Here is a 115,343-nt window from a genome sequence, read left to right on the forward strand (position 1 = left end):
CACAACACTTAAGAATTCCGTGATCTTTTCTGCTTCCTTCATGTACGTAATGTACCCTTTTTTGCGCTCAAGTGTTTTACTATTAAGATGAAATTGATTCATCAGTTCACAAAGGGCATCATTATGTTCTTTATATAGTGAAAAAATTTCAAGGTGATAGGAGGACGTTTCTGGGTTATTCACAGAACCGCCTGCTAAAAAAGCACCTCTCATATAGGAGCGCTTGCAGCATCTTTTCTTCACAAGCTCTTCTGAAATATTGCGCTCAAATACAAATTGCTCACCTAATATTTTCAAATCCTCTAAAATGGTTCTCGCTCGTTCTACCAGTCTGACAATATACACGTTATTCTTTTTCAATCTCATTTTTTTACGGACGAGCAGTTCGACTGTCACATCGTATTTCTTCTTGAGCAGCGTATAAATCCGTCTTGCAATGGCTGCGTTCTCTGTCTGTATATCTAAAATCAATTTTCGATTAGAGAAAGATAATGAACCGTTCATACGGATGAGGGCAGAAAGCTCTGCTTTTGTGCAGCAGTCCTTCACGTCCAGATTAGTCAGCTCTTTTTTTGTTTCGGATGCAAATGACATCCTTGCCACCCCCATTCCTATTTTTTCTGATGCAGCAGGTCGACAAGCAGCGAGGCTACTTTCAGCGTGTCATGACGAATGACATGCTGGTCATATGTAATGATTTCTCCAGGAATCACTTCTAGTCCCATTGCTTTCAGTGCATCTGTGTCGAATTGGACAGGCTGTGCCTGTTCTTCTGCATATTTTGCTTTGATTTCTTCTGGAATTTCTTTATTGTTCACAAAAATCGTATCGATAAATGGACGATCCATATGATCATTTAATGCCTGAACATGATCAGCTGCACTGTAGGAAAGCGTTTCCCCCGGCTGCGTCATGACATTGCAAATATATACTTTTTTCGCCTTAGAGCGAATCACTTCTTCTCCAATATGCGGGACAAGCAAGTTAGGCAAAATACTCGTATACAGGCTGCCGGGCCCAATGACGATCAAATCCGCCTCACGAATGACTTGGATGGATTCTGGCAGCGGTTCAATCGTATCGGGAGTGAGGAACACGCGTTTGATTCGCTCACCATAGGTGGGAATTTTCGATTCTCCTGTCACCATTTGCCCATTTTCTAATTCAGCATGAAGAACAACACTTGAATTTGCTGCTGGCAATACTTTTCCTCTCACATTTAAAACCTTACTCATTTCAGTGACGGCATGAAAAAAATCACCGGTTATATTTGTCATGGCCGCAAGAATGAGGTTGCCGAGTGAGTGGCCTGTTAAGTCATTCCCTTTGTTAAAACGGTGCTGAAATAGATCTTCTACTAGCGGTTCCACATCAGAGAGAGCCGCAAGGACGTTTCGAATATCTCCTGGAGGGGGAATATTCAAATCATGCCGCAGTCTGCCTGAGCTGCCTCCGTCGTCAGCAACCGTTACAATAGCGGTAATGTCCACTGGCTTCGTTTTAAGCCCTCTGAGCAAAACAGATAAGCCAGTGCCGCCGCCAAGAATGACCACCTTTGGTAGTGTCGTCATCTATTTTCTGCTTCTCTTTTCAATGTCCCGGTGAGTGACATGTGTATAGTAGTCGTTTTTAAAATACTCCGATAAATAGTTGGCCAGCGTCACAGATCGATGCTGTCCGCCTGTACAGCCGATGGCGATCACAAGCTGGCTTTTTCCTTCCCGTTTATAGGACGGAAGCATAAAGCTGAGGAGATCGATTAATTTCTCTGTGAATTTTTGCGTTTCACTCCATTTCATCACATAGGAGCGCACTTCTTCATCGTTTCCAGTCTGTGGACGCATGCTCTCAATATAGTAAGGATTCGGCAGGAATCTCACGTCAAAGACAAGATCAGCATCTATCGGCAGGCCGTATTTAAAACCAAAGGACATCACATTTACTGTAAACACCTGTCCTTGATTGGTGGCAAAATGCGTGACAATTTTTTCTCGCAGCTGTTTCGGTTTTAAATCCGATGTATCAAAAATCATTTGAGACCGGCCTTTTAACTCCTCTAACAGCTCGCGCTCCATTTCAATTCCTTCGAGCGGCAAACCTGTTGTCGCAAGGGGATGCGAACGTCTCGTTTCTTTGTATCTTGAGACAAGCACCTTATCATTTGCATCTAAAAATAGAATTCTTGGCGTAATCCAGTCAAGATCACTCATTTCATCTAAGGCGGCAATTAAGCTGTCAAAAAATTCGCGTCCGCGCAAATCCATCACAAGAGCGACCTTGCTCATCTTGGAATTCGATTCCTTCATGAGCTCTAAGAACTTCGGTAAAAGTGATGGCGGCAGGTTATCAACACAAAAGTAGCCTAAATCTTCAAAGCTTTGAATGGCGACGGTTTTCCCCGCACCTGACATTCCTGTAATAATCACAAGCTGAATATCTTCTTGTTTGTGTGTATTCATGCCTGCTTCCTCTCCTTCTTTATGAAAACGGTTCATGTATTATTCTCCCTGAGGATCTAACCGATAAGCAATCAGCTCAAAGTCGGGTGTATACGTAAAAGTGCCGTGCAGTAGTCCTTTTCCTTTAAGCATGAAATCAAGAATATGGGAATCTCCTGGGGCCATCGGCAAATCAGGCACATCCTTTACGTCATGCCATTTTAAAACGCCTTCCTCTGACTCTGTTACGTTTTTTCCGGTAAATGAATCTGCCATGAAGGTGAACATCATCCACTCTTGAACGATTTGATCGCCTTCTTTTATGATAAAGGTAAAAACACCTTTCAGCTGCGGATTTAAAATATAAATACCTGTTTCTTCTCTATATTCTCGAACGACTGAATCCTTGACCGATTCTCCGCTTTCCATTTTGCCGCCCGGTGCTACCCACCAGCCCCGTCTTGGCTTTTGCAGCAAGAGAACTTGATCTTCGTGATGCAGCACACAATTGGTTACTCGTTGCATCAGCTGTCACCTACTCTTTTATGTCTTTAACTTATTATACAGGTTCAACCTGACTCCCACAATGAACATGCCCGTTCTTCCCCGAAAACAGACCGGTTTTCGTTTGAATCGTGTAACGGACAATTTCTCTACTCTTTATTTTACAGCATCTAATGGTTCTCCATGCGTCATTTGTGAACATCTCGTGAATTTCTGATTTCAGGCAAAAAAAAGGACACGGATTCACATCCGTGCCAAACATGTATTCCTTATAAAAGGGGGTCAATTACTAGTTTCATCATAACGGAAAATTATTTCACCCGTGTTACATTCCAGTTAAAAGCCCATGACGCTATATTAAGGATTTACGACAGCCTTTTATTTCGTTGCTTTGAGTTTTTCAGCAAGCTCTTCTACATAATGCTGTGCGCTTTGTGCTGCAATACTTCCGTCACCTGTTGCTGTCACAATTTGACGAAGTGTTTTTTCACGAATGTCACCAGCTGCGAAAATACCTTCCACTCTTGTTTCCATTCTTTCGTTTGTCTCGATGTAGCCTTCTTTATTTGTAATACCGAGATTTTCAAATGGTTTAGACAGCGGCAGCATTCCGATATAGATGAAGGCACCGTCTGTTTTAAACTCTTCTTCTTCACCAGTCACCGTATCAACCAATGTCACACTGCCGACTTTCCCGTTTTCTTCATTGATCTGTTTGACGGTTTTGTTCCACTTGAAATCAATTTTTTCATTATCAAAGGCACGCGCTTGTAAAATGCTTTGTGCACGAAGTTTATCGCGTCTATGGATAATCGTTACTTTAGAAGCGAAGCGTGTGAGATACACACCCTCTTCTACCGCAGAATCACCGCCGCCAATGACGACAAGCTCTTTGTTTTTAAAGAAAGCCCCGTCACATACTGCACAATATGATACGCCGCGGCCGCCAAGTTCTTTTTCACCTGGTGCCCCGATTTTTTTGTATTCAGCCCCTGCCGCTATAATGACAGAGCGTCCTTTGTATTCTTTTGAGCCGGCTTTGACGATTTTGTATTCTTCACCGTTCACGATTTCTTTAATATCGCCATATGCATACTCTGCACCGAATTTCTTCGCATGCTCAAACATTTTATTTGAAAGTTCCGGCCCTAAAATACTTTCAAAGCCAGGATAGTTCTCGACATCTTCCGTATTCGCCATTTGTCCGCCTGGAATTCCTCTTTCAATCATTAATGTTGAAAGATTTCCCCGTGATGTATAAACAGCGGCTGTCATTCCGGCAGGACCCGCTCCAATGATGATCGTATCGTAGATTTTTTCTTCTGACACAACTGTCACTCCCTCTTCAATTGCTGCTCGCATTTCTTATTAGAATGCCCTTGGGTGATGCTTCCATTCATGACAGAGAGCATCATTTCCACTCTTAGCTTTTATTCCTTACCCATATCCTATTAAATCTGCGGGGAATAAGCGAATCATTTGCTCATATCTTCAAAAAAAGAAAAAGCTTCCTTAAACTGCTGTTTAAGGAAGCCTGTTTACGGTTATATAAAAAGTAATGATTTATTCAACGACTCTTCTTACAACGCCATTGAAATATCTCTTCCAATAAGGATTACTCATTGAATCAACTGAAACGCCATGGGAACTGTTATCATTCAAGAATGTACCGTTTCCTAAGTAAATACCAACGTGTCCATTTACTTTATACGTATCAAAGAACACAAGGTCTCCGCGTTTCATGTCAGATGCACTTACAGCTCTTCCTTTACCTACAAGCGTATCTGTTGTTGTACCGCCAACTGGTCCAAGGTTGATGCCTGCTGATGCAAATGCCCAGCGAACGAATGAAGAACAGTCAAAACGACGTGCGTCAATATCGGCTTGTGATCTGCCGCCGCCCCATTTATACGGAGATTGTCCAACAATGCTAGAACCTGTGCTGATCGCACCTTCAATTCCGCCTACGTTACTGCTGACAGGTGATCCACCGCCAGAAGATGGCTTCTTGCTTGGTGAACTGCTGTTGCTGTTATTGTTGTCATTAGATGATCCACTGTTACTTGAAGACGGGCTGCTATCGTTATTTGAGCTGTTGTCTTCCGCTTGAACACTAGCTTGACGCTGCTGCTGTTGTCTTTGCGCTTTTTCTTCTTTTGCTTTTTGAGCTGCTTCTCTTGCTTCTTTTTCAGCTTGTTTTTGTGCAGCGATTGTTGCGTCTTTTTCAGAAGCAATGCTGTTAGCCTCACTGTTTAACTCGCTGATTTCAGAAAAAGCACTTCCTTTTTGCTTTTTCACTTGCTTGAATAGCTTGTCTTTTTCATCAAGCTGTTTATTCAAGTCTGATTGAAGCGTTTCAAGCTTTGCAAGTGTGTTTTGCACATTTTCAAGCTTTGTGTTTAATTCGTTTTCAGACTTTTGAAGTTCTGCTTTGTCTTTTTCCTGCTCTTTAATGATTTCACTGTCTGCGTTGATCAGTGTAGATACTGCACCTGCACGGCTGATGAAATCGCTAAAACTTTTTGCTCCTAGTAATACATCTATGTATTTCGTAGAACCTCCGCTCTCTTGAAGGGCACGTACACGCTTTTTCAAGAACTCGTTTCTTTCTTCAATACGTTTTTCTGTATCAGCAATTTCTTTTTTCAATGCTTTGATTTCTTTTTTTGTTTTTTCATTTTCTTTTTGTTTTTCTTCGATTTGATCACTTGTTTTTAAAGCTTTCTCATCAATATCTTTAAGCTTTTGTGCAAGTGCCTCTTGTTTTGCTTCAAGCTTTGAAAGCTCTTCTTTTTTCTTTTGAAGATTCTTGTTTACCTCAGATTGCTTGCTGTCTAGTTCTTGTTTCTTTTGTTCAAAGTTCTGTGCGTTTGCTTCATGCGTAAATGGAATAAATAAACCGCTTGCTCCGATCACCGAAGCTAAACCGAAAGTAATAAACTTTTTCACGAATAGTTCCTCCTTTGACAATTTCCCAAGCGACATTAGAAAGCAGCAAATTCTCTGCGACCAATCTGTGCTCTCTATGTCTTTCTTCCTGATTGTTCAGTCAGATGTTGACCAGATTGTTTCTATCACTAGGTGTTTCATTATGTATAGTAAAATATTTAAATATCTATCTTTGTTTTAATCCACGATTTTCATTATACATGAGACATCGACAAAATGAGCTAATATTTTTATTACATTTATGTTTCAAAAACATGTCGTGATTGTCATACTTCGCCAATTCCTTGCAAATCACACCTTTTTATCCAAGAAAAAAGCATGACCTTTTCGGCCATGCTGGGATGTTCTGAATCTATTTACCTATTTAATCGATTAACGTACAGATCTCTCGTTCGTATTTAGACAGTGTTTGAACACTGATCTGAAAAGCGGACGCAACGTCTTTTTTGCTGACAGCTGCTTCTTCTTGTTCATTCATCCATAGATAATAAGATGCTGCTGCCCAGGCAGGCGCATTTTTCTTATCAATACCAGAAGCACGTGCCTGCTGAATAATATGGAATAACCAAAAATAAGGCATATGGCTGTCAGGCTGAACCGCTTCCTCCAGACTGGATGCCGCCTGTTTTGCAAAAACAGCATCTTCTGAAAAAGACTTTTCTTTCATTTCATCTTCATACAAAAGCAGTTCTATAAATTGCTGTTCAAAGGCCGTTTTCGCTGCGCGTGCATCAAGGACAGACTGCAGAACGTCACGTTCCCCTTTTTGTTTACTGACATAGTACGCAGTCAGCCGTTCCTCAATCGAGACCATTGGCTCAGTCTCCTCAGGTTTATCCTGCCACGGCTTGATTTCATCTGCGTCGATATCTTCTTCAACCATCTTATCCCAAACCGTTTGGGCGAGCGTTTTATGGCCTGTATGATAGGCTGCGCTTGCAAGCCAGTATAAAAATGTACTATCTCCCTGAAAACCTGTTTTGTACAAAGAATAAAGCCATTTAAAGGCCCATTCAAATTCTCCCACAAGGGCAAATGTTGCGCCAAGCTTATAACGCTGTTCACTTAGTATTGGATACACGTGCGTTAATTGCTTCGCTAACATGTTGACCTTCTTTTCTTCTTTCTCATAATGGTAGAAGACAAGCTGATTGCAAAGGGCATGCAGATTACCGGGATTTTCAAGAAGGACCCGGTTCAACATTTCTTTCGCCTGATGGATTCGGCCAGAATAAAAATAGGCCAAAGCAAGATTATTATACGCTGACCAAAATTCTGGATACTCAACAATCATCTGTTCCAGCATCTCAATAGCTTCATCGAGTCTGCCGCTTTCTAGCAAATGGTTTGCTTGATCCTGCTTCACAATCAGGTCATCCTGATCATAAGGAAAATCTTCGTCCTCTTCGTCGCTCATATCGAGCAGGTCAAGAAGGTCTTCATTTTCATCCGCAAATTCCCCGTTCTCTTCCAGCGCGGCATAAGCAGTAGCTGATTTATATGCCTCTTGAAACAGTCCGAGATTCGCATAATTATTGGCTTTAAAATAGTGGCACTCAGACATGTTTTCATCGATGTGTTCAAGGATAAAATCAAGCAGTTCGTTTGATTGCTGGTAATGACCCATTTCAGTATAAATAATGGCAAGCTGTGACAGCATTTCTACATTTTCAGGCTCAAGTACGATGGCCCGCTGTATCAGCTTACTTGCTCTGGACAGATTTCTTTCTCTATATGCTTTAAGACCTTTATGAAAAAAGTAATGCCCATCTTGAAATAGCTGGACGACTTGTGTGTGATTATTTTGAGAAGTGTATTTACTCACCGATACCCTCCATTTCGAACAGTGTACCGTGTGTAGTATAACATACTTCACCAGTCGTCACATAGAACAAAAGGAAAGGAAGGATTTGTTTTTCATTTAAAATGAAAAAGCCAGGGATATCCCCCAGCTTTTCATTCACCTTGATGACGTTTTTTTAATACCTTTAATACATCATCAAGCGGCAATTGCTGTTCGCGTAATAATACAAGAAGATGATAGAGGAGGTCAGCAGTTTCCCATTTCAATTCTTCTTGATCCCGGTTTTTCGCTGCAATGATCACCTCGGATGCTTCTTCCCCTACCTTTTTCAGGATTTTATCAACCCCTTTTTCAAATAGATAGGTTGTATAAGCCCCTTCTGGCATTTCCGCCTGACGCTTTGCAATGACCTGTTCAAGTTCATTTAATATCGCAAAACGATCCTGCTCTTCGCTTTGGCGCTTCACGCCTTCTTCCGAAAAACAGCTATAGCTGCCAGTATGGCAGGCTGGGCCGCTTGGCGCGACAAGGACAAGCAGAGCGTCCTTGTCACAGTCATATCGAATAGAAATCACTTGCTGGGTATGTCCCGAGGTGGCGCCTTTGTGCCAAAGCTCGTTTCTCGACCGGCTATAAAACCATGTTTCACCTGTCTCCAGCGTTTTTTCATAGGATTCTTGATTCATATACGCAAGCGTCAATACTTCCTTACTTTGAGCATCCTGTACAATCGCAGGAATCAGGCCTGCCTCATTAAAGGTTAATTCATTTGCCTGTTTCATCTGACCTTCACCCCGTGTTCTCTCAAATATGTCTTCACCTCATGAATGGAGGTTTCTTTATAATGGAAAATAGATGCTGCTAATGCTGCATCAGCTTCTCCTTTTGTAAAGGCCTCGAGCATATGCTGGGCATTGCCAGCGCCGCCAGAAGCAATAACTGGCACATTGACTGCATCTGATACAAGCTTTGTCAATCGATGATCAAAGCCTGTCTTTTCACCATCGGCATCCATACTTGTCAGCAAAATCTCTCCTGCACCTCTCTGCACAGCTTCCTTCGCCCAGTCGCTGACCTCTAAATCTGTTTGACGGCGTCCTCCGTGTGTATAGACCATGTATGCTTTTTTCTCTTCATCGTATTTTGCATCAATTGCAACAACGATACACTGGGAGCCAAAAAAGTCAGCACCTTCTGAAATCAGTTCCGGCCTTAACACAGCTGCTGTGTTGACAGATACTTTGTCTGCACCCGCTCTTAATATACGCTTCATGTCATCAAGGTGGTTAATCCCGCCTCCCACCGTAAATGGTATCGCAAGAGTGGACGCGACTTGTTTGACCACATCCACCATCGTTTTCCGGCCTTCATGAGAAGCGGAAATATCAAGGAAGACAAGTTCATCCGCCCCTTCCTCATCATAGATCTGCGCTAATTCGACCGGATCACCAGCATCCTTTAAGCCTAGGAATTGCACCCCTTTGACAACACGCCCTTCCTTCACATCAAGACATGGGATGATTCGTTTTGTCATCATATGCGGTCAAGCCCTTCAAATGCTTCTGCTAAAGTAAACTGCTTTGTGTAAAGTGCTTTTCCAACGATCGCACCAGACACACCAGACTGTTTTTGCGCTGACAGCTTTTGAAGATCAGCTACTGCGCTGACACCACCTGAAGCAATCACTTGTTTGCCGGTTGCTTCTGCTAAGCGAACCGTGCTTTCTACATTGGGACCAGACAGCATGCCATCCATTTGAATATCGGTGAAAATAAAGACCTCTGCGCCTTCCTTTGCCAATTCCCTGCCGAGTTCCTCTGCCTTCACTTTAGACGTTTCAAGCCATCCTTCAGTCGATACAAAGCCATTTCGCGCATCAATCCCAATTGCGATTTTCTCTCCATATTGCGCCAGCATTTTTTTCACAAAGACTGGGTTCGAAACAGCTGAGCTGCCGAGAATCACTCTATCTACGCCGCTCTTTAAATAAAAGGCAACGTCTTCTTCCGACCGAATACCGCCGCCGATTTGTACCTTCACATCTAAGGAGGAAGCAATCGCCAGCACATGCTCATGATTGACACGTTTCCCTGCTTTTGCACCATCTAGATCGACAAGATGAATCCATTTTGCTCCTTCTTTTACAAATTGCGCGGCCATGTCGAGCGGTGAATCTCCATAAATGGTTTCTTGATCATAATCTCCTTGCACAAGACGTACACATTTGCCATTTCTCATATCAATCGCTGGATATAATGTAAACTCACTCATTTGTTCACCCTCTGTTCGTTTGCTAATTGAATAAATTGTTTGAGCAGCGCCATTCCCGTTGTACTGCTTTTTTCAGGGTGAAACTGTGCTCCAAGCACATTTCCCTTGCCAACAACAGCTGGTACTTGAACACCATAGTCCGCGCTTGCTAATTGCTCATCTGGATTCATATCACTCACATAATAAGAGTGAACAAAGTACGCAAATCCTTCTGGCACACCGTCAAACAATGGGGCGGGCTGATGAAACGTGAGCTCATTCCACCCCATATGAGGTACCTTTAGCCTTTGCCCGTCCTGATCACGATCCTTTAAAAGAACGACACGCCCTTTTAACAGACCCAATCCTTTTGTGTGTCCTGCCTCTTCGCTTTCTTCAAATAACAGCTGCATGCCAAGGCAAATGCCGAATAACAGCTTTCCTTCCTCTACGACTTGATGGATAAACGCCTCAAGTCCAGTCTCTTTTAACAGCTGCATTGCATCATGAAACGAACCGACCCCAGGCAAAATATAAGCATCTGCTTTTTTCAGCTCCTCTACATCAGAGGAGACGATATAGCGGGCACCTGCTCGTTCCAGTGCTTTTGATACGCTGAACAAATTTCCCATTCCGTAATCAATGACTCCGATCATTAGAGCATCCCCTTTGTTGAAGGAATTCCTTTCACACGTGGATCAATGGTTGTTGCTTCATCTAAGGCACGTGCCATCGCTTTAAAAATGGCTTCAATTATATGATGTGTATTGGTTCCGTAGTGAACAATGACATGAAGGTTGATCCGGGCTTCAAGCGCAAATTTCCACAGAAACTCATGCACTAGCTCTGTATCAAAGGTACCAACCTTTTGACTCGGAAAGGCCGCTCTCATTTCCAAATGAGGACGATTGCTTAAGTCGACCACGACCTGGGCAAGTGTTTCATCCATCGGAACAAAGCTTGATCCATACCGCTTAATTCCCTTTTTATCGCCTAACGCTTCCTTAAACATTTGCCCAAGTACAATGCCGATATCTTCTGTTGTGTGGTGATCATCAACATCCGTATCTCCTTTCGCATCGACGGTCAAATTAAAGTGTCCATGCTTCGTAAATAAATCGAGCATGTGCGTCATAAAAGGGACATCTGTTTGAATATCCGCTTTTCCTTCTCCATCAATTTCTAGCGCTAATGAAATGTTCGTTTCATTAGTTTTTCTCGATGTTTTCGCCTGTCTCATTACGATTCCTCCCGCTTTCTCGCTTCAATCGACCTTGCATGTGCTTCAAGCCCTTCTAATCTGGCAAAAGCCGCAATGCTTTCCCGGTGTGTTTCAAAGGCTTCTTGACTATATGAAATAATGCTCGTTTTCTTTTGAAAATCAGTCACACCAAGCGGACTGGAGAATCGAGCTGTTCCGTTTGTTGGCAGCACATGATTCGGTCCTGCAAAATAATCGCCCACCGGCTCTGGACTATATCGTCCCAAGAAAATTGCGCCAGCATGCTTGATTTGACCAAGAAGTGCTTCTGGGTATGCTGTCAGCACCTCTAAGTGCTCTGGTGCTAATTGATTGATGACGTCTACTGCACGATCGATTGATTCTGTCACGTAAATACGGCCATGATCTTGTATAGATTTTGCTGCGATTGATTTTCTCGGTAAACTATCAAGCTGCTTTCTTACTTCAGCCTGCACGCTTTCAGCAAGTGTCTTAGACGGTGTCACCAAAATACTAGATGCCAGCGCATCATGCTCTGCCTGCGAAAGTAAATCCGCCGCTACCTCATGCGCGACTGCTGTTTCGTCTGCTAGGACTGCAATTTCACTTGGGCCTGCAATCATATCAATGTCTACCTGACCAAATACTTCCCGCTTTGCCAGCGCGACATAAATGTTGCCTGGACCTGTGATTTTATCAACAGGTTTGATGCTTTCCGTTCCATAGGCAAGTGCCGCAACCGCCTGGGCCCCGCCCATTTTATACATCTCAGAAATACCAAGCTCCTTCGCCGCAGCCAAGACAGCGTCAGAGAGACAGCCATCTTTCCCAGGGGGTGTCACAAGAACGATTCGTTCAACGCCTGCGACTAGCGCAGGGATCACATTCATTAATACTGATGATGGATAGGCAGCTGTTCCACCGGGGACATACACACCTACCGCATCAAGCGGTGTTACTTTTTGACCAAGCATTGAACCATCCTTTTGGTGATAAAACCAAGAAGAGGTCAGCTGGCGCTCGTGGTATGTGCGAATATGCTTGATAGCCGTTTGGATAATCTGAACCATCTCTTTATCCAAGCGGTCACAGACTTTTGCCATTTCATCCTCCGTGACAAGTGGATCTTCAATCAACACTCCGTCAAATTGCTTTGTAAAAGACCGTACAGCTTCATCACCATTTGTTCTCACTTCTTGTATAATGCGCTGAACAGCCTGACGCTGCTCTTCTGTTCCTGTATCTAAGGACCGTTTGAGTGAGAGAGTATCTGTCTCACCTTCTTGTATGCAGGTGATGTTCATGATGTTTCCTCCCCTTCTCCAATGATTCTTGCAAGACGCTGCGCCATTTCATCGATCACGTTATCCTTCATCCTATAGCTCACAGGATTGACAATAAAACGTGACGTGATATCACAAATATGCTCCGTTTCCACAAGGCCATTTTCCTTTAGTGTTTGACCTGTGGAGACAATGTCCACAATGCGATCGGCAAGCCCAATGAGCGGTGCTAATTCAATGGAACCATTCAGCTTAATGATCTCCACCTGCTCCCCTTGCTCTCTAAAATAGGACGATGCAACATTTGGGTACTTTGTCGCCACACGCGGTGCGACACCCCCCCAGCTCGCCCCTGGCAAGCCAGCAACAGCTAAATGACATTTACTGATGTTTAAATCGAGCACTTCGTACACATCACGAGCTTCTTCAAGCATGACATCCTTCCCTGCAATGCCAACATCCGCCACGCCGTGCTCTACGTAGGTGGTCACATCCATTGGCTTGGCTAAAATAAAGCGTAGGTTTTCTTCTGGTACATCAATGATTAATTTTCTTGAATCCTCGAATTCCTCTGGCAGCTGGTACCCCGCCTGTCTTAACAGCCCTGCTGCTTCTTCAAATATCCGGCCCTTTGGCATCGCCATCGTCAACACTTTACCCATTTTGCTCTTCCTTTCTAGCGCCGATAAAATAAGTCACCTGCTCAAATGCCTTGGTCATCGCGTCAATATTTTCAATCCCCGCTAAGTCTTGCAGGACGATCTTTTTCCCTTTTGACCGCTCCTTTTCTGCAAAAGCAAAAGCTTCCAGTCTTTGTTCTTTGCTAAAAATCACAGCCTCCTGCGGCTCAACAATTTCTTTTGCATCGAGCGCTTCAAGAAGACGGTCTAGTCGAAGTCCGAACCCTGTAGCTGGCGCGGGTGCATCAAAATGAGCAAGCAATTGATCATATCTCCCGCCGCTTCCGATGACCGACCCAACATGATCTGCAAATACTTCAAACAAAATACCCGTATAATAGCTCATATGACTCACCATGCTTAAATCTAAACGGATATATTCTGTACAGCCGTAATCTTCAAGTGTCTCCCAAAGCGACTTTAACTGTGCGAGCACTTCTTTTCCTTCTTGTGAAACGACGATTTCCTCTGCCCGCCCTATAACCTCTTGGCCGCCTCTTAACTCTAAAAGCTGTAACAGCCTCGTTTTATCGATGGAGGAGAGCGGTAATTGTTTCACATGCTGACGGTATCCCACATAATTCTTTTCATATAAGAAGCGGCGAAGGACATTTGCACGCTCTGTATTTCCGAGTACATCGACAAATAACGTCTCTGCTAAAGCGACATGCCCGATCGCGATTTTGAAGGACCTTAGCCCGGCATTTTTTAAGGCAAATACGGCAAGTGCGATGACTTCAGCATCTGCACTAATCGAACCATCACCAATCAATTCAATTCCGACCTGCTCAAATTCTGACGGCCTTCCGCCTTCTCTTTCCTGCGCTCGGAACACGTTGGCTGCATACCCAACACGAAGCGGATACGCCTGCTGGTGAAGCTTGGAAGCCGCCACTCTTGCAATCGGCCCCGTCATATCAGGTCTCAGTACAAGGGTTTGCCCGTTTTGATCAAGCAGCTTAAAGAGCTGTGTATCTGTAATCGCCGATTGAACACCGACTGTATCGTAAAATTCAAGCGTTGGTGTCTCCATCAAACGGAAACCCCAACCAGTCATGACCTCTGTTAAAGAATGTCTCACTTTTTTCTTCGTCTCATACAATCCAGGTAATGAATCCCGCATACCATATGGTTTCTCAAACATAAACATGTTCTTCCGCACCTCCAACACATTAAAACAAAAAATTCCGAATCCTTTAGTTCGCTAATATGATAATATGCTAACAAAATAAAGCGATTAAATCAATCATTTTTATTTCCCCCTATTTTCATCAACATATTCTGGAATTATTACATTCAAGTGACACCTGTGTCTTTTCTGTATGTTCGAAGAAAGAACGTGCTATAATACTTAAAAATATTGAATAACACAGGAGATTAACAGTGAAGTTCATCCAGACATTCATCTTAACTTTGTTGTGCGCATGTCTTGTTTATTTCGGCTTTATATACGTTTCGCAAATCGATCAAGTCAAGAAAACAGCTTCGCCGCAAAAAGCAGCAAAAGAAAACGATACGGCACTTGCAGCTGAAGAAACTCGTTCAACGAAAAAAGCAGAAACCACACATCATTCATTAAAAGGAAGCAAAAAAGCCATGGACGTCACCCTCTACAATCAAATGGATGTGCCAAGGCTTTATAACGGATGCGAAGTCACGAGCTTAGCGATGCTGCTTCATTACAGCGGCTATGAGCATGTAACGAAAAACAAGTTGGCAAATGAAGTAAAACGTGTTCCGCTCAATTATGAAAATGGCTTAAAAGGAGACCCTCATGACGGGTTTGTAGGCGATATGGAGAATGGGCCGGGTCTTGGTGTTTACCACGAACCGATTTATCAGCTTGCGAAAAAATACGCGGGCGATCAAGTTGTCGACTTAACCGGAAAGCCTGTTAAAAAGGCCATCTATCAATCACTTGAAAAGGGCTATCCTGTCTGGGTGATTACGACATCCACCTTTGACAAAACAGATAACATCGAAACTTGGAATACACCGAATGGCAAAATAAATGTAAGCTTTAATATGCATAGCGTGGTCATCACAGGCTATGACAAGGAGCATGTCTACTTGAATAACCCCTATGGAGAAAAGAATCAAAAAGTCGACCGTGATCAGTTTGAAGATTCTTGGGAACAGATGGGCAGTCAGGCGATTATCATTATATAATTAAACAGAAAAAGACAGTGAATACTCATCGTGGAGCTTTCACTGTCTTTTATTTATAATGTATTTTTAAATGACTTTCTAGGCATAATCTCAAGTAAATTAATAAAATCATTAGGACTTGTTACAAAAAAAGTATAAAGTTGTCTTTTTTGCCCACCCATTGAAGCTAGATAAATCTCATGATTAGGTGCTTTATCATGACTACCACTTATCACCAAAGTTGAATTTGTCATCGTAAGTTTCCAATTTGAATCAATAGAAGGATAAGATACACCAGGAACGTTTGTATTAAATGGGATTTTCGCAGAATGATAAAACTTAAACCCTAATTTTTTACTACTTGTGTCAGTTACATCTATAAAGATTGCCTTATTAGACGCAACTGCACTTTCTATAACTTTTTTACATGCAGCATCTGAGCATCTATAGGATCTACCAATTTTTTTTGTTGGCATCCATATAGAAAGGGGATTCTGAAATTGCAAGTTTACTACTGAATGTGTACGACTACTTGTAGCATTTATATTAAATCCCCGATTATCACCCTTTAAATAGCCTCCTTTTATGAAGTTTGGATCTTTAACAGATTTATATGGGATGAATGTGTTATAAATAATACTATATGCATCATTTTTTGGAAAAGCTGCTTTTGTTGATAAAGCTTTAGACTTTCCTTGTTCTCCTTTACTTGTTAATAACCCAAGTGGAGATTTTAATGAGTCCTCTGTCAACTTTGGGATTTCAACAATGCTTGAAAACTCTGCACTAATATTATAGAGTTTTGATTTTTCACTTTTAGATAACTTAGATTTATTAATTTTCCTTTTAGCTAACAACTCGTTTACTTTATTTCGAGACTTCTTACTTAGTGGAACATTCGTCTCGACTTTATATGTATACCTTTTTCCAGGCTTCACATTAGAATCAAAATAGGTTTTTGACTTTGTCTTTTTCAAAAGTTTGTTATCTCTGTATATAGAGTAAACTCCATTATCTCCTTGTATTTTCCCCCACTTCAGGCGAACACCATCTGAGCTAGAATGAGTATCTAACCCATTTTGATTAATTGAGTTATCTACTATTTCTTGTTCAGGATATAACTCATTTTCATTGTTAGACGAAAAAGCTTTGCTTTTCATATAACTTTTTGACTGTTTTGGTTCCAAATAAGAACTATTGTCGATTTTGATAGCTATTACTTTTTTTAATTTGTTACTTTTATAGATACCCAAATTATATTTTTGTATTTCATCTTTAATCTTCACTTTTATTTCATCTTTTTTACCTTCATAAACTAATTTATCATTATCATAGAGCTTATAATAATCTCCCTTTTCTTTAGCAACAATAGTTGCATAAGTACTATTCTTGCGAATAGATATACCTTGTTCACTAGACGCATAAGCATGTTGGGAAACTAAACAAACAGCAATCAAAACACTAAAGTAAAATATTATTTTTTTCAACATTAGAACACCTCAATTAAGCTTAATATGTTACAATCATTACGTTACCATAATTTAATTTATATTACAATAATTCCTAAGGAGAATAGCGTATGAATAATGACAAGTTTTTCAAAATATTATCTATAACTTTTAAATTTATTTCATGTATGATAATTAGCTCTATTACATTAAGCTTATTTATAACTATCTATCAATATTTATTTCATGGATTGAGCATTTCTTATTTTATAATTTATTTACCATTTATATCTCTATTTTATTTAATCTTTTGTGTTCCTCTACAATTAATACTTTATAATAAAGTAACAAAATTCAATTTGAAGTACCTTCTAATTTATATAATAATATCAGCTATCGTAAATGTATTAATTATTGATGCAACATTTAGAAACAAATTTGAGGTGATATTAACCATAATAGTTAGTTCACTTATTTATTGGTTTTTTGATTCATTATTACTTAGAAATAAAAAATAAAAAAGTACCTATAGAAATAGAAGATTCTTGGGAACAGATGGGCAGTCAGGCGATTATCATTAAAGCGTAAAAAAACAACCTCTATCCGCATAGAGGTTGTTTTTGAATGATTTATTTTTCTAGTAATTCCTTCAGGCGGTCTTCAAGCTTTTCAGCTGTCATCGCACCTCCGCCCAGGCTGAAGTATTCTTCCCCTCTTTTTAATAAAAGTGTAGGATAGCCGTTCACATGAAGTTGATGAACCTTCGCAAAGTCGGCATACGCATCATTCATCGCTTCTTTTGTTTTCATGCGTTCAATGACTGCGTCAGGATCAAGATGATGCGCCAAAGCGATCTCCCGATACGTTTCTTCATCACTCAGGCTTTTTCCGTCTTGATAAAAAGCCTTTTGCATCGATGAAGCCAAGTGCAATGCGCGCTCAGGTGCGATGGATCTTAATGCAGAAAAACCAATGGCCGCAGCCTCAGAGTCTAAAAGAAACGTTCCGTTTGCTAGCAGCTCCTGATAACGTTCACCAAACTCGACACCAGTCAGCTGACTAATACGCTGATTTGCTTCTGAAATGTGTGGATAATCCTTTATTGGAAGACTTCTTTCCCCTACAAATAAACCACCCGACACAAGTGTTAATGATATCTCCGAATGATTTTCATGCAAAGTGCGGATACTGTTTGAAAATCCATAACACCAGCCACAATACGCATCCCATACATAGATGAAGGACAATTCTTGCTCATTCATACGTTAGACTCCCCATTTATCATTTTTAGGCGGTCATGAAACTGCTTATTCAGCTTCAGATACAACGGTAAAACGTTCTCCAACATGGGCTGCCTGCTCCACCTCATCAACCAGCGCAATGGCGTAGTCAGCATAGCTCACATAGCTGTCACCTTTAGAATTGACAATCAGATGGTCTTTCCCTTTCACGTAAGAACCTGTACGTTTGCCAACTGGATTAAAGAATGCAGCTGGACTGAGGAAGGTCCATTTTAATCCCTCTGTCTGTTGAAGATCTTTTAGGTTTTCTCCTTGCTGTGAAGCCGTAGCAGCATATTCTTTAGGAAACTCTGGTGTGTCCACTAGTCTTGTTGTTTTCGCCTCATCTACAAATAGACTTCCTGCTCCGCCCACAACGATCAAACGAGTCTCAGGTGCCTCTTTTAAAATATCGATCAGCTTTTTCCCAGCTTCTACGTGCAGGTGCTCTTTTCCAGCAGGTGCGCCAAATGCATTTACAATCACATCAAAGCCTTTGATGTCTTCTGCTTGCAAGTGAAACACATCCTTCTCAAGAACAGCTAGTGATGAATCTGTCACCTTTTGTGCATCTCGGACGATCGCCGTTACTTCATGTCCTTTTGATTGAGCCTCTTTCACAATTTCTTGTCCTGCTTTACCTGTTGCGCCAATAATTCCAATTTTCATGTTAACTCCTCCTGCAATATGGTTTTATGTTGATAAAGAAAGGTGTAACTAATACGGTTACAACAGAGGTAAAAAAAATTGAATAGATCATCCAATTTTTTTGATTAGCACATGCGTTAGTTCACTTAATTTGATCTCAGCAAGTACTTGCTCCATCGCACTTTGAGCGCGGCATAAAATTAATTCAAGCACCGCTTGAATATTTGCACCGATCGGACAGTCAGGATTTGGGCTTTCATGAATTTGAAACAATTCTCCCTCATCCACGACTTCAACCGCTTTATACACATCGAGCAGTGTGATGTCGTCTTCACTGCGGTTCAGCTGAGAACCACCTTTGCCAAGACTCGTTGAGATTAGGCCTGCTTTTTTTAATTTACTCATAATGCGGCGGATGACCACTGGGTTTGTATTCACACTTCCTGCGATATCCTCCGATGTCTGTAATGATCCTTTTTCAAGTGATAGCAAGGCCAGAATATGGACAGCGACAGTAAATCTGCTGCTGATTTTCATGTTTTCTCACCTCTGTTGTAATCATTATAGTTACACCATGTCACATTGTCAACAAAAAAGTCTGCCGAGCTACTCAGCAGACGTAGATTGACGTGCTTCCATTTCTTCTTTCGTATAAATCATGCGCATTGGATTTCCTCCAACAAATGAGCCTGCTGGCACATCCTTATGAACAAGTGTACCAGCCGATACGATCGCACCATCCCCAATGGTCACACCAGGTAAAATAGTTGAATTAGCTCCAATTAAAACTTCATCACCAATATAGACTTCCCCAAGTCTGTACTCTTTAATCAAATACTCATGGGACAAGATGGTCGTATTATAGCCGATCACACTATTTCGACCGACAGTGATTTTCTCAGGAAACATCAGATCAACCATCACCATTAAGGCGAACGCCGTATCCTCGCCGACCTTCATACGAAGAAAGGTTCGGTATATCCAATTTTTCATTCCCATAAAAGGCGTGTACCTTGCCATTTGAATAAAAATGAAGTTTTTCACCACTTTGAAAAAGGGAACTGTCCGATAGACTTGCCGCAGTGAATTGACCCCTTTTACAGGATAACGATCTGTTTTTCTCAACTTAATCAGCTCCAACAATCGCCAGGAGATCACTCATTTTCTTCAGCATGAAATCAGGGCGATGCTTTAAAAGCGCCTCTTCTCCCTTAATAGACCAAGCAACACCTGCCGTTTTTGTCCCGGCCGCTTGACCAGACAAAATATCGTGATAATTATCACCGACCATCACCGCTTCATGCGGATCACTGCCAAGCTTTGATAATGCCAGCTGAACAGGCTCCGGATGCGGCTTCTCATTTTGCACATCATCGAGCGTCACAATGACCTCAAAGAACGGCTCTAAACCGGTCAGCTTCAATCCCATTAAAACCGTATCCCGTATCTTCGTTGTGACAATACCGAGCTTAAATCCTCGATCCTGCAGGACTTTCAATGTGTCGATAACTGTCTCATATTCAGTCACAAGCAGATCATGCTGCTTATGATTAAACGTGCGGTACATCTGAATCATATCATCCGTCAAATCAGGGTCCATCGCAGAGAATGTATCAAACAAGGACGGACCAATGAAATGAAGAATATCCTCACGGCTGTAATGACCAGGGTAATAATGATCCAGCGTATGCTGAAATGAAGCAATAATTAATTCATTTGTATTGATTAATGTGCCATCTAAATCAAATAGCACTGTGTTGATCGTCGATTCGTTCATATGGCTTCCTTTCTAACAGCTGCAAGTTCCCGCTTCCGCCAAATATAGCTAATAGCAGCTGTCAATAAAATTGCAGAAATCAGGCGGATGACAAGAAGCGGCCATACTGGAATACCAAGTGGTATAAAAATCAGCGTATCTTCGACCACCGCATGGCAGGCAACGAGGAAAATAAAGGCAAGAGTTAAGTCCTTTTTACTCACACCGTCCTCTTCCACTGCCTTCATCATCACGCCGGCTCCGTACGCCAGACCAATCGTTAATCCAGCCACCATCGTCATAGATGTATTTTCTTTCATTCCAAGCATTCTAGTAAAAGGTGACAGCCACTTAGACAGTGTATGAAGCCACCCTAAATCTCTCATGAATTGAATGATGACCATGAGAGGGATGACGATACAGGCGAGCTGGAGCACACCGAGTACAGCTTTTTGTAAAGCAAGCAGGACGATCATGTACCAGCTGGAAGGCACATCAGCCGCCTGAGCTGCCGTCAGTAGTCCATATTGCGCCGGCTCCTCGCCTCCCTGCCAAACGAGATGAATGACAATAGCCGAAATAACAGCAAGACTGATTCTGACCAACAAAATCACAGACACTCTCAGTCCAACCTTTGCTGCCACTGTCGATTCGATGATCAGGTTATGGCAAAAGGACAGCATCACTGCCAAAATAAACACTTCCTTCACAGGAAGCTCTAATGTCAAAATGGCTGCAATCCCCGCATACAAGTTCAGCATATTTCCTAATACAAGCGGAATAGCCGCTTCTCCCGAAAGACCAAACACCCCCATAAATGGCCGAATGAATTGTATGATCCAACCCATTACAGGCGTATGCTGCAAGATACTGACGAGAATGGTAACTGGAAAGATGACTTTGCCAAGTGTCCAAGTTGTCGATAGCCCTGCCTTCAAGCCGTTTTTCCATGTCTCTCCCATCTCTTATGATCCCCCCTGCTTAATTCGATGAGTTGTTCTCTTTATACGGAATCGATGCGTATCCTTTCATTCTTCTAAAGAAAATCAGTAGAACAGCCACTACGAATATCGCAATCGAAATCATCTGTGCGATTCGAAGATGCTCTGTCAGCATTAAGCTGTCTGTTCTCATCCCTTCTATGAAGAAACGGCCGATTGAATACCAAATTAAATAAGACAAGAAGATTTCGCCTCTTCTCAGCGATGTTCTGCGTAGTAAAATCAATATGACAACACCGGCAAGATTCCATAATGATTCGTATAAGAACGTCGGGTGATAATAGGTCCCATCAATATACATTTGATTAATGATAAACTCAGGCAGATGCAAATTTTCTAAAAAGGCTCTTGAAACCGCCTCACCATGCGCTTCTTGGTTAATAAAGTTCCCCCAGCGCCCAATTGCCTGCGCTAGTAAAATACTAGGTGCTGCGACGTCAGCTATTTTCCAAAAGGATACCTTTCTCACTTTTGTAAAAACGATGGCTGTCAGCACGGCACCGATCAGCCCGCCGTGAATCGCAATTCCACCATTCCAAATTTTAATGATTTCGTTTGGGTGCTGCTGATAGTAATCCCATTCGAAAGATACATAATAAATTCGTGCACAAATAATTGCTATTGGAATGGCAAATAAGATTAAGTCAATAAACATATCTTTATTGATTCCTCTTTTTTCACATTCTCTCAGTGCGAGCCAGAGTCCAAGCAAGGCCCCGATCCCAATAATCACACCATACCAATGAACCGAAATAGGTCCAAGCTGAAAAGCGATCGGATCAATTGGCTGAATTGCTTCGTTCATATAGTCAACTCCTATTCATCCTGGCCATTGTCTTCAATGACATCGGCAAGTTTACTTGTAAATTGTTCTGCTGCATTATGTCCCATACGTTTCAGCCTGAAGTTCATCGCAGCCACCTCAATGATGACAGCTAAGTTTCGACCTGGCCGTACAGGGATCGTCAGCTTCGGCACATCTGTATCGATGATGCGCATTTTCTCTTCTTCAAGTCCTAAACGATCATACTGTTTGCCTTGTTCCCAAAGCTCAAGGTTCATTACAATCGTAATTCTCTTATAGCTTCTAACAGCGCCTGCTCCAAATAAGGTCATCACATTAATAATACCTAACCCGCGGATTTCCAAAAGATGTTCAATCAGCTCTGGTGCGCTCCCGACTAATGTATCCTGATCCTCTTGACGGATTTCCACGCAATCGTCTGCGACCAGCCGATGTCCCCTCTTCACTAATTCTAAGGCTGTTTCACTTTTTCCTACTCCGCTTTTCCCAATTAATAATACACCTACACCATATACATCTACGAGCACACCATGAATAGCAGTCGTTGGTGCAAGCTTACTTTCTAAAAAGTTGGTCAATCGACTCGAAAGTCTTGTCGTTTTTAGGCTAGATCGTAAAACGGGCACGCCATTTTCATTTGATGCTTCGATTAATTCCTTCGGGACATCACGATCTCGTGACAAAATAATCGCAGGGGTAATATCTGTACAAAGAGACATCATTCTCTGCTTTCGTTCGCGTTCTGGGAGCTGTTCAAAAAAAGAAAGCTCTGTTTTCCCTAAAAGTTGAACTCTTTCTTTTGGGTAATATGTAAAATAACCAGCCATTTCAATACCTGGTCTGGAAAGATCACTGATTGTAATGGGACGATTAATCCCTTCTTCCCCACTTACCAGTTCAAGATGAAATTGTTCCATTATGTCCTTCGTACGAACTTTCGGCACGCTTCTTCCTCCTTTTATCACAGGCGATTCAGAAATACAGCTCTATTTTATCACTTTCAATGATGAACCCAAAATAGTATTTTATCCTGTTCCTGTTTCACCGCCCCAACTGGTATAGACAACTATACTTAAAAAGAGTAAACTTAAAGTAAAGATTACGAATAAGGGGGCTCAAACATGAGCGGTTCTTTATTGCTCTCCAATATTCATATTGTGACAAAGACAAAGATCATTGAAAACGGTTTTGTCGGTTTACGCGATGGCAAGATTGACTATATTTCAACATCTCCACCGACAGGAAATTATGAAAAAGTATATATTTCCCGGGAAAACTTTTATTTACTCCCTGGAATGATTGATATTCACATCCATGGCGGATATGGTGCAGACATGATGGATGCGACAGCAGAAGCAATGAATACACTCGCTGACAACCTTCCGTCCGAAGGAACGACAAGTTTTTTAGCGACAACCATCACACAAAACCATCATGAGATTGAGCAGGCACTTAAAAATGTCGCTCAGTGGAAACAAAGTAATGAAGAACAAGCAGGAAGTCAGGCACAATGTATAGGAATCCACCTAGAAGGTCCATTTATTTCTAAACATAAGGCAGGGGCACAGCCTGTTCAATGGATTAAACAGCCCGATATTCCGCTTTTTAAAAAATGGCTGGATGCTTCTGAACAGCTCATTCGAATTGTCACATTTGCGCCTGAGGAAGACACAGATTTTGCTTTCCTTTCCATGTTACAGGAAATGAACATGATCCCTTCTATTGGACATACGAATGCCCATCATGACATGATGAATTTAGCAGCTAAGCATGGTGCACGCCATGTAACACACCTTTATAATGCACTGAGTTCGTTTCAGCATCGTGAACCGAATGCTGTAGGTGCTGCTCTTACGAATGAGAACCTTTATACCGAGCTGATCACAGATGGGATTCACTCCCACCCTCTTTCCATCAAGCTTGCGTATTTGGCAAAAGGAAGTGATCGTTTGATCATGATCACAGACTCAATGCGTGCAAAAGGTCTTGGGGATGGAACATACGAATTTGGCGGTCAGACGGTCACAGTCAGCGGCGAAAAAGCATTGCTGGACGATGGTACACTTGCAGGATCAATTTTGCGAATGAAAGATGGCGTCAAACGGATGAAACAGCTCACAAATTGTGAATGGACAGAGATTGCGAAGATGACTTCAACCAATGCAGCCGCTCAACTGGGTCTTGACCAACAGCTCGGTTCCATCGAAATTGGAAAAATAGCAGATTTGGTGATTTGGGATGAATCTGGTGAACTGATGATGACGATCTGCCGTGGACAAATCGTCTTTGAAAAAAAGGAGGCCAACCACTCATGAACATCATCGAATTTGAAAGCAAAGATCAATTAGGAAAAGAAGCAGCTGCCATTATTGCAAGAACAATAGCTGCTAAACCCGATGCCGTACTCGGCCTAGCAACGGGCGGTACACCTATTGAAACTTACAAAGAGTTAATTCAACTTCATCAAGCGAATCAACTGTCTTTCAAGCAAACAAAAACAATCAATTTAGATGAATATGCAGGACTCAATCCAGAACACGAAAATAGTTATATGACCTACATGAAACGTCATTTATTTGACCATATTGATCTCCCTCAGGATCAGTATTTTCTTCCAAATGGCAAAGCAGCTCATTTAGAAAAGGAATGCTTAAGATATGACCAGCTCATTGAGGATGTAGGCGGCATCGATCTTCAGCTCCTTGGAATCGGTCAAAATGGGCATATCGGTTTTAACGAACCAGGTACCCCTTTCAACTCAAAGACTCATGTCGTGCAGTTAGATGAAAACACGAGACAGGCTAACGCAAGATACTTTTCTTCTATTGATGAGGTACCTACACATGCCATCACAATGGGAATCGCGAGCATTCTTTCAAGTAAAAAGATTCTCCTTCTTGCTTCGGGAAAATCAAAAGCGAAAGTGATACAATATTTAGAACGGGCAGAGATTCATCCGGACTTCCCAGCGTCTGCACTGAAACTTCATGAAGATGTAACGGTTATGATTGATCGAGAAGCTGGATCACTACGCTAAAAACGAGAGGATTTTCACATGTTTATTGATAAGCAGTCACCTATTCCGATGTACCATCAGATTATGGAGAACTTGAAAAAGCAGATTGAGGATGGAACATTAGCACCTGATACACTCATTCCTTCTGAAAGAGAATATGCCGAACGCTTTGGTATTAGTCGAATGACTGTCAGACAAGCCTTATCGAATCTTGTGAACGAAGGATATTTGTATCGTCAAAAAGGAAAAGGCACCTTTGTTAGCCGGAAAAAATTTGAACAGCCGCTTCAAGGCTTAACAAGCTTTTCAGAGGATATGCGCCAGCGTGGGCTCAAAGCATCAAGCCAGCTGATTGACTTTAAAAAAACCGCATGTCCAGAGCACTTGCTGCCCGTCTTACAGCTGACTAATAGTGATGCTGTATTTGAACTAAAACGGATACGCCTTGCAAATGATGAACCGATGGCGATTGAAACGAGCTATATACCTGAAAGATTTGCAGGAGATTTAACAAAGAAACATTTAACTGGCTCTTTATATGAATATATTGAAACTAACACTGGCCATGTCATTGCTCATGCCAAACAGGAGCTTGAAGCCAATGTTGCCTCAAAGGAAGAAGCACACTTGCTGTCTATTCTAGCAGGAGACCCTGTGCTGTCCATAACAAGAACGACTTTTTTTCAAAAAGACATTCCATTTGAGTATGTTGTTTCCGTTTATAGAGGGGATCGTTACAAGCTCATTCATACAATGGAAAGATAAACAGTGCCCCTGACACGGAGCACTGTTTTTTTATTTCCTAAGAAATTTTATTTCGTCATCATCTTTTGTATGAATTTTCCATATTGGAGAAATGGCTTTTCCTTGAAAACGATCTTTTGCTACAGTGTACCAATAATAATCTTCATTTGGCTTTAAGCCCTTCCACTCAAAGCTCGCTTTTTTGCCGCTTTTTATGCCTCGAGCCTCTCCTAGAAGAACATTCGTATACACATTGAGTTCAAAATAATTGGTTTTGACAGATTTCATTTTCGGTGTCAAATCCACATCGATTGAAAATTCATCTTGATCTCCATACGTTTTAGGATCATAAAAATGCTCTTGATTCAAGTAAGGTGAGTATGTCGTAAAGTGAAGCTGATTTTTTTCTTGATCGGCTGTTATCACCCTCATAAACCCTTGACCACCTTCAGGTCCTGACTGATAATCGGCGAGTATTTGATATACTTTCCTGTCTACTTTTCCATCATGGTCATCATCAAGCTCATCTACTTTCCTGCTTGCTCCATGATAATGGCCGCTAAATACGGCCACAATATTAGGATGGCGTTTCACCACTTGGTGGAAGATGAGGTCGCCAATCGGGCTTCGGTTGCCGCTCACTAACAAATACTCATGGAAATTTAAAATGACGATACGATCTGGATGCTCAGAAATGACACGGTTTAACCAATCAATTTCATCTTGCTTAATCCCCCAGCCCATGTACACCATCATATAATCATTGCCGCCGGCAGAGATGAGATCATAATGACCTTTATTGTTTCGATAGGATTCACCATAGTAAGGCTTATCCGCAAAGCGTTTTTCCCCGAAATATTTTCCGTATTCCGCATATAAACCATCCTTGTGTCTAACATCATGATTTCCTGCTAAAACACCATAGGGAATGTGATTCTCATCTAATACACGCATAAACGTATCAGCACGGTGCCATTGCTTATCCTTTGAATCATCCACAATATCGCCTGTATGGAACACATATTGAATGTTTAATTTTTCCCTTTGATCTCTGATCCATTCGACCATTTGTTTAAAGATATGAGGATAGCTCTTTGCATAATATTGAGTATCAGACATCCATATCATCTTATATGGCTTTTGCGATTTGCTGATTTCATCCTGTACTAGCAAATCAAACGTTTGATTCTTCATGTACTGTCTGACTGACAGCAGCCCTTTCAGGTAAAATTCCTTTTGATCCTTGGCAAAGTGATGAGTGATTTTATCCCACTTTTCCTGCTGGTGATTCCACGCGTACATTGTCACCTTTCTCCCTGACAAGGAACTCCCTTTCCATACAGCTTCGACGACATCCTTTTCACGTACATCATGATGAACCTTAATTTGAAAACGATGATAAGGAAAGCGCTGTAAATCCTTCGTTTCAACTGACTTCCCATCAACAAATGCAATGCGGTTCCTTTCTTGATCAGAAAAAATCATTTCTCCTTTTTGGAGATAACTCTTAGGCGGTTCTGTCTCTGCTGCATACTTAAAAATCTTCATTAAAGGATGCAGCGATGTATATTGATAGGCACGATAAAAAGAGTAATCTAACTTATCATTCGTTGGATCCTTGGTTAGCACAGTTTGTTTTGATGATTTCATTTTCGTCTTATCTGCCACCCGCTCTGGTGTTTCAGGATGCTCATGTACCGTCTTGAACTCTTTTTTCAACGTCGACATGTTCCCGGCAGCGTCTTTTGCTTTAATTGTAAACGTGTGCTTTCCAGGCTTTAATTCACTAGAGGACGTCTGATATGGCAAAGAAACTGGTTTGCCATCTACATATGCCTTCAACTCCTCTATGTCACTCCAGCGATCCGTTACTTTTGCTTTTAATGTAAAGGCGCCTTTATATTGATCCTTTGCTTGTACGTTGGTCTTAATTCTCGGCCCAGTGTTATCAACTTTCACACGTACTGAAGCGTGCTCGTCTGAGGTTTTGGCCTCAATCAGGTGCGGCCCTTCTTTCAGCCTTTTTGTGTCCCACTTTATATAGGTTGAAACATACGCCTCTTTCGGAATCTCAAATTGAAACGTTCTCACCTTTTTTGCGTTCCCGCTGTCTCCCATTCTCCATTCTTTTAGCGGCTTCGCATTGATTGGCGGAATTTGTGTTCCATTTGATAAGATCATCCTGACGTTTTTCAATTCAAAATCATCATGATTCTCTCCAGGCAGCCGGTCCACCGGAGAAGACTTTGTACCAGCGTGAAAAGAGATCGTTTGGAGACCTGCCTTTTTTATCTCTTCTTCGGGTATTGGCATTGTATAGGTACGGTACACTTTTGTCGAATCATCAAAAATAGAAAGTAAACGCCTACCTATAGACACACCATTTTTAAAATATAAATTTGTTCCTTTGACATCAAATGCGATATATGGATCTGCTTCAAGGGCAGAGGATACTTGCTGATTCCGTTTTCCATCTATCCGTAATTCGATGCTTTTTTTCTGATCAGACGTTGCCTTTAATGAAAATAAACCTGATACCGTATCTCCCTTTTCTACATTGAATCGCAGACCGTGGGCTTTACTGACCTGCTCCACATCAATCGTTTTTTTCAACGTCTTGGCTTCATTTTCGCCGTCTGACGCTTCAAGCTGATATTCCAATTGTTCTTTCCCAATCAACTCAGGTGAATAAATAATATGATGAAATAACCGGTCATTATGGTCTTTTTGCAGCAGTATTTCCTTAAACGGATCTTTTCGATTCGTTCGATAGCGCAGCTTGACGGTTTTTACAGCCTGATCATCTTGGACATCTGCTTTAATCTCTACACTTTCAGTGGGTTTCACCGGTTTCCTTACCGTCATATCTTCAATCACAGGTTTATGGATATCTTGAGAAATTTCCTTTTTTTCAGTTGGAATTTGTGCTTTTAGCACTTTACCTGGAGTGGGTTCTTCCTCAATTTTCGAAATCAGCTTCGTCTGCGTAGTACCATCCATTGGATACTTAAACAGCAAGGATTTATGCTCACTAAACCATGATGGCTTCAAACGAAATGCGGCAGAAGAAATCTCTTCACCTATATTTGTTGTGATCGAAACAAGACGAGATTTTGAGTTGGACAGCCCTTTGCTCTCGATAATGGATAGATGCTCGCCCTCTTTTAATTGGCTTTTGTACATGGCATTAAAGTCCGCTGCCGTTAAATGCTCCTGCCCTTTTTTTCTCAGCCAGAATACATAAGGTTTTCCAGGTGAAATGGTGACTGGATTTGTGTGAAAGGAATATACATCATCCATTTCAATTCCCTGTGCAGGATTGCGGTAGCGGAGCTGATAATGTTTAAGAGAGATAGGCGCCTGTGTCGTGTTATACACTTCGATAAACTCAAAAGCATCTTTGCCTTTTCGGTTTTTTGAATTGACGACAATTTCTGTGATGAATAAGTCCGGAATATGTGAAAGATCTTCTTCAAATCCATTTAAATGAACCGATTTCTCTGCCGTTTTGATGACTGATTTTTGCGTTAGGAACTCTGTATAGTAACGAACGGTTGGATTCCATAATTGATCTGGCGGAATTTTCGCTGTAAATTCTGGCTTCATCCCTGGCAGCCGTTCCATTGGAATCAAGCGGTACCCCAGTTCATCACTTTGTTTATAATACAAGTTCGCAGACAAAATCTGTTCTTGGTCACTAATGGACGCACGAAACTGTAGATCATGGCTTTTTCCTAGAACCGGGCGGACGTCCACATGAAATTGGTCAAAGATAAAAGGCGAAAAAGGCTTGTCCGGTACATTCACTTCTGTTTGAAGAAAAGGTCCTGCTGAAGCAGGCTGACTGAAACAAAAAAGAATGATAAAAAAACATAAAAGCATGATTTGTCTGCTCACGTTCACCATCTTGCACCGCCTCCCTTCGGATATTGTGTCTCCTGAAGGTCGTTTTTATGTCAGATGGAACGGAGAAACGATGCAAATTTGCACAAAAAAACCGTTAGCTTTTTTTCGCTAACGGCTCTACAATTCCTTTTTGTATCAACAGGTGGAAAATGGATAAAATGACAGCCATCCAAATGGCCGTTCCGAATCCATCAATGTTAAAGCTATCTCCCATAAAGCTCGATGTCATCATGAGTGTAATCGCATTGATGACAAATAAGAACAATCCTAGTGAAAGGACGGTCACTGGAAGCGTTAAAATGATCAAAAACGGCTTCACTAAAATATTGAGCAAGGACAAAATGATACTTGCCACAATGGCTGCGCCAAAACCTTCAATATACACGCTCCCGAGTCCAGGCAGAATGCCCGAATCAAAATATCCAGCAATGACGATTAAAAGTAATGCATTTACTAAAATACTGACGATCCATCTAAGCATTTATTTAGTGCCTTCTTCCGGAACAACAAAATACCAGATGAAGTAGATCAGGAAGATCGGCATAAATGCTGTCAAAAATCCGATGATGACGGTTAAAATGCGAAGCAGGGATGCATCCACACTTAAATATTCCGCAACTCCACCAACAACACCCGCTATTTTTTTATCTGTTGCTGAACGATAAAGCTTCTTCATGTAGAATCACTCCTTGTCTGATTGGTGCTTTACTTGTATTGAGCCTGTTTTTGTTTCTGCAAAAATGGATATACTGTGCACCGCTTGTTGATTGGCTTTGATCATTTTCTCTTTTTGTAATGTTTCATTTTTCTCTTTAATCATCTCTGCATCAAGTAAATCGTGAGAGATAGACCCGAGATTGCTTTTCAGCTCAGCGGTCACTGCACAAGCACGCGGGATTTGAACGTCCACACTGCCTGTTGTCGTTTTCGCATAGATGGAACGGCACTTTTCATCTGACAGCTGAACAGCAATATTTCCATTAAAGCTTTGGGCATCAATTGATTCACTTTTCCCGCGCAGGTCTATGAGCCCATTGATGGTTTCTACTTCAATCATACCACACTCATGATCTGCCAGTTTGATTTGTCCGTTTGCTGTTTCAATTCCGACTTTTTCTGCTTGTAACGAAGCAAAAGAGACAACCCCATTTGTCGTTTTCGCGGCAAGTTCTTTTGTCTTTAGCTTTTCCCCGCGAATCGGTCCATTAAACAGCTTGACCTTAATCTTATCGTATTGGATACGCGGTACGTATAATGTAACATTGACTTTCATCGTCTTCTTTTCGGTTCGAATAAAAAATTTATCTCCTTCAAGCCCGCAGTCCAATTGATTGAGAAATTGCTGTCTTGCCTGCTCCCCATCCTCTGCACGGTAAATCTTTGCATGACACTCTGCTCGAATATCTCGATCGTCCCAAGGCATCACGTTGAGGCTGCCGTTCGCCAATTGAATATCTAAATGAGAAAGCGATGCATCTTTGAACTGAAAAATGTGCTCAACATCAACTGACTGTCCAAAGTTCAAATCAAGATCCACGTCTTTTACCTTTTTCACCGCAGAATCTAACCAGCCAAACAGCTTTGCACCAAGATTTTCGGTGCCGTCTCCTTTGCTCTCTGCTCCAGCTTTTTCTTCATGAAAGGTGTGATCAGCCGTAGACTTTTCTAATGAGACTGACTGACCTTCTTCTAGTTTTTCCAGCAGCGTAATTGCTTCTTTTGCTGATAATATCCCGTCTTCTACTAATTTTAAAATTCGTTCTTTTTCATTCATACAAAGCCCTCCTAAGATTTGATGGATTGAAGTACTTTAATCCCTTGAATGATATTCCAAATGACAGAGATCAAAAAGCCAATGACTACTAAAAAAGACAAGATGAACACCGTCATGACTGGAATGAGCGAGTCACCTGCCTGTGTCGCCAATAAAAATCGGATAGACCCAAAAATCAACAGAATGCACGCTGCGACCGGCAAAAGATGTGACCATAATGCCCGCAATGCGTGCCGCTTCGTTTCCTTTTGATCTACTACAAAAAACGCCACGATCGGTACGATAAACGGCATAAACAATACACTAAAATAACAAATAGAAGCAATAATCGACTGATCTCTATTCATATATATTCGCTCCTTCATAACGAAAATTCCTTTCTAACTCATACGTTTATTGCGTATAAAAAGTTTCAAAATCATTCGATTTACATATGACCTTAGACACAAATTATTTCTTTTTGCACCTAAGAGTAGATTCTTCACAGATTACCCTTTAAAATATGTTGAAAAGATGGTGATTATCATTATAGGGGGTAATTATTTTGACAGATCATCATAATTCAAACCACACGGCTCAAACGCTTTTAGACCTTATACAGAAACAAAAAAGCATGAACAGCGATATGATCAAGGAGCTTGAGACCATTCATCCGTCTCATCCAAAGTATGGTGATATCCGTTATTTAAAGGTACTGCTCGACAGCAGCAGCACCCATATTTTAAAGGATTTAACGCACCTCAGTAATTTAATGCCGAAGGAAGATGTGCAATAAAAGAAAACCCCTCTTATCGAGGGGTTTTTCTTTATGAAGAAGTCACACTTTCCGTTTCTTTAACCAGTTGTTTCATGCGTTTACGGTCACGCTCTAAAATAGGCTTCAAGTATTTTCCTGTGTAAGATGCTTCTTCTTTTGCAATGTGCTCAGGAGTGCCAGAGGCAATGACCGTTCCGCCGCCTGCACCGCCTTCTGGTCCGAGATCAACAAGGTAATCAGCAGCCTTGATAATATCAAGGTTGTGCTCAATGACTAACACCGTATCTCCATTTTCAACCAAACGCTGAAGCACTTTTAATAAACGGGCAATATCATCCACATGCAAACCTGTTGTCGGCTCGTCCAAAATATAAAGAGACCTTCCGTTTGAACGGCGGTGAAGCTCAGATGCCAATTTCACGCGCTGCGCCTCTCCTCCGGACAATGTCGTTGCAGGCTGTCCAAGTGTAATGTATCCTAGCCCCACATCATAAATCGTTTGAAGCTTCCGCTTAATTTTCGGGATATTCTCGAAAAATTGGAGTGCGTCCTCTACGGTCATTTCAAGCACATCAGCAATGTTTTTTCCTTTATATGTGACCTCGAGTGTTTCGCGGTTATAACGTTTCCCGTGACACACTTCACAAGGCACATACACATCTGGCAAAAAGTGCATCTCAATTTTAATGATGCCATCCCCGCGGCACGCCTCACAGCGCCCGCCTTTAACGTTAAAGCTGAATCTGCCCTTTTTATAGCCTCGTACCTTTGCTTCGTTGGTTTGTGCAAACACATCCCGCACATCATCAAAGACACCTGTATACGTGGCAGGGTTGGATCTTGGTGTACGGCCAATTGGAGATTGATCAATATCAATGACCTTATCTAAATGATCCATTCCTTTGATTTCTTTGTGCTGCCCTGGCTTCGCTTTCGCTCTGTGCAATTTTTGCGAAAGTGATTTTAATAGAATTTCATTCACAAGCGTACTTTTCCCTGAGCCGGATACTCCGGTCACAGCTGTAAAGACGCCCAGAGGAAACTTCGCATTCACGTTTTTCAGGTTGTTTTCTTTTGCACCTTTTATCTCAATATAGCGGCCGTCAGGCTTTCTTCTCTCAATTGGCAGCGGGATAAATTTCTCACCAGATAAATATTGTCCTGTTAAGGATTTCGGGTCCTTCATGACTTCTTCTGGCGTTCCAGCTGAAATCACTTCTCCCCCATGAACTCCTGCTCCAGGTCCAATATCTATTAAATAATCAGCGGCTAGCATAGTATCTTCATCATGCTCCACGACAATTAGTGTGTTCCCGATGTCGCGCATGTTTTTCAACGTCCCGATCAACCGGTCATTATCGCGTTGATGCAGACCAATGGATGGTTCATCTAATATATAAAGAACACCTGTCAGCCTTGACCCGATCTGAGTCGCCAGGCGAATCCGCTGCGCCTCTCCGCCTGATAGTGTGCCAGCAGACCGGCTCAAATTCAGATAATCTAATCCCACATTATTTAAGAAGGACAAACGCTCTTTGATTTCACGTAAAATGAGCTGGGCAATCTGCAAATCTTTCTCAGACAACTCAATTTTTTCATAGAAATCAAGGGCATCAGAGACAGACAAATCGGTGATTTCTCCGATATGCTTGCCATTGATGAGAACCGCCAGCGTTTCTTTTTTCAGACGATATCCTTTACATGTCGGACATGGCTGATTGGCCATATATTTTTCCATTTGTTCACGAATATAATCAGAGCTGGTTTCCTTATAACGCCGTTCAATATTACGAAGAACGCCTTCAAACTCAATTTCATTTTCACGTACCTGACCAAAATCATTTTCATATTTAAAATAAATCCGTTCAGATCCGCTTCCATATAAAATTTTATCAAATAAATGCGATGGGATATCTTTCACTGGAATGTCCATGTCGATGCCATAATGTGTACAAACAGCCTCAAGAAGCTGCGGATAGTATTGCGAGCTTTGCGGCTCCCATGGTGCAATGGCATGCTGCCGTAAAGTCAGATCCTTATTAGGAATGACAAGCTCAGGGTCGACTTCCAGTTTTGAACCGAGCCCATCACAGCTCGGGCAGGCACCAAAAGGACTATTAAATGAAAACATTCTCGGCTCAAGCTCACCAATAGAGAACCCGCAATGCGGACAAGCATGATGTTCGCTGAATAACAGCTCTTCTTGTCCAATCACATCAATCATCACTCGGCCTTCGCCCAGCCGCAGCGCCGTTTCAAGGGAGTCAGACAGCCGAGCAGCAACGCCTTCCTTCACGACAATTCGATCAATGACTACTTCAATGGAATGCTTCTTGTTCTTTTCAAGCTCGATATCTTCTGAAAGGTCTTCCATCTCTCCATCGACTCTCACTCGCACATAGCCCTGCTTCCGAATTTGATCAAGCACTTTCACATGTGTTCCTTTGCGGCCGGATACAACTGGCGCAAGCACTTGTAATTTCGTTCTTTCAGGATACTCTAAAATACGATCTGTCATCTGCTCAATCGTTTGTGACGTAATTTCAATCCCATGTATAGGACAAATAGGTTTTCCGACTCGAGCATACAAAAGACGCAAGTAATCATAAATTTCAGTGACAGTACCAACTGTTGATCTAGGGTTTCGGCTCGTCGTTTTCTGGTCAATACTAATCGCCGGAGAAAGACCTTCAATGGCATCTACATCCGGTTTATCCATCTGCCCAAGAAATTGGCGTGCATACGCTGAAAGAGATTCAACGTACCTGCGCTGACCTTCTGCATAAATCGTATCAAAGGCAAGCGACGATTTTCCTGAACCAGATAATCCCGTAATGACCACTAGCTGGTCACGCGGGATATTCACATCAATATTTTTAAGGTTGTGGGCTCTAGCACCTTTCACCTCTATTCGTTCCATAGCCATCAGGCAATCATCCTTCCGCTTTTAGCTCTAGCAATAGATCTCTTAATTCTGCTGCTTTTTCAAAATCAAGCGCTTTTGCTGCATCTTTCATTTCCATCTCGACTTTTCCGATCACTTTTTCTCGTTCTTTTTTGCTCATTTTCGACAGCTTTGGTGCTGCTTTTGTTTCGTATTCTTCTGAATCCTCATGTATCTTTGTTGCCTTAATGACATCTCGAATTTTCTTATGGATCGTTTGCGGTGTAATCCCGAATTTCTCGTTATATGCTTCTTGCTGTTCTCGTCTTCGCTTCGTTTCTTGAATCGCAATGTCCATCGATTTCGTCATATTGTCTGCATACATAATGACCCGGCCTTCTGCATTTCTCGCTGCACGGCCAATCGTCTGGATGAGGGATCTTTCAGAGCGTAAAAAGCCTTCTTTATCCGCATCTAAAATGGCCACAAGCGACACTTCTGGAATATCCAGTCCTTCACGAAGAAGGTTGATTCCAACAAGCACATCATATTTACCGAGACGCAGATCACGGATAATCTCAATCCGCTCAAGGGTCTTAATCTCTGAATGCAGGTAATTCACCTTGATTCCGATTTCTTTTAAGTAATCTGTGAGATCCTCAGACATTTTCTTCGTCAGTGTGGTCACGAGCACACGCTCATTTTTCTCAACTCGTGCATGAATTTCTCCAATTAAGTCATCAATTTGTCCTTCAATCGGACGAACTTCAATAATTGGATCAAGTAATCCTGTTGGACGGATAATTTGTTCCACAACCTCTGGTGTTTTCTCAAGCTCATACGGACCAGGCGTTGCTGATACATGGACAATATGATTGATATGCTTTTCAAACTCATCAAAGGTGAGCGGTCTGTTATCAAGTGCTGATGGCAGGCGGAATCCGTGATCAACCAACACTTGCTTTCTAGCTTGGTCACCGTTGTACATGGCGCGGATTTGCGGAATCGTCACATGCGACTCATCGACAACAATCATAAAATCATCTGGGAAATAATCAAGCAGTGTGTAAGGTGTTGAACCAGGAGGACGCAAGGTCAGATGTCTTGAATAGTTCTCAATTCCTGAACAAAAGCCCATCTCTCTCATCATCTCAAGGTCATATCTTGTCCGCTGCTCAAGGCGCTGCGCTTCAAGCAATTTTCCATTTTCACGAAGCTTTTCAAGCTGTTCTTCTAGCTCTTGTTCAATATTGATAATGGCTTTTTCCATTTTTTCTTCTCTTGTGACGAAGTGAGATGCTGGGAAAATCGCCACATGATCACGATCACCAAGTATTTCTCCAGTCAGCGCATCCACTTCACGAATACGTTCAATTTCATCACCGAAAAACTCCACTCTGATACAATGCTCATCTCGTGAAGCAGGAAAAATCTCAACGACGTCTCCTCGAACTCGGAAGGTTCCGCGCTGAAAATCTATATCATTACGAGAATACTGAATATCCACCAGCTTACGAAGAAGCTGATTGCGTTCAATCTCCATTTCAGTACGCAAAGACAGCACAAGCTCTCTGTATTCCTCTGGCGAACCTAAGCCATAAATACAGGACACACTGGCAATGATGATGACATCTCTTCTCTCAAATAACGAGGACGTAGCCGAGTGTCTCAGCTTATCAATCTCATCATTGATGCTGGCATCCTTCTCAATAAATGTATCGGTCTGAGGCACATATGCCTCTGGCTGATAATAATCATAGTAACTCACAAAATATTCAACAGCGTTATTCGGGAAAAATTCCTTGAATTCGCTGTATAACTGACCGGCAAGTGTCTTATTATGCGCAATGACAAGTGTCGGTTTGTTTACTTCTTTGATCAGGTTGGAGACAGTAAAGGTCTTTCCCGTACCTGTAGCACCTAACAGCGTTTGATGCTGTTTCCCCTGATGGATCCCCTCAACAAGCTTTTCAATCGCCTTTGGCTGATCTCCTTGGGGCTGATAGTTAGAAACTAATTCAAAGCGGTCACTCACATCAAAGCCTCCGTTTCGTTTACGAAATCTATCTAATGAATATATTATCATAAAAGAACACAAAAATACGAACTAAAGTTCGGCTCTCACTTGATTTTTATTTCCAATACAGTCATACCCTCTCTCCCATGGCAAATAACCCTCTTAAGAAAACCTTCCTTTCAGTATGGAACATTTTGGAGTGAGATATTCGATGAGCAGAAAAAGAAAGCTGCGCTTACTAGAAATCGTAAGCACAGCTCTTGTTTAAAACATGTCAGTTTTCAGCCGTCATGCTCTTGATGGCGATGACATCATTGATTTTTTTCAGCTTTCTCTCTTTTTTCGATTTCTTTCTTAGCCATAAACAAAGCCCCAGCTACTAAAGAAATAATATCTAATCCCACAATAAAGTAGGTTTCTGTATATCCCTTCATGTACGAAGCAAATAAAAGCGCTGCTGTTAACGCAATGCCCACGTAATGATTGTAAGTAACCTTTGAAAATAAAATAACGAGCAGGAAAGGAAAAACTAGTGCAAATATGGCTTTTGTAATCACAAAAACCCTCCCTCTTCATGGTCTACTTCCTTGATTATAGTAAAGATTGGCATATTGAACAATTCACAGTTTTCAATTTCGCCTTTTTTCTTCATGTTCGGAGACTTTTGTTGTAGAAGAAGAAGGAAATTAGTGAGATTGTCCCCTTTGTAAAGATAGGTCTTTCCATCTTTGACAATAACATCCAATCAATTCTATGATTAAAATGATAGTGCGCACTATCATTTTGAAAAATAGAGAGACATACAAACCATTGGCTATTTGGATAAGGGGGCATTCCCATGTATTCAGTTTTATTTCATGCGGCTGAAGAATCCGCATCACTCGCAGGGGCAAAAGGCCTGAATTTAATCAAATTAAACAATCACGGCCTGCCAGTCCCAGATGGATTTATTATCAAAACCAACAGCTTTGCAAGCTTTCTTTCATATCACAATCTGCAGCCAGCAGAACAAAACCTTTCTCAAAAAATCAAAGAAGCATCGTTTCCTTTACAAATGGAAGCAGAGCTGCTTTCGTCCTTTCAATCCTTGCGGAAGACTTACCCCTCAGTTGCAGTCAGATCCTCTTCTGTTGCTGAAGATCTCGAAGGCGCCTCATTTGCAGGACAGTACGAGACCTATTTAAATATCAAAACAAATGAAGAGTTTTTACAGGCAGTCAAAGAATGCTGGTCTTCTTATTTTGCAGCGAGGGTCACAGAATATAAGGAAGAGATGAATGAAAACGAGGAAGAGATGCCGCTCATGGCCGTTGTCGTTCAAGGGTTGATCCATTCTGACGTCTCCGGTGTCATCTTTAGTGAGGATCCCGTATCGGGGAAAACAAATGAAATGATGCTGACCGCAAGCTACGGATTGGGAGAAGCAATTGTCTCCGGTCTTGTGACACCAGACACGTTTATTGTAGATAAAGAGAACTTTTCGATTGAAAAAACACTTGGGGCGAAAGAGCTGCAAATTGTTCCTTTCCAAGAGGGTGTCATCGAGGAGCCAGTATCGGAGGAAATGGCTGGCCAGTTTTGCCTGAACGATGATCAATTGAAAGAAATCACACAAATCACGAAACAAGTAGAAGAACTTTACGGACATGGAGTCGATATCGAATTTGGAATTGCAGGTGGGTCGTTTTATTTACTTCAAGCAAGGCCGATTACTACAGCTCTTTCAAAATCAGTAAATGAAACAGCAGGTGCTTCTTTTCAAATGAAACCAGAAGAGCTTCAGGATTTCTGGATTTCAATGGATGATCATATGCCTGGTCCAACGAGCCCTCTTTTCTCAAGTCTGATCATACCTGCCCTAAAAAGCGGGATGAAGAAAAATGGAGAAAAGTATCAAGTACCTGATATGAACATCAAAGATATTAAGCTTTACAGAGGCCACCTATACTCAGCACCGGATCTGCCACAAGCGGAAGAGGGAGCTGCACCCGTTTTTGATGAAAGTATATTTGAGTTATTTCCACATTTAAGTGAACGGATGTATGAGATTCTAGAGAAAAATTTCTTTCCATTTTACGAAAAACTCGATCGCCAAATGAATGAACCTATGACCATTGAAAAAGCCATCATTGGCTTTGAAGAATTAAAGGATTTTTATATCCAAGCATATGATGATCATTTTGATATCGTCATACCACAAGTCATTCTATCAGCCATCATTGAAGACATGCTTGTCACGTATACTGGTGACCAAACCCAAATCGTCTTGCTTCATGAAATGATGATAGGTGTGATGAACAAATCTCTTGAAACAGACAAGGTGCTATCTGATATCGCAAAGGATGTCCTTCAAGATCCAGAACTTCACCAAGCATTTATTCATCATGAAAAGAACTCGGAGCTGTTACATGCGCTCAATCACTCGGAAAAAGGAAGGCATTTCATTTCGAAATTGGAGGGTTTTCTCCAAGTTTACGGCTGGCGATCTATTAAAAGTCATGACCTTACAGATGAGACTTGGGCAGAAAACCCAGAGTTTATATTAGATATCATCAGAAATAATATCCATTGCCATTGTGATTTTGATGAAGAATTTGCAAAAGCAGTTATCAAAAGACAAGAGACGTATAAACATTTTATCAATCAAGTGAAGGATGAATCGTTTAAAACAAAATTTGAGACGCTGTATCAATTTGCCCTTCAAGCAGCGAATATCCGAGATGACCACCACTTCTACATTGATGCCATGTTAGATGCAAAGGCCCGGGTATATCTATTAAAAATTGGTGAGCTTCTTGCACAAAAAGGAGCTATTCCTCATCAAGAAGATCTTTGGTATCTCTACGATGAAGAGGTACAAAAAGCGCTCACAACGTCTATCTCATTTAATTCGGTTATCCAGCAAAGAAAGATAGAAATGAAGGAAAATGAAGACATTCAACCACCGGCTTACATTGGCACACCAACTGAAGCTGAACTGCAGCAAGTAGAAAGAATGCTTGGTTCATTAAGAGAAAATGAAAACAACACACACGATGTGATCCATGGAATTGGCGCATCCAGCGGTATTGTTTCTGGAAGAGTAAAAGTCATTACATGTGCTGACGAATTCTCACAATTTCAAAAGGATGATATTTTAGTTTGTAAAACGACCACACCTTTATGGACGAGCTTATTTAGAGATGCAAAAGCAGTCATCACCGATGCTGGAGGCATTTTATCTCATTCAGCTATTATCGCAAGAGAGTATATGATGCCAGCTGTCTTAGGTACTAGAATAGCAACTGAAACACTTCAATCCGGTGACCTTGTGACAGTAGATGGCAGCAATGGACGCATTCAGATTTTAAAGCAGCATTCGCGTGTATAAACTTATCATTTTGGATGATATTGGCGGTCATAGGTTTTATCGGTATACTTACTTTGTTGCAAACACATTCATAACCTGAGGTGAGTATGCTTGTTAAAATCTACAAATCAACGAATCATTCGCGCAACAATGGATTTATTAACTGAAAAGGGCTATCAAAAAACAACAACCAAAGAAATAGCGACAAAAGCGAATGTGAGTGAAGCAACTATTTTTCGCAACTTTAAAAACAAACGCGGCGTCATTGCTGCCATTATGAAAATGAAATCAACACCGACAAAAACCCTAGAAGCAGAATTCAAAGGCGATTTATACACCGATTTAAAGTTTCTCGGTACCTATTTCCTTGAAGATTTGACTTCCAAAAAAGAATTTATTTATATCAGCATGCGAGAACCGGCTATGTTTAAGGATTTAACCAGTCATGAAAAGATTTACCCTCAAGAATTGAGAGAAATGCTCATACAATATTTCAAAAAGATGGGTGCCCAGCATCATGTATTAAAAGGAAATGAAGACATTTATGCAGACATTTTCATTAGTACGTATTTCGGATTTTTCATTCAGCAGCTAGAGCAAGATTTTCAACTCGTTCTCACACAAAAAGAAGATTTTATTGAAACATGCACACACATTTTCATGAGAGGAATTTCTCCCGCTTAAAGGGTGGAATTCTTCTTTTTTACAAAAGGTGGTATACACATTGAGGTTAAAAAAAGAGAGTTTCGTCATCTATTCTTTGTTGCTTGGAGCTATACTAGTTCCCGTCAATTCAACGATGATCGCTGTCGCTCTATCATCCATATCAACTTATTATGATCAATCTCTTGCAAACATCACTTGGGTTGTCACGATTTACCTTATTGTCATGGCAGTCACTCAACCTATCGCTGGTAAGTTAGGAGATATATACGGACACAGGCGAATGTATTTAATTGGGGTCATGCTCTTTTTAATTGGCTCAATTGGATGTGCTTTAGCTCCTAATCTAGCTTTTCTCATCACTTTTCGTTCCATTCAAGCAGCTGGCGGTGCTATTTTAACACCGAATAGCATTGCATTGATTCGTGCAACAGTATCCCCCAAAAAACTGTCTAAAACAATGGGGTATTTTGGATTTGGAGCCGGTATTGGTGCCGCACTTGGACCTTTTATTGGTTCGATTCTTATTCAGAGTTTTGATTGGCACTCTATATTCTTTGTCAATATCCCATTCTTGTTCCTTACACTTGTTACCGGCGTATTACTCATTCCGAAAACAAAGCATACACGCTTACAAGCAAATGTAGACATCACTGGTTCAATATACTTAACCATCGGGATTGCCACACTCATTCTATGCACTAAAAGCCAATTGCTAAATGAATACTTGATCTATGGAATTCTAGCGTTGATCGTCATTCCTTTATTCTTTAAACATGTACGAAAAGTAAAGAATCCGATCATCGATTTGTCGCTTTTTAAAAACAGTTCATTTACAAATGCAAACCTGTCGATCATGCTGAGTAATTTTGTGATGTATGCCATTCTTCTAATTATGCCGCTGTTTATGGAACAACAACTTGCACTTTCTCATACACAAAGCGGTATTATTCTATCAGTATTTTCTCTTTGCATGTCTATTAGCGGCTTGTTAGGGGCAAAACTCCATCCGAAAAAAGGCGCGAAAAAAATGATTGGCTTTTCATTTCTCTGTCTCACTTTATCAGGCATCATGTTAATCACACTCAGTCAGTTCCCTACCTTACCACTGCTTATCGTGACACTTGTCGCAGGTGGAATTTCATCAGGTATTGGGATGACCAGTATGCAGATGGCTTCTTTAACGTCTGTTGATCAAAGCTTATCTGGTTCAGCATCTGGCATTTTCTCTACCTTTCGATATTTTGGCAGTATCATTTCGTCTACATTGATTGGGATCATGAGTGGTTTTCAATCTTTATTTATTGTATTAATGGGTGCAGGCATTCTTGGTTTCTTTTTATCTCAACGTGTACGAACCAAATCCACCTCCCCATCATCCGAACATTCCGCCTAATGACTCCCTTGCTCTATGTTTCTTTAGAGCGGGGAGTTTTCGTCATTTGTATCACTGTAAACTATAGCGAGTGCATCCATCAAATCCTGAAAATCATCTTTTAAGAAAGAAAAAATGGCATATGATCCAGACAAAACAGGAACTTCAGGTACAAATGGTCTCCCTCACTTACCTAAAAGCTTTTTTTCATTCTTTCAGCATAGATAACTTCAATTTTTTTTCACAATTTTTGTGGTATGATTTTGAAAATAGAGAAAGCAAAGGAGCGGAAGAATGGAACGTGTGAAATATGTTTTGATCTGTTTATCAGCTCTACTTTTATTCGTTACAGGCTGTGGAAAAGAACAGCAATTTACGCCGCCAGGCAGCTCTCAATCCATCGCTGTCATCTCTCAATTAAAAAAAGCCTCCTTTTCAATAGTTGATATACAAAAAAATAAAATGCTCTCTTCTGTGGATTTAAAACACCCACTCACTGATCTTATTCAAATCAATAAAGACGTCATCATCGCTACTAGTAAAGAGGGAGAATCCCTTATCGAAATTAATCTAAAACACGGGACAGCAGCAGATTATATGAATGTGGATAAAGGACTGACTTCCCTTACATATGATGCAGCTTCTCATACATTAATCGCTGCCAACTCACAGAAAAATGTCGTTTATTTTATTGATACGGAGCGCAAAAAAATAAAATCGACTGTAAAAACTGGAAAATTACCTTCTTCTATGACTCTTTCTTCGTCAGGTATTTTATTTGTTTTAAATGCAGAAAGTCATACTGTCTCCGTCATAGATATTGAAAAGGAAAAAAATACACGTACGTTTTCTGTACTTGAACGGCCTTCTGGGATTCATTTTGATGGACAGTCCATTTGGATCGGCGGTCATGGTAAACAAGGCACATTAAATAAGAGTATTTTTGCTTATGACCCTAAAACAGGCAAGAAACAGCGAGAAATAAAGCTAGGCGTTATGCCTGTTGCATTTTTTCCAGAGAAAAATTCTTCTACTTTATATGTACTATGTCATGGAGATCATACGCTATACAAAGTAGATACCAAAACAAATAAACAGCTTGCTTCTGTTGAAACTGGTCAAAATCCGAATTATATCACTGCTGATACGTCATCAATTTATGTGAGTAACTTGGATGACAACTCAGTATCCATCATCGATAAACACTCATTTATCATGAAAAATCAACTGAATGTCCCATCAGGACCTTACGCTATCGTGTTGGAGGAAAAGAAATGAAGGAACAAATGCGTATTTTAATCGTAGATGATGAGCTTGATATGCTTGAGTTAATCGGATCTTTTTTAAAGAGACATGGCTTTCACATTATCACTGCGAATAATGGAAAAGATGCCTTGCATCAGCTTGAAAAGGAATCTGTTGATCTTGTTGTATTAGATATCATGATGCCTGACATGGATGGATTTGAAGTCTGTCAGCGTATTCGACAAACATCTCAAATACCGATTTTATTTTTAACAGCGAGGAGTTATGAAGAGGACCGAATTAGAGGACTTGAAATTGGAGCGGATGACTACATCATGAAGCCTTTCAGTCTGCGTGAGCTTGCAGCAAGAATTGAAACAACCCTGAGACGAATTAGAGGTCTTTCGCTAAAGCGCAGCCGAATACAGATTGGTGACATGGAGATTGATCAAGATGGCAGACAAGTTTACCTCCATCAACAGCCCGTTAATTTAACAAGAAGAGAATTTGATTTACTCATGTTTCTTTTGCTCAACCAAGGACAAGTGTTTTCACGAGAACACCTTTATCAAAAATTGTGGGAATCACATTCAATGAGCGGCTCTTTAAGAACAGTCGATACACATATCAAAACGCTGCGACTAAAGTTAAAGGAAGCAGAACGATATATTAAAACCGTTTGGGGTGTCGGCTATAAGTTTGAGGAGGAAGAATGAAGCCATTATCGATTAAAAAGAAAGTACTCTTCTTAATTCTTGCAGTGATCGGAATCGTTGCAGCCTCAGCGCTTGCCCTTACCTTTTACTTATACCAGCACTTATATATTGATAAACAGATTGATTCCTTAAGTTTGCAAGGTAAGAAGCTTGCAGAAATCTATCACACACACGGGAAAGACAAGTATTTTACCGACAGAATGAAATGGGCAAATGACTCAAGTCAGGCGAACGTTATTTTTACAGATGATCCAATGGAGCTTTCAAGCGGTCTTCCTTTTGATACGAACACAAATGATAATCTCATTACGTTCAAGGAACGCCAAAAGCTCCTTCAAGGTGAAACCGTCGTGTTAATTAGAGAACACCCACAGTTTCACCAAGATATTCTTGGCATCGCCATCCCTGTTTTCTCAAGCAATGATGATCTATCGGGAACTATTTTCCTCTCCATGCCATTATCAGATGTATATGAACCCTTTGTCCAAATTAGATTGACGCTGGGTATATCCATCTCATTGATTCTGCTCCTGATATTTTTAATCGGATATAAGAGCTCCAATCACATTGTACAGACAATAAATAAAATGAAAGAAATTGCAATGGAAATGGAATCTGGCGATTTCTCAAAACGAATGGCCGTAACTAAAAAAGGAGACGAGTTAAACCAGCTTAGCCGCTCCTTTAATAAACTGTCTTCAACCCTCGAAAAAGTTGAGCAGCACCGCAGGGAATTTCTTGCGAATGTCTCTCACGAACTTAGAACGCCTTTAAGTTATATGAAAGGCTATGCAGAAGGAATTGAAGAAGGGGTCATTGATCAAAAAAAGGGGATGCAAATCATCCAAGATGAGGCCACACGTTTAAGCCGGCTTGTGCACGACCTTTTAGATCTTGCACAGTTAGAAGGTGACTCTTATCCACTTACGATGGAGCCAGTCGTCTTTGCACAGCTCATCCACGATGTTCTTGATCAAATGGCATTCATCGCTGACAAAAAAAGCATTATTTTCAAACGAACGCTAGAAGAGGATTGTATTGTTTATGGTGATAGCGACCGTCTCCAACAAGTGATACGTAATTTACTGGACAATGCCATTCATTACACGCCATCTGGGAAATCAATATCGATTGAATTACAAGTTCACCAAGGTGTTGCTGAATTGAAAGTGACCGACGAAGGCAGCGGTATTCCAAAAGAAGATCTTCCACATGTTTCTGAGCGATTTTATCGTGTAAATAAAGCACGAACAAGAAAGGATGGCGGCTCTGGCCTTGGACTAGCCGTTGTCTATCAAATCATCAAAAAACATCATGGAACATTCGACATTCAATCTGAGCCTGGCATTGGTACGACAGCCATCATTCAGCTGCCAAATACTCCTTTCACTGAAGACGTGCCAACCAAATAACAAATGAGATGAAGACTATCTATGAGAATCAGCTGTCTACATTTGAACAGTCTTCTTAACAACCACTATTTGTAATCCCTTTTTCATCACATATTCTATTTTTCAAAAGGGAGAGCTGAATGCTTCATTCACGAAATACTATCACAAAAAAAGCGTGCAAGACCTTCTTGAGAACGTCCTGCACGCTTTTAAATCAAACAGCTGTTTCAAACCGCTTTCTGTTGATGAAGAAAGAAAGAGTAATAATCAGATAAATGCCCATTGTGACCATCGTTTGGACAATTGGAGTTGTTGACACAACGCCGATGAAAATGGCAATGATCGCAATCACAGAAAACCATGTTGTGAAAGGATACAGCTTCACACGATATCCTCCTGGTTCTGCTACACTTCGAGATTTCAAATGCCCGACAGCAATAATAAACCAAATGAATAAGACCGTATAGCTTAAAGATCCCATTAAATAATTAAAGGTTTGACTTCCTACAAAAAGAGAAATCAACACAGCGGCATACAATGTAGATGTACACACTAGGATCGCTCTGACAGGCACCTGCTGTTTTGATAGCTTTGAGAAGCCCTTCCATACACGCCCATCCATCGCTTGCGTATAAAGTACCCTTGAGGATGCGTACAGCCCAGAGTTCATAGAAGACAAGATCGCTAATAAAATGATACCGTTCATGATGTCACTTGCGTATGGCACGCCAATCGTTGCAAACACGGTGACGAATGGACTCACTTGCTCATTGTTTACTTGATTCCAGGGAATCAAGCTGACGATGATGAAGAACGGCAGTACATAGAAACCGATGATTCGTACAAATGTACTTTGAATGGCCTTTGGGATGACTTTTTCAGGGTTTTTTGTTTCTGCTAATGTGACCCCGATCATTTCAGTCCCGCCATATGAATACACCACCACAAGCATGGCCGCAATTAAGCCGCCTGTTCCATTCGGGAAAAATCCTCCGTGGTCGGTTAAGTTGGATAATCCCGGTGCAGCATGCTGACCAAATGAGACAAACAGCATGGTTAACCCAATGATAATAAATAAAATAATGACAGCAATTTTAATAGAAGCTAACCAGTACTCCGTCTCAGCAAACATTTTAACAGAACAAACATTGATCAATGTCACAACAAGTGAAATGATTAACACAAGTATCCAAATCGGCACCTGTGGGAACCAGTACTGAATAAAGATCGCAGATACGATTGCTTCTGCTGCAATGTTCAGCACCCACATTTTCCAGTATATCCAGTCTAAGAAATAAGCCGGATATTTCCCTAACACCGGTTCAATTAAATCACGGAATGTTCTTGCGCCAGGTCGTGCAACTGTCATTTCGGCAAGTCCTTGCATAATAAATAATAAAATAAGACCACCAATCATATATGCCAAAATGACAGCAGGACCTGCGATATCAATAGCAGAGCTGCTTCCTTTAAACAGACCAGCACCTATTGCACCACCAAGTGCGAGCATCATAATATGCCTTGACGTCATTGTTCGTTTTAACTGCACATGTTCCTTTTCCATTTTCTATAGCTCCTTTAAATTTGAATCTTCAGACAAATATAGGATAAAAACATATAAAAAGGCCAGTCATCTCCTTGAAGAGACGACTGACCTTGCAACCGCGTTACCACTCTAATTGATTCAGCCATAGCTGAATCCAACTTAAAACCCGTTAACGGAGGTCACACGTAAAGACTTACTATTCATTCAGTCTTACCGCTCTTTGAGCGAGTTCAATGATTCGTTTTACTGCGTTGCACCAACCCGCAGCTCTCTTAAAAAAACGGATGTTCATCTACTATTCTCAAGTCAAAGCGTTTATAGTCAATTTGTATATTCATCAAAGATTTTATTTTTTAAATATACTGACTAACCACGCAATTGTCAACATCCTTTTTCAGACATTCTCTTTTAACGAATCCAAACAGCGACTTCATCCATCGGACGGCGCGTTTTGCCGCGCTTTGGCTCGGTGACACGATAACCAAAGGCTGCCATGACAGAAATATCATACTGGCCATCCTCAAGCAGCCCTTCTTCATCAAGAATGCGATGAATCTCATCGTAGCTGAATCCCTCGACCGGGCATGAATCAATGCCAATTTGCGCAGCGGCTGTCATCATGTTTCCAAGGGCAATATACGTTTGTTTTGAAGCCCAGTCAAAGAGCGTACGTTCATTTTCTAACAAATGAAGATCATTCTCTTGGAATTCTTGATAGCGTCCCTTCACCATCTCGAACGTTTCGTCTGACATTCCTTTGATTTGCTTGTTGATGTATTCTGCATATGCTGAATCATAACGGGCGTCTGTTCTTGCCAAGATGATCACAAAATGGCTGGCAGTAGGAAGCTGCTTTTGCGCCCCCCATGTATACTCTTTTAATTTTTCTCTAAATGCTTCATTTTGAACAACGAGGAACTTCCAAGGCTCAAATCCTACAGAGCTTGGGGAAAGTCTTCCTGTTTCTAAAATAAATGCAAAATCATCCTCTGATATTTTTTTCGTTGGATCAAACTCTTTTGTCGCATGGCGGAACTCATACGCCTCAATGATTTCTTTTTTTAATTGCTCTTTGTCTTGCATTGTATTCATCCTTTCTATTAACCAATTAGGGCGTTAGTTTCATCAATCCAATTTCTTTCCATTCCCATATAGAAATTGTTATGATAAAAAAACAACAGCCCGAATGTGTGATGTGATATCCCTATGGTATAAGAAAAGCTTCGAGTGATTCAAGTACGCACATTTTTGTTCGTTAGGTACCATCTTGTTCGTGTATCACCAAATTTGTCTTAGAAAGGAGTGTTAAGATGAGTGCACCATCCAATCCAGTCAGTATTGTCAATCATGGCTGTCCCGTTTCAGTGACGACAAGTGTCATCGGAGGGAAATGGAAAGGAGTCATCCTTTATCATTTGACTTGCGGACCAAAACGCTACAATGAATTGCGCCGGCTGCTGCCAAGAATTTCTCAGCGTGTCCTCACACTGCAATTGCGTGAGCTTGAACAAGACGGCATTGTTCATAGAGAAGTCTATGAGGAGGTCCCCCCTCGTGTCGAATATTCACTCACTTCTCTCGGAAATACATTAAAGCCTATCATCTTCGCCATGCGTGAATGGGGCGAATCCTATGGGAGAGAAGCGCGCCCAAAAGAAAAAAGCTGCCATCTCTAGCAGCTTTTTTTAAGATGAAATTGCCGTTGGCTCTTGCTGTGGATCATCCTTTACAAACAGGATGCCAAGCTGATGATGCTCCCCTTCGTAAGAAGCACGTTTCTCAAATCTTGTCTGACCATTTAAGCCAATGATCTCGAGCTTTGTTAGAGCACGATTGGTTTGAAGGGCTTCATAAAATTCCGAAACGGTTTTGACTTCAATTCCATTCACTTTTGTGATGACTTCTCCGATCTCAAGCTTTAAATCAGCCGCTGGTGTATTTGGAATAATCCCCAGCACCATCAGCCCTTGATTACGCTTAGAGAAGTAGAACGGAGCAGCATTGTCATTGACCCTCTGTTTCCATGAGAGAAAGGCTCTTCCTATCACCGCAATCAATACAGCTCCCCAAGCAATCGGTTCAAACCAAATACTTGCAGCACCTAATAAGGCGACAGCGAGTCCGAGCATGAGAATACGCCGCGCTGTAATTTGAATACTAACAATTGGCAGTGAGCCTTGAATTCTCTGACCGAATCCGATGATATATGGAATCAAAATAAATGAAAAGCTTTGATCATGTACTTGAAGCACCGGCCACCATGGCAGAGAAGAAGTGAATTCACCTGCCGGCATCAGCAAAACAAGCGGTAAAAGCCACAGACGGTTTGCCCGCTGCTGACCAATTAAAAGTCCTCTCGCACTCATCACCATAGCAGGCGATGTACGTAAATGCGCCGTTCGATAGGCTAGAATCCCCTCCGTCATTAATAGAAGTCCTAGCAGAATGACAACGGCTGATGCATTCATCATTGAGAGCTGCGGCAGCCAAGAATGACTCACTTGGAAATGCATCAGTCCAAGTGCCGCAATAAAACTGAAACCGAGTGTGTATGCAGACGAAAGCGCACTCGCCTTAAAGAATAAAGAGAAAACGATGGTCATCGCTGCAATCAGCACGATGAATCCAGGGGGGAGGGCAATCCCTAAGCCTACTGAAATAACGGATAGGCAAATCCCTAGAATCCATCCCTTTGAATATGTAAATTTAAGTTCATCGTATACATCTTCTATTCTTGTTTGAAACGCTTTTCTCTCCCGCTTTACGCGGATGTAGCCATGCAATAGGCTGATTAATATCATGAAATAAAAAAGAGGATGGATTAAAAACAGACCGACCGCTTTTAATCCAGCTCCCATCCACTCCGAGCTCATTATCGTTCACCGCCCAAGTCAAGCATTTTCTCTTATTCTATCAAATAAATCGATGCTTGACATCAGGTTTATTTCTCCTGATTCATCCAAAGTGTGACATTCGACAGTGAAAAATCTTTTAAGTAGTGATTGACATCTACATCTAGTATGCCGCCGAGCAGCTGCATCGACCTCTTGATGTCGGTTAAGTTTATACCAAGTCTCTTATGATTATCCATTAAATAATTGAAGTATATCTCAGCACAGTCTTCATCGATTTCGTCGACTGATTCTACCGTTGTGTAATTGACCAAGTACCTGCTTAACAGCATGAGCAGACTTAATGCCTTTGTAGCGGAAAACGTCACATCTTTCGTACGACTCTTAAGTTCCTCTACCAACTCGTAATATTTTTTCTCTCTCACAATACTTGCCCTTTTCAATTGTGTACCCCCATTTACTAGTTCTTTTAAGAAAAGCGCAAACCTCGGTACAGCTTCATGCTCAAGCTGAATATCCGCAAAAAATAAAATATTTAAAATGAGTGCTACTTTTTATTGTAAGAATTATTTATGTAACATACAACTTTCAAAAGTTTCATTTTCATGACATGTTTAAATCAACAGAAAGTCTCTTATATACATATGTTATCGGGTAAAATTGAAGGAATGTTATGTTTTTTGTAAAATAAATGAATATATTTCTCGATATAATTTATTTTTAATCATAAATTATTACATGTTCATGACACTTATGAACCAAAAAAAAGAGGCTATTATTCGCCTCTTTATTTTTTAAGATATAGTGCTTTTAGTGCAGTCTGTAATTGAAGGTCATTTTTTTCGTATGATTTCACTTCATCCACCATTTTGTTCATCATTTCCGCTGTTTTCATATCAATGACACCTGATTTATCGAGATTGTATGTGCTTTGGAAGGCAAGTACGGCCTTTTTCGTTTCTTCATCAAAGTATCCATCTACTCTGCCAGGGTCAAATGACAATCCCTTTAACAGCGTCTGCGCTTGTCTCACTTCTTCATTGTTCATATCAAGCTGAAGCGGTTCTTTTAGCTGAAGCGGACCTGCGGTAAAGTAATCCGGCTGATGAATCGCAATTGTCGGTACGACGCCTTTTTTGTGAATCCAATTGCCTTTTGGCGTGAGCCATTTATACAGCGTTAATTTAATATTACTTCCATCTCCCATCGGAACCGCCTGCTGCACAGTTCCTTTTCCAAAGGAGACATCACCGACGACTTCATACTTTCCAGCTTCTTTCATGGCTCCAGCAAGTATTTCCGAAGCGGAAGCACTGCCTTTATCAATTAAGACATTGACTGGGTAAGGCTTTTTTTCTTTCAGTTTTGAAAAATATCGTTTCCGGTCGCCATTCCGTTCTGCGATTTGAATATAAGGCTGATCCTTCGTAATAAAATGCTTCAAAATATCTTCCACACTTTGCAGATAGCCGCCAGGGTTTCCTCTCACATCCAGTACAAGGCCTTCTATGCCCTTTTTCTCGAGCTGTTTCAAGCTTGAAGTGAAATCCTTCGCCGTATCTTCAGAGAAGCTGGAGATCGCAATATAGCCTGTTTTATGACCATTTACCTCTTTTACAGAGGAAGTCACTGTTTCAAGCGGGATTTCTTCTCGTTTGATATGGAACGTTAGCTCTTTTTCAATCCCGTTTCGTTTGATTGTTAAGGCGACAGACGTTCCTTTTTTTCCTCTTATTTTCAGTACAGCATCGTTTAAGCTTTTTTCTTTCATCGGCTCACCGTCTATGCTGATGACTTCATCTTTCGGCTTTAGACCTGCTTTTGCCGCAGGGGATTTTTTAAAGGCGGAGACAATAATGATCTTTCCTTCATCCATCCCCACTTCTGCCCCAATTCCCTCAAAGGAAGAATCAAGCGAATCAGAAAATTGCTTTGCGGTTTGCTTGTCCATGTATACTGAATACGGATCGTTTAACGTCGAAAGCATTCCTTGGATCGCGCCTTCAAGCAGCTTTTGCCGATCCACTTCCTCTACATATTCATTTGAAATAAGGTCATAGGCTTTCTCGATCTTTTCCATCCCATTCTCTTTCGCCTTATCACTTGATTGAGCTTGTCCAGCCATTGCAGCTGCTGCTTGCGGTGACTCCGCATGAGTTCCCTCTTTATGCGTCATCACACCTGCACTTATTAAGAGAACGACACTTGCCATAATAGATGCGATTTGTTTTTTCATATTTGGCCTCCTTCTTCAACTCTTCCTGATGACCTGAGTTATTATATGCCAGAAGAAGGGATTTCATGTAAAGACATTCTCCCGTGAAGGCTTGACGAATCATTTTATTAGGTGTAATTTTTATTTTGTTATGATTGAGAAGGAGTCTTCGCTATGTATATTATCTTGACGATGCTTTTATTAGGAATTTTATTAGGTTTTGTAGGAGCAGGCGGGGCAGGATTTGTCATCGCATTGCTTACGTTAATTTTTGATATCCCTATTCATACCGCACTCGGGACGTCATTAGCCGCCATGGCATTTACGACCCTATCAGGTGCATACAGCCACTACCGGGAAGGGAACATTCAGCTGAAATCTGGTTTGATTGTCGGGGCACTTGCTTGTATCGCTTCTTTTGCTGGGGCTAAGGTTGCTCCTTTTATTCCAGAAGAGAGTCTGCACTATTTAACAGCAGGGATGCTTTTTTTATCCGCTGTTTTTATGATGATCAAACTATTTGTTCTTAATGAAGAGGCTGAGCAGCAGCCGCTTTCTTCTCGTCAGCTGATGACAAGAGGCATTATTTTAGGCCTTGTGTCTGGGATGCTGTCAGGCATGTTTGGTATCGGGTCTGCACCATTCATTCAAGTAGGACTTTTGATTTTACTGAAGCTGTCGATAAGGCAAGCCGTTGGCACGACCATGCTTGTCATTATTCCGATTTCCATCGGCGGTGGAATTGGATATATTTCAGAGGGCTATGTTGATTTTATCTTGCTGATCCAAATATTAATTGGCACCGTATTAGGCGCATTTATCGGCGCGAAATTCACACGCCTTGCACCGAAGCTCTTATTGAAATCAGCTGTTCTGTTAACACCTATTATTGCCGGATTACTGCTGTTATTTTAATTCTATCTAGGTCAAAAAAGCCGATAACATCATGTTATCGGCTTTTTGATTAGCGGATATATTGCGCTGGATTGACTGCATTTGATTTTGCGCCATTCCATAATCCTTTATGAATTTCAAAGTGAAGATGCTGACCATGCGATTGGCCGGTATTTCCCATATATCCAAGGAATTGTCCTTGTTCGACTCTCTGTCCTGTTGACACACTTCTTGTAGACAGGTGGGCGTATACAGTTTGATATGTCTGTCCATTGATATTGTGCGTAATGAACACAACATTTCCGTAGCTCGATGAGTAGCTGGAGTTCGTGACTGTTCCAGATGCTGCTGCATAGACAGGAACTGTGCCTTTTGCTGCAATATCTAATCCGAAGTGGTTTCCGCCAGAACGTCCGCCAAAGCCAGATGAGAAACGCCCTGCCGCTGGTTTAATAAAGCCTGAGCTGCTTGCTGGTGTATCAGATACTTGATCTGAGCCGCCGCTGTGAGATGCAGGTGCATTTTTTTCAGCTGCTTGTTTTGCTTTCTTCGCTTCTTCCTTTTGTCGGTGTGCTTCCTCAGATTTCACAGCCGCTTTTTGATTCGCTAGGATTTCTTGTTCATTCTCAAGCTTGCCTAGTTCATCATGTGCATGATTTTTTTTATCTGTCACATCACCTAAAATGTGTTCTTTTTCTTTGTGCTTCTTAGATAAATCTTTTTTCAGTGCTTCTAGCTCTTTCAAAGATGTTTCAAGTCCGCTTAGCTGATTATTTAGCTCTGCTTCTTTTTGCTCCACCAGCTTTAAATCATTTTCATGTTCTGTAATCATGTCTTTGTCTGCTTCGACAATTGTTGTGACAGCTCCAACACGACCGACAAAATCACTAAAGCTGCGAGCACCTAGCAGCACATCTAAATAGTTGATCGTACCGCCGCTTTTTTGCATTGAACGAATCCGGTCTTTGAAAATGGCTTTTCTTTTTTCAATTCGCTCATTGATGACTTGAATGTCTTTTTTTAGCTTCTTGATTTCTTGCTTCGTTTTTTTAACTTCTTTCTCTTTTTCAGCGACTTTTTCAGTTGCAGTACTTACCTTTTGGTCAATTTGTTCAATTTCTTTCTTGAGCTTTGATTCTTTCTTTTCAAGCTTTGCCAGCTCTGACTTCTTCTTCTTCAAGCTTGATTCAGTCTTCGATGTTTTCTCTTCGATTTGTTGACGTTTTTGATCTAGGTCTTCGTATGCGAATGCACGATTCTCGTTCCCTGGAATGTATAGCCACGTTGTTCCAATAAACGCTGCCATTCCAGCCATCATCAGCTTTCTTTTCAAAACGATATTCCCCTCCCATGACAACTGTCGACATGAAGAGCCGACCGGATGAATCGGTTCAACCGGTCACATCTTCTATAGAATCCTCGAATGCTGCCATCAAAATATATTTATACTTTTAAGAATTTACGGATAGACGTTAAGCTTCCCCATACACCAATGATTGCACCGATCACTAGCAGGACCAGTGATACTTGATAGACAAACGGATTGTATGGAAGCATGGAAATAAATGAGCCTTGTACTCTCGGTGCGACCCAGCCAACTGCATATTGATACGTGCCAAGCAATAGGGCAATTGGTATAATGGAACCAAATACACCAAGCAATAATCCTTCAATGAAGAATGGCCAGCGGATAAACCAGTTCGTTGCACCTACCAGCTTCATAATCTCAATTTCTTTACGTCTAGCAAAAATCGTAATTTTGATCGTATTGGAGATTAAGAACATAGCTGTAAATAACAGCCCAATAATGAGCACAATGCCGACATTACGCGCTACTCCAACTACATTGAAGAGTCGGCTGACCTCTTCTTTTCCATAGGTTACTTTATATGTACCCTTTAGGTTTTCTAATTTCTTTGCTACTTTTGGTGTATCGTGAGGATCTGTTGTTTTCACAATAAACGCATCGTTTAATGGATTTTCTTGATCAACAAGTCCCATGGATTGTCCATTTTCTCCGAAGCTTTTAATCAGTGCTTTCAGTTCGTCATCTTTAGATGAGTACTTCACATTACTGATTTCAGGAATCTTTTCAATTTCTGCTTTTAATTCATCCTGCTGCTTTTGATTCGCCGTTAATTCGATTAATACTTTTACTTCTACTTCTTTTTCAGCGTTCGATGCCATGTTATTCAAGTTGAGCATAATCACAAGGAAAACCCCAACTAAAATCAATGTGACAGTAACCGCACTAATTGATGCAAATGTCATCCACGTGTTTCTTCCAAGTGAACGGAAGCTCTCACGTAAATGCCGCGAGAGAGTTTTAATCATAAATTCCGTACTCCCCTCTTGCTTCGTCACGCACAATCATTCCATCTTCGATTGCGATGACGCGTTTCTTCATGGTGTTTACAATTTCTTTGTTGTGTGTCGCCATAACCACTGTTGTTCCGCGGTTATTAATCTCTTCGAGCGTCTTCATGATTTCCCAAGAAGTGTCTGGGTCAAGGTTTCCTGTCGGCTCATCTGCAATGACGACCTCAGGGCTATTAACAATCGAGCGGGCGATAGACACACGCTGCTGTTCACCGCCGGACAGCTGGTCAGGAAATTGACGCGCTCTGTGCTTTAGCTGAACCAGATCGAGAACATCAAGCACTTTTTTCTTAATGATATGAGGCTGTTCACCAATCACTTCAAGAGCAAATGCTACGTTCTCAAACACAGTAAGAGTTGGGAGTAGCTTGAAATCTTGGAATACTACGCCAATTTCTCTTCTTACGTAAGGTATTTCTTTTTCCTTCATTGAGCCTAAATCTTTGTTATTAATTAAGATTTGCCCTTTGGTTGGCTTCTCTTCACGATACATCATTTTGATGAAAGTGGATTTACCAGCACCACTGGGACCAACAACATACACAAACTCTCCTGGATGGATAGAGACATTGATTCCATTGATCGCCTTTACGCCATTAGGATAGATCTTGTAGACTTCCTTCATTTGAATCATGTAATCACCTAATCTTTTCTTATTCGCTGACTAACAGCTTATCATGATGTTTTGACACTTCTCGTCAAAAAACGTTATGTATGGTCACGCACATACCCTTCGATACTTACTAACAATTTATGTCCTTTTCATCCAAAAAGATGAAAAAATTGAATCGTCTAAATTTCAACAACTCCAATTATACGTCATGAATCGACGCAATGGTATTACATTTATATTTCAAAACTTATAAATAAAAGGTAAATAGAACAATCAAAACCAAAAAACATGCCTTTATACCCTTATTTTTTAAATAAAATTTAATATAATGCGTTTTCATACTATCCAAAAGTCTTTTTCTACATATAAAAAAACAAAAAAACCTTGTCGATTAGACAAAGGTTTTATTTTTTCTCTGCAAGCCATTTTGCTACTTCTTTTGCCTGCTTCTCATCTACCATACCGCTTGGCATAGAGCCTTTACCGTTTTGCGCAATATCTGCGATTTGGCTTTCATTATATTTCTTCCCTACTTCCTTCAGGCTTGGACCGCCTCCGCCAGATAGGTCTTTCCCATGACAGCCAATACAGTTTTGCTGATAGATCTCCTCACCACTGCTCACAGATGATGCACTTTTGCTGCCTTCTTTGTCGCTGCTGCTTGAATTTCCTCCACAAGCCGCGAGAACAAGAAGCATCGCTGCAAATAGCATCGTTAATCCGCTTTTTTTCATCTATTTCCCTCCCTTACAATCATTTGGTCAACGCTATTATATCCTTGTTTATGCCCTTTTAAAACCCTCACCAAGCACCTCTTTTGCATCCATCACGATGACAAATGCTGATGCATCGATTGCTTTCACCACTTGTTTCAACTTTGTGAATTGTGACTGCCCAACGACACACATCAAAATTGGGCGGTCATGATCGGTATATCCTCCGACTGCTGAGATCTTCGTCACACCGCGGTCAATTTGATCAAAAACCGCCTGTCTGACCTCATCTTCATGCCCTGTAATGATCATTGCCATTTTTGAATGACTGAAGCCAGCCTGTACCACATCAATCGTTTTACTAGAAATAAACACACCAATGACCGCGTACAGCCCCTCTTCAATTCCAAAGACCGTCATCGCAGCCAGAACAATCAAGCCATCCATCATCGCTAAACAGGTGCCTAGCGTGAGTCCTGTGTACTTATTGATGATTTTGGCAGCGAGTGCTGTTCCACCCGTTGATCCATTCCCAAGGAACACGAGCCCTATTCCGATCCCAATGACCACACCGCCAAATATAGCCGCCAGCAGTGCTTCATGTGTGACAGGTGCAATATGTCTTGTGACAAACACCATGAAAGGTAAAAAAATCGAGCCAACGAGTGTTTTCACTCCAAATGTACCGCCTAATAAATAAAAGCCAGCGATAAACAGGGGAATATTAAGCCCCCATTGCACATACGCCGCTTCAAAGCCGAATGACTGCATAATGGTACTAATGCCGCTCACACCGCCTGCTGCAATCTGATTCGGTAATAATAACGTATTAAAACCAATCGCCACGATGGCAGATCCGATTAAAATGAACAAATAATTTTTCACTTCGATCCAAAATTGTGAATGTCCCTGCTTCATGTCTTTCTTCCTCCGTTACTTCTGAATGCACACCTATTTTAATCCCTCTTAAAACGATTGTAAATAACAGCCAAATGCAGTGCTAATGGATTAATACTTTATCACACAGACGGATCAGCGTACTTGCCGGTTGGCATAAGATGAATTGATGGTATATTTAATATGTACATGAGAAAGAAGGGGCATGCGATGAAGAAAATACTGAAGATAACAGGTATGACATTACTTGCACTGATCATCTTAGCTTTTGGTGCTTTCTATACATGGAGCCGCTTTACATATGGACCATCAGAAGCATTAAAAAAACAAGTGAACATGGAGCAAGTGGAACATAAAAACAATGTTTATACATTTGAAACATCAAAAAGTGATACTGGCATCATTCTCTATCCTGGGGCAAAGGTGGAACCACTTGCATATGCCTATATCGGGGATACGCTGATGAAAAAAGGCTACTCTGTCTTTATCCCTGACATGCCATTTTCCTTTGCGATCTTCAATCCAAACAAAGCGCAGGACATCATCAAAGATCACCAATCGATCAAACACTGGTATATTGGCGGACATTCACTTGGCGGGGCAGCTGCCGCTATGTTTGCAGAAAAAAATCAGAGCAAGCTCGATGGACTCTTTTTCCTAGCATCTTATCCAGCATCAGATGACCTGAAACAATTGTCACTAAAAATCCTCTCTATTTCAGGTGAAAAGGATGGGCTGGCAACACAAGAGAAAATCAAAAAATCGAAAGCAAATCTGCCGTCTCAAACCGTTTATCATGAAATAAAAGGCGGGAATCATGCGCAGTTTGGCATGTATGGCAAACAAAAAGGGGATCAGCCAGCGGACATTCCAGCCCTGTCGCAGCAAAATGATCTCATCCAGACAATGCTTGACTGGCTGAAGCCAGCAAAAAAGCTCCCATAATAGGAGCTTTTCATTTTTTATTTTTTTGTCACCTCTAAAAATTCTTCAGCATCTGCTACAGCCAAACGAATGGCTTCTTCCCAAAATGCTTTTTGGGTAAGGTCAACGCCTAGATGCTTTTTGGCTAAATCTTCTACTGTCATTGAAGCAGTATCCTTTAATAATGCAATGTATTTCTCTTCAAACGATGTACCAGCCTGCAATGCTTTTGCGTAAATTCCTAACGAGAACATGTATCCAAAGGTGTATGGAAAATTATAAAATGGAACATTCGTGATATGGAAATGCAGCTTAGAAGCCCAGAAATGCGGATGGTATTCATCTAATGAGTCACCGAACGCTTCCTTCTGCGCTTCGACCATCAATTCATTCAATCTGTCAGCCGGCACTTCTCCTTGTTTACGCTCTTCATAAAAGCGCTGTTCAAATAAGAAACGAGATTGAATGTTCATGAAGAAAGCTACACTGCGCTGCAGCTTATCCTCTAACAGGCTGAGCCGCTCCTCTTCATTTGCCGCTTCTTTTAATGAGGCATCAGCTACAATCATTTCTGCGAATGTCGACGCTGTTTCAGCTACATTCATTGCGTATTTGCGATTCAGAATGCGAACATCCTGCATCACTTCCTGATGGAACGAATGACCGAGCTCATGCGCTAGTGTCGCCACATTGGATGGACTTCCTGAGAAGGTCATAAAAATACGTGATTCTCCGCTGTCAGGGAAATTTGTACAAAAGCCGCCTACCCGTTTGTTTGGACGGTCCTCAGCTTCTACCCAGCGTTCATTAAAGGCTTTTTCTGTAAAAGCAGCGAGCTCTTCTCCAAATCCTGCGAAATGTTTCACAATAAAAGCAGCTGCTTCTTGATAAGGATAGATTTTGGTCTCACTGCCGATAGGAGCCCCAACATCGAACCAGCTCAGCTTATCCACTCCAAGCATGTCAGCTTTTCGGTGTAAATAATCAATGAATGGCTGCTTATGTTCATCAATCACAGACCACATTGCATCAAGGGTTTCTTGTTTCATCCGGCAAATTTCAAGCGGTTCTTTTAAAATGTGATCCCAGCCCCTTGCTTCATACACTTGCAAACGAAAACCAGCAAGGTGATTGAGCGTACTAGCAAATAAATGTTCATCCTGCTTCCATGCATGCTCTAGGTTGTGATAAACGGCCTTTCTGACTTCACGATCTGAATCATCCATAGCATTTTCTGCTTGGCCTACAGAGATCATCTGCGTTTCTCCATGCTGTTCAAACGGAATGGTAATTTTATTGACTAAGCTGGAATAAAGCTCATCCCACGCATGGTACCCATCTACAGCCAGCTTTTGAATCAGCGTTTCTTGTTCAACAGGTAATTGATCCTTCACACGGTCTCTTCGCTCATTTAATATGTAGCGGACATCTGAAAAGGCTGCTGAATTCATCAATTCTTCCCACTTGTTTGCAGGGATAGCAGCTAGCGCTTGATCAAACAGTGCAAGGATGGTTCCTAAATCAGCTTCTAGGTTGGCAATCGTACCTCGAAGACTGCCTGCCTTCATATCCTTCGTATTTTGAGCTTGTAGGCAGGATACAAATGAACTTGCTTGAGACAATTTTTTATATGTAGTTTCATACGCGTCAAGGACAGACGTTAATTGGCTTTCAATGTGTGTATCTTCTTTTGAAAAGGCATCCACCTTTTGTCGTAATTCATCTAGTAGCTGCTGAATGTTTTGCAGGTATGTCTTAAATTCTGGTGAAGAACTGCCTCCTTTAAAAAAGGCATCTAAATCCCACGTTTCTTGCAATGGTGTTAATCCCAAAATATTTCCCCCTTTATTTGCTAATTTCATCATACAAAGGATATAGAATCAGTATGTCGTATGTATACCTTTATATTCATTATATTTTCTCACAATTAAAAAAACCCGGCAAGAAGCCGAGTTTTTATGATAATTTCGAACGTAAGTACGCATCGATAAATGAATCTAAATCTCCATCCATCACCGCTTGAACATTTCCCATCTCCGTATTGGTTCGATGGTCTTTCACAAGAGAATAAGGGTGGAATACATAAGAGCGGATTTGGCTTCCCCAGCCAATTTCTTTCTGCTCTCCTCTGATTTCATCCAATTCTGCCTGCTGTTCTTCGATCCGTTTTTGATAAAGTTTCGATTTCAGCATTTTCATCGCACGTTCTCTGTTTTTAATTTGTGATCTTTCTGTTTGGCACGTCACGACGACATTCGTTGGAATGTGTGTGATACGAACAGCAGAGTCCGTCGTATTAACGTGCTGCCCACCTGCTCCGCTTGCACGATACGTATCTACCTTGATATCCTCTGTCCGAATATCAATATCAATTTCTTCATTGAATTCCGGCATGACATCACAGGAAACGAAGGATGTATGTCTGCGGCCAGAAGAATCAAAAGGAGAAATACGAACCAAACGATGGACACCTTTTTCAGCTTTTAAGTAACCGTACGCGTTATGCCCTTTGATGAGCAAAGTCACAGACTTAATCCCTGCCTCATCACCTGGAAGGTAATCAAGCGTTTCGACCTTAAAGCCTCTGCGCTCTGCCCAGCGAGTGTACATTCGCAGAAGCATAGAACCCCAGTCCTGTGATTCAGTTCCACCTGCACCTGGGTGAAGCTCCAGAATGGCATTGTTTTTATCATAAGGTTCGCTTAAAAGAAGCTGCAGCTCAAATTCGTTAAACTGCTTCGTTAAGTTCTTCAGCTCTTTTTCAAGCTCTGCATGAAGCTCCTCGTCATAATCTTCCTTTAATAAGTCATGCGTCATTTGCAGCTCTTCATGTGATTCACTGAGCTCATGGTAGGAATTCACAGAATCCTTCAGTGCATTGGCTTCATTGATAACGCCTTGAGCCTTTTGCTGATCATTCCAAAAATCAGCCTCTGACATCGTCGCTTCAAGCTCTGCGATTTTGGCCTCTTTTGTTTCTAAGTCAAAGAGACCCCCTAAAATCAGCTAGCCTGCTAGCCATATTTTCAAGCTCTTGTCTAATTTCTACTAATTCCATATCCTTCACCTCATAGATGTATGGGGGCTGACATGAATAGAAAGAGGTTTTCACCTCTTTCCATTACTTATTCTGTCTTCCCATGACAATTTTTATATTTCTTGCCGCTTCCGCAGTGACATGGGGAGTTTCGTCCAATGTCTACGACTTTACGTACCGGCTTCTTCTTCACTGTCTTCTCCTCATCGCCCTCTTGCGGCTGATGAGCCGTTGTTTGACCTTGAACCACTTCTTCACGTTCTAGGTTGTTTTGGATTTCTGATTTCAAGACATACTTGGCCACGTCATCTTCAATTGAAGCAACCATATGCTCAAACATCGCAAATCCTTCCATTTGGTATTCACGAAGCGGATTCGTTTGTGCGTACGCACGTAAATGAATCCCTTGACGCAGCTGATCCATTGCATCGATATGGTCCATCCACTTCGAATCCACCGCACGAAGAACGATGACTTTTTCAAATTCACGCATTTGTTCTTCGCCAAATGTTTCTTCTTTTGCATCGTATTTTTCTTTAATACGATCCATGATGAAGGTTGTGATTTCATCTGCTTCTTTACCGAAGATATCTTTGACCGTAATGGCACCTTCGTCCAAATAGTTCGTGTTGATTAATTCAACAAGACCATCTAGTTTCCATTCTTCAGGCAGCTCCTCTTTTGGCGTATAAGATCCCACCGCACGCTCAATTGAAGATTGGATCATATTGATGACAATTGATTTTAAGTTGTCAGAATCGATGACTTCAAAACGCTGTTTGTAGATTACTTCACGCTGTTGACGAAGCACATCGTCATATTGCAGAAGCTGCTTACGGGAATCAAAGTTGTTCCCCTCTACACGTTTTTGAGATGATTCAACGGCTTTAGACACCATTTTACTTTGGATTGGTGTAGAGTCATCCATGCCAAAGCGGTCAAGCATCGCCATCGTCCGCTCTGCACCAAATCGGCGCATCAATTCATCTTCCATGGAGAGATAGAATTGGGTAATCCCTGGGTCTCCTTGACGTCCAGAACGTCCGCGAAGCTGGTTATCAATACGACGGGATTCATGACGCTCTGTCCCGATAACAGCCAGACCTCCAAGTTCTTTTACACCTTCGCCAAGCTTGATGTCTGTACCACGTCCTGCCATGTTTGTCGCAATGGTCACAGCACCTTTTTGACCAGCCTCTTCAATAATTTGTGCTTCACGCTCATGGTTTTTTGCGTTTAACACTTGATGAGGAATGCCTTTATTTTTAAGCAGCTTAGAAATAAGCTCAGATGTCTCAACTGCAACTGTTCCGACAAGAACTGGCTGCCCTGTCATATAGCGCTGCGCAACATCCTCAGCCACTGCTTTAAATTTACCATCCATTGTGCGGTAAATTAAATCAGGTCTGTCATCACGAACAACTGGCTGGTTGGTCGGGATTGAGACAACCTGCATGTTGTAAATGTTACGGAATTCTTCTTCTTCCGTTTTTGCTGTACCAGTCATACCAGATAATTTTTCATACATACGGAAGTAGTTCTGGAACGTAATTGTTGCTAGTGTCATGCTTTCGTTCTGCACTTCAAGACCTTCTTTTGCCTCGATGGCTTGATGCAGCCCTTCACTATAACGGCGTCCTTTCATTAAACGTCCTGTGAAGGAGTCAACGATGACTACTTGGCCTTCTTCTACTACATAATCCACGTCTTTTTGCATCGCAACATGTGCCTTCAGCGCCTGAGCGATGTGATGGTTCAGCGCGACATGTTTGACATCAAACAGGTTCTCAATGCCGAATGCTTTTTCCGCCTTCGTCATTCCGCTTTCAGTCAGCTGCACACTTTTTGTTTTAATATCATACGTGAAATCATCTTCGATTTTTAATGTGCGGACAAATGCATTGGCTTGTACATAAAGCTTTGTTGATTTCGCAGCTTGTCCAGAAATAATAAGAGGTGTTCTCGCTTCATCAATTAAAATGGAGTCAACCTCATCGATCACGGCATAATGAAGCGGTCTCTGAACCATTTGCTCTTTGTAAAGCACCATGTTATCCCGTAAATAGTCAAAGCCGAGTTCATTGTTTGTTGAATACGTGATATCAGCGGCGTACGCTTCTCTTTTTTCATCTTTGTCTAAGCTGTTTAAGTTTAAGCCGACTGTTAAACCAAGAAACTCAAAAATTTTGCCCATTTCCTGCGCATCACGGCTTGCCAAGTATTCGTTGACTGTCACGATGTGGACGCCTTTTCCAGAAAGAGCATTTAAATAAACAGGCATTGTTGATGTCAATGTTTTACCTTCACCTGTTTTCATTTCAGCGATGTTACCTTCATGAAGCGCGATGCCCCCCATGAGCTGCACCTTAAATGGGAACATTCCTGTTACGCGGCGGGATGCCTCGCGAACCGTTGCAAATGCTTCAACCAGCAGGTCATCCACCGATTGTCCTTTTTCAAGTTTTTCTTTAAATTCAATCGTTTTATTTCGTAAAGCCTCGTCAGATAATTTTTCAAAATCTTGAGCGAGAGCTTCGATTTCATTTGCCTTTTTTTCATATCGGCTGATCGTACGTTTCGTAGGATCAAACACTTTGTTTAAGATTCCAAGCATATAATAACGCTCCTCTATTTCATGCAATTTTTCGGCATGTCCAAAAGTTTGACAGGTCCATATTTACCTGCATTTATCATACCATACCTTCTTTCATTTCCAAAGAATTTGCCATAATTTCGCACAAAAAACCCGCCCCTTATGAAGGGAACGGGTTTACTTTATTTAGGTTGTTTTTGAATCAGCATCAACTGATATTTAAGCGTTTGGCTCAATGAGTCCATATTTACCGTCATTTCGGCGATAAACCACATTGGTCAAATTTGTCTCAGCATTTGTGAAAACGAAGAAACTATGACCTAACATGTTCATTTGGAGAATGGCCTCTTCACTATCCATCGGCTTTAAGTTGAAACGTTTTTGTCTGACGATTTCTGTTTCATCAATCTCTTCGTCATCTTGAACTGCTACTTCAGCCGTACCATTTCCTCCAGCAAATAAGTGCTTTTTGGCACCTTGCTCGCGGAATTTACGGTTTACTTTTGTTTTGTGCTTTCTAATTTGACGTTCTAATTTACTGGCTGCTAGGTCTACTGCATTGTACATATCCTCATTATGCACCTCAGCTCGAAGTGCTAGATCAGTCATTGGAATGGTAACCTCAACTTTAGATTCTTGATCGTTGTAAAACTTCAAGTTCACGTTGACTGAAGCATCTACATCTGTCTCAAAATAACGCTCCAGCTTTCCAATTTTTTTCTCGACATGATCTCTTAGTGCAGGTGTTACGTCGATGTTTTCTCCTCTGACATTGTAATTCATGTAAAGAACGCCTCCTTTAAAATTAAGGATATGTAAACCTATTTCTACTTTTCCCTCCTTTTCTCCTGCTCAAACGTAAAAAAAATGTGAATATTTATTGAAATTTGTCGAATTTTGCGGTGCTTCAACTGTTGCTTGATAGGTGATGAATATATATTCGGCTAATTCTTGAAAAAGACCAGCGTACATTAAATGGTAAAAGATGAAATCGATGTTTTCAGCGATTGAGATAAGGATTTTAGATCCTCCGCAGCCGCTTTCATCTCTTCATTGGCCGCTAATGATTCTTCAACAGCAGCAGACATGTACTCTGTTTCTTCTGAGTTTCGTTTCGCACCTTCTTCAATGAAACCAACCGTTTGAGAAATTTCCTCTGTACTAGCAGAAATTTGTTCTGCAGTGGCTGACAGCTCTTCTGCTTTCATTGAAATATCACGAATAGATTCCAATATTTCATGGAAGCTTTGTTCAGATAATTGTGATACTTTTACACCCTCTGCTACATCCCGCTCAACCTTCGTCATTGATTGTGATGACCTTTCTGTATCTTTGTTCACGTTCTCGAGTAATTGACTAATTTGATCTGTCAACTGACTAGATTCTTCTGCCAGTTTCCTCACTTCATCTGCTACAACTGCAAAGCCTCTTCCATGTTCTCCCGCTCTTGCTGCTTCTATAGCTGCGTTTAAAGCAAGCAAATTCGTCTGGTCAGCAATGGCATGGATATGACCTAACAGATCTTGAATGCCTGTAAACTGCGCTTGCACATGGGCCATTGTGGAATGGTGTTCATTCACAGACTCTTTAATAGAACTCATTTGTTGCACAAATTGTTGAATAAGGGCGGCACCCTCTTCAGCCTTTTCAGTCACTGAAATTGAGTGACCCGAAACATCGGACGTGTGTACAGCTGCATTTTGCATGCCAGTCGACACTTCCTGAATGGCGGATGCCACTTTTCCGACCGCATCTGATTGTTCACGTGAAGCTTCACTGACCTGTTCAATCGAGCTGGATGTCTGCTCACTAGCCGATATCGTTTGACTGATGGTTTCCTCAAATTGAGCAGCAGAATCAGCAAGCTGTCTTGATCCGCTTTGCACCTGCAAAATAAGCTGACGCAAATGAGCCGTCATTTGATTAAAGGCTGTGCCGAGTTGACCAATCTCATTTTTAGAGGTCACTTCAATCTCTTCAAGGGTAAGATCACCATCTGCCATCCTTTTTGCGGCATTTGTGACAGAAACAATTGGTTTTGTCATGCGATGAACAAATCTGATCCCAATCACCAAAAGGCCAACAATAATCGCTGCACTGACCAAAATGAGTGTAAGCAATAATTGATTACTATCTTGATTGAGCTGATTGATTTTTTGATCACGTTGTTTTAGCTGATTTTGAGCGAATTCTTTTGTAAAGGTATGTATTTCTTGTTCGATAGGTTGTAATTCTTGACTGAGGCGGGTGTTGAATTCTTTTTGATTTTGCATATTTAATGAATTAAATAATCGATTTGTTGAGGTGTAGTAGAGATAATTTTTTTCTGAGATTTGATCTAATAGATTTTTTGCTTGTTTGACCGTACTCATTTTAGAAGCTTCTGCTGTTTTCTTATTAATATCTTCATATGTTTGCTCAATTTTCTGCAAATTTTCAGCATCTTGCACGACGACATATGTTTTAATCTGTGCTTCCTGCTTTTGCAGAAGGGTTTCTAATTCCAGCGATGTCTGATAAAGCTTCACTTCCTTGCTTAATAGCGCTTTATAGGATTGATCTGTTTTGTAATAGAGAAAGCTTGAGAATCCTAACATACTGACAAACAATACACATATGACAATAAGCCCAAATAAAAATTGATTTTTTAGTCTCATAATTTCCTCCGAATGGTCTGAATTGGACAAAAATTAATGAATGACATACGGCCTCATACAGGCATGTATTTCATCCATCCACTTTCTATATTCAGGTATAAAGTATGTTTTCAGGAATGATTGGAAGTGATTTGAAGGGAATGTATAGAAAGCTAGTACATCAAAACTTAAAAATATTTGATCAAACGAACGAATCGTTTTGGCAAAGTGATCATTTTCAATAATTGAAAGCAGAAGGGGATGTGTTGTGTCTAAATGAAAGAAGGCATGGATCAGATCATTAAAGATCCGATCCCCTTCTGTTTTGTCAAAATCCTTCTCAATTTCATCTAAATAGTTTAGACTCTCTTCTATCGTGTATAGAAGTTCATAATATGTGGTTAATAAAATATAGTCATTTGAACGATACGCCACAGGTCTCACCTATTTATTTCCGTTTATCGTAGTATACGCCGTCACTTGTTATGGGCTGGTATGGATTTTGATAATTCAGCTGTTTTGTTTTCTTTTTTTGAATGGCTTGAATATCTGCTTTTATCCCATTTTGGATAACCGTTAATTGCTTCGCCATCTGTTGATCTGTTTGGATGATTTCTCGGATTTTCTCTTTTTCTTGATCCGTCAATTCATGCTGTATATCTCTCATTAATTCGTCTCTCTCAATTAAAAAGGCATCAAAGTCTTCAACCAGTGTGTCACTTTGCGGATTTTCCGCTATTTCGGCTGCCATTTTTAATGTTTGATCATGCAGCTGGTCCACAATACTCATAGAGAGCCCCCGATAGAGTGGTGACGGCCTTTTCGATCGGTTTGAATGACTTCCTTCCACGCATCACGAAAATCAGTTACGTACTCTTCTACTTCATTCAATATCTCTTCGTCATTTTGAAGATTGGCTTCTATCAGTCTGCGATAAATGTAATCATACATACTTGCCATACTCTTTGATACGTCATAGGAACGATTTAAGGTGACATTTAATTCTTGAATGATGTTTTGAGCCTTTTTCAGGTTCACATTTCTCGTTTCTGCATCCTCTTTTTGAATGGCATGCTTCGCTATTCTGATGAACTTTAAGCAGCCTTCATAAAGCATAAGCGTCAACTCGGCAGGTGTTGCGGTCTCAATAGAATTTTTCTGATAGGCGGCATAAGGGTTCTGTATTGCCATATGTTATAAACCTCCAATTATTGTCCAAGCAGTTGAGAAAGGTAGCCAGATTGGTTGTTTAGCTTTTGAATTGCACTATCCATGGCGTTAAACTTTTTGTAGTAACGGGCTTCAACCATTTTTAAACGATCTTGGAATGTACTCATTCGTTTTGTCAAAGAATCAAGGTCCTTACCAAGTCCGTATTCCTTTGATTCCATTGTTATGCTGCCAGCCTTTTTTTGAATGCTCTTCGAAAAGTCTGATAAGGAATTTTTGATACGATAGATGATGCCTTGTTCTTGATATTGCTGCTGCGCTTTGTCTTTATCCTTTGAATCCACATTTAAACTACCCGAGATGAACATTTGTCTGACCTTCTCCGGGTCTTCTTCAATGGCTTTTTTTAATTTCTCTACTCCATCACTATCCTTAATAAATTCAAGCTTCCCACCATCTTTATAGCTGGATGATGTCGAAATACCGATTTGTGTGAGTTGGATTTTATTCGCATCACTTGTCGTAATATTAGCATACAAATCACTTCTTATTTTAGAGGCACCAGATCGTAAAATGGAATCACTTCTCAGCAAGCCAGACTTCGCGGTCGTTTCCCATAGCTCTATTTCTTTTTCAGACATCGCTTTTTTCTCTTCAGCCGTTAATGGATGATAGTCTCTGTTTTTCTTTTCATTGACTTTTCCATTAATCTGCTCAACGAGTTCATTATATTTATCAACAAATTGTTTAATTTTATCATATATTGCATCCACATCTGTTGAAACGTTTAAGCTGACGGGCTTATCTGTCGTTGCTTTAAGCTCGTACGTAATATCAGCCTGCGTGAATGTATTGTTGTTATTTTCCATTTTCAGACCATTAATCTCGTATTGCGCCTTCTGTCCTTGAGTGGTCGCAACTAATTTGTTATCTCCATCTACTTGGAAGCCTAATTGCGTTAAAAATGAAGCCGAATTGCCATCAGCTGCTTTAATACTGACGCCTTCACCCGTTGTTCGAGAAGTAAGAGCGATGGTATCCACGTAGTTAGTGCCATCAGAGATTTGGCCTTTGTAAGCCGTCACACCTAATTGCGCGCTGTTCAGCTTTTTCACGATGTCATCAATTGTATCGGTATCAGAAGTATTGATTGTCACCGTTTTTGGTTTTGTCGAATCTGGTGTCGTCACTTCAAACGTAAACGTTCCGTTTGTTGGTGTAAATCCAGATGTACCAGAGGATTTGAAGACGGAAGCTGTCGCTAGCTGAGTGACATGAATAGAGCCAGAGGTCGCATTTGTTGATCCAGTTGCTGTGACAGCAGATTCATTAGAGCTTGTCACCTTTTTGGCGCCATATGTACTTGGACGCGTTAAGTTTAAACTATTAATCAAATCATCTAATTCTTTAATTTTCGAGTTAACCTCGCGATAGCTGTCTCTTTGCCATTCAAGCGTTTGTTTCTGACGCGTCATTGTATCAAGTGGTGCTTGCTCCGTTTTCATCAGCTTTGATACGATTTCATCAATATCGAACACATTTGAAAATCCAGTAATACGATTGACCATTATTTATGTTCTCCCTTCATTTACATTCTTTTATCTACAAATAAACCGACAATTTCTGTCATTGCTGCATAGAAATCAAGCCATTCCTTGGAAGGAATTTCTCTAATGACTTCATCTGTTTGGTTATCTACGACTTTGACATAATATTCGTTGAGTTTTTCATGTAATTCAAATTGAAGATGAAATTGAGTAGGTTCAATCAGCTTGTTTGCCCCTTGAAGCGTTTTTTCAATTTCTTCTTTTGAAACAGCCCTGCCATTTGCTTGTGAGTCAGAGTTTACATTGTCATTCTGGTTATTAGAAACACGGGTTTGAAATGCATCGATAATTGGCTCTAGCGATGTCAACTTACCAACAGACATAGTTATTCAGCTCCTGTGCTTTAATCTATCTTTTATATCGGCTTTGAATTTGCAAATTAAATATAGATGGACCGATTTGTTAAAGTTTCCTATAGATCATGAACATCTGTATCGAAACGCTTTCACACGGAGAAGGACAGCTGAATGCGATAAAAAAATCCTCACTTTTTTTGTGAGGATAATTGAGAGAGGAGATCTAAGGATAAACTAGCAGCACGATTGTTCTCTTCTTGAATTGACAGGTACACTTCTTTCCTGTGAATATCGATGTGCTTAGGAGCCTCAATCCCGACTTTCACTTGATCGCCTTCGATTGAAATAATCTTGACTTCAATATCATCGCCTATTTGAATCGACTGGTTTAATTTACGAGACAGCACTAACATGAGGATGCCACCTCTAACAAATGTTTTGTATGATAGGCTGAATCATGCAAAATCACCTGCTTGGCTTTCATGTTTTTCCGGTTCACAATAATAGGCGCTCTTAAATTGGCTGTTGTTTTTTCAATAGATGATTCCATTGTTAAAATAACCATTACTTCCACATCATTGGCATCTTCTACTTCCAGAATGTCTACAACCGTTTCGTCTAAATCAAATTCGTATTGATTGAAGAATAAAAACGGGCTGCTGACGATAAAACCTAATGCCGAGTTATTTAATGATTGAAGAACTAAAAATGGAGACTCTTCTGATAAAGGCAAAATGACAAACTGTTTTTGATCCAGAAATCCTGGTATCCCGTTAGAGAAGTGAATGATTTGCTCCTCTTTGATTGTCACTTCACCATGGTATTTTGTTTGAATGATCATAATTCACGACCTTTTTCATTTTTCTTAATTATACCTTATCACCATTTTGGCCCGTTTCGTCAACTTCTATTTTTAATTCTGGGTATTGTAACATATCAATATTGACCTTACCTGGCTGGTAGTTAACGATTGGTTTATGAGGTGTGGCCTCTATGATAGCTTTTTGCGGCTCCACATCAATTTGAAGCTCAGAAGGCTGATAGTGAATTTTCACACTAAAGAATGAAGGTATCACACCAATGGTGAATTGTTTTGCTGGGGGACTGCCATTGATTTTGGCAAACTCAGCAATCGCATTCCCACCATTCTCGATCTTGATGAGTTCACTTCCTTCTTCCGCTCTTCGACCCATTCCTTCTCCAACAGCACGCTTCCCCTCAGCTGCCCATTCCTCAGAACGTCTAAAAATTGACTTGATGTCCATATCGGCAAATGCCTCGGTTTGATCAATGGTTAATTTCGACGGTGTCCTTTTGATATTCATGACAGCTCGTGGCTGCTGAATCTCAAGATCAGCTTGTGGCTGCTCTACTTCTTGCCGGGAAGGAGTTGTCGACATTTGAAGCTTTGCATAGGTTTGCTGCATTAACAATCTAGGGATTTGCATATGTTCACCTCCATGATGCAAAAAAGCACCCATCGGATGCTTTTTATTATCTTAAGAAATCTACAAGGGATGGCTGAATGACTTTCGCTGTTGTCGCTAAAGCAGCTCTATTCACCGTCTCTTGTTGAAGAAGATCAAGAATTGCCTTTTCACTTTCAACATCTTCATTATCTGATTTAGCATTTTTCAGTACTTGAAATTGTGAAGTCAAACGACTTCCTACTAAGTCAACACGATTCGAACGCGCTCCTAGGTCAGATCGCTCAGCACTCATTACTTCTTTAAACTGATCGATACTTCCTAATGCATCATCAGAATTCGCAAACGTTCCATTTTTCAATGAGTTTTCTAAATCAGTCAGCATTTCAATGACATTTTGACCGTTAGCCTGTCCGCCAAACGCTGAGATTGGATTTGAGTTTACATTTAAAGTGATACCATCAGAAATATTCGCTTGAACAGCATTCGCATCTGTATAATTTTCGAAGTTAAATGTATACGTTCCGTCTGCATTCTCAACAACTGGTTTAACATTTGTATTTGTCCCATTAAATACGAACTTACCTAGCATTTGAGTGTTCATTGCATCAATGATTTGATTCTTCATCTGGCCAATTTCCACTCCGATAGCTGCTAAATCTTCGGGCTGCTTTGTTCCATTTGCCGCATCAAGCACTTTATCTCGTATATTTGACATAATATCAATGATTTCAGTGACACTTGTTTCAGATGTATCAATCCAGTTTTGTGCTTCATTTAAGTTATTTTTATATTGTTCATTTCGGAACAAGGCAGTACTATATTGAAGGCTTTTTACTGCTGCAACAGGATCATCAGACGTTTTTGTAAAACGTTTGCCTGTTTGTGCCTGCTCATTAATTTTAGAAAGTTTTTCATAACTTTTACTAATATTTCGAAGTGAGTTTTGAGAAATCATCCCTTGTGTGACTCGCATCCGTTATCCCTACCTTCCTACGACACCCATGCCGTTTATGACCTTATCCAATACTTCATCTTGTAATGTCATAATTCTCGCAGCCGCATTATATGCATGCTGAAATTGGATCATATTCGTCATTTCTTCATCAATGGAGACAGCGCTAGTCGACATTCTACGTTCATTGGCTGAATTGACAAGAGCAGCTGAACTGCTTTCAAGCGTCATGTTCTTTTTCCCTTGTACCCCCATCTCAGCAATCACATTTTGGTAATAATCCTGAATTGTCGTTGTATTTCCGCCGATTGGTAACTTTAAGTCTTGTATATTAGCTAATTTCGTAGCATTCGAACCGTCACCTTGTGTTTGATTGAGAGATGCAGCAATATTATCTGTTGATGCTAAAATGACATCGCTCACTTTAATACGAGCTGCCAAACCTTTATTCAACTCATTGTTATTTTCGATATCAAAAAAGTCTTGTCCACTTGCACCATTTAACGTGTACCCCTGCTTATGTACATCGTTAAATGTATCCATGAATACTTTTGCTACTTCATCCAGCTCTGCAAGCATATCTGGATACATGCCTTTTTCAGCACCGTTTGACATGTAGCCATAAGCTTCAACAAGTGCTTTTACTTTACCGTTCACTTGTAATTGATCCGCTGCAATTGTTGTTGTTCCGAATTGAAGTGAGTTAACAAGTCCCGTTGTATTATCGTAAGAGATTTGCAGTTCAGACTTTTCGTTCGTAATACCATTCAAAATGTTTCCAGCAGATTGTCCATTTGCACCGATAATGTCGATGTTGACAGTTCCTTCAGCAATTTTGAGTGCATTACCGCCAGGTGGATTGTAGCTGACCTTAATATCAACAAGTGAGGATAATTGATCGACCAAAGTATCACGTGTATCATAAAGATCATTTGGAAGATATCCATTTGGCTCAACTGCTGCAATCTGTTTGTTCACTTCATCTATTTGAGATAAAAGAGTGTTTACATCTTTGGCTGTTGAATCGAGTTCCGTTTTTAAATTCTTTTGTATCGTTGTTAAAGAAGAATTGAGCAGACGGAATTGGTCAACTAAAGCCTGTGCACTTGTTTTAACAACTGTACGTGCAGAAGCCGTATCAGCATTTTTTGATTCCGATAAGACCTGTAATGATTTCCATAGATTATCAAAAGCTCTGTTCAAGCCCTCATCCGTCAAATCATTCATAACCCCTTCCATCTGTGAAAGGGCATCTGACTTCGTTGAGTAGTAAGATAAGTTATTATTATGATCTCTGTATTGTAGATCTAAAAAGCTGTCTCGAATTCTTTCAACGGTTCCAACTTGTACACCTGTCCCCATTTGGCCATACGTTTTGCCGTCATAAACAGAAATGACTGGATAAGGATTTTCTGCTTTAAAGGTCACTCTTTGTCTTGAGTAGCCCTCCGTATTTGCATTGGAGACGTTGTTTGATGTGACATAAAGCCCTGCACGCTGGGCTGTGATGCCTCTTTTTGCCGTTTCTAGTCCCATGAATGTAGAACCCATTGGTATCCTCCTTGTTTACGCCTTTGAATCAAACAAAGCCCTTTGCTGTTTAGGCTTTGAACTCTCAAGACCATTTTGTCCGTAATTCATATTTTCTTTATTAGGGTTAACGAGATCGAATGTCAGTGAAATAAATTGAAGTGACTGCTGAATAAGCTGCTTGTTCAGTTCATTTACATCTTTTAGTTCCACCATGATGTCATTTAGTTTCTCATATAATGAAATGAGCTCTTCTTGATCTGTACCTTCAGCCTTTTCGATACATGCAGTGATGGTTGGTGATTGATCACTTTGTAAAAATTGAACGGTCGCTTCAATTCGTTTTTCTTCTAATTGAGAAATGGCCTGAATATACTTTTGCTCTAAATTCAGAACCTCTGAAAGAGCATCAATCTCATTGCTTTTCAGCATTTCTGTTTTATCCTTAGACAACTTTAAAAGCTGTTCATGCAATCCATAGAGACGATGCAGTTCTTCAATAATTATTTTAACTGACATTCACGCTGCTCCCTTTTGTTATTGTTGTTTATAAAAATTCAGCATTTTATCTGCAATGCCTTTTGTATCTACTTGATATGTTCCGGCTTCAATGCTTTTTTTAATTTGGTCAATTTTATCTTGGCGTTCTCTCATAATATTCGGCACCTTTTGCATTTCGATTGCCTTTTTAGAAATTTCGACTTTATCAGTTGATTTAGCTTGATTCGATTGCAACGTTTGTTTCTCATATGTTTTCTTGTAAGGATTTACTGGTTGTGTTCCATATCGATTAATTTTCACGGGATTCCTCTCGCTTTCCGTTACAGTCTGTCTTGATTCTATCCATTTTATCGACCAAACTGCAACTTAGTTTAGGGAATCAGTCGTTTTTAGGATTAATGGCATAATAGGTGTCTTTTTTCCTAGATTCAATCTCCCTTTTACGCTCCTCTTCTTGGTTCATTTGGCTGATTTGTGAATGAATATCCTGTTCACATTGGCTGCATAGCTTGTTTTTCCTGATCGCTTTGCCACATCTTTCACAAGGATAATTAATATTTGGAAATTGACTAATTTGCAGTCTTTTCAAACGAATAAATTTCAAGATTAATTCTTCATCAACGTCTGTTGCTTCTACTATTTCAGCAATAGTTGATTGTCTATTACTTTGTTTTCTCAAGAATTTATATACGATATCAAAAGAACGTTCTTCTTCTTCAAAGCATTTATTACAAACCGTTTGGATGGTGGTTTTTAAAAATAGCTGATTACATTGTGGACAGTTTGCCAATTGATTCATAAACCAAAACCCCTTACGTTATTTTCTTTTCTTATTATCGGTTAATTATCATGATTTTTAACTACGTATCAACGTAAAAGAAGAAACACTTTTAGCACCTGCGTCTTTCAAAATTCTTGCCGCATCATAGATGGTTGCTCCCGTTGTATAGATATCATCAACTAATATAATATCCCTTTGAACAATCGCATCTGTTTGCTTGATTTGAAACAATCCTTTTTGATCTAGGCGTTCATTTTTCTTTTTTTTAGACTGCTTACTTTGATGTATTTTCACGAGTGGCTGCAATATTGGCTTATCTAGCAAAGAAGCGATTATCACGGACTGATTAAATCCTCTTTCTTTTAGTCTTTCATGACTTAAAGGGATCGGTATCAGCAATGGGTCTTTTATGCAGAAGGAATGTTTAAATGCTGCTTGTACATCTCTTTTAAACAGCTCAGCTAAAGCCGTATCACCCCGAAATTTAAAGCGGGCAAGGACATCTTTCATCAACTCGCTGTAAGTATAAACTGACCTATTTTTTACAAGGACTTTAATAGAATTAGAGCGTTCATTCCAACTATTACAGTCCTGGCATAATTGGTCATTTGACTGCGCCCTTCCGCATGTTGGACAAATAGGACGCTCAATCTTTACTAAGTGATTCTTACATGCTACACAAAGACGATCATCATTTAATAGTAGGAATGATTTCCATGTAAAAGCAGGCACAAAATGTCCCTCGCAAATTTGACAAATCAATTGGTTTCCTTGTTCAGCAGCAGACGATTTTCACACCTTGGAAATGCGGAAACCTTGGAAGCTGCTTCTGTCAGAATGACCAGCATCGCAGTATTCTTCTGTTTATCCACCATCTCAGATTTACTGTAAGATATTTTATCGATATCTGTTATATATTGTGGTTTCACTTGATTCAGTGAAATCGCTAATACATCTTCCATACACTTTTCACAATGACAAATCATGTTTAATTGGTTGAGATATTGATTGAGAATTTCCTTGAGTAGTATTTCTTTTGCATTGAGTAGCATATTTGTCTCTCCTGCCATTTGTGTATTGTGAATATAATGTACCATGATTTAGTTGAACCCACACTGTTTTTCAGAAAACTCTTTTGCAGCCGTATCATTCATTTTTGCGATATGCTTCTTTGCTTGTTTCATACTTCTCGTTAAACCAAAATGAAAAAGGAAAACATCTCCTGTACAATAATCCGGATGTCTGCCTACCCGTCCAGAAATCTGAACAAGTGCACTCTCTGTAAAAATAGTAGATTCCGAACCTAGTACCCCCACTTGAACATTTGGAATGGTTACGCCTCTTTCTAGAATAGTGGTTGTAACTAGTACATCGTATACGTAATCTCTAAAGTGCTGAACCTTTTGTTTCCTATCCGGATCATCGGCAGATACTCCCTCCACGTTTAAGGATTGTTCTCGTAGAATCTTCGTTACCTTCTTCATGACAGCAATTGAAGGAACAAAAAGTAATATTCTTCTCTTATTTGCAATATGTCGCTGCATCCAATTCATCACTTTAGGGGGCAGCTGGTTCTTTTTTAATTTCTTTTTCCAATGTCCGATCCAATGAAAGGTCGGTACGGGTAATGGGTGCTTGTGAAAACGCAAAGGAATTTTTATCGCTTCCAGTTTTCCGCGAGAAACCTCTCTCGTCATTTTTTTAGAGGGTGTCGCACTTAAATAAATCCTAACCCCTCCGTTCTTTCTCATCGCCTTTAGAACAGCAAATTGGAGTCGCTCATCCATTGAATAAGGGAAGGCATCGACTTCATCTACAATGAGCACATCAAAAGCATTTTTGTATCTCATCAGCTGGTGGGTTGTGGTGATCACAAGCGGTGCTATTTGAAACCTTTGAGAACTGCCTCCATAAAGTACGGTAATTATCACCCCTTGAAATGCTTTTCTAAGCCGCGGTTCGAGTTCAAGCACAACATCTGTTCTAGGTGTCGCAATACAGACACTCATTCCTTGATTTAATGCATATTCGATTCCGTGAAAAAGCACTTCCGTTTTCCCTGCTCCGCAAACCGCCCAAACAAGTAGATCAAATTTGTTTTTAATAGCTTCAATCATTCTTTCTGACGCTCTTTTTTGTCCTTTAGACAGCTTTCCCTGCCATGTTAATTCGGCTCGACCTGTTTCTACCATTTGTGGACCTGTCCATTCATAAAGAAACCCACATTCTGCTGCTTTTCCCATCATGATGCATGATCTACAGTACACACAATCCTTTTGACACACTTCACATGGAGAATGAGCGAAATACCGCTTGTGTGATACACCGCACCGGCAGCATGTAAAACCATTTGCTTTCCTCTCAATGGCTGGAGACCGATTGACTAAGCCCTTCTCCTCCAGCCAATCTAAATTGGACTGCGGGCACTTTGTTTCAACGGTGAGCAGATGGCGTGAATGCAGCTGCCCCATTAGTTCCATTGCTTTGTCCATATTCATCTTCACCAAACACCTTTCAATTGATGTTTGGCTATTATGCGCAAAGACATGACCTTTCGTCCAACAGTTAAAATCAAAAAACAAAACCTCTTTTCCATACGAAAAGAGGTTTTTTAGGAATTATCTAATCACCCAGCCAAGGGCTAAAGAGCCTTCACCTAGATGGGTGCCGATTACGGCACCAAAGTAGCTTTTATAAAATTCAACATGAGGATATTTTTCTGATAAGTGCGCAATTAATTCTTCTGCTTCTTCTTCTCTATTACCATGTATCAGTGTTGCTCTCATCGGAACACCACGTGATGCATCTTCATCAAATAATTCAAAAATACGTGAAATGGCTTTTTTACGTGTGCGAATCTTCTCAAAAGGAACAATTAGCTTGTTGTCAAAATGCAAAATAGGCTTTACCTTTAAGAGGCTTCCAATAAAAGCCTGAGCACCATTTAATCTGCCGCCTCTTTGCAAATGAGTTAAATCGTCTACCATAAAATACGCCCGCTGACTTTCTTTCAGGTAATTTAGATGTGCTAACACTTCTTCTAAAGAAGCACCTTCTTGGATTTTTTCAGCAGCTTCTAACACATAAAAACCTTGTGCCATACAGCTTGTTTCTGTATCAAACGGGTAAATATCAATCCCGTCAACTAGATCATTCGCTGAGACCGCACTATTATACGTTCCACTAATTCCACTTGAAAGGTGGATACTAATCACGGCGTCGTATGTTTCACTTAGTTTTTCATATAAGGCTATTAATTCACCGAAAGCAGGCTGAGAGGTTGTTGGAAGATCTTTGTGTTTTTTGATTTCTTCATAATATGTCTTCCAGTCCATTTCTATTTCTTCACGGTATGATTCACTGCCGAAGATGACGTTAAGGGGGATCATATGAATATTATGTTTATCACGCAGCTCTTGTGGTAGATAAGCAGTACTGTCTGTTACAACGGCTATTTTCATTCTTAAATACCTTCCTTATTCGTTAAGTTACTCTTTTTTATTTTAAAAGAATGATCATTTTTTCATTAGATTTATAATAGTAATCAAAAAAGCCTGCCTAATCAATAGGCAAGCCCTCTATATCCGAAAAAGAATCCTTACCCTGTCTATCATTTCCCTTCACCTAAAATGTGAGAGAATAAAAACAGGCGAAAAAGGAGTACTTGTCCGGAACACTATCTCATTTCTACCCAGCCATTTTTAATAGCTACAACAACAGCTTGTGTACGGTCGTTTACATTCATTTTTTGCAAAATGTTACTCACGTGGTTTTTAACTGTTTTCTCACTAATAAAGAGCGATTCACCGATTCCTCTGTTGCTCTTTCCGTCAGCTAACATTTGAAGAACTTCACATTCACGTCTAGTTAAGATATGAAGTGGTCTGCGAATTTCAGGATATACCTCGTGCTGTGGATGTGCTGAAACGCCGCTAGTCGCTAGGCGTCGGAATTCATTTACTAAGTTATGAGTGACTTTCGGGTGTAAATAAGAGCCTCCGTCAGCTACAACTTTCACTGCTTCGATGAGTGTGTCTGCATCCATTTCTTTTAACAGGTAGCCTCTCGCCCCTGTTTTCAATGCATGTGTTACATAGTTTTCATCGTCATGAATAGATAGAATAATGACTTTTGATTCGGGATAAAGCTCAACAAGCTGCTTTGTAGCCTCAACACCATTTACATTCGGCATATTAATGTCCATAATGACAACATCCGGATGATAGTGTTCTACGATACGTGCAGCTTCGTCACCGTCGTCTCCTTCTGCAACTACTTCAAAAGTAGGTTCAAAATCTAAAATCCGTTTGACACCTTCACGGAATAATTGGTGGTCATCAATAATTACAATATTTACTTTAGTCACAAGCTACGCCTCCCCATGTTTATTGTTCTACACCTGAACTTTATGGTCAATATGTCTTTTGACTCTATTTTACAATTTTATTTTGCAATGTTAATGGCACGCGAATCATGATGAATGTCCCTAGACCTATTTTTGAGTCTATGGTCATTTTACCTTCCAGTAAGTCTACGCGTTCTTTCATGCCAAGTAAACCGAAGGATTTGTTTTTGTTTGTTTTTACATCTTTCATATCAAAGCCTTTTCCATCGTCTTTAATAATTAAGGTCACAAAGTCTTTCGTTACTTCTACTTTGACAGAGATTTCTTCAGCTTCAGAATGCTTTAATGAATTTGTGACAGCTTCTTGGGCTAGTCTAAACAGTGCTACTTCAAATTGAGAAGCAATTCTTTCGCTTTCTGTATCACCTAGGCATTGGAACGTAATTTTGGTTTTTCCATCATATTCTTCAATTGTGTTTAAGTATTTTCTCAGTGTCGGAATCAGTCCCAAATCATCTAAAGCCATCGGTCTTAAATCATAAATGATTCTTCTCACTTCGTACAGTGCATTTCGCACATTCTGTCTGAGACTTCTAATTTCTTTAAAACCTTCTTCTGTACCGCGGTCTCTAAAAATCCGTTCAATTAATTCGGAACGCATCATCACGTTTGCCAGCATTTGAGCAGGGCCGTCATGAATTTCCCGCGACACTCTTTTGCGTTCTTCTTCTTGGGCTTCAATAATTCTGAGACCAAAATCTTGTTTTGCCTGAGCATCTTCAAGTAAAACGCCAACCTGGCGTAAATCCTGGTTGAGATAGTTGAGAACCACTGTAATCTGACTCACAAGCGTTTCAGAACGTTCAATGACGTCTTGTAAGCTTAATAATCGTCTTTCCAGATCGTCTCTTCTTTCTCTCAGTTGCTTCTCGCGCTGCTGAATCATGGTGAGTTCCACTTGCAAGTTATGTGCTTTTTCGTAGGCCTCACGTATTTCTTCTTCGCTGAATTTGTTGAAGTTTCTGCTGACCTCAGATAAGCGGTTTCTAGCATGTCTTGTATGGACTTCCAGCTTATCCCCAAAATCAATTACTTCGTTTACTTGCTGTTTGATTTGCTTCAGCTCTTCTACTAGGCTTTCATATTGTTGACGGGACTGTTCGCCTATTCTAAATACTTCGTCCTTGCTGCCATCAACTGTACTTAGCATTTTCATGATGATTGAATCCAATAATTTCGGATCCATTTTGGGTGTTGTCATGGCTTTTCCCTCCCGTAACAGTGATGTCATCTTTTTTTATTATAAATGTCATTGATCTGCATTTTATGTCGAATTATAATGAAAGAATGCGTATAATCATGAAGTTTTTATGACGACCCTTTTTCCGCTCCTATCATCATAACAAAATACGCTGTAAAATTCTAAAACCAATGCAAATTTTCACTAGTCTTACAATTTGCTTGTCAGGAGGGTATGTCTTTTGCTGAATCGCTATCTTACAGTAAAAAGTCGTGGCGAGCATGAGATCGTCATTGAAAAATCACGTTTTATTTGTCATATACAGCGTGCTGTCTCAGAAGAAGAAGCACAAGCATTTATACAATCCATTAAAAAACAACATTGGAATGCCACACATAATTGTTCAGCCTATCTCATTGGTGAACATGACCTGATTCAAAAGGCGAATGATGATGGTGAACCAAGCGGTACAGCAGGTGTGCCAATGCTTGAAGTGCTAAAAAAACGGAAGCTGAAAGATACAGTCGTTGTGGTCACTCGTTATTTCGGCGGTATCAAGCTTGGTGCCGGTGGATTGATTCGTGCCTACGGAAAATCTGTATCAGAAGCTATCAACCATGTTGGAATGGTAGAGCGCTGTTTAATGCGTACAATGCACACAACAATAGATTATACATGGCTTGGAAAGGTAGAGAATGAGCTTAGAGCCTCATCTTTTCAGCTAAAAGAAATCCATTATGCAGAAGATGTTATTTTTGAGACATATGTCGAAGAAACACAAACAGAGCAGTTCATTGAGTGGATGACTGAGCTGACAAATGGAAAGAGTGTTACAAAAGAAGGCGAACTGATTTATTTAGAAAAGGACATTGGTCCGATAAAGGAGACAGATGAATGGCACAACGAGTAAAAGTGCGTGTACGAAAGAAAAAGAGTAAGAAGAAGAGAATTATCAAACGTATTCTGGTCTTATTTTTGCTTCTTATCATCTGCATGGGCGGATTTGCAGTATATAAAATCGTCAATACTCTTCAAGCTGCTGACAAAACATATGATGAACTAAACCGTGGAGAGAAATCGAATCTTCGTGATGCTGTCATTGATATTAAGAAAAAACCTTTCTCTGTACTATTTGTCGGAATTGAGGATTATGCCACAAAGGGTGATCATGGCCGTTCAGATTCACTCATTGTCGCAACGATAAACCCCCAAGACAAAACGATGAAAATGGTTAGTATTCCTCGTGACACACGCGTACAGCTTGCAAGTGATACAACAGGAAGTAAAGAAAAGATCAATGCAGCATTTGCTAAAGGTGGTAAAGACGAAACGATCGAAACTGTCGAACAATTCTTGCATATTCCGATTGATAAGTATGCAACCGTTGATTTTGACGGATTCAAGGATGTCATTGATGAAGTCGGCGGAATTGATATCGATGTTCCATTTGACTTCAATGAAAAAAGTGATGTTAAAAAATCGAAAAAGATTTACTTCAAAAAAGGCAATATGCATTTAAACGGGGAAGAAGCACTTGCTTACGCACGGATGAGAAAACAAGATCCACGCGGTGATTTCGGACGTAACGATCGTCAGAAACAAATTTTACGTGCAATGATTGATCAAATGGCGAAGCCAAATAACATTGCGAACGTCGATAACATTGCGAAAGAAGTCAGTGATCACATTACGACCAATTTCCGTATCACAGAAGGTCTTGCGCTTCAGCAAATCTACAGCGGATTTAAAGGAGATGACACAGAAACTCTTTCTATTAAGGGATCAGACCTTTATTTAGGGCCAAATCGCACGTATTACTTTGAGCCAGATCCGACCAATTTAGCTAACGTACAAAATGAATTACGCACGCATTTAAAGCTGCCTGCTGAATCTTCAACTGAAACAGATTCACAAACCAATCCGTCCTCTGGTGAAACGGGGACAAGTGATACACCTAACTCTTCGACCAGCACACCCGGACAATAATAAAAACAGCCCAGTTCCTAGGAACGGGCTGTTTTTTACTGTCTTTTGACCATTCGTTTATAAAATTTCGTAAATGGTTTAAACTCTTCATTCACCAAGCCTGTGACTTCCGCAATCACTTGCATGAACATGACCAGTAAAAAGATAATAATCAGTGATAACCATATGGTGGCGCTCGTCAGCAAAATGGCACTTAAGCTAAAGACTAAGCCAATCATATAAATCACGATGACAGCCATGCGATGGGACAAGCCAAAGGCCATCAGTCTATGATGAATATGAGATTTGTCAGGTGCTGAAATCGGCTGTTTGTTTAATATTCGTCTAATGATGGCAAAAGTGGTATCGAAAATAGGGACACCTAAGATGATCACTGGGACAACAACACTAAACAAAGTGACACTTTTGTACAGACCTAATAGTGACAGTACCGAAATCATATAGCCTAAAAAAAGCGAACCGGTGTCACCCATAAAAATCTTCGCTGGATGAAAGTTGTAAAAGAGAAAGCCAATGGTACTGCCAATGACAACAAGTGATAATGAAAGAATCAAAATTTTATCAGCTGAAAATGCCATCACGGCAATGGTTGATAAACCGATGACAGAAATACCGGCAGCCAGTCCATCAAGGCCGTCAATTAAATTAATGGCATTTGTGATTCCGACAATCCATAACACGGTTAGGGGATATGCCATCCAGCCTAACTCAATTCGATCTGTTAAGAAAGGAACAGAGAAAAAGTCCATTTTTAAGCCTGTGCTTACAATCAGACAAGCAACAAGAACTTGTACGAGAAATTTAAATCTTGCACTTAAATTATATTTATCATCAAATATACCTAGAATGACGATAAGTACGGCACCAACTGAAATTGCTGTAATTTTATTATGTAGAAACAGCCCGCCTGCTAATGCTCCAGCCGCTACCCCAATAAAAATTGCCAAACCGCCCATTCGAGGCATTACTTTATCATGAACTTTTCGTTTATTCGGCTGGTCCACTGCACCAATCTTAATTGCAAACTTTTTGACGATTGGTGTCACAATTAAAACTGTAGCCAGAGAGACAAAAAACGCTAATAAGGCGCGTTCGTAATCCATAGGTCAGTCTCCTTCTAAATTGAAATCTGTATTTTGTATATTGGCCGCTCTTTCCATTATACAATTGAATAGAGGATGATCACAAGCTCCCCCTGTGAAGAAGAAACAAATAAAAACGCACAATCCCTGATGAATTATGCGTTTTCTTTAATATTCGTTAGTTCCACCATGTTTGTGAACAGCGCGTGCCAATCTTTTTTCTTCGCACGGCTTTGTCTTAGATGTCTATAGGTCATGTCGTCTTTTTTGCTGATCACTTTTTGGCAGGCTTCTACGAAGAGCGCAGGATCCTCGCCTTCTAAATATTCATACACATCATTCTCTTTTAGCCTTTCCGTTGACGGAAGATTTAAACCAACAACCGGTATTCCTGCGGCTAAAAATTCATATAGCTTGAGCGGAAACACAGCTTGATTGTAAGGAGATTGTTTGTATGGCATCATGCCTACATCAATCAGCTTCATATACGCAGGCACTTCTTCTGGTGCAACAGCACCTGTCCAAATCACATTCGGCAGTTTAAGTGCATGCTGAAAAGATGGATCACCATTTGTTCCATCCGGACCGACAAATAAAAATGTCCAATCAGGCTGCATGCGGGCAGCTTCTGCTATCATGTCAAAATCGAGCTTCGGCTTGATGCCTCCAATAAAACCAAGAACAGTTCCTTCTCTACCTTGCAGCACATCCTCCTTACATGGAAGATTGCTTTTTGCAAACACATCGTACTCGACGCCATTTTCAACTGTAAAGACATCTTTCGGTTCACCCATGAGACGCTTTTTGATTTGATCGTGTAAGTATTGAGAAGAACATGTAATGCTGTGTGCGTATTTGATGATTCGATTTTCTGCTTTCACAATGACACGCTGTCTCATATAAGAAAGCAAATTATTTTTGCCGCTTATCGGCTCTCCCCACAGGTCACTGCAATCATAGACAATATGTTTCCATTCAAATAAAGAAGATAAGAGCGGAAAGCCCGGAAACGTATACCATAAGCAAACAGCGATTCCCTTCTTTTCTTCCTGCCGCAAATGCTCAAGAAGAGGGGACAATTTATGAATATAGAACATGTCTTGATATCGGCCAAAGCGGAAAAATTTGCTCTTGAGCACATCAGGAATGGTCAATTGCTTCATTCGATCGGTTATGGGCTGAAAGGGAGCTGTATGACCAGATGCAGATGGGCATACCCAGATGACCTCTTTCGTTTCTGGATCAGATGCTAGAAATTCCGCCAGTCGATGCCGTCTGTACCTCAGGCCGTCCTGTCCCCATTCTCCCGTCGCTACGATAACATGTATGATCGAGTCTGCTTTCACCTTTATCACCTTTTTTCCCTTCTGTTTATAAGCGCTTCTTCACAGCATTTGTCGCATAGTGCATAAAACACCAAGATGCTTTGACAAAATGAAGCTGCTCAATTTCTCTGTAGACGAACCACGTTTTTTTCGCTGCTTTCCACTTGTTACTAGAGATCGAGTTTCCAACGATGCGGTATTCACTGAGCGGTTCACTCATTCCATAGGCTGTAAATCCTCTTTTTAATATGGACAGCCATGTAGCTAAATCCTGTCTTGTGCGGATGTTCGGCATTTCTATATGTCCTATCTTCTGTACATCAAGCATCACCGTTAAACAGCCGATAATGGTATTTTTCAAAGCTTCATCATAAGTTAATCTTGCTGGTGCAGTGACAGTTTTTTCTAACGGTTCTCCATTTTCTGCAATGATGTCATATGCCGTGAATGTAAAGGCATAATCGTTTGTCAGCATGAAGTCTACCTGCTTTTCGAGTTTCGTCTCTTTCCACTTATCATCACTGTCTAAAAAAGCGATAAAGCGGCCTTTTGCCTGTTTGATGGCTGCGTTTCTGGCGATGGCAGCTCCCCCATTTTGCTCTAAATAAATGACGTTGATTCTGTCGTCTGCTTCACTTAAGTCCCCAAGCAGCTTCCTTGTTCCATCTGTTGAACAATCATCTGCGATGATCAGTTCCCAATTAGAATAGGTTTGGGCAAGGACGGAATGAACTGTATCCGTTAAATAACGTTCCGCATTATAGGCCGGTGTAATGATTGATACTAACGGTTGATTGTTCACCTAAGACTCATCTCCAGTTCATCATTAAGATTCTTTGAACACTTCGGGTAAGACCACAAACATGAGCGAGATGCTAAAGCCAATGACAAGTCCAAGCAGTGCCCGCTTTTTCGCTGACATGCCTTTATTGCCTTCATCAAGAACTTGGGCAGGATCAACAATCTTCGCCTGCTTCATTCCAAGCTTTGTAGACTCCAATTCATATAAAAATCGTTCTTTATCTACTTTGGAATCGTTGCTGACAGATTCGTCTTCTAGAGCAGATAATCTACTTTCAATCACCTGCTGCCTTTTTGTAAATAATGCTTTGTCTTGCTTCAGAAATGTATCCGACACCTGCTTCACGACAGCTAAAGCATGATCCTTATCAGCATCTGTGAAAGACAGCTGTAATTGTGTATCTGATTGATTGGTGAGGATGAGGCGGCTTTTCACATCCTGCTTTTCTTCTTCTTTAACATCACTGAGTGCTTCATTCAAAAATGCATCGCTTCTTAATAGAGATGTCACTTCTGCGATATTGTTATACACTCCGTCATCATATTTACCAAGTGTGAGGGTAACGGCAGCTGTGTAACTAGACTGCTGCGCTGTTCCTTTGGCAAAAAAGAATCCAAAAGCGCCTAATACGACAGGCAGCAGCACGAGCCATACGATATACTTTTTGATTCGCTTCCCTATTCTAGATATGAAACCAGACATGTTCATTCTCCCAACATTGACGTATTTGCTTTTTCATTAGTGTAGCCATACCAGCGCAGCATCACACACGGTTTACCAAGAGCTGTTTGTTTTTCAACATATTCACCGCTGCGATTACGAGCCCTAAAAAGACCCAGTGGAAATATAAATTCGAGACCGAACTAGGACTGATACTTGAAACGAGAAAGCTCAGCATGGCAGCAAACAAACCTTCAATGATCATTTTTGCCGATCTTGTGTCCGCCCATTGGTATAGTTTATACAGCGTAAACATGAGATAAGCGTAGACGGAGATATAGCCCAGCATGACCGCAAATCCAAAGTTCGTCATCACTTCCAGCAGCCAATTGTGCACTTCAACGACTTGATCTGTATCAAAGATCGAAAAGTGGGCTAAGTAGTAAGACACATTACCCGCTCCGACACCGAACCCGTATGAATCCGTAAAGAAATGCCATGCATTTTTGATCAAATTCGCTCTCGCAATGTTGGATGGGAGTGGTTCACTAAAAGAATGCGCGACCTGAGAAGCGAGAAACAAGTCATAAAAGACTGAATAAATCTTGGCTGAAAAAACAGCGATACAGATGACACCAAGTCCGCCTGCTGCGATGAGTGACCACTTTTTGAGAAAGCGCGGCATGAGCAGCCACACATAGATGGCCGCTCCTGCAAATATGCCAAGCAGGCTCGCGCGGGATTCTGTTAACAAAATGAGATACAGTGCTGCGATGGCGCCAAATAATCCAAATGCTTTGATATAACCATTTTTCATTTGCCGCATACACGCTAAATACAAGAAAAAGCTAATCGATAAAAACGTCGCAAAGTCATTTTGATTAAAAAAGACAGCTGTAGGATAGTGCTGTTTATACGCCGGCCCAAGATACAGTGAAGTATTCGGTAAATGGTTCAAAGTAAAGTGATTATAAAACCCTATCCCCATGACAAATACAGTCATGACGAGCCAAATGCTATAAAAGGTGACCACTTGATCCATTCGCTGAATGTACATGACCACAAGAAAGACAAAACCCATCCCCATAGCAAGCAGGGACATATATTTGAGACCGTCTGTCACCGAATGAGCCCACAGCAGTGAGATGAGCCCGTAAAGAAACCATGCAGCGAAAAAACCAAGAATGCCTTTTACACGAATCTGCTGCCACTGCGATATGTACGTTCCCTTATCTCTCATCCGCCATATAAATAAAGCAAAGGCGGCAATGAGCATGATACGGTAGAGAAAAAGACTAAAGAACCCGGCACTAATTGAAAAGAAAGCGTTGTTGAGAAAGGTCAATGCAATTAAAAGATATATGGCTGACATGAACACTTGCTCACCGTTCATGTATAGCTTCATCAACACGAGAAAAGCTGTCAGAACCAAAAGCAGGACCGGAATGGCGACGATCTTTTTTAACCCGGCGGGCTGCGCAGACGCCATTTGTACAAGTCCTAGCCCTGCTGCAAATAATATACAACCGATCATGATTTGCCATGCTGTTTGTTTCACACTCATACCCATTTTCCTCCTAAGCAACCCATCCGATTTGAGGGATTAAGCCTTGACTTCCTGTTTATAGTAGGAAATGGTACGAGCCAAACCTTCCTGTAAACTCACAACAGGCTCCCATGCTAAGACTTGTTTCGTTTCCTCATTTGCCAATGTACTATGCACGATATCTCCTGCACGCTGCGGCTTGTAAATCGGTTCAAGCTGTGATCTCGTTACCCGTTTCATCGTTTGAAACAGTTCATTTACAGTGATGGAATCACCACACGAGATATTTAAACAAACGTTTGATTGGGCTGTTAAAGCCGCAACATTCGCTGCCGCTAGATCACCCACATAGATGAAGTCTCTTGTTTGTTCCCCATCTCCAAAGATAAAAGGGGCTTCATCCTTTGCAAACTTATCAGAGAAAATAGAGACAACACCGCCTTCTCCAAGTGCGTCTTGGCGCGGACCATATACATTGCTGTATCTGAGAATACAATAGTCCACATCATAGAGTGATTTTGCCATTTCTAAATAGCGCTCTACTGTCAGTTTTGCTAAGCCATATGGTGAACCAGGCTTCAGCCGGTGAGCGGTGTCCACTGGCAGATACACCGGGTCTCCATAGACAGCTGCTGATGAGGCAAAGATCACTTTCTCCACTCCTGCTTCAGCCGCGGCTTTCATGACGTGCAGAGATCCTTTTATATTAACTTCTTCGTCATATACGAAATCCTGAACGGAAACGGCTACACTTACTTGTGCTGCAAGGTGAATGATATAATCCGGTGCGATTTGTTTGATCAAATCAATCGTCGCTGGCTTTGTAACATCTGCCTCCATGCATTGCACGGAAAGATGGGCAATATTTTCTCGAGATCCAGTTGAAAAGTTATCAAGAACGATGGGCTCATAGCCTTTTTCTAGTAAAGCCTCGACCGTATGTGATCCAATAAATCCGCTTCCCCCAGTAACCAATACTTTCTTCATCCAAGCTCCCCCTGTTATTGTGCCTTCGATACCAATTCTGCTTCCCATACACTCGGGCGGCCGATAGACTGGTAAATAAACCCTCTCTCTTTCATTTCTGCTGGATCAAACAAATTCCTTCCATCAATTACAATCGGTGAACGAAGCAGCTGCTTGATCTGGTCTTTATCCATCTTCTGTACGTCATCCCATTCTGTTAGGATGAGACAGGCATCCGTATCTTTTACTGTTTCATACAGATCATTGCTGAAGATCGCCTGCGGGCCAAGCTCACGTTCAGCTTCTACATAAGCAATCGGATCATAGGCTTTCACAAAAGCCCCCAGCTCTCTCAGCATTGGGATAATATCTAGTGCAGGCGCTGAACGCATATCATTCGTATTCGGTTTAAAGGCGAGGCCTAAGACAGAAATGGTTTTTCCTTTAATATCACCGAACACACTCATCAATTTGCTGACAAGGTGGGCTCTTTGGTTGTTGTTCGTTTCAATGACAGATTCGATCAGTTTGAACCGGTACCCGGATGTTTCGGCAATTTTGAGAAGAGCCATCGTGTCTTTCGGGAAACAAGAACCTCCAAATCCAATGCCTGCTTTTAAAAATTTATGCCCGATTCGGCTGTCTAATCCAACTCCTTCACTGACTTTTTCAACGTCAGCGCCTACCCTTTCGCAAATATTTGCAATGTCATTAATAAATGAGATTTTTGTGGCAAGCATGGCATTTGCAGCATACTTAATCATTTCAGCACTTTCTAAGTTGGTCTCTACAACCTCTGTTTGAAACGGATCATGCAGTCTTTTGATGATGGTAGAGGCATGAGTGCTAGTCGAACCAATGACCGCCCGCTCCATATTCATCGTGTCTTGAATCGCTGAGCCTTCTCGGAGAAACTCTGGATTGGATACGACGTCAAAAGGATATTTGCTGCGCGATGCCTTTTCCACAATGGCTTGAACGAGACGGCCTGTTCCAACGGGAACTGTGCTTTTATTGACGATGATTTTATATCCATTCATGTGTTCACCGATCGTTTGAGCGACAGCCTTCACATACGTTAAATCTGCTTCCCCCTGTGGTGTCATCGGTGTCCCTACGGCAATATAGATAATCTCTGATTCCCTAATAGCTGCAGGAATATTCGTTGTAAAAAACAGTCTTCCTTCTTCTGTATTCTTTTCAATCAATTCCTTTAAACCTGGTTCATAAATGGGAACGACACCACTTTTTAAGCTGTTGATTTTTGATTCATCGATGTCACAGCAGATGACACGATTTCCGATATCAGCAAAACAAGTACCCGATACTAACCCGACATAACCTGTTCCAATCACAGCAATTTTCTTCAACATTTTTCATCCTCTCAGTAAAAGCATATTGTCCGTTCCAAGCTGTTTATCTATCTATCATTCTTTGCACATTTCATCTTGTTTAAACGATGGATGTTGATTGATTGAGCACCTTCTCATATTGCTGAATGAGATGCTTCGCATTATGTTCTGATGAATATTCTGTATGAACTATTTCATGAAGAACGTTCTTCACTTCTTCATTCCAGCTGTTTTCATAAAGGCAGGCGTGAATCGCCTCTTTCAGCTGACGCGTCGAACGCGGTTCAACGAGCAGGTGTTGATAGGTTGAAAATAAGGATGGGAGACCACCAACCCTTGTTGCAATGACAGGTACCTTTAAAGCGAGCGCTTCTAGAACGACGGTTGGCATTCCTTCACTGTAGGAAGGGAGTGCAAACAGATCAGCTGCCATTAAGTAGTCTCTCACCTGCTCATTCGGCACCTGGCCTGGGAGTATAATAGATGCTCCCGCCCGTTCTGTGAGCTCCTTTGCAAGGGGTCCTTTTCCAACAAAGACTGCTTTCACTCCATCCATGCTGCTGACAGCATCAGCTAATTCAAGCAAGCCCTTCTCTTTCACTAAACGCCCGACGAAAACAACGAGCTTATCTTGAAGCGGTAAACCTAAGTGCTTTCTGATGCCTTCTTGACCTTCTTCCGTTCTGGAAAATGATCGGAGCGGAATACCAAGCGGAAGACATTTTGCTTCTACCTTCGTCATCTCATTTGTCTTTTTAGCCAGCTCCTCACTCACTGTCAGAACAGCAGATGCCTGCCTCACCGCCGTTTCAAAGGCTGCCTGTGCCCCTTTGCTATAGTTCGGATATACGTTCACATCACTGCCGTGCAAGGTCAGAAGATAAGGGATTTTCGTTTCTTTCTGAATAACAGCCGCCGCTCCGCCAGACGGCATTGCAAAGTGCGCATGGATAAAATCTGGTGACAGCTGATGACGCTGCATTGCTCTGAGAACGGAAGCCGCTATTCGTTTACTCGGCTGCGCCCATTTCAGCTGTCCTGGGAGCGCTGGATAAGGCGGTCTGTAAACTGTCACTCCGCTTCTCACTTCCTGTTCAGGCAGATCCCTTTTCTGCCGATAGGATGCCTTGAGCATCCGTAAAACCGGTGGATTCACTGGATTTGGGCAAATGACAGTCACTTCTATTCCTTGTTTGAGCAGCTCCTGCACTTGCGTTTCATGAAACACGCCCTCACTCGGATGTTTTTCACTAGGATATACACTTGTCAGCCATAACACCTTCATGACGAACGACCTCTTCTCAATAATTTGCCTGCAGCCTGCGGATACATTTTGATGAGCAGCAAGCCATACAATGCAGCACTGACACAAACAGTCAGTAGTAATTGAAGTGAAATATCTGCTGTCGTCAGCTTCATCCCTTGATGTAAAGCTACCGCACAGACAGCCATGAGCAGCGTCATGACAGCAGGTTTTCCAAGTGATTTTAAATACACCTTCATATCAAGCTGAATGACATATGCCATGAGCCATCTGCCGACAATAAAGTTGAGCAGGCTGACACCTGAGTAGATCCAAGCTACTGTTAGCAGACTGCCTGTAGTCACACCTGCATATAATGCGCAGCCATACACGATGAGCATTCCCGTATCCCAATAAAAGGCTAAGTCCGCTCTCCCTTTTGCAAGAAGTATTGAACCGTTTGGATTCATCAGCACACGCAGCAAGCCGACAATGCACAATATATTTAGAACCGGAACCGCTACTAGCCATTTCTCTCCAAACACGACTTCTATAAAGCTGTCTGATACGGCAGCAAGGCCGATTAATAATGGAAAACTAACCAATGCGAGCATATTCGTCATACTTAGGAAGCCCTCTCGCAGCATGGAGTGATCCCGCTGACTTTTTGCGAAAACTGGGAAAGCCACTCTCGTCACAATCGGATTTATCTTCAGCACGGGTATTGTTACAATTTGATACGCCAAGCTGTAAATACCTAACGCTTCCGCTCCAAGAAACCGGCCGATTAAAATCATGTCGATATTCGATCCTGCTCGGTTGACCAGTCTGGATGCGAGCTGGAATGCACCGAATGAGAAAAATTCCTTCACCTCTCCTAATGCAAAAACAGGTGCTGGACGCCACTTCTTCCAATAAGCCGCTGCATACATGAGACCTTTTCCTGATTGCAGCAGCACTTGAGAAATGACATAGGCGATAATCGGATTCATGAAGAAGGCGAAAACGAGTAAAACGAGCAGCGATATGATGGTTGCAATGGTTTCAATGGTGCTTAATGTTTTAAAGGCTAAGTCTTTTTGCATCATATACTGGTACTGCTGGCCAATCGGTGCAATTAGAAACATGATCGATAATAGCTTGAGCAGACCTTCTAGCTCTGGCCGGTTATAAAAAGCGGCTATCATTGGGCTTAGCAGAATGAGCAGACAAAACAAGATAATCCCTGTGAGCAGGTTAATCCAATATAATGTAGATAATTGACGTTCTGTCGTTTGTTCCTTTTGAATGATTGCTGCCCCAATTCCTAGATCTAGTAAAATCTGCGTAAATATTGTGACAGTTGTGATCATGCCAACAAGTCCAAACTCCTTGAGTGTCATCACGTTCCCTAAAAAGGCGAACTGTGCGATTTGGATAATGGTGATGATCAATGCGGACAAGCTTGTCCATTTTGCCCCGCCTAGCATGCGTTTTTTCATACTTGCCATTTCTCTTCCCTACTTTACTTATCTGGCTCCGTCACCAGTCATGATGACTTTTAACGTTTTTACCATAATCTTCGTGTCGAGAGAAAATGTCAAGTTTTGAATATACTGTAAGTCATGTGTTAATTTTTCACTTGGACTCATTTCATATCCGCCATTTACTTGAGCAAGACCTGTCAGCCCCGGCTTTACCGCCAACCTTTTTGTGAAGCCTGGAATCGTCCGATTAAATTCTGCGGTAAACATCGGTCTTTCTGGACGAGGGCCTACGATACTCATTTCTCCTTTTAACACGTTGATAAATTGCGGAAGTTCATCAATTCTTGTTTTACGGATGAATGCCCCCACTTTGGTAATTCGAGGGTCATTTTTTTGAGCCCATTTCGCTCCTCCGCTTTCTGCGTCAGTTCTCATCGATCTGAGCTTCCATAATTTAAAGTAAACACCGTCTTTCCCAACCCTTTCCTGCATATAAAAGGCTGGCCCTGGTGTTTCCAGCTTAATCAAAAGAGCAAACAGCAAAATGATTGGCGTACTCAACATCAATCCGATGAACGAGAACATTAAATCTATGAAACGTTTTGCAAATAAATAACGAACCATATGTTCTGTTAAGGCAAAAGAGTGATTTCGTCTCACTTCATATTCTCTGTAAAGATTCATCGCTTTCTCTGCACTCACTGACCTGCACCTCACCATTCAAAGTAGTTGTTGTGTAAAGAGATGTTCTATGAAAGTCAGTTTAGCAGAGCAACATTAAGCAAATGTAAATGCGCTGTTAAGTCTTGTAAAACTGTGTTAAGAATGTGCACTTATATCAAATTATGCCCTTTTGAACGTAAAAAAGACCCGCAATTCTGCGGGTCTCCGGGTCTTTTCTTTATTTTGCTTTTACAGTTTCGATCGTTTTCAATCGAAGTGTTCCGTTTGCATCTTTTGTATAGGTTACTTTCACTTTTGATTCTTCTTTTAAGCTGTTCACTTGTTTAGAAAATGTATTTCCGAATTGAATAGCTACTTCTTTTCCATCAATGTTGACAGCAATTGTATGTCCATCAGCCAAACCGACATATGTGCCTTCTTTGGTGATTTCATTTTTCTTACTAGTCGTTGATTCTTTCTTTGTTTTAGAGTCACCTTTTGAGTCAGCTTTTGATTGGTCTTTAGCAGGTTCTCCTTTTGTAATTTCTTTGCTTGAGCTGTCTTTTGCCTCTTCATCAGATTGACTTGCCGGCTCTTCTTTTTGAGCAGCTGTTTCTTTACTTTGATCATCTGCTTTTTCATTTGATGATTGATCTTCTGATTTTTCGTCCGCAGCCTTATCTTTGTTTTGATCGGCTGCTTCAGTTGTTTCTTTTTTGCTGTCATCCTTTTTGTTATCGCTTGATTGATTTGTTGTGCCGCACGCTGTGAGCAATACTCCTAGAAGCAATACTAGAAACGGCATTGTGATTAATTTTTTCAAGATCGTCACCTCTTCATGATTTGTCGGTTTGCTGTCGTTTGAAGATTTATGTGTAAACCATTCACCTTCTATGTTTCAATTATAACAAACATAACCAAAAATGAAATGTATTTTTAACTTGACACATCATTCATGATTCATTTTACGTCAAAGTAGTTGGACACACCCGTTGCAATTCCAGAAGCCAACCGATCCTTTGCAGCAGTAGATTTTAAAATACTCGCATCGATTGGACTTGTTACAAAGCCGGTTTCTAGCAAAACACTCGGCATTCTAGAATATTTGATGACGTAGAACCCTGCTGTTTTCACTCCGCGATCTTTTGTTCCAAGGGCACTGACCATTCGGGGCTGCACCTGTTGTGCCAGCTTGACACTATGAGCAGCCGCATTTGTTGTATCATAATACGTCTCTGTTCCATTCGCACCGCTGTTATCATTTGCGTTGGCGTGGATACTGATGAATATATCAGCACTTGCCTGGGCTCCTTTACTGACACGTGTCTGCAAGGAGTCAAATGTATCAGAAGTTCTCGACATGACAATAAGGGCACCCGCCTGGTGAAGCCTTGACCGCAGCTTTAATGCTACTTCTAAATTGATGTTCTTTTCAAGCAGCCCATTCCCTACCGCTCCAGCATCTTGCGCACCATGACCTGGATCAATAAAAATTGTTTCGCCTAACACCGCATTTTTCAACTGTGTGATGACATTTGATTGAATGGTTGATGTTCCGCCTACCACAGAAAATGCTGACATCTGTTTGGCCCCAATGACTTTTCTGATAGCATCCGGCACCGTTTGAGCATCTGTGAGAAGAAGGGTTTGTCCCTGTTTCGCTGCTATACTTGCCGCAGCGGCTGCATCTGCATAGGCATACCCATGACTCATAAATATTTGGCTTGTCTTCATTGGATACGTTTTAGCAATTTGGGCAGCCACCTCATACCGATTGGCTCCGCTTATTCTGACTGGTGAGGGAAGCTTTTGAAAAGCAGTTTTATTGACACTTGCTTCTCCGCCGATCACAATAGTCCGCTTGACTGCTTTGTTTTTTAATAGATTGGCTGTTTCCTCGCGCAGTCCTTTCGCATCTGTTAATAAAATGGGATAGCCTTGTTTGGCAGCGTACGGAGCAATCGCGACAGCATCAGCATAAGCAGAACCATTCACGACGACAGCCGCACTAGCACTCTTCATGTGCTTAGCCACATTTGCCGCCAATTCATAGCGGTTCTTTCCTTGAATACGGGAAACGGATAGATTCATCGCTTTTAGCTGCTTCACGATGTTTTCAGAAATACTTGCAGTCCCGCCAAGAATCGTTACACGCTTCGTCTTCAGCTGCTGCAACCCTGTCTTTACAGCACCTGAAAGACTGCCAGCATTCGTTAACAGGACTGGGGCCCCTTGCTGGTAAGCATAAGGCACAGCACTCAGGGCATCTGCATAAGCATCACCGCCCACAAGAACAACGGCAGGCGCTTCCTGCCAGCCCCTTTTCGCGGTATTTACCGCTACCTCATACCGATTGCTTCCTTCTATCCTCGATACAGTGTGCTGAGCAAAAACGGATGGTGTATATAAACATAGTGAAATAGCAATCAGTAACATACATTTGATATCAAAACGCATGAAGTCAACCTCCTTGGTTTGAACCCTTCACCCAGGATGCTTCATGGACTTTGGAAAAAAGGCTGCCGAGGACGTTCTCGAGCAGCCTAAGAGGAGTATCTGAGGCACCCCTCAGGTTTGTGTTTTCTTATCTAAAATAACCTGACACACCGCTTGAAATGCCTGACGCTAATCGATCTTTATACGTAGCAGATTTCAAGATGTTTGAATCAACTGGACTGGAAACAAAACCAGTTTCTAAAAGAACGCTCGGCATCTTAGAATATTTAATGACGTAGAAGCCAGCTGTTTTCACACCACGGTCTCTTGTACCTAGTGCGCTGACCATTTTAGGCTGGATGTTTTGCGCCAGCTTCAGGCTGTTTGCAGCCGCATAGGTTTTGTCATAATACGTTTCTGTTCCATTTGCACTGCTGTTATCATTTGAGTTCGCATGGACACTGATAAAGATATCTGCATTTGCTGACGCACCTTTGCTCACTCGTGTTTGAAGACTATCAAATGTGTCTGATGTTCTTGACATGGTCACAAGTGCACCAGCGTTGTTTAATTTCGTATTTAAACGCTTTGCTACATCTAAATTCAAATTCTTTTCATATAATCCGTATCCTACAGCTCCTGAATCATGCGCACCATGACCTGGATCAATGAATACTTTTTTCCCAACAGCCGGATTTTTCAGCTGGTTCACAACAGTTGGTGTCACTGTATTTGTACTGCCTACGACAGTAAATTTGGTGATTTTCTTACTGCTCACTGTTGCTCTCGTTACTTTTGGCAGCGTCTTTTCATTCGTTAGAAGCAATGCTTTGTTTTGCTTCGCTGCAATGCCTGCAGCAGAAGATGAAGTGGCGTAACCAAATCCTCTTCCTACATAGGTATTATTGACACTCATATTGTACTTTTTCACAATATTTGCCGCGACATCATAACGAGTCGAGCCTTTGATCCGCGTTGGTGATTTCAATTGGTTATAAGCTGCTTTTGTGACGTAATTCTCTCCGCCGACTACAATGGTTTGTTTCACATTGCTTGCTTTTGCAACAGAAGCGATTTCAGAACGAAGTCCCTTTTTATCTGTGTATAGAATTGGGAATCCTTTTTGAGCTGCTACAGGTGCAATCGCAATCCCATGTGCATAGAAAGAACCCTCAACGACAACGACGCCTGCTGGCTTTTTCATTTTTTTCGCGATATTGGCAGATAGCTCATATCGGTTTTTTCCTGAAATACGCTGTGTGGAGATGCCCATTTTCTTCACTTGGTTGACCACGTTGTTTGACACACTTGATGTGCTGCCTAAAACGATTACCGTCTTTGTTTTTAATGAAGTTAAGGCTTTTTTTGTATCACCCGAAAGACTTTTACTGTTTGTGTAAAGAACTGGTCCATTTTTTTGGTATGCAAGTGGAATTCCTGCTGTTGCATCTGCATACGCAGTTTTCCCTACTAAAACGACTGTACTTGCAGTTCCCCATCCTTTTTTCGCTACGTTTGCCGCTACAGCATATCTGCTCCCGCCATCAATTCTTGAGACTGAATTGTCTGCCAATGCTGTTGGAACGATAACGAAAATGGCGATGAGGCTGAGGATGGCTGTTTTCATCAATGAGCGCATCTTCTATGTCCTCCTTTTACCTTTTAATAGTTTGTTAGTTTTGTACCTGGATAGTAGAACGAGAGTATGGAAGAATACGAGTTTCCAGATTCAGCTCTCGCTTTGGCTCCGTATTGGCTCATACCAATGCCGTGGCCATATCCTTTTCCTGAAATCGTGAAGTCATTTGTGTTGTTTTTGACTGACGCAAACGTGCTTTTCACCTTTGTTGCGCCCATGACTGATCGAAACTCGGTCATCTTCATACTTGCCGTTGTGCTTTTGTTTACCGAATATGTGCCTGTTTTGTTTTTCAGATGGTATGTCAGTTTGATCGATACCGTCTTCGCACGCTGGCCTTTTGTTTTCCCTGAGAACGTCAGGCTTGAGATCGATGCGATTTTCATATCAGATGCAGCAGTTTCTTTGTTTTTGAGCAGCCATGATTTCAGGCCGGCAAGGTCAGCTGCATTTATCTCTTTTGCTTTAGACCACTCAGATGCTGCTGTGCTGGCAGTCAATGTCGTGCCCAGCTGTTTCTTAGAGAGTTTCAGTGTCCATGGATTGACTGGATCTTTTGGATCCTTTTTGGCCACTAAGTATGGCAGTGCATTTCCCCATACTTCTTCACTCGCCTCTGTATAACCACCATTGCTAGAGTAATAGGTTGCTGAAATAAGCTGATTGTTGTATTTCAGAACCTTTCCTTTTGTGGCATCGACAGCTTTTGTCGAATTTGTGTACCAGTTATATCCTCCATATACTTGGAAGGCTGTTGTATCAGGGACGACTTTTCCAATACTTTTCACCGAATACGTTCTAGCGGCAACTGCCTGTGCTTTTAACGCTTCAACATTCCAGCTTGCAGGCATTTCATTTGGCACTACACCTTTTAAATAGTCTTCAAATGGAATATTTTCGAGAGTCGGCCTGATATACCCTGATTCAATTGCAAAGTTTACGCTGCCTAAATACGGCTTTCCTGCAATTTGAAGGACATTTTTTGTTGAATATTTCTCAGGAACAACTCTTACTGTGTTATACGTCTTTATGCCTTTTAATGAAATTTTTCCGTTAGAAATATTCAATTGGTAGTTTTGATTTTTTTTCAGATAGACTTGTTTGGCTAATGAATTTTTCAAGCTATCTTTAATTGCACTTGTGCTGCCAGCAAGATGATAAGCATATGTACCTTTTTCCTTCAGCAGTGCTTTTAAAGACGCTGTGACAGAATCGGGTTTCACATACACAACCGTACTGTTAGATTTTGCAGCCAATTGCGACAGCGGCATCGCATAAATATAGCTAGAGGCTTTTGCCAAATAAACTTTATCTGCATTAATATTTAATTTCTTTATAATATTCACAGATAATTCATAGCGATTGGCCCCGCTGATTCTTGTCACCTGTGAGGTTTTTTTGATTTGATTTTCAACTTTTTGTCCAGTACTTTTCGTACTGCCGATGATGATCACTTTACTTGGCATTCTATAAGACGGAATGGAATCTTTTTTTGTTAACAGGATAGGGTATCCCTTTCTCGATGCGTAGGATGCAATGGCAATCCCATTCATAAATGAGTTCCCGCCGACAACGACAGCTTGCTTATAGTTACCCATTTCTTTTGCGATTTTTTGGGAGATTTCAAACTTATCTTTTCCACTAATACGTCTGACTTTGCCATACTTTTTAATAGACTTCTCAGCAGCTGTTGAAATGCTTTTCGTATTTCCGACAATCAGAATGTTATCCGGCTTCATTTTCTTCAGCTGGTTTTCTGTTGTTTTCGTCAGCTTTTCAATATTCGTATACAAAATAGGTGCGCCCAGTTTGTATGCTAACGGTGATACAGAAATCGCATGATCAAACGCATCTCTGCTCACAATGACAACAGTTGATGGATTTTTCCATCCTGCAGATGCAATACTGTTGGCTACTTCGTATCTATTTTTGCCATCATATCTTTTCGTCACAGCAACATTCGATCCTGATAGCTTGTATTCCCCAGTTGTTGAAATATCCATGCTTGTTTTGTTTCCGACATAATTAGACAATTTCACTGAAATTGCCGAGCTTGCCATGGCAGACTGAAAGGGTGCAACTAGTAGAGTCAGTATCATGAGAACGATTAGTGTAACGCCTGTTTTCTTCAATTTTGTTCATCCCGCCCATCTTTTTTACTTCTGTTTTTCAATCTTCTGGATTTCCTTTTGACCACTGTCATTAATAAAGTAAGAGATTTCTACTGTGTCTCCTGGCTTAAATTCATTTAACACATCTTTAAAATTATCCGTAAATTCATAGCTTAGGGTCGTATTCACTTTTTTCACTTCGACTGTATGTGCATCAGCCATTCCAATAAATTCAGCTTTCTCTTCCAGTACCTGAGGAGTTGAACTGCTTGTCTTGTTTTCTCCTGAGGACTGCTCGGCCGTTCCACATGCTGTGAGCACGATACCTAGTAGCAGTATTAAGAACGGTAAAACGACGATTTTCTTCATTTTTTTCACCTCATGTCTTTGTATCGTCTTATAAGTTATTATTTTAAGGTAAATTTAAGGTTTTTTGAAACCTTTTTTTTGTTACAACGTCTATATCTAGGTTCAGAGTAAAAAAATAACTTGTTTATCAAGATTCGTAAACCTATAATCATGGAAGAATCATAGAAAAGGTGAGGGACATTATGAGAGCTGAAAGAAAAAGAAAGAAGAAAAAGGTTCTTTGGATTGTTTTATCGATTATTGGCTTATTCGTATTAGCAACTGGCGGATACGCATATCATCTTTGGAACACAGCAGCATCGACCGTCGCAGGCATTCAAGAAAATTTAAAGAAGTCAGATAAGCGTGACAAAGATGTCGATTTAAGTAAGAAAGACCCGATTTCTATTTTAGTCATGGGTGTCGATGAACGAAAAAATGACCGAGGCCGTGCAGATACATTAATATACATGACAGTAAATCCGAAAACAAAAACGACCGAGATGGTGAGCATCCCGCGTGATACGTATACGAAGATTGTCGGAAAAGGCACAATGGATAAAATCAACCACTCCTATGCATTTGGCGGTACACAAATGGCAGCAGATACTGTAGAGGAACTGCTTGATGTACCTGTTGATTACTTCGTTAAAGTCAATATGGAAAGCTTCAAGGATATTGTTGATACACTTGGCGGTATTACAGTAAATAGCACGTTTGCATTTAGCTATGACGGCCATTCATTTGGTACAGGAGAAATTAACCTGAATGGCGATCAAGCCCTTGCCTACACAAGAATGAGAAAGCAAGATCCAAAGGGTGACTTCGGACGTCAGCAAAGACAGCGCCAGGTCATTGAAGGAATCATTGCAAAAGGTGCCAACATTTCATCTATTACGAAATTCGGCGATATGTTCAAAGTCGTGGAAAATAATATGAAGACAAACATGTCATTTGACGATATGTGGATGATGATGAATGATTATCGTGATGCAAGACAGCATGTGGAGCAGCACGAGCTGAAAGGATCAGGCACACGTATCAATAACATTTATTACTACCAGCTTGATGACAGCAGTCTTGCGAATGTGAAGAAGGAATTGAAGGAAAGTTTGGAGCAGTAAAAAAGAAGACTACAGAAATGTAGTCTTCTTTTTTTATGATTGAAATGGAACTGGTTTTTCTTCACTTAATCCAAAACGATGGAGAAGCTCTTCGACAATTCGTTTTGACGCTTGTCCATCACCATATGGATTAGACGCCTTCGACATGTTGTCGTACTCTTTCTGATCGACTAACAGCTGTTTTGCCATGTTGTAAATGGTCTCTTCATCTGTACCCGCGAGCTTAAGCGTGCCAGCTTTCACACCTTCAGGGCGTTCTGTTGTATCGCGCAGAACTAATACTGGCTTCCCTAGAGAAGGCGCCTCCTCTTGGACACCCCCAGAATCCGTTAATATAAAGTGTGAGGCAGCAGCGAAGTTATGGAAATCAACGACTTCAAGCGGCTCAATTAAGTGCACACGATCAAGATCACTGAATTCTGTTTGAGCCGCATCACGAACAGCAGGGTTTAAATGTACAGGATATACAACCTGAACATCTTCAAACTCTTCTACAATACGTCTAATCGCTCTAAACATGTTTTTCATCGGCTGGCCGAGATTTTCTCTGCGATGAGCCGTTAACAAAATCATTTTATCTGTGCCTATTTTCTCTAAAATAGGGTGTTGATACTGCTCTGTAACCGTTGTTTGCAACGCATCAATCGCAGTATTCCCCGTCACACAAATCGTCTCTTCTTTTTTATTTTCAATTAAAAGATTCTGCTTTGCCTCATTTGTAGGAGCAAAATGAATATCGGCAATCGTACCTGTCATTTGTCGGTTCAATTCCTCAGGGAACGGCGAGTATTTATTGTGTGTTCTTAAACCCGCTTCAACGTGACCGACTGAAATTTGGTGGTAGAATGCGGCCAAGCTTCCTGCAAAGGTTGTTGTTGTGTCTCCATGAACAAGGACAATATCAGGTTTTTCCTCTTGAAATAGTTGATCTAGTTTCAAGAGTGCATTTGATGTGATTTCAGATAATGTCTGGCGCTGCTTCATAATGTTTAAATCATGATCTGGCGTAATAGAAAAAGCCTCAAGGACTTGATCAAGCATTTCTCTATGCTGAGCTGTTACAGTAACAATCGAATTTATCTGTGGATGTTTATTCAGTTCAAGGACAAGTGGTGCCATTTTGATTGCTTCAGGTCTAGTACCGAAAATAGTCATTACATTTAGTTTTTTCACTTGTTTATGCCTCTTTCCTAGTATAGTACTTTCAATTATACACAATTGGGAGGATAAAATTAATGATATAAAAAAAGAAATTTACATTGAATTAACGTTAAATTTCTCTTACCTTTACATTTAACATATAAAATATGAATTATCTAAAAGTCATTTTAGTGAAATCATTTGTCTTTCCTATGATTTGTAAGTTACACTTTAAACAGACGACCAAGAACAAACATTGAAATATGAAATCGGTTATCTATGTAAGGAAGGTGCAAAGTTCATTGAAAAAAGTACGTAAAGCCATTATACCAGCTGCAGGTCTTGGGACACGTTTCCTCCCTGCAACAAAAGCGATGCCTAAAGAAATGCTCCCAATCGTTGATAAACCAACCATTCAATATATTATTGAAGAAGCTGTTGAATCAGGAATTGAAGACATTATTATCGTCACCGGAAAAGGAAAAAGAGCCATTGAGGATCATTTTGATTTTGCACCAGAGTTAGAGCGCAACCTTGAGGAAAAAGGAAAGAGCGAGCTTTTAGAAAAAGTGAGAAAATCCTCTAACATTGCTGACATTCATTACATACGTCAAAAAGAGCCGAAAGGACTTGGACACGCCGTTTGGTGCGCACGTAACTTTATTGGCGATGAGCCTTTTGCTGTTTTATTAGGTGATGACATTGTGCAAGCCGAAACGCCTGGGCTTCGCCAGCTGATGGATGAATACGAAAAAACCCTTTCATCTGTCATCGGTGTTCAGCAAGTAGCAGACAGCGATACGCATCGCTACGGGATCATTGATCCTCTTACACAAGAAGGACGCCGCTACCAAGTCAAAAACTTTGTTGAAAAGCCGCCGCAAGGAACAGCACCATCGAACCTAGCCATCTTAGGGCGCTACATTTTCACGCCAGAGATCTTTATGTACCTCGATCAGCAAGAGATTGGTGCAGGCGGAGAAATTCAACTGACAGATGCCATTCAAAAGCTGAATGACATCCAGCGCGTCTTCGCCTATGATTTCGAAGGAAAACGATACGATGTCGGCGAGAAGCAAGGCTTCATTGAAACGACGCTTGAGTTTGCTCTTCAGGATGAAGAATTGAAAAAGAAACTCATTCCATTTATGAAACAGCTTCTCGAAAAAGAAGAAGTGAATTAAAAAAAGCTGCCGGCATCGGCAGCTTTTTTATTTAATGACTGAAATAGTCAGTGTATGCTGTTCATTATCAATGACAAACAGGTTGTTTTCGCCCTTCACTGCGAATTTTGTTCGTTTCTCATTCATCCAGACATTTTGTTCAGTCAGCCCAAGTGTGGAAGGAGAGATTGGCATAATGCCGCGAAACACAATCGTGTTTGCATGACCATTTTGAATGACATAGTCGGTTTTCTCTGTGGTCAATCGCTCAATCGTATCTCCTTGGTCATTTTTCACTGAACTCAGCGTTTGCATTCTCTGTTTCAGCACAGATTCTTCTTTTCCAAGGAAAGACAGTAAATACTCATACGAACCTGCCGATGCAGGCGATACATAGGAATTAAACTGTCCTGGCCTAATAGATAATGACTTTAATTCCTCTGCATTTTGAAGCGCAGCAGGTTTAACAAAATACGTTTCTGACGCTGTTTTAATTTGAACGGTTTGTTTATTTTCAGCCACAGCCTGTACTTCTAGTCCAAATGGCAAAGTGACATCGGCCTTTTTTTTCATGGCTTGGTCTTTGTAAACCGTAAGTGGATCTGCCGTGACTATCAGCTGTTGATCCACCTTTTTCATATCAGGTGCTCCTTTGGTCTGCGGGTTCTTCGACTGAGGCGCTTCTGTCTTATCTGATGGGATTGCGCCAAATGTCGCCAATGTACGAAGCGGGCGATCTGAAAACATCGATAAGGCTAGCAATAGCGTTAAGACCGCTAAAACTGTCACTTGAAATGCGGGGCCAAACAATGAACGCCGTTTGCCGTTCTCTTGATAACGAGACACCTTTTCTGTCTTCTGTACGCCTTTGCGGCCTTCTTTATGTTTCAATTGATATTCTTTTTTCTCTTTCTTGGAAAGCTTGTTAAACCAGTCAACAAACTCCTTATATTCCTTCACGACCTTTTTCGTATCATCAAACATACGAAGCTCACCATAATGCATCCAAGCCACCCGATCACAGATTTTTTGGATTTGGCTAATGGAGTGACTGACAAAAAAGATCGTCTTTCCTTGTTCCTTGAATTCTGTAATGCGGTCCACACATTTTTGATAGAAGGTTTGGTCTCCAACAGACAGTGCTTCATCAATAATCAGGATATCTGGATCGATATGCGCTGAAATGGCAAAGCCAAGGCGTGATTTCATTCCGCTTGAATAGCTCTTTACAGGCTGGTCAATAAAGTCGCCAATATCCGCAAACTCTACGATTTTTTCATAAAGCTCGTCTATCTCTTTATTCGTCAGCCCCATCATTAAGCACTTTAAACGAATGTTGTCTTTTCCGCTTAATTGGTTGTTCAGCCCTGCTGCAATGGCAATTAACGAAGGCTGGCCGTCCATATCAATTTCACCACTTGTCGGTGGAATGATTTTCGCTAGAAGGTTCGACATTGTCGATTTTCCAGACCCGTTAATCCCTACAAAACCAATTGTCTCGCCTTCATAGACATCAAAGGACACATCACGGACAGCAAAAAAACCTTTTTCATTTTTATTAGGAAAAAACAGCCCTTTAATCTTATCTGACTGCTTTTTATATAGGACGTATTGCTTGGATACGTTTCGAAACGAAACCTTTAGTTTCATCGTATAATCTCCTTACTTTTTAAAGAAAATCGACAAATTTATCCCTAAATTTCATATGAAGCAATGAACCGACTGTTAAAAGAAGAAGCGTGATCAGCCAAAAATAAAGTGTATATTTGACATCATGGAAGAACCATTCTCCCTTTAACAAACTATTTCTAAAACCATCAATAATGTAGAAAAGAGGGTTCAGTCTTAAAATATCTCCAATCCACGCCTTATCTCCAGTAAGTTTCTCTGAAATATTCCAAAAAATCGGCAGCAAAAAGAAAAGTAATCGTGTCACGGATTGTAAAAGAAATTGATAGTCTCTCACGAGTACACTAATCGTGGAATTAAACAAACTAAACGAAAACATAAACGCGATCATACAAATAAGATAGTATATATATTGCAGCCAATGCGCGTCAGGGTAGATGCCATAGGAAATCAGCACAATCAGATAGACACCCATCATAACAAAGTAGCTGAACAAGTTGGACATAATCACCACAGACGGCAGCGCACTAATCGGAAAATTCATTTTCGATACCATATTAATGCGTTTAAACACACTGTTTGATCCATCAAGAATGGTCGGACTAATGAAGAACCAAGGGATTAATCCAGCAAGCATCCAGATGATAAATGGAACCTCCACGCCGCCAATGACAATTGGCTGTCCTCCGCGAATACCCATACCAAAAACAAACCAGTAAGCCAGCATTTGAATCAATGGATTTAAAAACTGCCATAAAACACCTAAATAATTCATCTGATATTTTGATTTTGTTTCATAAACAGCAAGTCGCATAATCAGCGGAAATGAGCTGATTTGCTCCTTTAGTATCGTCAACATTGCGTTCATTCTAATCTTCCTTAGATATAAGTTTTTGGGATTACTTTTTTAAAAAGCACCGCTCATAATTGTAACAGATAACGATACACATTTCATCTTATAACAAAAGTCATGCACGTCAAACTAGAAGACAAAAAACCCCTGAATCCTTTCAATCATAGATTCAGGGGGCATAAGACATTAGATAATTTGATGCTCTTTTAAGAAATCTGTAATTCTTTTCGTATTTTGATTATCGTTAAAGCTGTTAATTTTCAAGTATTTTTCTTTATATTCATCTTCCACGACATACTCATTCTCAATCGCATGTTTGACAATACGAATAAGCTCTTGAGTATTATATGCAATCGGTCCTGGTGCATTTTCTTCGTTTACAGGAGGAATCGCTTTATACTGTCTAATCAAGTAATCTTTTTCTTCCCAATAAAAAATAGGGTATGCTCCTCTATATTGTGCATCATAAATAGCAGAAGAGTAATCAGTGATAAACACCTTTGATACTTTTAACGCTTCTGATGGATTATCAGAAATAATATGTTTATACTGAGGCAGGTTTTGATAAACGTACTGAGAAAATTTGTTATGCGGTACAATTAACAGACGATCAAGAAGACCTGCTTCTTCAAAGCTTTTAATGATTTTAATCAGAACTCTATAGTAAGATGTTTCTTCAATTCTATTTGTATATATTAGCCCCTCTTCCCAATAGCGGTAAGTTGGCATAAAGGCGATCTTATCTGCACCGTCTACTAATTTGGCATGATCAAAAGTTGCGAGGCCTGTCAAAATCAAATCCTCACGGTCATATTTCATTTTGTAGAATTCACCAGCCTCTAGTTCAGAACTGATGACTGATTTATAAATATTATATTGGTTCTTGTCTTTATGGAATCCAAAGGCCATTGGATTATCAACTGGTTTCGCAAACATTATTCCATGCTGCAAAAAGACAAGTGGTACGCTCATAATTCTCTCTCTAAGATGATCAATATATAATCTATCGTTCAGAACATGGTTAGATAACTCACTTGAAATAAAATAGCTGGCATTGAAGATACTTAAATAATGTCTCAGACTATATTTCGGAATGATTCCCTTTCCATACTTAGCTTTAAGTGCCGGATAAGCACTTGATTTCTTATTAAGAATAAAGTAATTTCTTGAGTCTGTTTGACAATTCTCTTGTACATAGTCATACACTCTAATAGCGGATTCATCTGCTTTATCACTCTTTTTCTCAAAAAACAAATTCACACGATAATTCTTGTCTTTATAGAATGATGATAAGATACTCGCTATTTTTATTTTTACTTTACTAAATAAAGAATATTCCTGTGAATAAGGAATAATGGTAGATGTCACATTTCCAAATAGATTTGTTCTTAGTACTTGAAGCTTGTCCCCATTCTTTTTCGTGATATATGTTTTCACCTTTTTATCTCTTTTTTTCAGCCTTAAACTATGGATAATTCGGTTATCATTTCCAACGAATAAGTTATTATGGATTCTGCTGTCTAAGTCAAGATCATTTAACGAAATTTTAAAGAAACCATATCTTTTTAAGAATTTGATCTTTCTAAATGGCCTTATAAATTTCGCCACCTGATGATCAGAATTTCTAATGTACAGATATTCATACTTTTGGTCTGAATTATACGCGTAATGTGTCAGTCTTCCATAAACATAAAAGCTATTAAACAAACTAAAAATACGTAGTCTTGATGTATGTTTTGTAACAAGATAAGGGTTTCCTCTTACTAAGTAAACACCATTCGTTCTTACATATATGTAATACCTTTGTTTATTAATCACCAAAATATTGAGGATGTTATCTTCTTTGAATTGCTCTAATGTATCTTTACCAAAAACTTTGAGCGGCTGATATCTAGGAACAAGTCTAAAGTTGACGATTTTCTTTTGCTCAGTCACCTTATTTAAAATTTTGATTTGATTACGATTATTCACAGTCACTTCAATATCTTTATGTTCCTGCATCACATCAAACAAAATTTTCCTTACATTTAGTTCTTTATTTTGGCAATCATACGTAACAACAAAGTTGAAGGGAATATATTGGATAAAGGAGATGTCTACAAATCTTCTTTCTGCCCCGTGAATCTTCAAATCCATTTTATAATTCCGATTGATCTCATCAACGTTCAGAAGCCCTGAGAATAATAATAGTTCCTCTTCGCCTCTATATAAGCCATAGCGGTCTAACCCTAATTGTTTGACATATATATCTTCAAATTGATTGTTAATGTCAATAGGATGTATTTGATTTGGTTGAAGAATGTCAGAACTTTCTTTGACAATATACAAGTTCTGATCCTTAGAATAAAGATAGATCATTTCATTAGAATGATCTATTGAAGATTCAAAAATCATCTGATCCTTTACATCAATTTCACAAATCCTCTTTGATTCGTTTACAATTAGCTCTTTAAATTCAAAAGTACATAACTTCTCTATGTCATCAATATATAACACTAGCTTTTGTTCATCTAAATTAAGAATTTCAATAAAATTATGATAAAGTTTGTACATTGAAGCACCTCTATATTATTTTCAGCATTTTTACAGTACCGGATAATCTTATCTAAATTTAGCATGTTTACTGTTAAATTTCTATGTTTTTTTATTTTTACCATTACATTTAAATATGTGTACAATGGAATAAAAAAAACAAAAAAGTACCGTTCTACTAAGCGAAGAACGGTACTTTTTAAACTATTTTTCAGAAAACACTACTTCCACGACACGCTTCGAAGATTCTCCAGTCTCTAAGTAACAGAATTTCTCATAAAACGGTGCAAATGATTCTGGTAGTGTAAAGTCTGGCTGTTCTGTTTCTCTCACCCAGTCAATGACACTTGCTGTTTCTTTCACAAGTGGTCCAGGTGCTTCTTGTTCAAAGTCGAAGTAGAAGCCTCTGAGCTTGTCACGATATGTTTCAATGTCTGGCACATAGAACAGCATCGGACGTTTGAGGTTTGCATAATCAAAGAACACAGATGAGTAATCTGTGATGAGCAGATCTGAAATCATATAAAGGTCTCTAATGTCTTCGTAATGAGAGAAGTCATAGGCAAAGCCTTCATACGGCCCTAAATCAAAGTTTTCAGCAACTAGATAGTGCATACGCAGAATGATGATATATTCATCTCCGATTGCAGCTCTGAGTTCATGCAGATCAAGGTCTAAATCAAATTTGTACTGCCCTTTTTTATAAAATTGATCGTCTCTCCATGTCGGTGCATATAAGATCAATTTTTTATCGAGCGGCAGGTTCATTTTTTGTTTCAGTGCTCTCATCGTTTCTTCATTGTTTTGATTGTGAAGAAAGTCATTTCTCGGATATCCTGACTCAATCATGGTCTTTTGGAATTGGAACGCACGTGTAAAGATTTCAGTCGAGTAGGCATTTGGAGAAATGAGATAATCCCAATTCGATGCTTCTTTTGTGAAATTCTTTTTGTATTTCTTCGTGTTTGTTCCAGGCATATGCACCTCGTCCATGTCCATTGCCAGCCGTTTTAACGGCGTACCATGCCAAGTCTGCAAGTATGTTGTGTGATCTGGCTTTGGAACCCATAGCGGCAAACGGCTGTTTACGACCCAATACTCGGCTCTTGCCATCGCAAAGATCCATTTCAATGACAGACGATTGATATAGTAGATGCCTTTTTCCTTAAACGGTGCTTCATGACCCTTTTTAACGCTCCAGATCAGCGTATATTCAGGATGATGTTCTTTCATATACTCATAAATCCCACGCGGGTTACAACTAAATTGTTTTCCATTAAAGCTTTCAAAAACAACCGTTTTCTTTTTCACAGACAGCTTACTCGCCAGTTTAAAGGTCGTTTTAAACGTTCTTGTCACAAGGCGGTTACGGACTTTTTTGATTTTACTGATCTTCTTTTTGAATTTCTTCCACTTGCTTTTGACGTAATACTTGGCACGTGTTTTCATTGTGTAATCATTAATACGGATGCCAAGCGTTTGTCTTTTTTTCTTTCGGTACACTTCATATCGAATCGGTACATCGTTTCGTTTATGAATTTGAACAAGTCCTTTGAGTTTGTTCGAGCGGTCTCCAAGCACTAAAGAAGTGGTTGTTAATGTTTCCTCTGCTCCGTTTACATCGCAGATAAATTCAAGATAGAAGCGATATACAAAGCGTTTGTTTAATGAATAGGTCAATTCCTCCAAAGGGACTTCTGCTAAAAATTGATAAAGCTGTGGTACATGTTGATCATCACGGTATTCGATCACTTCGTCTTTTATATGGGTGATATTGACCGGAAAACGATGTTCAATTGGTTCTTCACCATTTTTCTTCAATAGAAGCTTTGCTTCTTTGATCTCATACGGATGTTCTGCACTTAGTATACCTGCATACCCGGATAAAGATAACATACACCCTTTGTTGAGCTCGATATGATTGAATTTCACAACCTTTAGCTCACGCTTGATTTTCAAAGAAGCATTCCCTTTGTCTGTACGGTATGGAATGATACACAGCATGGCGTCTTTATTTTCTAAAAAAGTCAGCTCAGGCTTTTCTATTTCCATTTTTAAGCGGCGTTTATAGTTTGACGTTTTCTCTTCAAATTCAATATCTGTATTGATATCCGCTTCTTTTACTTCTTCTTCCTCTTCTTCGGAATCAGAATCATAAGCTGAGTCCTCAAGCTCGTCCTCATCCTCTTCTTTGTTTGTGCTCAAATAGTCCGTGACATACAAGTTATATGTCTGGCCTTGCTCTAACGCAAGCGGCAGCGATGCTTCATTCAATACCAATTTGAATAGATTCTCTTCTTGATGAACAAGCGGAAGGAAAAGTTCTTGTTTCGAAACTCTCTCCCTCATAAACAAATAAAATTCTCTATCTGTTAATGGCATGTCATCGTTGATGCGAATCAGCATTTCTAGTTTCTCATGGTGATTTTTTAACCCTTCAACGACACTCTTCTTATGAATTCCCTCTTCAATCATTAATCGTTAATCTCCTCTGTTCAGAAATCTTACCGTTGTGTTATATCACTATTTTACTTTCCATGAATAGTTTCCTTGTTTCGTTTGATATGACCATCCATCGATCGATGATGGTTTATTCGTAAGCAGCTCACCTTCTATTTCTAGACGCTGCAAAACCTCTTGAAGTTCTTCTGTTTTAAAACGAATGTAAAAATCCACAAATTTCGTTTGGTTGATTTCAATGTTTTTCTTTGTTTGAAAATGGCCGATTGGGAAGCTGACTTGATGGTTCTCATCGATTGTTTGAGAGATGATTTCAGCTCCATTCACTCGATCATATCCTGCGAAATCAATTTGCACATGATCCGCATGACTCATTTCATCTTTTAACTCAAGTTGAAGGTGAAGAACATGATGCTCAGAGCTTAGATCACGCAAGACCCATTTCATGCTGTCAACGATCCCTCTCAGTTCATCTTTATGCTCACGATTTTCGAGCATATGATGAATCGCCGTATTCCAAACAGTCTCTTCGTCAGAAGGAACAAGATAAAAATAGGCTTGTTCTCCCAATAATTTTTCGACATCTTCTTTATGTTTAGTATCCCCAAAAAAGACAGCATCCACTTGCTGCTTTCTTATTTGTTTAAATAATTCTCCATATTGAGAATTGACTTGATGCAGATCTTTTTCATAATGTGCGTGATGCACAAATGCAGCGTAATAGGTTGTTTCAGGCTGATCGATTTTAAACAGGTGGCGGTCTTGATCACGGTCCTCTGTGATCATCAGTTTCAAACGGTCATTTTGTGATTGAATGCTGGATAGCCATAATTGTTTAATATCCGTCTTCTTTGTAAATGTTTGAATTCCTGTTTTTTTATACCAATTAATATGCCGAACTGGATTCTTTTTTGCATCACCAGGATAAATGATCTCCATATAGATGCTGCCGTCGTCATTGATTAATTCCTCTAAGTATAGAGCACCTGAATGTGGAACAAAGCTTTGTACTCTGCACAAAATGCCCTGCCAATTGTATTCTTCCCTCTTCACTAATTGCTGCTCTTCATTATATTGATCAATATAACAAATGGGAGAAGAAGGCAATTCATATCTCGTCACTTGAATCGTGGATGCACCTTCTGGAAAAGTAGCTTCATTGATCTGATGTGATGATTCACCGGCAATAAATTCTGAGTAACGTCTTTTACTTCCGCTTTCCGGTAAGATATAGTGTTCAAATACATTCAAGATGTCCACTTGGTTAGGAAATGTCTCCTCCAAGCTGTGAATACGTTCTTTCACATTTGCATCGTAATTTAAAGTTAAAACTGCAGTACGTTTATGCTGATCAGCCAAAGGCTTAATTCTTGCCTTTAAAGATTTCGTTAAGCTCTCATCCTGTTTTGGCACATCACCCATAATAAAGTAATAATCCATATCAGGCACGTCCATTGATGCCATTGTTTCATGTTGTTCAGATTGATCCAATGTGTCTTCAACTTTTTTCTTCATCCAATTTTGAAACAAAGGAAGCTCTCCTTAAAAATAATGATGACTTGCTCATTGTATTTTACATGAAAAAGTACTTCTCACCAAAAGATAAGAAGTACTTTTTTTCGATCTATTAAAGTCCCGCAATTTCTTCCTTAATTTGTGTTGTCGAGATGCCTTCTGTTCTCTTCAAGTATACGACTTCGCAATGTTCTTTTAAGAAATCGAATTTACCTTCCCAGTCATCTCCCATGACAAACACATCGATATCGTGCTCTTGCACGTCACGGACTTTTTGATCCCAGCTGTTTTCTGGAATGACTTCGTCTACATAACGAATGGTTTCAAGAATCAGCTTTCTATGCTCGTAGCTGTGATAAGCTTTTTTAGATTTTTGTAAGTTAAACTCGTCTGTAGAGATGGCCACCACTAAGTAATCTCCGAGCTGCTTTGCACGTTCTAGCAGCTTAATGTGCCCCCAGTGTAATAAATCAAATGTACCGTAAGTAATAACTTTCTTCATTGCAAACATAAACTCCTTTCTTCAATCCTTATTCGACTGCATTCGTGCAGTAATTTATCCGTAATTCTGTGATATTCGATTCGCTCTTCGGAACCTCATTATATCACAGCGCCCACCAAACGTTAAGCGGATGTAAAGACAAACTATTTCCAATTTATTGGGCGCAGGAGGAAAAGTCCGAGGAATCAATGTTTCACAAAGGATCGTCGAGATGAAATGATGAAAATGTCATGAAATTTAAAGGTTTGTAAAGTTATTGTTAATATTTCATGGAGCATCTGTGATAAAATGATGAATAGGCGAAGAATGAATTTACAATGAACGTTCATAGATAACAAGTTAAAAAGGAGGTCTAAACAATGCAAACAGAAGTGGTCTCTAACCTTTCTTATGTAAACGGCGACTTAGATGAATTTATCAGCTATATGAACCAGCATCATATTTCTCAGAGAAGAGGCGCCATGATTGCGACTGTCAATCCAGAGATAGGCTATGCCGTCATGAAGGATCATGCGTACCATCAAGTCGTCTCATCTGCGGATTATGTACTGCCGGATGGCGTAGGCGTCGTATTGATGTCCCGCCTGACCCAAAGTCCGCTTAAGTCAAGAATTGCCGGCTTTGATGTCTTCATGTCTATGCTTGACCTAGCAAACAAGCAGTCTAAAAGAATCTTTTTATATGGTGCAAAAAAAGAAGTGCTTGAGGCTGTGAAACAGCGAATTGATACGGAATATCCAAATGTGGTCCTCGCTGGAAGCTGTGACGGCTATCAAGCCGATAAACGTTTCGTAGCGAAGCAAATCGCGCGCTCGAAACCTGATATGGTGTTCGTTGCATTAGGTTATCCAAATCAAGAGAACTTTATTTACGAATACCGCCATTTATTCCCGCAGGCTGTTTGCATCGGTTTAGGCGGAAGCTTTGATGTATTTAGCGGAACGGTGAAGCGTGCACCACGCTGGATGATTAAGACAAATACAGAATGGCTGTACAGATTGATTGTGAATCCATGGAGATGGAAACGAATGCTCAATATTCCTAAGTACGCTTTTGCCGTATTGAAAGAAAGCAAAGGAAAAAAACGTTACTATCCTGAGCAGGTAAAGGATCAGACGAAGCAGCTGTGAGAGACTGATAAATGATGAATATACGCTCAATGATGATTTCATGTTACGCAGCTTTTATTTCTTTCATTGGATGGCTGATGAGCGGCGTGAAACCTCGTGAAAACCAGGTGACGCTGCTTGTTTCATTCCAAGAGAATGCGGCTGCTCTCATTCATACTTATCAACAACAGGCGAACATGACAATGAAGCTCACTATCCTCTATACGAAGCATGCTTCTGCGATAGAAAAGGACGGGCCTCATCTGTCATTTCGCTATTTTCATGAAAAAAATCCTCTCCATCTCATTCAATGTATATATACGATGTTTAAAAGCAAGGTTGTCGTGACGGATAATTACTTTCTCATGACGAGTGTGCTAAGAAAACGGCCTTCTACAACTTGTATTCAAGTTTGGCATGCCAATGGGGCTTTGAAAAAGTTCGGGCTTGAAGATGCTTCAAATTCTGACCGGAGTCCACGTGATAT

The 115,343-nt window shown here is 40.6% G+C and carries 108 protein-coding genes and 1 other annotated feature (2 of these 109 only partly in view); of the genes, 20 read left to right on the forward strand and 88 right to left on the reverse strand.

The features are described from left to right. The 15 genes from whiA to MHB66_RS16230 all read right to left on the reverse strand — a co-directional run. Positions 1–594 carry the 5' portion of a DNA-binding protein WhiA gene (gene whiA / locus MHB66_RS16160; protein WP_034281025.1) on the reverse strand. It extends 357 nt beyond the left edge of the window, so the window shows 594 of its 951 coding nt (coding positions 1–594); its start codon is at positions 592–594; its stop codon lies off the left edge, out of view. Positions 595–611: 17 nt separating this feature from the next. After that, positions 612–1,571, reverse strand: a complete 960-nt coding sequence (locus MHB66_RS16165; RefSeq protein WP_034281026.1) for a YvcK family protein — start codon at positions 1,569–1,571, stop codon at positions 612–614. Then, the gene (gene rapZ / locus MHB66_RS16170; RefSeq protein ID WP_034281443.1) at positions 1,572–2,459 is read right to left on the reverse strand and encodes an RNase adapter RapZ; all 888 of its coding nucleotides are present in this window, start codon (positions 2,457–2,459) and stop codon (positions 1,572–1,574) included. It abuts the gene before it with no gap. 39 nt (positions 2,460–2,498) lie between these two features. Next, the gene (locus MHB66_RS16175; protein WP_034281027.1) at positions 2,499–2,963 is read right to left on the reverse strand and encodes an 8-oxo-dGTP diphosphatase; all 465 of its coding nucleotides are present in this window, start codon (positions 2,961–2,963) and stop codon (positions 2,499–2,501) included. A gap of 357 nt (positions 2,964–3,320) precedes the next feature. After that, positions 3,321–4,271, reverse strand: coding sequence for a thioredoxin-disulfide reductase (gene trxB / locus MHB66_RS16180; protein ID WP_087976242.1), 951 nt, complete (start codon positions 4,269–4,271; stop codon positions 3,321–3,323). A gap of 234 nt (positions 4,272–4,505) precedes the next feature. Then, entirely contained in the window at positions 4,506–5,891 is a 1,386-nt protein-coding gene (locus MHB66_RS16185) for an NlpC/P60 family protein (RefSeq protein ID WP_041115609.1), read from the reverse strand. A gap of 364 nt (positions 5,892–6,255) precedes the next feature. After that, complete coding sequence (locus MHB66_RS16190; RefSeq protein ID WP_041115608.1) at positions 6,256–7,716, reverse strand: tetratricopeptide repeat protein; 1,461 nt, start codon at positions 7,714–7,716, stop codon at positions 6,256–6,258. Between the two features lie 131 nt (positions 7,717–7,847). Continuing rightward, positions 7,848–8,477 carry a bifunctional phosphoribosyl-AMP cyclohydrolase/phosphoribosyl-ATP diphosphatase HisIE gene (gene hisIE, locus MHB66_RS16195; protein ID WP_041115607.1) on the reverse strand — a complete coding sequence of 210 codons (630 nt, stop codon included), beginning with the start codon at positions 8,475–8,477 and terminating at the stop codon, positions 7,848–7,850. Next, entirely contained in the window at positions 8,474–9,232 is a 759-nt protein-coding gene (gene hisF, locus MHB66_RS16200) for an imidazole glycerol phosphate synthase subunit HisF (protein ID WP_041115606.1), read from the reverse strand. Before hisF ends, hisIE begins: the two co-directional genes overlap by 4 nt. After that, positions 9,229–9,966: a 1-(5-phosphoribosyl)-5-[(5-phosphoribosylamino)methylideneamino]imidazole-4-carboxamide isomerase gene (hisA, locus tag MHB66_RS16205; protein ID WP_034281035.1), complete on the reverse strand. Its 738-nt coding sequence runs from the start codon at positions 9,964–9,966 to the stop codon at positions 9,229–9,231. The genes hisF and hisA overlap by 4 nt, the downstream gene beginning before the upstream one ends. Then, entirely contained in the window at positions 9,963–10,601 is a 639-nt protein-coding gene (hisH, locus tag MHB66_RS16210) for an imidazole glycerol phosphate synthase subunit HisH (RefSeq protein ID WP_041115605.1), read from the reverse strand. Before hisH ends, hisA begins: the two co-directional genes overlap by 4 nt. Beyond that, complete coding sequence (hisB, locus tag MHB66_RS16215; RefSeq protein WP_041115604.1) at positions 10,601–11,185, reverse strand: imidazoleglycerol-phosphate dehydratase HisB; 585 nt, start codon at positions 11,183–11,185, stop codon at positions 10,601–10,603. The genes hisH and hisB overlap by 1 nt, the downstream gene beginning before the upstream one ends. Beyond that, positions 11,185–12,471: a histidinol dehydrogenase gene (gene hisD / locus MHB66_RS16220; RefSeq protein WP_342490562.1), complete on the reverse strand. Its 1,287-nt coding sequence runs from the start codon at positions 12,469–12,471 to the stop codon at positions 11,185–11,187. The genes hisB and hisD overlap by 1 nt, the downstream gene beginning before the upstream one ends. Next, on the reverse strand, positions 12,468–13,112 hold the full coding sequence (hisG, locus tag MHB66_RS16225) for an ATP phosphoribosyltransferase (protein ID WP_041115602.1): 645 nt from the start codon (positions 13,110–13,112) through the stop codon (positions 12,468–12,470). Before hisG ends, hisD begins: the two co-directional genes overlap by 4 nt. Beyond that, entirely contained in the window at positions 13,105–14,280 is a 1,176-nt protein-coding gene (locus MHB66_RS16230) for an ATP phosphoribosyltransferase regulatory subunit (RefSeq protein WP_034281040.1), read from the reverse strand. Before MHB66_RS16230 ends, hisG begins: the two co-directional genes overlap by 8 nt. A gap of 233 nt (positions 14,281–14,513) precedes the next feature. On the opposite strand from MHB66_RS16230, the gene MHB66_RS16235 reads away from it, so the two are divergent. Then, a complete protein-coding gene (locus MHB66_RS16235; protein ID WP_041115601.1) occupies positions 14,514–15,299 on the forward strand; it encodes a C39 family peptidase in 786 nt (261 codons plus the stop codon). Between the two features lie 53 nt (positions 15,300–15,352). Here the strand turns inward: MHB66_RS16235 and MHB66_RS16240 are convergent, their stop codons facing one another. The 9 genes from MHB66_RS16240 to hprK form a co-directional block, all read right to left on the reverse strand. Then, positions 15,353–16,768: a hypothetical protein gene (locus tag MHB66_RS16240; RefSeq protein WP_041115600.1), complete on the reverse strand. Its 1,416-nt coding sequence runs from the start codon at positions 16,766–16,768 to the stop codon at positions 15,353–15,355. Between the two features lie 587 nt (positions 16,769–17,355). Continuing rightward, entirely contained in the window at positions 17,356–17,988 is a 633-nt protein-coding gene (locus MHB66_RS16245; RefSeq protein WP_041115598.1) for a DsbA family protein, read from the reverse strand. A 45-nt stretch (positions 17,989–18,033) separates the two neighbouring features. Then, on the reverse strand, positions 18,034–18,675 hold the full coding sequence (locus tag MHB66_RS16250; protein ID WP_041115597.1) for an NAD(P)-dependent oxidoreductase: 642 nt from the start codon (positions 18,673–18,675) through the stop codon (positions 18,034–18,036). Positions 18,676–18,762: 87 nt separating this feature from the next. After that, the gene (locus MHB66_RS16255) at positions 18,763–19,191 is read right to left on the reverse strand and encodes an Rrf2 family transcriptional regulator (protein WP_024423567.1); all 429 of its coding nucleotides are present in this window, start codon (positions 19,189–19,191) and stop codon (positions 18,763–18,765) included. 69 nt (positions 19,192–19,260) lie between these two features. Continuing rightward, positions 19,261–19,779 carry an acyltransferase gene (locus MHB66_RS16260; RefSeq protein WP_024423568.1) on the reverse strand — a complete coding sequence of 173 codons (519 nt, stop codon included), beginning with the start codon at positions 19,777–19,779 and terminating at the stop codon, positions 19,261–19,263. Between the two features lies 1 nt (position 19,780). Continuing rightward, positions 19,781–20,431 (reverse strand): pyrophosphatase PpaX, encoded by a 651-nt coding sequence (ppaX, locus tag MHB66_RS16265; RefSeq protein ID WP_041115596.1) that lies wholly within the window; start codon positions 20,429–20,431, stop codon positions 19,781–19,783. Then, on the reverse strand, positions 20,428–21,372 hold the full coding sequence (locus tag MHB66_RS16270) for a nucleoside recognition domain-containing protein (protein WP_034281047.1): 945 nt from the start codon (positions 21,370–21,372) through the stop codon (positions 20,428–20,430). Before MHB66_RS16270 ends, ppaX begins: the two co-directional genes overlap by 4 nt. A 19-nt stretch (positions 21,373–21,391) precedes the next feature. After that, positions 21,392–22,216, reverse strand: a complete 825-nt coding sequence (lgt, locus tag MHB66_RS16275; protein ID WP_041115595.1) for a prolipoprotein diacylglyceryl transferase — start codon at positions 22,214–22,216, stop codon at positions 21,392–21,394. A gap of 11 nt (positions 22,217–22,227) precedes the next feature. Then, complete coding sequence (gene hprK, locus MHB66_RS16280) at positions 22,228–23,160, reverse strand: HPr(Ser) kinase/phosphatase (protein WP_024423572.1); 933 nt, start codon at positions 23,158–23,160, stop codon at positions 22,228–22,230. 177 nt (positions 23,161–23,337) lie between these two features. Between hprK and nagA the strand changes: the two genes are divergently transcribed. From nagA to MHB66_RS16295, 3 genes are read left to right on the forward strand one after another with little or no spacing between them, the layout of a single operon-like run. Beyond that, on the forward strand, positions 23,338–24,531 hold the full coding sequence (nagA, locus tag MHB66_RS16285) for an N-acetylglucosamine-6-phosphate deacetylase (protein ID WP_041115593.1): 1,194 nt from the start codon (positions 23,338–23,340) through the stop codon (positions 24,529–24,531). Continuing rightward, positions 24,528–25,253, forward strand: coding sequence for a glucosamine-6-phosphate deaminase (nagB, locus tag MHB66_RS16290; protein ID WP_034281053.1), 726 nt, complete (start codon positions 24,528–24,530; stop codon positions 25,251–25,253). Before nagA ends, nagB begins: the two co-directional genes overlap by 4 nt. Positions 25,254–25,271: 18 nt before the next feature. After that, complete coding sequence (locus MHB66_RS16295; protein WP_041115592.1) at positions 25,272–25,997, forward strand: GntR family transcriptional regulator; 726 nt, start codon at positions 25,272–25,274, stop codon at positions 25,995–25,997. A gap of 30 nt (positions 25,998–26,027) precedes the next feature. Here the strand turns inward: MHB66_RS16295 and MHB66_RS16300 are convergent, their stop codons facing one another. The 5 genes from MHB66_RS16300 to MHB66_RS16320 form a co-directional block, all read right to left on the reverse strand. Then, positions 26,028–29,882 (reverse strand): metallophosphoesterase, encoded by a 3,855-nt coding sequence (locus MHB66_RS16300; RefSeq protein ID WP_041115591.1) that lies wholly within the window; start codon positions 29,880–29,882, stop codon positions 26,028–26,030. Positions 29,883–29,976: 94 nt separating this feature from the next. After that, positions 29,977–30,363 (reverse strand): phage holin family protein, encoded by a 387-nt coding sequence (locus tag MHB66_RS16305; protein ID WP_024423577.1) that lies wholly within the window; start codon positions 30,361–30,363, stop codon positions 29,977–29,979. Further along, positions 30,364–30,558, reverse strand: coding sequence for a PspC domain-containing protein (locus tag MHB66_RS16310; RefSeq protein WP_046313098.1), 195 nt, complete (start codon positions 30,556–30,558; stop codon positions 30,364–30,366). Positions 30,559–30,564: 6 nt separating this feature from the next. Next, positions 30,565–31,656 carry a DUF4097 domain-containing protein gene (locus MHB66_RS16315; RefSeq protein ID WP_046313096.1) on the reverse strand — a complete coding sequence of 364 codons (1,092 nt, stop codon included), beginning with the start codon at positions 31,654–31,656 and terminating at the stop codon, positions 30,565–30,567. A gap of 11 nt (positions 31,657–31,667) precedes the next feature. Continuing rightward, positions 31,668–32,003, reverse strand: a complete 336-nt coding sequence (locus MHB66_RS16320; RefSeq protein ID WP_046313094.1) for a membrane protein — start codon at positions 32,001–32,003, stop codon at positions 31,668–31,670. A 197-nt stretch (positions 32,004–32,200) separates the two neighbouring features. Between MHB66_RS16320 and MHB66_RS16325 the strand changes: the two genes are divergently transcribed. Beyond that, positions 32,201–32,431, forward strand: coding sequence for a hypothetical protein (locus MHB66_RS16325; RefSeq protein WP_034281058.1), 231 nt, complete (start codon positions 32,201–32,203; stop codon positions 32,429–32,431). 31 nt (positions 32,432–32,462) lie between these two features. On the opposite strand, the gene uvrA is transcribed toward MHB66_RS16325, so the two are convergent. From uvrA to MHB66_RS16340, 3 genes are all read right to left on the reverse strand, one after another. Further along, entirely contained in the window at positions 32,463–35,339 is a 2,877-nt protein-coding gene (uvrA, locus tag MHB66_RS16330; RefSeq protein WP_046313091.1) for an excinuclease ABC subunit UvrA, read from the reverse strand. 7 nt (positions 35,340–35,346) lie between these two features. Further along, the gene (gene uvrB / locus MHB66_RS16335) at positions 35,347–37,332 is read right to left on the reverse strand and encodes an excinuclease ABC subunit UvrB (protein ID WP_046313089.1); all 1,986 of its coding nucleotides are present in this window, start codon (positions 37,330–37,332) and stop codon (positions 35,347–35,349) included. A gap of 293 nt (positions 37,333–37,625) precedes the next feature. Then, entirely contained in the window at positions 37,626–37,871 is a 246-nt protein-coding gene (locus MHB66_RS16340) for a CsbA family protein (protein WP_034281059.1), read from the reverse strand. A gap of 281 nt (positions 37,872–38,152) precedes the next feature. Between MHB66_RS16340 and MHB66_RS16345 the strand changes: the two genes are divergently transcribed. From MHB66_RS16345 to MHB66_RS16370, 6 genes are all read left to right on the forward strand, one after another. After that, positions 38,153–40,684, forward strand: a complete 2,532-nt coding sequence (locus MHB66_RS16345; protein WP_046313087.1) for a PEP/pyruvate-binding domain-containing protein — start codon at positions 38,153–38,155, stop codon at positions 40,682–40,684. Between the two features lie 90 nt (positions 40,685–40,774). Further along, positions 40,775–41,347: a TetR/AcrR family transcriptional regulator gene (locus MHB66_RS16350; RefSeq protein ID WP_046313085.1), complete on the forward strand. Its 573-nt coding sequence runs from the start codon at positions 40,775–40,777 to the stop codon at positions 41,345–41,347. A 40-nt stretch (positions 41,348–41,387) separates the two neighbouring features. Further along, positions 41,388–42,722: an MFS transporter gene (locus MHB66_RS16355; RefSeq protein ID WP_046313083.1), complete on the forward strand. Its 1,335-nt coding sequence runs from the start codon at positions 41,388–41,390 to the stop codon at positions 42,720–42,722. A gap of 273 nt (positions 42,723–42,995) precedes the next feature. Next, entirely contained in the window at positions 42,996–43,979 is a 984-nt protein-coding gene (locus MHB66_RS16360; protein WP_046313079.1) for a YncE family protein, read from the forward strand. Then, on the forward strand, positions 43,976–44,662 hold the full coding sequence (locus MHB66_RS16365; RefSeq protein ID WP_034281069.1) for a response regulator transcription factor: 687 nt from the start codon (positions 43,976–43,978) through the stop codon (positions 44,660–44,662). Before MHB66_RS16360 ends, MHB66_RS16365 begins: the two co-directional genes overlap by 4 nt. Next, positions 44,659–46,074 carry a HAMP domain-containing sensor histidine kinase gene (locus tag MHB66_RS16370; RefSeq protein ID WP_034281071.1) on the forward strand — a complete coding sequence of 472 codons (1,416 nt, stop codon included), beginning with the start codon at positions 44,659–44,661 and terminating at the stop codon, positions 46,072–46,074. The genes MHB66_RS16365 and MHB66_RS16370 overlap by 4 nt, the downstream gene beginning before the upstream one ends. A gap of 193 nt (positions 46,075–46,267) precedes the next feature. On the opposite strand, the gene MHB66_RS16375 is transcribed toward MHB66_RS16370, so the two are convergent. Both MHB66_RS16375 and MHB66_RS16380 read right to left on the reverse strand, forming a co-directional pair. After that, a complete protein-coding gene (locus MHB66_RS16375) occupies positions 46,268–47,617 on the reverse strand; it encodes an amino acid permease (protein WP_034281072.1) in 1,350 nt (449 codons plus the stop codon). 75 nt (positions 47,618–47,692) lie between these two features. Beyond that, positions 47,693–47,918, reverse strand: a binding site (T-box leader). Positions 47,919–48,007: 89 nt separating this feature from the next. Further along, complete coding sequence (locus MHB66_RS16380; RefSeq protein ID WP_034281073.1) at positions 48,008–48,682, reverse strand: NAD(P)H-dependent oxidoreductase; 675 nt, start codon at positions 48,680–48,682, stop codon at positions 48,008–48,010. A gap of 227 nt (positions 48,683–48,909) precedes the next feature. On the opposite strand from MHB66_RS16380, the gene MHB66_RS16385 reads away from it, so the two are divergent. Next, positions 48,910–49,275 (forward strand): winged helix-turn-helix transcriptional regulator, encoded by a 366-nt coding sequence (locus MHB66_RS16385; RefSeq protein ID WP_046313076.1) that lies wholly within the window; start codon positions 48,910–48,912, stop codon positions 49,273–49,275. A 9-nt stretch (positions 49,276–49,284) separates the two neighbouring features. Here the strand turns inward: MHB66_RS16385 and MHB66_RS16390 are convergent, their stop codons facing one another. From MHB66_RS16390 to MHB66_RS16400, 3 genes are all read right to left on the reverse strand, one after another. Then, positions 49,285–50,472, reverse strand: a complete 1,188-nt coding sequence (locus MHB66_RS16390) for a PDZ domain-containing protein (protein ID WP_024426241.1) — start codon at positions 50,470–50,472, stop codon at positions 49,285–49,287. 68 nt (positions 50,473–50,540) lie between these two features. Further along, positions 50,541–50,894, reverse strand: a complete 354-nt coding sequence (locus tag MHB66_RS16395; protein ID WP_007500014.1) for a swarming motility protein SwrAA — start codon at positions 50,892–50,894, stop codon at positions 50,541–50,543. A gap of 344 nt (positions 50,895–51,238) precedes the next feature. Further along, complete coding sequence (locus MHB66_RS16400; protein WP_046313074.1) at positions 51,239–52,687, reverse strand: S41 family peptidase; 1,449 nt, start codon at positions 52,685–52,687, stop codon at positions 51,239–51,241. A 153-nt stretch (positions 52,688–52,840) separates the two neighbouring features. On the opposite strand from MHB66_RS16400, the gene MHB66_RS16405 reads away from it, so the two are divergent. Continuing rightward, positions 52,841–53,581, forward strand: a complete 741-nt coding sequence (locus MHB66_RS16405) for a sulfite exporter TauE/SafE family protein (RefSeq protein WP_024423598.1) — start codon at positions 52,841–52,843, stop codon at positions 53,579–53,581. 49 nt (positions 53,582–53,630) lie between these two features. On the opposite strand, the gene MHB66_RS16410 is transcribed toward MHB66_RS16405, so the two are convergent. The 5 genes from MHB66_RS16410 to MHB66_RS16430 all read right to left on the reverse strand — a co-directional run bounded on the left by MHB66_RS16410 (position 53,631) and on the right by MHB66_RS16430 (position 58,183). Beyond that, complete coding sequence (locus MHB66_RS16410) at positions 53,631–54,893, reverse strand: M23 family metallopeptidase (RefSeq protein ID WP_034281077.1); 1,263 nt, start codon at positions 54,891–54,893, stop codon at positions 53,631–53,633. 110 nt (positions 54,894–55,003) lie between these two features. Next, complete coding sequence (gene ftsX, locus MHB66_RS16415; protein WP_034281079.1) at positions 55,004–55,894, reverse strand: permease-like cell division protein FtsX; 891 nt, start codon at positions 55,892–55,894, stop codon at positions 55,004–55,006. Next, a complete protein-coding gene (gene ftsE / locus MHB66_RS16420; RefSeq protein ID WP_024423601.1) occupies positions 55,887–56,573 on the reverse strand; it encodes a cell division ATP-binding protein FtsE in 687 nt (228 codons plus the stop codon). Before ftsE ends, ftsX begins: the two co-directional genes overlap by 8 nt. Positions 56,574–56,956: 383 nt before the next feature. Beyond that, complete coding sequence (gene cccB / locus MHB66_RS16425; protein WP_024423602.1) at positions 56,957–57,286, reverse strand: cytochrome c551; 330 nt, start codon at positions 57,284–57,286, stop codon at positions 56,957–56,959. Between the two features lie 48 nt (positions 57,287–57,334). Further along, positions 57,335–58,183, reverse strand: coding sequence for a YitT family protein (locus MHB66_RS16430; RefSeq protein ID WP_024426245.1), 849 nt, complete (start codon positions 58,181–58,183; stop codon positions 57,335–57,337). Positions 58,184–58,372: 189 nt separating this feature from the next. Between MHB66_RS16430 and MHB66_RS16435 the strand changes: the two genes are divergently transcribed. After that, on the forward strand, positions 58,373–59,107 hold the full coding sequence (locus tag MHB66_RS16435) for an alpha/beta fold hydrolase (RefSeq protein WP_046313072.1): 735 nt from the start codon (positions 58,373–58,375) through the stop codon (positions 59,105–59,107). Between the two features lie 17 nt (positions 59,108–59,124). Here the strand turns inward: MHB66_RS16435 and MHB66_RS16440 are convergent, their stop codons facing one another. From MHB66_RS16440 to MHB66_RS16555, 24 genes are all read right to left on the reverse strand, one after another. Further along, positions 59,125–60,918: a M3 family oligoendopeptidase gene (locus MHB66_RS16440; RefSeq protein WP_046313070.1), complete on the reverse strand. Its 1,794-nt coding sequence runs from the start codon at positions 60,916–60,918 to the stop codon at positions 59,125–59,127. 124 nt (positions 60,919–61,042) lie between these two features. After that, positions 61,043–62,144, reverse strand: a protein-coding gene (prfB, locus tag MHB66_RS16445; protein ID WP_098677688.1) for a peptide chain release factor 2 whose coding sequence is annotated in 2 segments (ribosomal slippage) — positions 61,043–62,071 and positions 62,073–62,144 — 1,101 coding nt in all. Because the reading frame shifts where the segments join, the coding sequence is not laid out codon by codon here. Positions 62,145–62,211: 67 nt separating this feature from the next. Continuing rightward, positions 62,212–64,737: a preprotein translocase subunit SecA gene (secA, locus tag MHB66_RS16450; RefSeq protein ID WP_034281086.1), complete on the reverse strand. Its 2,526-nt coding sequence runs from the start codon at positions 64,735–64,737 to the stop codon at positions 62,212–62,214. A gap of 198 nt (positions 64,738–64,935) precedes the next feature. Continuing rightward, positions 64,936–65,499, reverse strand: a complete 564-nt coding sequence (gene raiA / locus MHB66_RS16455) for a ribosome-associated translation inhibitor RaiA (RefSeq protein ID WP_024423608.1) — start codon at positions 65,497–65,499, stop codon at positions 64,936–64,938. A 188-nt stretch (positions 65,500–65,687) separates the two neighbouring features. Continuing rightward, positions 65,688–67,373, reverse strand: coding sequence for a methyl-accepting chemotaxis protein (locus tag MHB66_RS16460; protein WP_046313069.1), 1,686 nt, complete (start codon positions 67,371–67,373; stop codon positions 65,688–65,690). Positions 67,374–67,406: 33 nt separating this feature from the next. Then, positions 67,407–67,787 (reverse strand): hypothetical protein, encoded by a 381-nt coding sequence (locus MHB66_RS16465; protein ID WP_046313067.1) that lies wholly within the window; start codon positions 67,785–67,787, stop codon positions 67,407–67,409. Between the two features lie 13 nt (positions 67,788–67,800). Continuing rightward, positions 67,801–68,142: a flagella biosynthesis regulatory protein FliT gene (gene fliT, locus MHB66_RS16470; RefSeq protein WP_046313066.1), complete on the reverse strand. Its 342-nt coding sequence runs from the start codon at positions 68,140–68,142 to the stop codon at positions 67,801–67,803. Further along, on the reverse strand, positions 68,139–68,543 hold the full coding sequence (gene fliS, locus MHB66_RS16475) for a flagellar export chaperone FliS (RefSeq protein ID WP_041115574.1): 405 nt from the start codon (positions 68,541–68,543) through the stop codon (positions 68,139–68,141). The genes fliT and fliS overlap by 4 nt, the downstream gene beginning before the upstream one ends. Positions 68,544–68,560: 17 nt before the next feature. Beyond that, entirely contained in the window at positions 68,561–70,090 is a 1,530-nt protein-coding gene (locus tag MHB66_RS16480) for a flagellar hook-associated protein 2 (protein ID WP_034281091.1), read from the reverse strand. A 20-nt stretch (positions 70,091–70,110) separates the two neighbouring features. Then, positions 70,111–70,452 carry a flagellar protein FlaG gene (flaG, locus tag MHB66_RS16485; RefSeq protein WP_034281093.1) on the reverse strand — a complete coding sequence of 114 codons (342 nt, stop codon included), beginning with the start codon at positions 70,450–70,452 and terminating at the stop codon, positions 70,111–70,113. A 161-nt stretch (positions 70,453–70,613) separates the two neighbouring features. Next, positions 70,614–70,838, reverse strand: coding sequence for a carbon storage regulator CsrA (gene csrA / locus MHB66_RS16490; RefSeq protein ID WP_008360181.1), 225 nt, complete (start codon positions 70,836–70,838; stop codon positions 70,614–70,616). Further along, positions 70,832–71,266 (reverse strand): flagellar assembly protein FliW, encoded by a 435-nt coding sequence (fliW, locus tag MHB66_RS16495; protein WP_024423615.1) that lies wholly within the window; start codon positions 71,264–71,266, stop codon positions 70,832–70,834. The genes csrA and fliW overlap by 7 nt, the downstream gene beginning before the upstream one ends. Positions 71,267–71,294: 28 nt before the next feature. Beyond that, positions 71,295–71,873 carry a DUF6470 family protein gene (locus MHB66_RS16500; protein WP_024426253.1) on the reverse strand — a complete coding sequence of 193 codons (579 nt, stop codon included), beginning with the start codon at positions 71,871–71,873 and terminating at the stop codon, positions 71,295–71,297. 46 nt (positions 71,874–71,919) lie between these two features. After that, on the reverse strand, positions 71,920–72,828 hold the full coding sequence (gene flgL / locus MHB66_RS16505; RefSeq protein WP_034281095.1) for a flagellar hook-associated protein FlgL: 909 nt from the start codon (positions 72,826–72,828) through the stop codon (positions 71,920–71,922). A gap of 9 nt (positions 72,829–72,837) precedes the next feature. Continuing rightward, the gene (gene flgK / locus MHB66_RS16510; RefSeq protein ID WP_024423618.1) at positions 72,838–74,358 is read right to left on the reverse strand and encodes a flagellar hook-associated protein FlgK; all 1,521 of its coding nucleotides are present in this window, start codon (positions 74,356–74,358) and stop codon (positions 72,838–72,840) included. A gap of 15 nt (positions 74,359–74,373) precedes the next feature. After that, positions 74,374–74,856, reverse strand: coding sequence for a flagellar protein FlgN (locus tag MHB66_RS16515; protein ID WP_024423619.1), 483 nt, complete (start codon positions 74,854–74,856; stop codon positions 74,374–74,376). Positions 74,857–74,874: 18 nt separating this feature from the next. After that, positions 74,875–75,138 (reverse strand): flagellar biosynthesis anti-sigma factor FlgM, encoded by a 264-nt coding sequence (gene flgM, locus MHB66_RS16520; protein WP_024423620.1) that lies wholly within the window; start codon positions 75,136–75,138, stop codon positions 74,875–74,877. Between the two features lie 79 nt (positions 75,139–75,217). Next, positions 75,218–75,637, reverse strand: coding sequence for a TIGR03826 family flagellar region protein (locus tag MHB66_RS16525; RefSeq protein ID WP_034281098.1), 420 nt, complete (start codon positions 75,635–75,637; stop codon positions 75,218–75,220). Positions 75,638–75,694: 57 nt separating this feature from the next. After that, positions 75,695–76,351 carry a ComF family protein gene (locus tag MHB66_RS16530; protein WP_235362365.1) on the reverse strand — a complete coding sequence of 219 codons (657 nt, stop codon included), beginning with the start codon at positions 76,349–76,351 and terminating at the stop codon, positions 75,695–75,697. A 26-nt stretch (positions 76,352–76,377) separates the two neighbouring features. Next, on the reverse strand, positions 76,378–76,671 hold the full coding sequence (locus MHB66_RS16535; RefSeq protein WP_024423623.1) for a competence protein ComFB: 294 nt from the start codon (positions 76,669–76,671) through the stop codon (positions 76,378–76,380). 48 nt (positions 76,672–76,719) lie between these two features. Then, positions 76,720–78,117: a DEAD/DEAH box helicase gene (locus MHB66_RS16540; RefSeq protein WP_152649307.1), complete on the reverse strand. Its 1,398-nt coding sequence runs from the start codon at positions 78,115–78,117 to the stop codon at positions 76,720–76,722. Between the two features lie 120 nt (positions 78,118–78,237). Then, on the reverse strand, positions 78,238–79,080 hold the full coding sequence (locus MHB66_RS16545; RefSeq protein ID WP_024423625.1) for a DegV family protein: 843 nt from the start codon (positions 79,078–79,080) through the stop codon (positions 78,238–78,240). 215 nt (positions 79,081–79,295) lie between these two features. Then, on the reverse strand, positions 79,296–79,985 hold the full coding sequence (degU, locus tag MHB66_RS16550; RefSeq protein WP_008348273.1) for a two-component system response regulator DegU: 690 nt from the start codon (positions 79,983–79,985) through the stop codon (positions 79,296–79,298). A 64-nt stretch (positions 79,986–80,049) separates the two neighbouring features. Next, entirely contained in the window at positions 80,050–81,225 is a 1,176-nt protein-coding gene (locus MHB66_RS16555; protein WP_003213166.1) for a sensor histidine kinase, read from the reverse strand. A gap of 220 nt (positions 81,226–81,445) precedes the next feature. Between MHB66_RS16555 and MHB66_RS16560 the strand changes: the two genes are divergently transcribed. Further along, the gene (locus tag MHB66_RS16560) at positions 81,446–82,114 is read left to right on the forward strand and encodes a YigZ family protein (protein ID WP_012011434.1); all 669 of its coding nucleotides are present in this window, start codon (positions 81,446–81,448) and stop codon (positions 82,112–82,114) included. Then, positions 82,099–83,190 (forward strand): LCP family protein, encoded by a 1,092-nt coding sequence (locus tag MHB66_RS16565; RefSeq protein WP_034281103.1) that lies wholly within the window; start codon positions 82,099–82,101, stop codon positions 83,188–83,190. The genes MHB66_RS16560 and MHB66_RS16565 overlap by 16 nt, the downstream gene beginning before the upstream one ends. A gap of 35 nt (positions 83,191–83,225) precedes the next feature. Here MHB66_RS16565 and MHB66_RS16570 read toward each other — a convergent pair whose 3' ends face one another. The 15 genes from MHB66_RS16570 to MHB66_RS16640 all read right to left on the reverse strand — a co-directional run bounded on the left by MHB66_RS16570 (position 83,226) and on the right by MHB66_RS16640 (position 100,850). Then, positions 83,226–84,293, reverse strand: a complete 1,068-nt coding sequence (locus tag MHB66_RS16570) for an MraY family glycosyltransferase (protein WP_024423627.1) — start codon at positions 84,291–84,293, stop codon at positions 83,226–83,228. A 134-nt stretch (positions 84,294–84,427) separates the two neighbouring features. Continuing rightward, positions 84,428–85,624 carry a glycosyltransferase gene (locus tag MHB66_RS16575; RefSeq protein WP_025093964.1) on the reverse strand — a complete coding sequence of 399 codons (1,197 nt, stop codon included), beginning with the start codon at positions 85,622–85,624 and terminating at the stop codon, positions 84,428–84,430. Between the two features lie 19 nt (positions 85,625–85,643). Beyond that, the gene (locus MHB66_RS16580) at positions 85,644–86,399 is read right to left on the reverse strand and encodes a glycosyltransferase family 2 protein (RefSeq protein ID WP_041115571.1); all 756 of its coding nucleotides are present in this window, start codon (positions 86,397–86,399) and stop codon (positions 85,644–85,646) included. Between the two features lie 24 nt (positions 86,400–86,423). Then, positions 86,424–87,101, reverse strand: a complete 678-nt coding sequence (locus tag MHB66_RS16585; RefSeq protein ID WP_041115570.1) for a hypothetical protein — start codon at positions 87,099–87,101, stop codon at positions 86,424–86,426. Positions 87,102–87,162: 61 nt separating this feature from the next. Continuing rightward, positions 87,163–88,623, reverse strand: coding sequence for an O-antigen ligase family protein (locus tag MHB66_RS16590; RefSeq protein ID WP_041115569.1), 1,461 nt, complete (start codon positions 88,621–88,623; stop codon positions 87,163–87,165). Positions 88,624–88,662: 39 nt separating this feature from the next. Continuing rightward, positions 88,663–89,592 (reverse strand): NAD-dependent epimerase/dehydratase family protein, encoded by a 930-nt coding sequence (locus MHB66_RS16595; protein ID WP_024423632.1) that lies wholly within the window; start codon positions 89,590–89,592, stop codon positions 88,663–88,665. 14 nt (positions 89,593–89,606) lie between these two features. Then, positions 89,607–90,944 carry a UDP-glucose/GDP-mannose dehydrogenase family protein gene (locus MHB66_RS16600; RefSeq protein WP_034281112.1) on the reverse strand — a complete coding sequence of 446 codons (1,338 nt, stop codon included), beginning with the start codon at positions 90,942–90,944 and terminating at the stop codon, positions 89,607–89,609. Positions 90,945–91,023: 79 nt separating this feature from the next. Beyond that, on the reverse strand, positions 91,024–92,208 hold the full coding sequence (locus tag MHB66_RS16605) for a glycosyltransferase (RefSeq protein WP_041115568.1): 1,185 nt from the start codon (positions 92,206–92,208) through the stop codon (positions 91,024–91,026). Next, positions 92,205–93,656, reverse strand: a complete 1,452-nt coding sequence (locus MHB66_RS16610) for an MOP flippase family protein (protein ID WP_041115567.1) — start codon at positions 93,654–93,656, stop codon at positions 92,205–92,207. The genes MHB66_RS16605 and MHB66_RS16610 overlap by 4 nt, the downstream gene beginning before the upstream one ends. 18 nt (positions 93,657–93,674) lie before the next feature. Continuing rightward, entirely contained in the window at positions 93,675–94,334 is a 660-nt protein-coding gene (locus MHB66_RS16615) for an exopolysaccharide biosynthesis polyprenyl glycosylphosphotransferase (RefSeq protein ID WP_034281119.1), read from the reverse strand. A 199-nt stretch (positions 94,335–94,533) separates the two neighbouring features. Beyond that, positions 94,534–95,127 (reverse strand): hypothetical protein, encoded by a 594-nt coding sequence (locus tag MHB66_RS16620; protein ID WP_235362363.1) that lies wholly within the window; start codon positions 95,125–95,127, stop codon positions 94,534–94,536. A 128-nt stretch (positions 95,128–95,255) separates the two neighbouring features. Next, positions 95,256–96,752: a cell wall-binding repeat-containing protein gene (locus tag MHB66_RS16625; protein ID WP_041115565.1), complete on the reverse strand. Its 1,497-nt coding sequence runs from the start codon at positions 96,750–96,752 to the stop codon at positions 95,256–95,258. 127 nt (positions 96,753–96,879) lie between these two features. Next, positions 96,880–98,370 (reverse strand): N-acetylmuramoyl-L-alanine amidase, encoded by a 1,491-nt coding sequence (locus tag MHB66_RS16630; protein ID WP_034281124.1) that lies wholly within the window; start codon positions 98,368–98,370, stop codon positions 96,880–96,882. A 23-nt stretch (positions 98,371–98,393) separates the two neighbouring features. After that, the gene (locus MHB66_RS16635) at positions 98,394–100,502 is read right to left on the reverse strand and encodes a SpoIID/LytB domain-containing protein (protein WP_046313062.1); all 2,109 of its coding nucleotides are present in this window, start codon (positions 100,500–100,502) and stop codon (positions 98,394–98,396) included. 24 nt (positions 100,503–100,526) lie between these two features. After that, entirely contained in the window at positions 100,527–100,850 is a 324-nt protein-coding gene (locus MHB66_RS16640; RefSeq protein ID WP_024423640.1) for a hypothetical protein, read from the reverse strand. Between the two features lie 182 nt (positions 100,851–101,032). Between MHB66_RS16640 and MHB66_RS16645 the strand changes: the two genes are divergently transcribed. Further along, positions 101,033–101,953 carry a LytR family transcriptional regulator gene (locus tag MHB66_RS16645; protein ID WP_046313060.1) on the forward strand — a complete coding sequence of 307 codons (921 nt, stop codon included), beginning with the start codon at positions 101,033–101,035 and terminating at the stop codon, positions 101,951–101,953. Positions 101,954–101,986: 33 nt separating this feature from the next. Here MHB66_RS16645 and wecB read toward each other — a convergent pair whose 3' ends face one another. Beyond that, on the reverse strand, positions 101,987–103,126 hold the full coding sequence (gene wecB / locus MHB66_RS16650) for a UDP-N-acetylglucosamine 2-epimerase (non-hydrolyzing) (RefSeq protein WP_039181859.1): 1,140 nt from the start codon (positions 103,124–103,126) through the stop codon (positions 101,987–101,989). Between the two features lie 269 nt (positions 103,127–103,395). Between wecB and galU the strand changes: the two genes are divergently transcribed. Beyond that, complete coding sequence (galU, locus tag MHB66_RS16655; RefSeq protein WP_008343198.1) at positions 103,396–104,277, forward strand: UTP--glucose-1-phosphate uridylyltransferase GalU; 882 nt, start codon at positions 103,396–103,398, stop codon at positions 104,275–104,277. Positions 104,278–104,304: 27 nt separating this feature from the next. Here galU and tagH read toward each other — a convergent pair whose 3' ends face one another. From tagH to tagD, 6 genes are all read right to left on the reverse strand, one after another. Then, positions 104,305–105,906, reverse strand: coding sequence for a teichoic acids export ABC transporter ATP-binding subunit TagH (gene tagH / locus MHB66_RS16660; RefSeq protein ID WP_046313058.1), 1,602 nt, complete (start codon positions 105,904–105,906; stop codon positions 104,305–104,307). A gap of 19 nt (positions 105,907–105,925) precedes the next feature. Beyond that, the gene (locus tag MHB66_RS16665) at positions 105,926–106,753 is read right to left on the reverse strand and encodes an ABC transporter permease (RefSeq protein ID WP_046313057.1); all 828 of its coding nucleotides are present in this window, start codon (positions 106,751–106,753) and stop codon (positions 105,926–105,928) included. A 171-nt stretch (positions 106,754–106,924) separates the two neighbouring features. Next, positions 106,925–109,291 (reverse strand): CDP-glycerol glycerophosphotransferase family protein, encoded by a 2,367-nt coding sequence (locus MHB66_RS16670; RefSeq protein WP_046313055.1) that lies wholly within the window; start codon positions 109,289–109,291, stop codon positions 106,925–106,927. Between the two features lie 183 nt (positions 109,292–109,474). After that, positions 109,475–111,745, reverse strand: a complete 2,271-nt coding sequence (locus MHB66_RS16675) for a CDP-glycerol glycerophosphotransferase family protein (RefSeq protein ID WP_046313053.1) — start codon at positions 111,743–111,745, stop codon at positions 109,475–109,477. A 48-nt stretch (positions 111,746–111,793) separates the two neighbouring features. After that, entirely contained in the window at positions 111,794–113,260 is a 1,467-nt protein-coding gene (locus tag MHB66_RS16680) for an alpha-glucosyltransferase N-terminal domain-containing protein (protein ID WP_046313051.1), read from the reverse strand. 97 nt (positions 113,261–113,357) lie between these two features. Continuing rightward, positions 113,358–113,747: a glycerol-3-phosphate cytidylyltransferase gene (gene tagD / locus MHB66_RS16685; RefSeq protein WP_008343212.1), complete on the reverse strand. Its 390-nt coding sequence runs from the start codon at positions 113,745–113,747 to the stop codon at positions 113,358–113,360. A gap of 359 nt (positions 113,748–114,106) precedes the next feature. Here tagD and MHB66_RS16690 point away from each other — a divergent pair, with 359 nt between their 5' ends. Both MHB66_RS16690 and MHB66_RS16695 read left to right on the forward strand, forming a co-directional pair. Further along, positions 114,107–114,877 (forward strand): WecB/TagA/CpsF family glycosyltransferase, encoded by a 771-nt coding sequence (locus MHB66_RS16690; protein ID WP_046313049.1) that lies wholly within the window; start codon positions 114,107–114,109, stop codon positions 114,875–114,877. 11 nt (positions 114,878–114,888) lie between these two features. After that, on the forward strand, positions 114,889–115,343 hold the start of the coding sequence (locus MHB66_RS16695; RefSeq protein ID WP_080943485.1) for a CDP-glycerol glycerophosphotransferase family protein. It continues 736 nt past the right edge of the window; the window shows 455 of its 1,191 coding nt (coding positions 1–455); its start codon is at positions 114,889–114,891; its stop codon lies beyond the right edge, outside the window.

Source organism: Bacillus sp. FSL L8-0167 (assembly GCF_038630295.1).
In the GTDB taxonomy this organism is placed as follows: domain Bacteria; phylum Bacillota; class Bacilli; order Bacillales; family Bacillaceae; genus Bacillus; species Bacillus safensis.

Coding starts and splice junctions, on each gene's coding strand:
- MHB66_RS16245 (WP_041115598.1), bottom strand. CDS start 17,988: ATGAATGAGCAAGAATTGTCCTTCATCTATGTATGGGATGCGTATTGT.
- MHB66_RS16375 (WP_034281072.1), bottom strand. CDS start 47,617: ATGGAAAAGGAACATGTGCAGTTAAAACGAACAATGACGTCAAGGCAT.
- MHB66_RS16345 (WP_046313087.1), top strand. CDS start 38,153: ATGTATTCAGTTTTATTTCATGCGGCTGAAGAATCCGCATCACTCGCA.
- MHB66_RS16435 (WP_046313072.1), top strand. CDS start 58,373: ATGAAGAAAATACTGAAGATAACAGGTATGACATTACTTGCACTGATC.
- MHB66_RS16605 (WP_041115568.1), bottom strand. CDS start 92,208: ATGAAGGTGTTATGGCTGACAAGTGTATATCCTAGTGAAAAACATCCG.
- MHB66_RS16250 (WP_041115597.1), bottom strand. CDS start 18,675: ATGAAAATTGGAATTATTGGCGCAACAGGTAAAGCAGGACAAGAAATT.
- MHB66_RS16255 (WP_024423567.1), bottom strand. CDS start 19,191: ATGAAAATCAGCAGCAGATTTACTGTCGCTGTCCATATTCTGGCCTTG.
- MHB66_RS16625 (WP_041115565.1), bottom strand. CDS start 96,752: ATGCGTTTTGATATCAAATGTATGTTACTGATTGCTATTTCACTATGT.
- flgK (WP_024423618.1), bottom strand. CDS start 74,358: ATGGGTTCTACATTCATGGGACTAGAAACGGCAAAAAGAGGCATCACA.
- flaG (WP_034281093.1), bottom strand. CDS start 70,452: ATGTCTGTTGGTAAGTTGACATCGCTAGAGCCAATTATCGATGCATTT.
- rapZ (WP_034281443.1), bottom strand. CDS start 2,459: ATGAATACACACAAACAAGAAGATATTCAGCTTGTGATTATTACAGGA.
- MHB66_RS16360 (WP_046313079.1), top strand. CDS start 42,996: ATGGAACGTGTGAAATATGTTTTGATCTGTTTATCAGCTCTACTTTTA.
- MHB66_RS16365 (WP_034281069.1), top strand. CDS start 43,976: ATGAAGGAACAAATGCGTATTTTAATCGTAGATGATGAGCTTGATATG.
- secA (WP_034281086.1), bottom strand. CDS start 64,737: ATGCTTGGAATCTTAAACAAAGTGTTTGATCCTACGAAACGTACGATC.
- fliW (WP_024423615.1), bottom strand. CDS start 71,266: ATGATCATTCAAACAAAATACCATGGTGAAGTGACAATCAAAGAGGAG.
- MHB66_RS16500 (WP_024426253.1), bottom strand. CDS start 71,873: ATGCAAATCCCTAGATTGTTAATGCAGCAAACCTATGCAAAGCTTCAA.
- cccB (WP_024423602.1), bottom strand. CDS start 57,286: ATGAAAAAAAGCGGATTAACGATGCTATTTGCAGCGATGCTTCTTGTT.
- nagA (WP_041115593.1), top strand. CDS start 23,338: ATGAGCGGTTCTTTATTGCTCTCCAATATTCATATTGTGACAAAGACA.
- MHB66_RS16460 (WP_046313069.1), bottom strand. CDS start 67,373: ATGAGACTAAAAAATCAATTTTTATTTGGGCTTATTGTCATATGTGTA.
- MHB66_RS16295 (WP_041115592.1), top strand. CDS start 25,272: ATGTTTATTGATAAGCAGTCACCTATTCCGATGTACCATCAGATTATG.
- MHB66_RS16610 (WP_041115567.1), bottom strand. CDS start 93,656: ATGGCAAGTATGAAAAAACGCATGCTAGGCGGGGCAAAATGGACAAGC.
- MHB66_RS16565 (WP_034281103.1), top strand. CDS start 82,099: ATGGCACAACGAGTAAAAGTGCGTGTACGAAAGAAAAAGAGTAAGAAG.
- MHB66_RS16230 (WP_034281040.1), bottom strand. CDS start 14,280: ATGTTTATGTTTGAGAAACCATATGGTATGCGGGATTCATTACCTGGA.
- hisG (WP_041115602.1), bottom strand. CDS start 13,112: ATGGGTAAAGTGTTGACGATGGCGATGCCAAAGGGCCGGATATTTGAA.
- MHB66_RS16400 (WP_046313074.1), bottom strand. CDS start 52,687: ATGAAAAAACAAATCGCATCTATTATGGCAAGTGTCGTTCTCTTAATA.
- MHB66_RS16430 (WP_024426245.1), bottom strand. CDS start 58,183: ATGAAGCAGGGACATTCACAATTTTGGATCGAAGTGAAAAATTATTTG.
- MHB66_RS16165 (WP_034281026.1), bottom strand. CDS start 1,571: ATGACGACACTACCAAAGGTGGTCATTCTTGGCGGCGGCACTGGCTTA.
- MHB66_RS16640 (WP_024423640.1), bottom strand. CDS start 100,850: ATGAAGAAAATCGTCGTTTTACCGTTCTTAATACTGCTACTAGGTATC.
- tagH (WP_046313058.1), bottom strand. CDS start 105,906: ATGAAACTAAAGGTTTCGTTTCGAAACGTATCCAAGCAATACGTCCTA.
- MHB66_RS16175 (WP_034281027.1), bottom strand. CDS start 2,963: ATGCAACGAGTAACCAATTGTGTGCTGCATCACGAAGATCAAGTTCTC.
- ftsX (WP_034281079.1), bottom strand. CDS start 55,894: ATGATTAAAACTCTCTCGCGGCATTTACGTGAGAGCTTCCGTTCACTT.
- MHB66_RS16515 (WP_024423619.1), bottom strand. CDS start 74,856: ATGTCAGTTAAAATAATTATTGAAGAACTGCATCGTCTCTATGGATTG.
- tagD (WP_008343212.1), bottom strand. CDS start 113,747: ATGAAGAAAGTTATTACTTACGGTACATTTGATTTATTACACTGGGGG.
- hisA (WP_034281035.1), bottom strand. CDS start 9,966: ATGAGTGAGTTTACATTATATCCAGCGATTGATATGAGAAATGGCAAA.
- fliT (WP_046313066.1), bottom strand. CDS start 68,142: ATGAGTATTGTGGACCAGCTGCATGATCAAACATTAAAAATGGCAGCC.
- MHB66_RS16525 (WP_034281098.1), bottom strand. CDS start 75,637: ATGAATCAATTGGCAAACTGTCCACAATGTAATCAGCTATTTTTAAAA.
- MHB66_RS16300 (WP_041115591.1), bottom strand. CDS start 29,882: ATGGTGAACGTGAGCAGACAAATCATGCTTTTATGTTTTTTTATCATT.
- MHB66_RS16675 (WP_046313053.1), bottom strand. CDS start 111,745: ATGATTGAAGAGGGAATTCATAAGAAGAGTGTCGTTGAAGGGTTAAAA.
- MHB66_RS16370 (WP_034281071.1), top strand. CDS start 44,659: ATGAAGCCATTATCGATTAAAAAGAAAGTACTCTTCTTAATTCTTGCA.
- MHB66_RS16630 (WP_034281124.1), bottom strand. CDS start 98,370: ATGCGCTCATTGATGAAAACAGCCATCCTCAGCCTCATCGCCATTTTC.
- MHB66_RS16645 (WP_046313060.1), top strand. CDS start 101,033: ATGAGAGCTGAAAGAAAAAGAAAGAAGAAAAAGGTTCTTTGGATTGTT.
- uvrA (WP_046313091.1), bottom strand. CDS start 35,339: ATGGCTATGGAACGAATAGAGGTGAAAGGTGCTAGAGCCCACAACCTT.
- MHB66_RS16270 (WP_034281047.1), bottom strand. CDS start 21,372: ATGGGAGAGACATGGAAAAACGGCTTGAAGGCAGGGCTATCGACAACT.
- flgL (WP_034281095.1), bottom strand. CDS start 72,828: ATGCGAGTCACACAAGGGATGATTTCTCAAAACTCACTTCGAAATATT.
- MHB66_RS16320 (WP_046313094.1), bottom strand. CDS start 32,003: ATGAATAGAGATCAGTCGATTATTGCTTCTATTTGTTATTTTAGTGTA.
- MHB66_RS16690 (WP_046313049.1), top strand. CDS start 114,107: ATGCAAACAGAAGTGGTCTCTAACCTTTCTTATGTAAACGGCGACTTA.
- MHB66_RS16405 (WP_024423598.1), top strand. CDS start 52,841: ATGTATATTATCTTGACGATGCTTTTATTAGGAATTTTATTAGGTTTT.
- MHB66_RS16540 (WP_152649307.1), bottom strand. CDS start 78,117: ATGAATATGGACAAAGCAATGGAACTAATGGGGCAGCTGCATTCACGC.
- MHB66_RS16595 (WP_024423632.1), bottom strand. CDS start 89,592: ATGAAGAAAGTATTGGTTACTGGGGGAAGCGGATTTATTGGATCACAT.
- MHB66_RS16240 (WP_041115600.1), bottom strand. CDS start 16,768: ATGTTGAAAAAAATAATATTTTACTTTAGTGTTTTGATTGCTGTTTGT.
- MHB66_RS16535 (WP_024423623.1), bottom strand. CDS start 76,671: ATGCTACTCAATGCAAAAGAAATACTACTCAAGGAAATTCTCAATCAA.
- MHB66_RS16380 (WP_034281073.1), bottom strand. CDS start 48,682: ATGCAAGACAAAGAGCAATTAAAAAAAGAAATCATTGAGGCGTATGAG.
- MHB66_RS16585 (WP_041115570.1), bottom strand. CDS start 87,101: ATGTCTGGTTTCATATCTAGAATAGGGAAGCGAATCAAAAAGTATATC.
- MHB66_RS16385 (WP_046313076.1), top strand. CDS start 48,910: ATGAGTGCACCATCCAATCCAGTCAGTATTGTCAATCATGGCTGTCCC.
- MHB66_RS16570 (WP_024423627.1), bottom strand. CDS start 84,293: ATGGATTACGAACGCGCCTTATTAGCGTTTTTTGTCTCTCTGGCTACA.
- raiA (WP_024423608.1), bottom strand. CDS start 65,499: ATGAATTACAATGTCAGAGGAGAAAACATCGACGTAACACCTGCACTA.
- hisB (WP_041115604.1), bottom strand. CDS start 11,185: ATGAGACAGGCGAAAACATCGAGAAAAACTAATGAAACGAACATTTCA.
- MHB66_RS16555 (WP_003213166.1), bottom strand. CDS start 81,225: ATGACAACACCCAAAATGGATCCGAAATTATTGGATTCAATCATCATG.
- MHB66_RS16545 (WP_024423625.1), bottom strand. CDS start 79,080: ATGAAAATAGCCGTTGTAACAGACAGTACTGCTTATCTACCACAAGAG.
- MHB66_RS16665 (WP_046313057.1), bottom strand. CDS start 106,753: ATGAACGCAATGTTGACGATACTAAAGGAGCAAATCAGCTCATTTCCG.
- hisIE (WP_041115607.1), bottom strand. CDS start 8,477: ATGAAACAGGCAAATGAATTAACCTTTAATGAGGCAGGCCTGATTCCT.
- MHB66_RS16305 (WP_024423577.1), bottom strand. CDS start 30,363: ATGCTTAGATGGATCGTCAGTATTTTAGTAAATGCATTACTTTTAATC.
- ftsE (WP_024423601.1), bottom strand. CDS start 56,573: ATGATTCAAATGAAGGAAGTCTACAAGATCTATCCTAATGGCGTAAAG.
- nagB (WP_034281053.1), top strand. CDS start 24,528: ATGAACATCATCGAATTTGAAAGCAAAGATCAATTAGGAAAAGAAGCA.
- ppaX (WP_041115596.1), bottom strand. CDS start 20,431: ATGAACGAATCGACGATCAACACAGTGCTATTTGATTTAGATGGCACA.
- MHB66_RS16390 (WP_024426241.1), bottom strand. CDS start 50,472: ATGAGCTCGGAGTGGATGGGAGCTGGATTAAAAGCGGTCGGTCTGTTT.
- MHB66_RS16310 (WP_046313098.1), bottom strand. CDS start 30,558: ATGAAGAAGCTTTATCGTTCAGCAACAGATAAAAAAATAGCGGGTGTT.
- MHB66_RS16590 (WP_041115569.1), bottom strand. CDS start 88,623: ATGAGTGTGAAACAAACAGCATGGCAAATCATGATCGGTTGTATATTA.
- hisD (WP_342490562.1), bottom strand. CDS start 12,471: ATGAACATCACCTGCATACAAGAAGGTGAGACAGATACTCTCTCACTC.
- fliS (WP_041115574.1), bottom strand. CDS start 68,543: ATGGCAATACAGAACCCTTATGCCGCCTATCAGAAAAATTCTATTGAG.
- MHB66_RS16600 (WP_034281112.1), bottom strand. CDS start 90,944: ATGTTGAAGAAAATTGCTGTGATTGGAACAGGTTATGTCGGGTTAGTA.
- hisF (WP_041115606.1), bottom strand. CDS start 9,232: ATGATGACAAAACGAATCATCCCATGTCTTGATGTGAAGGAAGGGCGT.
- MHB66_RS16480 (WP_034281091.1), bottom strand. CDS start 70,090: ATGGTCAATCGTATTACTGGATTTTCAAATGTGTTCGATATTGATGAA.
- hisH (WP_041115605.1), bottom strand. CDS start 10,601: ATGATCGGAGTCATTGATTACGGAATGGGAAATTTGTTCAGCGTATCA.
- csrA (WP_008360181.1), bottom strand. CDS start 70,838: ATGTTAGTGCTGTCTCGTAAATTAAACCAGTCGATTCAAATAGGCGAT.
- MHB66_RS16315 (WP_046313096.1), bottom strand. CDS start 31,656: ATGAATGAAAAAGAACGAATTTTAAAATTAGTAGAAGACGGGATATTA.
- lgt (WP_041115595.1), bottom strand. CDS start 22,216: ATGAACGAAGCAATTCAGCCAATTGATCCGATCGCTTTTCAGCTTGGA.
- MHB66_RS16670 (WP_046313055.1), bottom strand. CDS start 109,291: ATGTACAAACTTTATCATAATTTTATTGAAATTCTTAATTTAGATGAA.